102 protein-coding genes, 2 tRNA genes, 7 pseudogenes and 1 riboswitch (1 of these 112 running past the window's edge) are annotated in these 115,343 nt (G+C 57.3%); of the genes and pseudogenes, 36 read left to right on the forward strand and 75 right to left on the reverse strand.

What is annotated here, in order from left to right; all coding sequences use genetic code 11:
• The first annotated feature begins 201 nt into the window (after window positions 1-201).
• Window positions 202-369, forward strand: a complete 168-nt coding sequence (locus IPI80_RS04845; protein ID WP_413857741.1) for a hypothetical protein — start codon at window positions 202-204, stop codon at window positions 367-369.
• On the opposite strand, the gene IPI80_RS04850 is transcribed toward IPI80_RS04845, so the two are convergent.
• The 6 genes from IPI80_RS04850 to IPI80_RS04875 form a co-directional block, all read right to left on the reverse strand.
• Window positions 353-994 carry a Fic/DOC family protein gene (locus IPI80_RS04850; RefSeq protein WP_413857743.1) on the reverse strand — a complete coding sequence of 214 codons (642 nt, stop codon included), beginning with the start codon at window positions 992-994 and terminating at the stop codon, window positions 353-355. The two genes, IPI80_RS04845 and IPI80_RS04850, sit on opposite strands and share 17 nt — an antisense overlap.
• Complete coding sequence (locus tag IPI80_RS04855; protein ID WP_413857745.1) at window positions 991-1,398, reverse strand: restriction endonuclease subunit S; 408 nt, start codon at window positions 1,396-1,398, stop codon at window positions 991-993. The genes IPI80_RS04850 and IPI80_RS04855 overlap by 4 nt, the downstream gene beginning before the upstream one ends.
• The gene (locus IPI80_RS04860) at window positions 1,289-2,242 is read right to left on the reverse strand and encodes a restriction endonuclease subunit S (RefSeq protein WP_413857747.1); all 954 of its coding nucleotides are present in this window, start codon (window positions 2,240-2,242) and stop codon (window positions 1,289-1,291) included. The genes IPI80_RS04855 and IPI80_RS04860 overlap by 110 nt, the downstream gene beginning before the upstream one ends.
• Window positions 2,243-2,384: 142 nt before the next feature.
• Entirely contained in the window at window positions 2,385-4,826 is a 2,442-nt protein-coding gene (locus tag IPI80_RS04865) for an N-6 DNA methylase (RefSeq protein WP_413857749.1), read from the reverse strand.
• Between the two features lie 57 nt (window positions 4,827-4,883).
• Complete coding sequence (locus tag IPI80_RS04870; RefSeq protein ID WP_413857751.1) at window positions 4,884-5,669, reverse strand: hypothetical protein; 786 nt, start codon at window positions 5,667-5,669, stop codon at window positions 4,884-4,886.
• Between the two features lie 53 nt (window positions 5,670-5,722).
• Window positions 5,723-5,920 carry a helix-turn-helix domain-containing protein gene (locus tag IPI80_RS04875; protein WP_413857753.1) on the reverse strand — a complete coding sequence of 66 codons (198 nt, stop codon included), beginning with the start codon at window positions 5,918-5,920 and terminating at the stop codon, window positions 5,723-5,725.
• A gap of 105 nt (window positions 5,921-6,025) precedes the next feature.
• On the opposite strand from IPI80_RS04875, the gene IPI80_RS04880 reads away from it, so the two are divergent.
• Window positions 6,026-6,562 (forward strand): hypothetical protein, encoded by a 537-nt coding sequence (locus IPI80_RS04880; RefSeq protein WP_413857755.1) that lies wholly within the window; start codon window positions 6,026-6,028, stop codon window positions 6,560-6,562.
• An 84-nt stretch (window positions 6,563-6,646) separates the two neighbouring features.
• Window positions 6,647-6,937, forward strand: a complete 291-nt coding sequence (locus IPI80_RS04885) for a hypothetical protein (RefSeq protein WP_413857757.1) — start codon at window positions 6,647-6,649, stop codon at window positions 6,935-6,937.
• Between the two features lie 113 nt (window positions 6,938-7,050).
• Here IPI80_RS04885 and IPI80_RS04890 read toward each other — a convergent pair whose 3' ends face one another.
• The 13 genes from IPI80_RS04890 to IPI80_RS04950 all read right to left on the reverse strand — a co-directional run bounded on the left by IPI80_RS04890 (window position 7,051) and on the right by IPI80_RS04950 (window position 18,891).
• Window positions 7,051-7,656: a hypothetical protein gene (locus IPI80_RS04890; protein ID WP_413857759.1), complete on the reverse strand. Its 606-nt coding sequence runs from the start codon at window positions 7,654-7,656 to the stop codon at window positions 7,051-7,053.
• A 162-nt stretch (window positions 7,657-7,818) separates the two neighbouring features.
• Window positions 7,819-8,625 (reverse strand): hypothetical protein, encoded by an 807-nt coding sequence (locus tag IPI80_RS04895; protein ID WP_413857761.1) that lies wholly within the window; start codon window positions 8,623-8,625, stop codon window positions 7,819-7,821.
• On the reverse strand, window positions 8,606-9,166 hold the full coding sequence (locus IPI80_RS04900; protein ID WP_413857763.1) for a hypothetical protein: 561 nt from the start codon (window positions 9,164-9,166) through the stop codon (window positions 8,606-8,608). Before IPI80_RS04900 ends, IPI80_RS04895 begins: the two co-directional genes overlap by 20 nt.
• The gene (locus tag IPI80_RS04905) at window positions 9,163-11,619 is read right to left on the reverse strand and encodes a DUF3987 domain-containing protein (RefSeq protein ID WP_413857765.1); all 2,457 of its coding nucleotides are present in this window, start codon (window positions 11,617-11,619) and stop codon (window positions 9,163-9,165) included. The genes IPI80_RS04900 and IPI80_RS04905 overlap by 4 nt, the downstream gene beginning before the upstream one ends.
• Window positions 11,616-11,879 carry a hypothetical protein gene (locus tag IPI80_RS04910; RefSeq protein WP_413857767.1) on the reverse strand — a complete coding sequence of 88 codons (264 nt, stop codon included), beginning with the start codon at window positions 11,877-11,879 and terminating at the stop codon, window positions 11,616-11,618. The genes IPI80_RS04905 and IPI80_RS04910 overlap by 4 nt, the downstream gene beginning before the upstream one ends.
• Window positions 11,880-11,888: 9 nt before the next feature.
• On the reverse strand, window positions 11,889-12,107 hold the full coding sequence (locus IPI80_RS04915; protein ID WP_413857769.1) for a helix-turn-helix domain-containing protein: 219 nt from the start codon (window positions 12,105-12,107) through the stop codon (window positions 11,889-11,891).
• Between the two features lie 230 nt (window positions 12,108-12,337).
• Entirely contained in the window at window positions 12,338-13,171 is an 834-nt protein-coding gene (locus IPI80_RS04920) for a hypothetical protein (RefSeq protein WP_413857772.1), read from the reverse strand.
• Window positions 13,172-13,266: 95 nt separating this feature from the next.
• Window positions 13,267-14,325: a tyrosine-type recombinase/integrase gene (locus IPI80_RS04925; protein WP_413857774.1), complete on the reverse strand. Its 1,059-nt coding sequence runs from the start codon at window positions 14,323-14,325 to the stop codon at window positions 13,267-13,269.
• Window positions 14,326-15,050: 725 nt separating this feature from the next.
• Window positions 15,051-15,464 carry a VOC family protein gene (locus tag IPI80_RS04930; RefSeq protein WP_413857776.1) on the reverse strand — a complete coding sequence of 138 codons (414 nt, stop codon included), beginning with the start codon at window positions 15,462-15,464 and terminating at the stop codon, window positions 15,051-15,053.
• A 388-nt stretch (window positions 15,465-15,852) separates the two neighbouring features.
• A complete protein-coding gene (locus tag IPI80_RS04935) occupies window positions 15,853-16,278 on the reverse strand; it encodes a DUF1330 domain-containing protein (RefSeq protein WP_413857778.1) in 426 nt (141 codons plus the stop codon).
• A 322-nt stretch (window positions 16,279-16,600) separates the two neighbouring features.
• Entirely contained in the window at window positions 16,601-17,389 is a 789-nt protein-coding gene (locus IPI80_RS04940) for an SDR family oxidoreductase (RefSeq protein WP_413857780.1), read from the reverse strand.
• Between the two features lie 429 nt (window positions 17,390-17,818).
• Window positions 17,819-18,091 (reverse strand): YkvA family protein, encoded by a 273-nt coding sequence (locus IPI80_RS04945; protein ID WP_413857782.1) that lies wholly within the window; start codon window positions 18,089-18,091, stop codon window positions 17,819-17,821.
• 221 nt (window positions 18,092-18,312) lie between these two features.
• Window positions 18,313-18,891, reverse strand: coding sequence for a TMEM165/GDT1 family protein (locus IPI80_RS04950; protein ID WP_413857784.1), 579 nt, complete (start codon window positions 18,889-18,891; stop codon window positions 18,313-18,315).
• Between the two features lie 2 nt (window positions 18,892-18,893).
• Window positions 18,894-19,068, reverse strand: a riboswitch (yybP-ykoY riboswitch).
• A 406-nt stretch (window positions 19,069-19,474) separates the two neighbouring features.
• Between IPI80_RS04950 and IPI80_RS04955 the strand changes: the two genes are divergently transcribed.
• Window positions 19,475-20,347, forward strand: a complete 873-nt coding sequence (locus IPI80_RS04955; RefSeq protein WP_413857786.1) for a matrixin family metalloprotease — start codon at window positions 19,475-19,477, stop codon at window positions 20,345-20,347.
• A gap of 25 nt (window positions 20,348-20,372) precedes the next feature.
• Here the strand turns inward: IPI80_RS04955 and IPI80_RS04960 are convergent.
• The 6 genes and pseudogenes from IPI80_RS04960 to dapC form a co-directional block, all read right to left on the reverse strand.
• A pseudogene (locus IPI80_RS04960) lies at window positions 20,373-22,305 on the reverse strand (ABC-F family ATP-binding cassette domain-containing protein).
• Window positions 22,302-23,199 (reverse strand): annotated as a pseudogene (gene prmB / locus IPI80_RS04965) (50S ribosomal protein L3 N(5)-glutamine methyltransferase). Before prmB ends, IPI80_RS04960 begins: the two co-directional pseudogenes overlap by 4 nt.
• A complete protein-coding gene (dapE, locus tag IPI80_RS04970) occupies window positions 23,196-24,401 on the reverse strand; it encodes a succinyl-diaminopimelate desuccinylase (RefSeq protein WP_413857788.1) in 1,206 nt (401 codons plus the stop codon). Before dapE ends, prmB begins: the two are co-directional and overlap by 4 nt.
• Window positions 24,398-25,534 carry a PilT/PilU family type 4a pilus ATPase gene (locus IPI80_RS04975; RefSeq protein WP_413857790.1) on the reverse strand — a complete coding sequence of 379 codons (1,137 nt, stop codon included), beginning with the start codon at window positions 25,532-25,534 and terminating at the stop codon, window positions 24,398-24,400. Before IPI80_RS04975 ends, dapE begins: the two co-directional genes overlap by 4 nt.
• 58 nt (window positions 25,535-25,592) lie before the next feature.
• A complete protein-coding gene (gene dapD / locus IPI80_RS04980; RefSeq protein ID WP_413857792.1) occupies window positions 25,593-26,417 on the reverse strand; it encodes a 2,3,4,5-tetrahydropyridine-2,6-dicarboxylate N-succinyltransferase in 825 nt (274 codons plus the stop codon).
• Between the two features lie 57 nt (window positions 26,418-26,474).
• Window positions 26,475-27,692 (reverse strand): succinyldiaminopimelate transaminase, encoded by a 1,218-nt coding sequence (gene dapC, locus IPI80_RS04985; protein ID WP_413857794.1) that lies wholly within the window; start codon window positions 27,690-27,692, stop codon window positions 26,475-26,477.
• 493 nt (window positions 27,693-28,185) lie between these two features.
• Between dapC and smc the strand changes: the two genes are divergently transcribed.
• The 5 genes from smc (at window position 28,186) to IPI80_RS05010 (ending at window position 36,844) form a co-directional block, all read left to right on the forward strand.
• Window positions 28,186-31,701, forward strand: coding sequence for a chromosome segregation protein SMC (gene smc, locus IPI80_RS04990; protein ID WP_413857796.1), 3,516 nt, complete (start codon window positions 28,186-28,188; stop codon window positions 31,699-31,701).
• A 6-nt stretch (window positions 31,702-31,707) separates the two neighbouring features.
• A complete protein-coding gene (locus tag IPI80_RS04995; protein WP_413857798.1) occupies window positions 31,708-32,748 on the forward strand; it encodes a cell division protein ZipA C-terminal FtsZ-binding domain-containing protein in 1,041 nt (346 codons plus the stop codon).
• An 18-nt stretch (window positions 32,749-32,766) separates the two neighbouring features.
• Window positions 32,767-34,902, forward strand: a complete 2,136-nt coding sequence (gene ligA, locus IPI80_RS05000; protein ID WP_413857800.1) for an NAD-dependent DNA ligase LigA — start codon at window positions 32,767-32,769, stop codon at window positions 34,900-34,902.
• The gene (locus IPI80_RS05005; RefSeq protein ID WP_413857802.1) at window positions 34,889-35,446 is read left to right on the forward strand and encodes a peptide deformylase; all 558 of its coding nucleotides are present in this window, start codon (window positions 34,889-34,891) and stop codon (window positions 35,444-35,446) included. Before ligA ends, IPI80_RS05005 begins: the two co-directional genes overlap by 14 nt.
• Before the next feature lie 129 nt (window positions 35,447-35,575).
• Entirely contained in the window at window positions 35,576-36,844 is a 1,269-nt protein-coding gene (locus IPI80_RS05010) for a diguanylate cyclase (RefSeq protein WP_413857804.1), read from the forward strand.
• A gap of 55 nt (window positions 36,845-36,899) precedes the next feature.
• Here IPI80_RS05010 and IPI80_RS05015 read toward each other — a convergent pair whose 3' ends face one another.
• Together IPI80_RS05015 and map are read right to left on the reverse strand one after the other, a co-directional pair.
• Entirely contained in the window at window positions 36,900-39,494 is a 2,595-nt protein-coding gene (locus IPI80_RS05015) for a [protein-PII] uridylyltransferase (RefSeq protein WP_413857806.1), read from the reverse strand.
• 26 nt (window positions 39,495-39,520) lie between these two features.
• The gene (map, locus tag IPI80_RS05020) at window positions 39,521-40,342 is read right to left on the reverse strand and encodes a type I methionyl aminopeptidase (protein ID WP_413857808.1); all 822 of its coding nucleotides are present in this window, start codon (window positions 40,340-40,342) and stop codon (window positions 39,521-39,523) included.
• Between the two features lie 117 nt (window positions 40,343-40,459).
• Between map and IPI80_RS05025 the strand changes: the two genes are divergently transcribed.
• The 6 genes from IPI80_RS05025 (at window position 40,460) to IPI80_RS05050 (ending at window position 50,865) form a co-directional block, all read left to right on the forward strand.
• Window positions 40,460-41,869 carry a 3-oxoacyl-ACP reductase gene (locus IPI80_RS05025; protein WP_413857810.1) on the forward strand — a complete coding sequence of 470 codons (1,410 nt, stop codon included), beginning with the start codon at window positions 40,460-40,462 and terminating at the stop codon, window positions 41,867-41,869.
• Between the two features lie 2 nt (window positions 41,870-41,871).
• Window positions 41,872-42,732 (forward strand): MaoC/PaaZ C-terminal domain-containing protein, encoded by an 861-nt coding sequence (locus IPI80_RS05030; protein WP_413857812.1) that lies wholly within the window; start codon window positions 41,872-41,874, stop codon window positions 42,730-42,732.
• A 28-nt stretch (window positions 42,733-42,760) separates the two neighbouring features.
• Window positions 42,761-44,053 carry an acetyl-CoA C-acetyltransferase gene (locus IPI80_RS05035; RefSeq protein ID WP_413857814.1) on the forward strand — a complete coding sequence of 431 codons (1,293 nt, stop codon included), beginning with the start codon at window positions 42,761-42,763 and terminating at the stop codon, window positions 44,051-44,053.
• Between the two features lie 5 nt (window positions 44,054-44,058).
• Complete coding sequence (locus IPI80_RS05040; protein ID WP_413857816.1) at window positions 44,059-45,882, forward strand: acyl-CoA dehydrogenase C-terminal domain-containing protein; 1,824 nt, start codon at window positions 44,059-44,061, stop codon at window positions 45,880-45,882.
• Window positions 45,883-46,072: 190 nt separating this feature from the next.
• Entirely contained in the window at window positions 46,073-50,221 is a 4,149-nt protein-coding gene (purL, locus tag IPI80_RS05045) for a phosphoribosylformylglycinamidine synthase (protein ID WP_413857818.1), read from the forward strand.
• Between the two features lie 29 nt (window positions 50,222-50,250).
• Window positions 50,251-50,865 (forward strand): glutathione peroxidase, encoded by a 615-nt coding sequence (locus IPI80_RS05050; RefSeq protein WP_413857820.1) that lies wholly within the window; start codon window positions 50,251-50,253, stop codon window positions 50,863-50,865.
• A gap of 20 nt (window positions 50,866-50,885) precedes the next feature.
• Here IPI80_RS05050 and IPI80_RS05055 read toward each other — a convergent pair.
• The 7 genes and pseudogenes from IPI80_RS05055 to IPI80_RS05085 all read right to left on the reverse strand — a co-directional run bounded on the left by IPI80_RS05055 (window position 50,886) and on the right by IPI80_RS05085 (window position 55,950).
• Window positions 50,886-52,137 (reverse strand): annotated as a pseudogene (locus IPI80_RS05055) (putative Na+/H+ antiporter).
• A gap of 7 nt (window positions 52,138-52,144) precedes the next feature.
• The gene (locus IPI80_RS05060) at window positions 52,145-52,675 is read right to left on the reverse strand and encodes a DsbC family protein (RefSeq protein ID WP_413857822.1); all 531 of its coding nucleotides are present in this window, start codon (window positions 52,673-52,675) and stop codon (window positions 52,145-52,147) included.
• A gap of 72 nt (window positions 52,676-52,747) precedes the next feature.
• Window positions 52,748-53,050, reverse strand: a complete 303-nt coding sequence (locus IPI80_RS05065; RefSeq protein ID WP_413857823.1) for a hypothetical protein — start codon at window positions 53,048-53,050, stop codon at window positions 52,748-52,750.
• Window positions 53,051-53,129: 79 nt separating this feature from the next.
• The gene (locus IPI80_RS05070; protein WP_413857825.1) at window positions 53,130-54,371 is read right to left on the reverse strand and encodes a hypothetical protein; all 1,242 of its coding nucleotides are present in this window, start codon (window positions 54,369-54,371) and stop codon (window positions 53,130-53,132) included.
• Window positions 54,372-54,374: 3 nt separating this feature from the next.
• Window positions 54,375-55,129 (reverse strand): annotated as a pseudogene (locus tag IPI80_RS05075) (hypothetical protein).
• An 8-nt stretch (window positions 55,130-55,137) separates the two neighbouring features.
• Window positions 55,138-55,659: a hypothetical protein gene (locus tag IPI80_RS05080; protein ID WP_413857827.1), complete on the reverse strand. Its 522-nt coding sequence runs from the start codon at window positions 55,657-55,659 to the stop codon at window positions 55,138-55,140.
• A 15-nt stretch (window positions 55,660-55,674) separates the two neighbouring features.
• Complete coding sequence (locus tag IPI80_RS05085) at window positions 55,675-55,950, reverse strand: DnaJ domain-containing protein (protein WP_413857829.1); 276 nt, start codon at window positions 55,948-55,950, stop codon at window positions 55,675-55,677.
• A 142-nt stretch (window positions 55,951-56,092) separates the two neighbouring features.
• Between IPI80_RS05085 and IPI80_RS05090 the strand changes: the two genes are divergently transcribed.
• Window positions 56,093-56,242, forward strand: a complete 150-nt coding sequence (locus tag IPI80_RS05090; RefSeq protein ID WP_413858681.1) for a hypothetical protein — start codon at window positions 56,093-56,095, stop codon at window positions 56,240-56,242.
• Window positions 56,239-57,342, forward strand: a complete 1,104-nt coding sequence (locus IPI80_RS05095) for a sugar phosphate nucleotidyltransferase (RefSeq protein WP_413857831.1) — start codon at window positions 56,239-56,241, stop codon at window positions 57,340-57,342. The genes IPI80_RS05090 and IPI80_RS05095 overlap by 4 nt, the downstream gene beginning before the upstream one ends.
• On the opposite strand, the gene IPI80_RS05100 is transcribed toward IPI80_RS05095, so the two are convergent.
• The 5 genes from IPI80_RS05100 to IPI80_RS05120 all read right to left on the reverse strand — a co-directional run bounded on the left by IPI80_RS05100 (window position 57,339) and on the right by IPI80_RS05120 (window position 60,616).
• Window positions 57,339-57,725, reverse strand: a complete 387-nt coding sequence (locus IPI80_RS05100; protein ID WP_413857833.1) for a glutaredoxin family protein — start codon at window positions 57,723-57,725, stop codon at window positions 57,339-57,341. The two genes, IPI80_RS05095 and IPI80_RS05100, sit on opposite strands and share 4 nt — an antisense overlap.
• A gap of 66 nt (window positions 57,726-57,791) precedes the next feature.
• Window positions 57,792-57,867: transfer RNA gene (locus tag IPI80_RS05105), tRNA-Asn, on the reverse strand.
• Between the two features lie 79 nt (window positions 57,868-57,946).
• Window positions 57,947-59,038: an NAD(P)/FAD-dependent oxidoreductase gene (locus tag IPI80_RS05110; protein WP_413858683.1), complete on the reverse strand. Its 1,092-nt coding sequence runs from the start codon at window positions 59,036-59,038 to the stop codon at window positions 57,947-57,949.
• A complete protein-coding gene (gene fdxA / locus IPI80_RS05115) occupies window positions 59,017-59,346 on the reverse strand; it encodes a ferredoxin FdxA (protein ID WP_413857835.1) in 330 nt (109 codons plus the stop codon). Before fdxA ends, IPI80_RS05110 begins: the two co-directional genes overlap by 22 nt.
• Window positions 59,347-59,479: 133 nt before the next feature.
• A complete protein-coding gene (locus tag IPI80_RS05120; RefSeq protein ID WP_413857837.1) occupies window positions 59,480-60,616 on the reverse strand; it encodes an iron-containing alcohol dehydrogenase in 1,137 nt (378 codons plus the stop codon).
• A gap of 54 nt (window positions 60,617-60,670) precedes the next feature.
• Here IPI80_RS05120 and IPI80_RS05125 point away from each other — a divergent pair, with 54 nt between their 5' ends.
• Together IPI80_RS05125 and IPI80_RS05130 are read left to right on the forward strand one after the other, a co-directional pair.
• The gene (locus IPI80_RS05125; protein ID WP_413857839.1) at window positions 60,671-61,657 is read left to right on the forward strand and encodes an alpha/beta hydrolase; all 987 of its coding nucleotides are present in this window, start codon (window positions 60,671-60,673) and stop codon (window positions 61,655-61,657) included.
• Complete coding sequence (locus IPI80_RS05130; RefSeq protein WP_413857841.1) at window positions 61,654-62,538, forward strand: YbgC/FadM family acyl-CoA thioesterase; 885 nt, start codon at window positions 61,654-61,656, stop codon at window positions 62,536-62,538. The genes IPI80_RS05125 and IPI80_RS05130 overlap by 4 nt, the downstream gene beginning before the upstream one ends.
• 35 nt (window positions 62,539-62,573) lie before the next feature.
• Here IPI80_RS05130 and IPI80_RS05135 read toward each other — a convergent pair whose 3' ends face one another.
• Window positions 62,574-63,494 carry a YgfZ/GcvT domain-containing protein gene (locus tag IPI80_RS05135; protein ID WP_413857843.1) on the reverse strand — a complete coding sequence of 307 codons (921 nt, stop codon included), beginning with the start codon at window positions 63,492-63,494 and terminating at the stop codon, window positions 62,574-62,576.
• 47 nt (window positions 63,495-63,541) lie between these two features.
• On the opposite strand from IPI80_RS05135, the gene mltG reads away from it, so the two are divergent.
• The 6 genes and pseudogenes from mltG (at window position 63,542) to IPI80_RS05165 (ending at window position 68,073) form a co-directional block, all read left to right on the forward strand.
• The gene (gene mltG, locus IPI80_RS05140; protein ID WP_413857845.1) at window positions 63,542-64,525 is read left to right on the forward strand and encodes an endolytic transglycosylase MltG; all 984 of its coding nucleotides are present in this window, start codon (window positions 63,542-63,544) and stop codon (window positions 64,523-64,525) included.
• 18 nt (window positions 64,526-64,543) lie between these two features.
• Window positions 64,544-65,194 carry a dTMP kinase gene (gene tmk, locus IPI80_RS05145; RefSeq protein WP_413857847.1) on the forward strand — a complete coding sequence of 217 codons (651 nt, stop codon included), beginning with the start codon at window positions 64,544-64,546 and terminating at the stop codon, window positions 65,192-65,194.
• Window positions 65,188-66,201: a DNA polymerase III subunit delta' gene (locus IPI80_RS05150; protein ID WP_413857849.1), complete on the forward strand. Its 1,014-nt coding sequence runs from the start codon at window positions 65,188-65,190 to the stop codon at window positions 66,199-66,201. The genes tmk and IPI80_RS05150 overlap by 7 nt, the downstream gene beginning before the upstream one ends.
• 9 nt (window positions 66,202-66,210) lie before the next feature.
• Window positions 66,211-66,576, forward strand: a complete 366-nt coding sequence (locus IPI80_RS05155) for a PilZ domain-containing protein (RefSeq protein ID WP_413857851.1) — start codon at window positions 66,211-66,213, stop codon at window positions 66,574-66,576.
• 48 nt (window positions 66,577-66,624) lie between these two features.
• Window positions 66,625-67,417, forward strand: a pseudogene (locus tag IPI80_RS05160) (TatD family hydrolase).
• On the forward strand, window positions 67,414-68,073 hold the full coding sequence (locus IPI80_RS05165) for an ankyrin repeat domain-containing protein (RefSeq protein ID WP_413857853.1): 660 nt from the start codon (window positions 67,414-67,416) through the stop codon (window positions 68,071-68,073). Before IPI80_RS05160 ends, IPI80_RS05165 begins: the two are co-directional and overlap by 4 nt.
• A gap of 156 nt (window positions 68,074-68,229) precedes the next feature.
• Here the strand turns inward: IPI80_RS05165 and IPI80_RS05170 are convergent, their stop codons facing one another.
• Window positions 68,230-69,147, reverse strand: coding sequence for an adenylate/guanylate cyclase domain-containing protein (locus IPI80_RS05170; RefSeq protein ID WP_413857855.1), 918 nt, complete (start codon window positions 69,145-69,147; stop codon window positions 68,230-68,232).
• Between the two features lie 263 nt (window positions 69,148-69,410).
• Between IPI80_RS05170 and IPI80_RS05175 the strand changes: the two genes are divergently transcribed.
• Window positions 69,411-69,755: a hypothetical protein gene (locus IPI80_RS05175; protein WP_413857857.1), complete on the forward strand. Its 345-nt coding sequence runs from the start codon at window positions 69,411-69,413 to the stop codon at window positions 69,753-69,755.
• An 8-nt stretch (window positions 69,756-69,763) separates the two neighbouring features.
• On the opposite strand, the gene IPI80_RS05180 is transcribed toward IPI80_RS05175, so the two are convergent.
• From IPI80_RS05180 to guaB, 17 genes and pseudogenes are all read right to left on the reverse strand, one after another.
• Window positions 69,764-70,723: an LD-carboxypeptidase gene (locus tag IPI80_RS05180; RefSeq protein WP_413857859.1), complete on the reverse strand. Its 960-nt coding sequence runs from the start codon at window positions 70,721-70,723 to the stop codon at window positions 69,764-69,766.
• A 24-nt stretch (window positions 70,724-70,747) separates the two neighbouring features.
• Window positions 70,748-72,505, reverse strand: coding sequence for a putative bifunctional diguanylate cyclase/phosphodiesterase (locus tag IPI80_RS05185; protein ID WP_413857861.1), 1,758 nt, complete (start codon window positions 72,503-72,505; stop codon window positions 70,748-70,750).
• 142 nt (window positions 72,506-72,647) lie between these two features.
• A pseudogene (tadA, locus tag IPI80_RS05190) lies at window positions 72,648-74,025 on the reverse strand (tRNA adenosine(34) deaminase TadA).
• A gap of 66 nt (window positions 74,026-74,091) precedes the next feature.
• Window positions 74,092-74,316, reverse strand: coding sequence for a hypothetical protein (locus IPI80_RS05195; RefSeq protein ID WP_413857863.1), 225 nt, complete (start codon window positions 74,314-74,316; stop codon window positions 74,092-74,094).
• A gap of 1 nt (window position 74,317) precedes the next feature.
• The gene (locus IPI80_RS05200) at window positions 74,318-75,175 is read right to left on the reverse strand and encodes a hypothetical protein (protein ID WP_413857865.1); all 858 of its coding nucleotides are present in this window, start codon (window positions 75,173-75,175) and stop codon (window positions 74,318-74,320) included.
• Between the two features lie 3 nt (window positions 75,176-75,178).
• Window positions 75,179-76,615 (reverse strand): cbb3-type cytochrome c oxidase subunit I, encoded by a 1,437-nt coding sequence (locus tag IPI80_RS05205; RefSeq protein ID WP_413857867.1) that lies wholly within the window; start codon window positions 76,613-76,615, stop codon window positions 75,179-75,181.
• Entirely contained in the window at window positions 76,608-78,203 is a 1,596-nt protein-coding gene (locus tag IPI80_RS05210) for a cytochrome b N-terminal domain-containing protein (RefSeq protein ID WP_413857869.1), read from the reverse strand. Before IPI80_RS05210 ends, IPI80_RS05205 begins: the two co-directional genes overlap by 8 nt.
• A gap of 11 nt (window positions 78,204-78,214) precedes the next feature.
• Window positions 78,215-78,736: a hypothetical protein gene (locus tag IPI80_RS05215; protein WP_413857871.1), complete on the reverse strand. Its 522-nt coding sequence runs from the start codon at window positions 78,734-78,736 to the stop codon at window positions 78,215-78,217.
• Window positions 78,729-79,958 carry a CDP-6-deoxy-delta-3,4-glucoseen reductase gene (locus IPI80_RS05220; protein WP_413858685.1) on the reverse strand — a complete coding sequence of 410 codons (1,230 nt, stop codon included), beginning with the start codon at window positions 79,956-79,958 and terminating at the stop codon, window positions 78,729-78,731. The genes IPI80_RS05215 and IPI80_RS05220 overlap by 8 nt, the downstream gene beginning before the upstream one ends.
• A 102-nt stretch (window positions 79,959-80,060) precedes the next feature.
• Window positions 80,061-80,675, reverse strand: a pseudogene (locus IPI80_RS05225) (cytochrome b N-terminal domain-containing protein); the annotation flags it as partial.
• 12 nt (window positions 80,676-80,687) lie between these two features.
• Window positions 80,688-81,500, reverse strand: coding sequence for an SCO family protein (locus IPI80_RS05230; RefSeq protein ID WP_413857873.1), 813 nt, complete (start codon window positions 81,498-81,500; stop codon window positions 80,688-80,690).
• A gap of 109 nt (window positions 81,501-81,609) precedes the next feature.
• Complete coding sequence (cyoE, locus tag IPI80_RS05235) at window positions 81,610-82,518, reverse strand: heme o synthase (protein WP_413857875.1); 909 nt, start codon at window positions 82,516-82,518, stop codon at window positions 81,610-81,612.
• A 72-nt stretch (window positions 82,519-82,590) separates the two neighbouring features.
• Window positions 82,591-84,285 (reverse strand): cbb3-type cytochrome c oxidase subunit I, encoded by a 1,695-nt coding sequence (locus tag IPI80_RS05240; protein ID WP_413857877.1) that lies wholly within the window; start codon window positions 84,283-84,285, stop codon window positions 82,591-82,593.
• A gap of 10 nt (window positions 84,286-84,295) precedes the next feature.
• Complete coding sequence (locus IPI80_RS05245; RefSeq protein WP_413857879.1) at window positions 84,296-84,835, reverse strand: cytochrome C oxidase subunit II; 540 nt, start codon at window positions 84,833-84,835, stop codon at window positions 84,296-84,298.
• A 51-nt stretch (window positions 84,836-84,886) separates the two neighbouring features.
• Window positions 84,887-85,063, reverse strand: a complete 177-nt coding sequence (locus IPI80_RS05250) for a hypothetical protein (protein ID WP_413857881.1) — start codon at window positions 85,061-85,063, stop codon at window positions 84,887-84,889.
• 171 nt (window positions 85,064-85,234) lie between these two features.
• Entirely contained in the window at window positions 85,235-86,848 is a 1,614-nt protein-coding gene (gene guaA, locus IPI80_RS05255; RefSeq protein ID WP_413857883.1) for a glutamine-hydrolyzing GMP synthase, read from the reverse strand.
• A gap of 5 nt (window positions 86,849-86,853) precedes the next feature.
• The gene (gene guaB / locus IPI80_RS05260; protein WP_413857885.1) at window positions 86,854-88,329 is read right to left on the reverse strand and encodes an IMP dehydrogenase; all 1,476 of its coding nucleotides are present in this window, start codon (window positions 88,327-88,329) and stop codon (window positions 86,854-86,856) included.
• A 137-nt stretch (window positions 88,330-88,466) separates the two neighbouring features.
• Between guaB and IPI80_RS05265 the strand changes: the two genes are divergently transcribed.
• A complete protein-coding gene (locus tag IPI80_RS05265; RefSeq protein WP_413857887.1) occupies window positions 88,467-88,988 on the forward strand; it encodes a DUF4124 domain-containing protein in 522 nt (173 codons plus the stop codon).
• A gap of 31 nt (window positions 88,989-89,019) precedes the next feature.
• Here the strand turns inward: IPI80_RS05265 and IPI80_RS05270 are convergent, their stop codons facing one another.
• Both IPI80_RS05270 and IPI80_RS05275 read right to left on the reverse strand, forming a co-directional pair.
• Window positions 89,020-89,361, reverse strand: a complete 342-nt coding sequence (locus IPI80_RS05270; protein ID WP_413857889.1) for an RnfH family protein — start codon at window positions 89,359-89,361, stop codon at window positions 89,020-89,022.
• Between the two features lie 10 nt (window positions 89,362-89,371).
• Entirely contained in the window at window positions 89,372-89,815 is a 444-nt protein-coding gene (locus IPI80_RS05275; RefSeq protein ID WP_413857891.1) for a type II toxin-antitoxin system RatA family toxin, read from the reverse strand.
• Between the two features lie 80 nt (window positions 89,816-89,895).
• Between IPI80_RS05275 and smpB the strand changes: the two genes are divergently transcribed.
• Complete coding sequence (smpB, locus tag IPI80_RS05280; protein WP_413857893.1) at window positions 89,896-90,369, forward strand: SsrA-binding protein SmpB; 474 nt, start codon at window positions 89,896-89,898, stop codon at window positions 90,367-90,369.
• 23 nt (window positions 90,370-90,392) lie between these two features.
• Here smpB and IPI80_RS05285 read toward each other — a convergent pair whose 3' ends face one another.
• From IPI80_RS05285 to rimP, 8 genes are all read right to left on the reverse strand, one after another.
• Window positions 90,393-91,592: an enoyl-CoA hydratase/isomerase family protein gene (locus tag IPI80_RS05285; RefSeq protein ID WP_413857895.1), complete on the reverse strand. Its 1,200-nt coding sequence runs from the start codon at window positions 91,590-91,592 to the stop codon at window positions 90,393-90,395.
• A gap of 3 nt (window positions 91,593-91,595) precedes the next feature.
• Window positions 91,596-92,438, reverse strand: coding sequence for a DMT family transporter (locus IPI80_RS05290; protein ID WP_413858687.1), 843 nt, complete (start codon window positions 92,436-92,438; stop codon window positions 91,596-91,598).
• Between the two features lie 71 nt (window positions 92,439-92,509).
• Window positions 92,510-94,333, reverse strand: a complete 1,824-nt coding sequence (typA, locus tag IPI80_RS05295; RefSeq protein WP_413857897.1) for a translational GTPase TypA — start codon at window positions 94,331-94,333, stop codon at window positions 92,510-92,512.
• Between the two features lie 44 nt (window positions 94,334-94,377).
• Window positions 94,378-95,478, reverse strand: coding sequence for a tRNA pseudouridine(55) synthase TruB (truB, locus tag IPI80_RS05300; protein ID WP_413857899.1), 1,101 nt, complete (start codon window positions 95,476-95,478; stop codon window positions 94,378-94,380).
• Window positions 95,479-95,480: 2 nt separating this feature from the next.
• Window positions 95,481-95,858, reverse strand: a complete 378-nt coding sequence (gene rbfA, locus IPI80_RS05305) for a 30S ribosome-binding factor RbfA (protein WP_413857901.1) — start codon at window positions 95,856-95,858, stop codon at window positions 95,481-95,483.
• Between the two features lie 12 nt (window positions 95,859-95,870).
• Window positions 95,871-98,765: a translation initiation factor IF-2 gene (infB, locus tag IPI80_RS05310; protein ID WP_413857903.1), complete on the reverse strand. Its 2,895-nt coding sequence runs from the start codon at window positions 98,763-98,765 to the stop codon at window positions 95,871-95,873.
• Between the two features lie 79 nt (window positions 98,766-98,844).
• On the reverse strand, window positions 98,845-100,341 hold the full coding sequence (gene nusA / locus IPI80_RS05315) for a transcription termination factor NusA (RefSeq protein ID WP_413857905.1): 1,497 nt from the start codon (window positions 100,339-100,341) through the stop codon (window positions 98,845-98,847).
• Window positions 100,342-100,386: 45 nt separating this feature from the next.
• The gene (gene rimP, locus IPI80_RS05320) at window positions 100,387-100,992 is read right to left on the reverse strand and encodes a ribosome maturation factor RimP (RefSeq protein WP_413858689.1); all 606 of its coding nucleotides are present in this window, start codon (window positions 100,990-100,992) and stop codon (window positions 100,387-100,389) included.
• A 261-nt stretch (window positions 100,993-101,253) separates the two neighbouring features.
• Here rimP and fabI point away from each other — a divergent pair, with 261 nt between their 5' ends.
• A complete protein-coding gene (gene fabI / locus IPI80_RS05325; RefSeq protein ID WP_413858691.1) occupies window positions 101,254-102,048 on the forward strand; it encodes an enoyl-ACP reductase FabI in 795 nt (264 codons plus the stop codon).
• 86 nt (window positions 102,049-102,134) lie between these two features.
• Here the strand turns inward: fabI and IPI80_RS05330 are convergent, their stop codons facing one another.
• Window positions 102,135-104,405: an Orn/Lys/Arg decarboxylase N-terminal domain-containing protein gene (locus IPI80_RS05330; protein WP_413857907.1), complete on the reverse strand. Its 2,271-nt coding sequence runs from the start codon at window positions 104,403-104,405 to the stop codon at window positions 102,135-102,137.
• A 130-nt stretch (window positions 104,406-104,535) separates the two neighbouring features.
• Between IPI80_RS05330 and IPI80_RS05335 the strand changes: the two genes are divergently transcribed.
• On the forward strand, window positions 104,536-104,961 hold the full coding sequence (locus IPI80_RS05335) for an NfeD family protein (RefSeq protein ID WP_413857909.1): 426 nt from the start codon (window positions 104,536-104,538) through the stop codon (window positions 104,959-104,961).
• Between the two features lie 48 nt (window positions 104,962-105,009).
• Entirely contained in the window at window positions 105,010-105,918 is a 909-nt protein-coding gene (locus tag IPI80_RS05340; protein ID WP_413857910.1) for an SPFH domain-containing protein, read from the forward strand.
• Window positions 105,919-106,007: 89 nt separating this feature from the next.
• Here IPI80_RS05340 and IPI80_RS05345 read toward each other — a convergent pair.
• The 5 genes from IPI80_RS05345 to IPI80_RS05365 all read right to left on the reverse strand — a co-directional run bounded on the left by IPI80_RS05345 (window position 106,008) and on the right by IPI80_RS05365 (window position 109,626).
• Window positions 106,008-106,097 (reverse strand) — tRNA-Ser (locus IPI80_RS05345).
• Window positions 106,098-106,168: 71 nt separating this feature from the next.
• The gene (locus IPI80_RS05350; protein ID WP_413857912.1) at window positions 106,169-107,377 is read right to left on the reverse strand and encodes a branched-chain amino acid ABC transporter substrate-binding protein; all 1,209 of its coding nucleotides are present in this window, start codon (window positions 107,375-107,377) and stop codon (window positions 106,169-106,171) included.
• Window positions 107,378-107,462: 85 nt separating this feature from the next.
• The gene (locus IPI80_RS05355; protein WP_413857914.1) at window positions 107,463-107,747 is read right to left on the reverse strand and encodes a hypothetical protein; all 285 of its coding nucleotides are present in this window, start codon (window positions 107,745-107,747) and stop codon (window positions 107,463-107,465) included.
• Complete coding sequence (locus tag IPI80_RS05360) at window positions 107,747-108,184, reverse strand: DNA polymerase III subunit chi (protein WP_413857916.1); 438 nt, start codon at window positions 108,182-108,184, stop codon at window positions 107,747-107,749. Before IPI80_RS05360 ends, IPI80_RS05355 begins: the two co-directional genes overlap by 1 nt.
• Window positions 108,181-109,626: a leucyl aminopeptidase gene (locus tag IPI80_RS05365; RefSeq protein ID WP_413857918.1), complete on the reverse strand. Its 1,446-nt coding sequence runs from the start codon at window positions 109,624-109,626 to the stop codon at window positions 108,181-108,183. The genes IPI80_RS05360 and IPI80_RS05365 overlap by 4 nt, the downstream gene beginning before the upstream one ends.
• A gap of 24 nt (window positions 109,627-109,650) precedes the next feature.
• Here IPI80_RS05365 and lptF point away from each other — a divergent pair, with 24 nt between their 5' ends.
• The 5 genes from lptF (at window position 109,651) to IPI80_RS05390 (ending at window position 114,401) form a co-directional block, all read left to right on the forward strand.
• The gene (gene lptF, locus IPI80_RS05370; RefSeq protein WP_413858693.1) at window positions 109,651-110,763 is read left to right on the forward strand and encodes an LPS export ABC transporter permease LptF; all 1,113 of its coding nucleotides are present in this window, start codon (window positions 109,651-109,653) and stop codon (window positions 110,761-110,763) included.
• Window positions 110,760-111,866, forward strand: coding sequence for an LPS export ABC transporter permease LptG (lptG, locus tag IPI80_RS05375; RefSeq protein WP_413857920.1), 1,107 nt, complete (start codon window positions 110,760-110,762; stop codon window positions 111,864-111,866). Before lptF ends, lptG begins: the two co-directional genes overlap by 4 nt.
• On the forward strand, window positions 111,863-112,243 hold the full coding sequence (locus IPI80_RS05380; protein ID WP_413857922.1) for a sirohydrochlorin chelatase: 381 nt from the start codon (window positions 111,863-111,865) through the stop codon (window positions 112,241-112,243). Before lptG ends, IPI80_RS05380 begins: the two co-directional genes overlap by 4 nt.
• Before the next feature lie 49 nt (window positions 112,244-112,292).
• A complete protein-coding gene (locus tag IPI80_RS05385; RefSeq protein ID WP_413857924.1) occupies window positions 112,293-113,246 on the forward strand; it encodes a CysB family HTH-type transcriptional regulator in 954 nt (317 codons plus the stop codon).
• Between the two features lie 63 nt (window positions 113,247-113,309).
• Entirely contained in the window at window positions 113,310-114,401 is a 1,092-nt protein-coding gene (locus IPI80_RS05390) for a pyridoxal phosphate-dependent aminotransferase (RefSeq protein ID WP_413858695.1), read from the forward strand.
• Here IPI80_RS05390 and IPI80_RS05395 read toward each other — a convergent pair.
• Window positions 114,323-115,343 carry the 3' portion of a lytic murein transglycosylase gene (locus IPI80_RS05395; RefSeq protein ID WP_413857926.1) on the reverse strand. It continues 338 nt past the right edge of the window, so only the last 1,021 of its 1,359 coding nucleotides appear in the window; the start codon falls outside the window, past its right edge; the stop codon is at window positions 114,323-114,325. The two genes, IPI80_RS05390 and IPI80_RS05395, sit on opposite strands and share 79 nt — an antisense overlap.

A 115,343-nucleotide genomic window follows, 5' to 3' on the forward strand; every position in this document is an offset into this window, starting at 1 on the left:
CAAAATGTCGACAAGCAACAAATAGCGTCCTTGCGACAGCGTCGCCACAGCATTCATACCAGCCTAGTCCTTCCGGTAAGCAGCAGCGTTTGCTTTTCGATTTGATCGACGGTACTCATGGCTGTGCGTTCCCTGATGACATTGGTGTTATGTGCTTATTTTCGTTAAAATGGAGACCGACAAATCAACACCACCACCGCCATGATTAAGCCCACCCAGAACAACCGCAAACAGCCCAGCTTGGCTGCGCTGCGTCGTGCTGTGGCCAGCTCGACGGCGGTGGAAACCGGCCAGAGCATCCAGCAGCTGGAGCAAAAGCTCAAAGAGTCCGCCAAACATCGCTTTGCCCATCTCAAGCTGGCGGCGTAAGGCCGTTGTCGGCCAGCCCCATGGCCACACGAACCCAATGTTTCATGGGTTCCCAATCCATACTGACGCCTTGGTGAATGGCCGCTATGTATTGCGCCTTGTGCGTTTCCCACGCGGTGTAATCCAGTGGCTCACGCCCGGCTTGTACCGCCATCACGTCGGCCAATAGGCGCGCAAGGCGGCCATTGCCCTCGCGGAAGGGGTGGATCAAAATCAGCTCGACATGGCTCACGGCAATCGCCTCCACCAGCGCCTCTAGGCTCAGACCGTCGCAGGGCGTCCAGCGGCTCAGGCAATCCTGCTCAAACGTGGCCAGCAGCCGAGGAATCTGGCCTGACGCCGCAAACGCAAAACCACCCTTGCCCATGTTGACCGAACGCTCCTGCCCGGCCCATGTGTACACATGGCCCAGCCAGCGGCGGTGCCATGTCTTGATGTCTGCCACCGTCAGCACATGGTCGGGCAGATGGGTTACCAACACCTCTTCATATAGCTGGGCCAGCAGCCCAAGCTCCACCTCGTCCATCTCCTGCGCTGAGGTGATGCCCAACAGATTGCGCAGTACCAGCCCGTCGGAACCCGGCTCAAATTCCCCCTCGGCACTGTGGACGGCGTAGCGGTTCATACCAAACGGATTCTGCCGGTCAGCAGCTCTTGCATCATCCCCTGCTTGAGCGCACGGGTCTTGTCGCGGCGGGCTTGCAGGGCGGCGAGTTCGGTGTCCATGTCGGAGAGGACGGTGGCGATGGCGGTTTGCTCTTCTTGAGTTGGCTGCGGAATGGAAAGTCGCATGAAAGCACTCTTGGCAATGTTGTAGCGGGTCGCGCCTTGGGCCAGGACTGACATGACCGTGCGCCCATCCGCACAACGGAACCAATAGGCAAAGTACAAACCGTTAACTTTTGCTTCCGAATTGAATCTAAACCCGAAGCTGAAGCTGTTCAGATACAAGCCGGGTATTTCCACGAAGCACAGAACAGAAACCAACTTCCTCTGGTGTTTCGGATGAGCCGTTGAAGAACAAGTCACCCTTCTTTGCCAAGTTTTGGGCTTCGCTCGGTGCGACGTCCACGGTCTCAAGCCAGTCTGGATCGATCACCGTGTCTTTCATGACGTTCATGAACGGGATGTACTTCGACGAACCGTGCCCAAAGTCTTCTTTTGTTTTGCCTGTCAGTCCGCCGTAGGTCTGCCCCAGCGATTTCATGGTCTTCACCTCCCACTCCCCACTGAACCCGGGCAGGCGGGTTTGGCCGGTGAGGAGTTGCTGCATGGCGGCCTGTTTGAGGTTTTGCTTCTTGACGATGAGGCTGTCCAGCCCGCTCAGCAGCGCATCCACATCGCTCAACGCGGTTGCGATGGCGCGTTGTTCGGGGAGAGGTGGTGCTGGGAGTAGGTACGGTCGCAATTTCTCCAGATTGATGTTCAGCTGTGCGCCTGGTGATGCCAAGTTTTCAAAGTCTGTTTTGCGGCTGGACAATTCGTACAGAAGCCAAAACTTATCAGTTTGCGAATATGGCGCAATCGCAACCAAGCTATCGGGACAAGCAGCTTCAAATTGAGCAATCCCAACGTCGCCGATATTGGCCGCAATCGTGAAGAACAGAGTTTCGATCGGAAAGAGCCGACTCACTTTGAGGCCCTCGCTATTCAGCGATTGCGTAAAAGTCGTGATTGAGCCATTCGAGCGAGCCACGTCACCCGTCTGAATGAACGGAATATTTCCCCCATATAGTCTTGGGTCGTTACGGGGTCTGGCACTGAACTTGCCGCGCTCAATTGAGGCCAGTTCACCCATTGGGGCAACACCCCAATCCTCCGGAATCACCCCCACGTCCGTCTGCTTGTACCCCGCCCACACACCCGCGTTCATACGGCACCCGCCCGTGGCGCAACCGTCCGCAACGCGCCCAAACACTGCCCACGCCAGAGATTTATGTCAAATCGGCCTCCAGCCCTCGTAGAACGTGCGCAAGCAGCTACTAAAACAATAGTATCACCCGCATCAAACCGCCTCAGTTCCATGTAGCCCCCATGCGTTTGAGGTGCTCTTCCACCTTGGCAGACAACGCCGCCACGTCGATGGTGAGCTGGGGCAAGGGGGTGGCGTAGCGGTCGGTCAGTTCGCGGATGCGGCCTGTGAGGGCTTGCGACACGCGGTCCAGCTCGCCCTGCACGCGGGCGGCCAAGGCGGCCAGCCATTTGTCGTGCACCACCAGCGTTTGAATGTCTGGCAGCGTGAGCCGGGCGTATTGGGCAGCTACTTTGGCATCCAGCGCTTTGGTGGCGTCTTTCACGGCCTTGCTGGCAGTGGTTTCTTGCTCGGTCAGCAGCAGGTAGCCTTCCAGCAGCTTGCGCTCGTCTGCCGCGTCTTTGTCGCGCTTGATGTCGGCCAGGCGTGCCTTGGCGCTGACTTTGGTGAGCTTGCCTTTGTCGTTTTTGGCGTCTTCCAGCAGGCCGCCCTCCCCACCATGTTCTTCGTCCAGCTCTTCCATCTGGCGGGTGATGGCGTCGCGCGCAGCCTCTCGCTGGGCGATGGCCGCTTGGTCTTGGGCAAAGTAGCGATTGACGATGAGGGTGGCGGGGATCAGGTCTGAATTAGGGGGCGCGTGGGGCTTGCCGCCTTGCAGCGCCTGCCAGCCGTCGCTGGCAATCATCCATGCGTCGTCTTGCATCACCTCGGCCCAGTAGTCCATCAGGTGCTGGTACACGCCATAGGGGTCGATCAGCGAGGCCACGGCTGCGCCGCTGCGAAAGGTTTCCAGCAGGTTTTCGGCCAGCGCTTCAATCAGCGCCTTGGGCCGGTCGCCCTGGCGCAGGCCGGTGAGCAGCGGGGTGTTGGCGGCCACCCAGGTGGCATACAGGGCGGTCACGGTCTGGTTGAACGCTGTGAACTCGGGGTGGGCAAAGATGGCCGCCTTGACTTGGCTGCCGGGCACGGTGGGCTGGCTGTAACCGGGGCGGTCAGCTGCTGCAAAGATGTGTTGCCGCACGGTGGGCAGCACCTGCCAGTAGGCGGCCAGGCCGTCGATGTCGGCATTGGGGATGCCGCCGCGCAGGTGGGCGGTGATGTCTTGCAGGTCTTCGGGCTGGGCGCTGTCGATGTAGCGGGGCAGGTTGAGGTTGAAATCGTTGGCCTCAATCTCGGCCAGCGGCACCAGGCGTGCGTATTTGGGGTTGCTGCGGTCTTGCCGGGTGAAGGTGTCCACGATGCGGTGCAGGTCTTGCTCGCGCAGGCGGTTCTTGTTGCCGTCTTTGATGAAGCCTTTGCTGGCGTCCACCATGAAGATGCCGCCCCGCCCATCTTTAGCCATGGTGCGCCCGGCAGCGCCTTCTTTGTCCAGCACGATGATGCAGGCCGGTATGCCGGTGCCATAGAACAGGTTGGCTGGCAGGCCGATGATGCCCTTGATGAAGCCCCGGCGCACGATGTTGGCACGGATGCTGCCCTCGGCCCCGCCGCGAAACAGCACGCCGTGCGGCAAGATGACTGCGCCCTTGCCGGTGCTCTTGAGGGTTTTGAGGATGTGCAGCAAAAACGCAAAGTCGCCATTTTTGTCAGGCGGAACGCCATATTCAAAGCGGCCAAACAGGTCGTTGAGCGGATCGAACCCATTGCTCCAGGCTTTGGTGCTGAATGGCGGGTTGGCCACCACGTAGTCAAAGGTTTGCAGCGCGGTTTTGTCGGTGGCGTGTAGAAAGTGCGGGTTGGCCAGGGTGTTGTCGCGCCAGATTTCGGCGGTGGGGCAATCGTGCAGCACCATGTTCATGCGGCTCAGGGCTGCGGTGGCGTTATCCATTTCCTGGCCGTACAGGGCCAGGTCCAGCCCGGTGCGGCTTTTGGCTTCGTCATGGGCCTTGAGCAAGAGCGAACCCGATCCACATGTCGGGTCAAAAATGCTTTGGCGCGCATCGGTGGCGCGGCCCAGCTCGATCACCTGCGCCATCACGCGCGAGACTTCGGCCGGGGTGTAGAACTGGCCTTTGCTCTTGCCGCTCTCGGTGGCAAAGTGGCGCATGAGGTACTCATAGGCATCGCCCAGCAGGTCGTCGCCCTCGGCCCGGTTGCGGCCAAAGTCCAGCCCCTCAAAAATGCCGACCAGCTTGGTGAGCCGGTCCACCATTTCTTTGCCCTTGCCCAGCTTTTCTTCGTCGTTGAAGTCGGCCACGTTGATGGCACCCTTGAGGGTGTCATTGGCATCGGCCAGGCGGCCCACCAGCTTGTTGATCTTGTCGCCAATTTCCTTGTCGTTCTTGAGTGCCACCATGTCGGCAAAGCTGCCGCCAGCGGGCACGTCGATCAGCGCATTGGGGTTGCCCGCGTATTTGTCGCTCACGTATTTTACAAAGAGCAGCACCAGCACATAGTCTTTGTACTGGCTGGCGTCCATGCCGCCGCGCAGCTCGTCACAAGATTTCCAGAGGGATGAATAGAGTTCGGATTTTTTGAGGGCCATGGGTGCATATTTCCTTGTACCGGCGCAAGTATCACCCCTAAAACATTAGCTTCGACCCTAGATCAAGCGAAAAATACCTTTCGGGTCGAAAGGAGCCAAAACCTCCGAAAACGCTGTAGCTACGTCAGCAATTGCACGCTGCGTCAGCTCAATAGGCCATGCTGCATGCAAGTCCAAATTCCCTAGGCTCACGGTGTACGGCATATATCCCATGTTGTGAACAATTGCATTCCGTACCTTGAAGGCTGAAGAGCACAAATCCCAGGTCAACTCTGGGATCTCAAATTCAAATTGGAATTGATTCGCTACTTTCATGCTCAGAATATGAGATTGAAAGAACTGTTGAACTCTTGGCAAGTCACCGTCGGTCTGACTCCACTGTTGGGCAATTTGCCTTCGAGCGACCGTCAACTCTTTACTGGGGACTTTCACCTGCACCTTGAGATTTGGTTTCGATGAGGTTTGAGCCAGTAGAAACGCCACGGCGATTGCCTTTAGGCAGTTCTCAAATGCTGTGCAGTACGAGGCGAGTGCCTCGTGCCAAATAGGTTGCCCACCCTCTACTCTCACCCAATCTATATATTGTTGCGCGGAGCACGCATACTGCTCCACCCCCTCAACATAGGCCGTATCTTCAGCGCTGAGCTTCCTTCGACGATCCATAGTGGGTCGAGCTCTCGCAATGTATGCTTTCATTGCGCTCGCCTGGTCAATATAGCCACCAATCAGCAGCACTTTGGTGCGAGTCGACAGAATGGTGTTGGAAAAGCCCTCGAAAGCATTGTTGACAATGAATTGCAGGCCAACCTGCTCGTGAGGAGTTTGGGCATCGGTGGGAGTCATACTTGATTAAACCCTACATGGCCCGTCACTCCATCAGCTTTACGTCAACTTCTTCAGCCCGTCAGTTTCTCTGTCTCTGCCAGCAATTTCGACGGTTTCAGGTTGAGTGCACTTGCCAACTTGAAGATCGTAGTGATAGTGGGCTTATTCTGGCCGGTTTCAATAAGGGAGATGAAATTGCGCTGCACCCCCGACTCCAGCCCCAATTGCTCCTGGCTAAACCCTGCTGCAAGCCGATGCTTGCGCAGCACCTGCCCAAAAGGCTTCGTGTGGACTGATTGGAGCGGTTCCCGACATATGGGGAGACTGTCCAGTTTCCGGTAGGATTGGTCATCCCAATATATGGGGAATAACCTATGGAATCAGCCAACAACGATCTTGACGAGCCAGTCCAAGGGCCGTTCAGCACGTATCTCAACATGGCTGAGGTGATTGCGGCCAACGAATGCCAATTAACAGGCTTCTTAATGATGTCCCAGGCGGCTAATCGACCATTGTCGATTCCAACACCGTATCCACCCTCGCTTCTAAACGAAGATGCACTTTCTGCATTGAAGGATCGACTCCGCCTTTGTAAGCCGGACAACATAATTTCGGACCTTCATAACTGGGACATCCAGATCGAAGATGAGCTATCAGAGGATTGGTATTTCAACGCCGTATTCGGCGACAAGGACAGTATGGATGACTGTGCTAAAGAACTGGCCGAGTTCTTTTTCGAGAAGTGCAAAGAATACGACATGGACTATGACCAGTTCAATGAACCTGAGTGGTTTGAGCGTCATGTTCGGGAAAGCGCCTCCGATTTCATCTTTTTCTGGAGGAAGCAAGTACTGCTCAAGTACGGACCAGGCCTGACACTTTCCGAGAGGTATGGTGGGCCCACCGCATGAACCTTGCCAGCATCTCTGTCGCGTTAGGACTGATCGCTCTTGCACGCTTCTGCCCGTATCCTGCCTCTTGGGAAATTAAATTAAATGCACGTTGTAGTCGCCAGCGCAGAAGTCGAGTCATACGACTTCCGTACCTATGTTTACTACATCGGATACGAGAAGCAGAACTTCAACTTCTATATGCCGCGCCCCATGGGCGACGATTGGCTGCAACGCATCAATCACAAACCCTTGCCACTGCCAATGATTGTGAGAATTCAGGAGAAGACGATGTTCGTACTCTTCCATTCGCGCGCATCTGCCGAAAAATTCTCTGAGTGGCTCGTTCGCGCAGAGACCGAAGCCCAAGAAGGCTATCGAACGATGCGCGGCTGACAGGAACCGGCATTCCATGGGTGTAACGGCCGATCACGCACAGGTCCGGTTGCCGTTTGCGCAGCCCTTTGGGCGCGTCCGTTGGGCACTGTGTGCATTTTTGCGAAACAGATTCACCGATCCAGTAGCTTGTCCAGAAACCCTAACTTGAGCCCAATGTCATGAAAGCTGATCTGCACCAGCCGGTCATATTCTGCTTTTAGCCGCCGGTAGGTTGCCCAGTGCATTCCTTTCGGCCTACCGCCTTCACCATTCAAGATGCCCGCCTGCCAACCAAGCCGGTTGCGAATCTTGTCAGCCTGACGACTGGAACGGTCACCCAAGCCCTCCTTCTGGCTGGCATAGCCCAGCCCACAGCAGCGTCGGCAGGCAAAGTATTTGCCCGGCCCATAGAGCACCGCCACCCGCTTGCCGCAGCTTGGGCAGGTAAACCACTGCCGTGCACCACCCAACTGGCAGGGCGTACTTTGCAGGTGAACCCACTGATCAATGGATTCGCCGGTGCTTCGCTTCTGGTAACAGAATTGCACGGCCTGAGCAGCGACGCGAATGGTGATGCCAGCGACTTGACGGTCGCCCACCGTCCACTGCCAACTAAAACTGCGTCCGGGCACCAGCAGGCCGGAACGTGCCAGCTTACGAACGTCTAGCGGCGTGGATTCCTGGGTCACGTCCTTGCCGCAATAGGCGGCTTGCCTGCCGCTTCCACGTCCGCCCATTTTTGTTCTCCTTGGTTTCTATCGAAATCATTTGGCAAATTCAGCATGGCCTTGTCGCAGTTAATCGGGTGAATTGGCCGCTAACCCGCATGAATGCTGGGTTTATGCCTGTTTTTGGCGTACATCAAAGGTTGCTAATTTCGGGTGGCTTTTGACGCCGATTCAGCCTGTTTTGACAGCACGGAGGTCTTTTAGCTTGATCAACATGGCCAAAGTGCGCTCAAATTTTCGGTCCAGGTGTGTTTCGTAGCGGGAAAGCTTCTCAAGCCGGTAGGCTTGCAGCCCTTCGCCAATGGTTTGGTTCACGATGGCGTCGTGGTGGCGGGCTTCTTTTTCTAGTTGGTAAGCAAACGGCGTGATGCGCTCGTTGATGAATGCAGTCAATCCACTGGCGTCGGCGGTGTATTCCTCGTCATTCACATAGTTTTGCCACCACTCGCGGGCTTCGGGTAGCAGGGCGCGTAAGGCTTTTTCATAAGCCCGACCGCCACCCTTGCGCAGGATGGCGCTGGCCTTGTTGGTGGCATCAATGTCGTGCCGCGCAGACTGCTGGCTTTCTGCCACGTCCGCCGGTTTCAAGTCCATCAGATCGCGAATGTCGGTGTTCTCGCCTGACAAGCCCATCTCGAACGGTGCCGCCGCAGGAATGACGGTTTTGGCACTGCGGGCGGATTCTTTCAATCCCTTATTGATGGTGGCACCCTCGGCTTGCAGCACGCGGCGCTTGCGCCAGATTACGCTGGCCAGTTCTTCAATCAAATGCTGTTCGGTGGCACCGGCAGGTAGGTGTTCGTCCATCAGCGAATTGACCAGGCTTTCGTAGTCCGCATGGTTTTCGTGGCTGAGCACTGTGTAGCGGCTCAGGATGCCGTGCTTGAGGGCGTTGAAGCGGACGACCTCATAAGGTTGTGGGCTGAGGGAGGTCATTTGGTTGGTTTCGTCGGTTTTGTCAGTGGTGGTCATGGTCATCGCTAGGTCCTTTTGGTGTTGAGACAAGTTGGGCAGTGAATCCGTCGCATCGCTGTAGCTGCACCACCAGATCGGCAGGCAGTTGCGCATCACGCGACTGAATAGCGACGCCGGCGGCCTGCCAGTTGCCGCATCGCCAGCCACCAGCGCCTGCAAGATGGGCGCATTCAAAACACGAATGCCGGTCGTCCTGCTCACGATCGCGGCTGACCAGCTTGTCGGCCAAACCTTCGCCGCCGGCAATGGATAAGCCCTTGCCGGTGAACCGTGACAGCCGCGCCGTAAAGATGTCGATCTCCACCGTGTTCATGGCGGTGCTGTGCGGATAGCACCAGCGGTCGGGCTCAATATCAGGCTCCAGGTGTGCGGCCTGCAAGGGTGGTGAATCGTTCGCCGCTTCCTTTTTTTCTGAAATTTGCAGGGGTAGGGTACTGACAGAACCGACAAAACCCGGTTTTGGTAGTTTTGGCGGTACGGGGGTGGGCACTATTTCAGAATTTGCGCCCTCTCGCATGGCCTGCACCTTGTCGCGCCAGCTCATGCTTTACCCCCGCCCAGCACCGCCGGATTGATGCGGTACTGCTCCGACGGTCTGCCACCCGCTGCACTGCCGGGAACCAGCTCACGGCGCAACCAGTCATACTCGACCAACATATCAGCCGCACCGCGCACCGCGTCCACATCGCCGAGCCCCTGCCAACCCTTGCGGTAAACGTCCCGCGTTGTGAAGGTTTTTGCGATCACACCGTCCTTGTCAACCATTGCACCGGCCCTGATGCGCTTGAGTAGCAACGCCGCGCCCTCAATCTCCGGCTTGATGCCAGCGGCATAGATGCGCGTGGCATGGGTTTCCAGATATTCGGCCCAGCCCAGCGCCCGAATCAGCTCAGGCTCGCACACCTGCCCCGCCTCGGGCGTGTCGATCAGGGCAAATAGCAGCGCCAGTGCCGGAATCGTTTTGCGGTTTTTTGACAAGTGCGCTTCCATCACGGGGTGCAGGGTGTCGCTGCGCAAGCGCAGTTCTAGTTCAGTGCGCCATTCTCTGAATAGAGCTTGCGCCGCATCATCAAACCTCCACACGGGCGCGTCACCTTCGGGTGTGGGTAATGCCTCCAGTCGATCAAAGACCGCATTCGCGGCCTGTCGTGCCGGGGTGTCTGGCCACTCGTCAACATCCTGCCATTCGGGGGAACTGTCGGGCCACACGGCCATTTGAAACCGTTGAATCAGGCCATCGTCTGCACCGCCCCCGGCCATTGCGCCGCGCACATACTCTGACAACCGGCCCGGCTGAATGCCGCCGATCATTGCCGCGCACAGCCTGGGAATGTGCAAGTTCAAGCCGCGCATGATCCTATCCACGGTGTAGGACTTGTCACCGTCATACGCCGTCAGGTAAAAAGCCCGGTCGCCTTCTTTGCCCTCGCGATCCATGCTCTTGAGTAGCCCATAAATTTCGTCACGTTCTACCAACAGCCCCCACGGATTGACCCGCATTATTTCGCCCAGGGCTTCAATCGTGGTGTCATTCACGATCAAGCGCTCAGGGATCGGCTCGGGTTCAAGGTCCGCTGCCCGTAGCAGCTCACGCGCTGCCTCTACGTCGTTGCTCTTCTTGAGTGTGGCTTTGGCCCTGGTTTCACTGGCCGCATCTTGCAGCTTGCGCAGCCGCTGGGACACTTCCCATTCCCCGCATTGAGCTTGATAGGCTTCGCGCTTCTTTGCTTCGATGCGCTTGAGTGGTTTCAGCACTTCATTCAAGGCCGGGCTTTTCATGGCCCCAGGCCTGCCTATGATGGCTCCCCACAAATTTGGGGTGACCAGCCAGTTATCCCGCGCCTTGGGCTGGATCACAACACGCGCACCGACAAGCCCAGATATAGCCACCATCACGCCCGCAGCCAAAAAATCAGGTGGACATTGCATCCGTTCTGCCATATCAGCCACCCACGGACGCATTGAATCCGGCAATAGTGAGTAGTTGAACGCCATTACGGGCGGCAACGCATCCGGTAGTGGCGCTGGAACTGGCCATGTTTCGCTTTTGCCTTTTGCGCGCGTATTAGTATAGTCAACAGCTATTAAAGGTATAGCAGCATCAATACCGCGTTTGACCGCATCCAGCCCCGCAATCTGGTGCAGGTCGTTGAAATCAGTCGCCTTTTCTGGCCTATTGGCTCCGAAGTCAGGGACTGCAAGATAGCCTCCGATGGCCAGTGCTGCCGCGCGTGCGTGCTCGACACCACCGTTGACGGCATTTTGATAGTCGTCGTCTGCCGCCACGATGATTTGAAGATCAGGAAACTTGAAGCGCATCGTTCCGGCCACTGCACCCAGGTTTCCATCATTGAAGGCCACAGCAACCGCGTCACCCGTCGCTTCATGGATGCTGGCGCAAGTTGCATAGCCCGATCCAACGATCAGTCTGTTCTTGGGCTTGCCGCCGATGGCGTGATAGCAACCAGTGCGCCGCCCACCAGACAGCCCCCGCTTGTCCTTGAAATCTGTTAAGTTGATGCGCTCCACATTCCACAACTTGCCGTCGTCGCGCATGGGCACTAGGAGCGTCCCGTCCATCTCAACCTTCACGCCATAGGGTTTCACACCCTTGGCATCCAGGTAGGGGTGCTGGGTGCAGACGGTCGCCGCATTGACCCGGCGGGAAGCCTCCAGGGCCGCTGATTCATTGCGTTGCGCCTGCTCGCTGTCGCGCTGCGCTTTCATGGCCTGCACGCGGTTCTGGTGGCTTTCCCGGTCTACCTGGGTCATTTCGGTGTTGGACTTGCTGCACCAGTTTTGCGTAAAGCCCTCGCGCCAGTCACCAAACGCACCAGCCGCCACACCATCGCTGTGCAGAACATACCAGCCGGATTCGTCACGCGGTTTGCCGTTGGAGCTGAACCGGTGAATCTTGCCGTCGTCAATGATTTCGTCGGGTGGAGTCAGGCCAGCCGCTGCAATGGCATCGCGGAATTGGTTGATGATGTCACTCATTCGTTCACTCCCAATTTGCGGGCGAATGATTGCAGTGCATCAAAGTCCTGGGCGTAGTGGCTGTAGCCGTACTTGCACACCAGGAAGTCACCGCAGCGCAATGGGTGCACAGCATGACCAACCAGGGCCAGTACCGCAATCTGAGTGGCGACGGCTTTACTGTACTGGGCGTCGGTGGCAGAATCTGCCTTGATAGTGTCGGTACCAAAGCCTTCGGTGTTGCAAGCGACGAGGGCTTTTTCAATGGTGGTGTCGGTCACGGCCAAGCCTCACTGCGTTGCGCCAGTAGAGCGTGTGCGCTTGTCCAGCCAAGCCAGCAGATCAGCATGCCGGTAGCGCACCTTGCGACCGACTTTCAAGAATGGCAGTGCATAGCGACCAGTGGAGCGCCACACGGACAGGGTGCCCGGCGTAACGTCCAACACAGCCGCAGCAGCCTTGTCATCGAGCAGCTCCTTGCTGGCTTTAACGATGGTTTGAAGAGTCATGATTCGCTTTCATAGAGACCCGCTTTGCTGGATTGCGTTGCAGGAATGAAAGCGAGTTTCTGGAAAGCGAAGCGTTCTGTGACTGAATTCGGTTTGCCATTACCGAATTCGGTTTGCCGCTATGACTGGCGTGGCTTTGCGGGCAATACGGCATCAGCCGCCTGTTTCAAATACTTGCGCACCGTGTCATCGGTGATGGTGATTCCCAGCCCGGCAAGATCGTCAGCTATCTATTTTGTTGCTGCGTTTTTTGATGCCGCCGGGTCATAGCGGTAGCCCTTCACTGCCATTCCGATCACGAGCTTTAGCAGAGTGTTCCGCTCGGTAGTGGATAGTGGCTTATTCTCATTGTTTAAAGACCCATTCACCAAATTAATGAAGTCAGTTAGTGAATTTTGGCGTATCACGTACGAGCAATCATCTGGAATATGTTTCAAGTAGCAATACTTAGAAGTTCGCCTCATTAGGCGCAGGCGCTTTTGGAAAAAATCCAACAATTCATCGGACTTCAAACCACTCTCAGCCATTGCTTTTATGAGAAATTCAGGCGTTTCGAGTCCTCCGAAATTTTCAAGGTCATTTGGCTCTTCAAACTGCATTTCAAAACTGCAGAGTTGTTGATCTTCTACTTGGAGCATTGCTCCATCCTCCTCTATATCAGCTAATAGAGGCCCACCAACAGCACTGTGATAGCGACGTTCAATTTTCAGTCGAGAACGGTCATCCAATGTAAGGTCACAAACCCCACGAAGCGTGTAAATCGGATCATTCTTATCGAAAAGGTAAATTTCCCCGTCCTCTGCTTGATGCTGCATTGAAATGTATCGACGGAAATGTTGGCCATTTTTGCCCAGCACCGTCTCGTAGGGTATTTCAGTCTTAGGTGTCAACGTACCGAGCAAAACTTCGACTGGATTTACGAAATTGACTGAAAGCTTTAACTGCCCATCAAGTGCAAGCTGGAGGATATCCGCTTCGCTAACAGTCTCGGTGAAGGCGCCCTCTAAATACTTAGCAGCATCAGACAGCGTCACCCAGCGCCTCAATTTGAACAATTTACTCATCTCGCTCCATTTCTTCCCAAAAAATGCGGTGCTCGACCTGTCTGCTTTGGGTAAACAATATTTTTTGACGATCGCGAAAAATTAGCGCGAATAGTTTAATTTCGTACTGTCTGCAACCGAACAACCTCGACCTTTTCCTTCATGCCGCCCGCTTCCATCATTGCCGTTGTCGCGGTGTTGACGGACTGCCGTACTGGGTCAAGGTCAAGCCGAGCATAAATCGCCGTTGTGGCCTGATTCTTGTGGTTTAGGCTTTTTCCAATGATGGCCATACTTGCCCCAGTTTTTGCCTGCCAACTACCAAGTGTGCGGCGCAGATCGTGAATTCGAAGGTTGGCCATTCGCGCGCTCTCAACATCAATCCCCAGCTTGACCGCCTGTGCCCGCGTCTCAATCAACAGCTTTTCAAGAGCGGCTTCGGACATATTTAGACGGACGTTGGTCTTAGGTGATTTCGGGTTTTTCGGTTGGATAAGCAACTCAAGTTGGTTTAGTTCATCACGGTCAAAGATGCGCTTCCACCCTTTTTTTGGCTCCACCAAATGACCACTTGCGCCAGTTCCCGGAAACACATATGCCGATTTACTGGCAAGCACCTTGCGCTGCTCCAGCAGCATGACGGCTTCCGGGCTCAGAGTGACGTTCTGAGGATCGTCGTTCTTGGTACGCGGTATGCGCCATGTGGCCTCAGTTAGATCGACTTCTGCCCAGCGCATTTCGAGTACGTTGGCTCGGCGGGCACCTGTGAGTAGCGACAACAATAGATAGTCACGGATTGTCGTGTTGGGTTCATCTGCCAAAGCAGCAAAGAAGCGAGGCAACTCATGCCCCAGCATAAATCGATCTCTCTTGACTGTCTTTCTGGTCTTGATGCCACGGACCGGGTTTTCAGTGACATAGCCCCATTCGATGGCCTTGCCAAAAAGGGCTGAGGCCAGCGCCCGCACATTGTTAACGGTGGCTCCAGCTTTGTCGTCACGTTCCATGTCCGAAAGGATGCGGCCCACCATTTCTCTGGTGACAAGTGAAAGCTTGCGGCTGCCCAATGGATCTTTGAGGTAGTCGCGGAACCGCTGCTGGTCGTCCCGCCAGGACCGCTTCTTCTGTCCGTGGCGCTTGCCATACTCGATGAAGAACTCCGAAACAGTAGGCATTCCCTTAATGCTACGACGAACTTCTGCTGGATTTTCCTTCCTGCAAACCCACCCAGCGCCACGTCCGCAGCTAAACGTGCCTGCTCAACTGTCATTTCTGGAAAACTACCCAGCTTGAACCAAACCATGTCTGGTCCTACCCGTTTGATGACGTAGAAGGTTGTGGTTACGGTTGATGTCACACGTATGGCCAGTTTGCTAACGTCCTGGTCGTAGAAGGTTGCACGGACACCCGCAGCAGGGGAGGGGAGTCTCGCCAATGAAGTCTTGGTAAATCGAAAACGATTCTCCACAATGGGTCTCCTGTTCGGGCTAGCACCAGGCTAGCATTAAGGGTAAGATTTGATTTGAATAGGGCGGTAACTGTTAAGGTCATGATAGCCCGTTTATAGAGCTAAGTACAGGATAATTAAGCTCAATAAATCCGAAGGTCCATTTAGACCCTGGAACTCTTAATCCGTAGGTCGAGAGTTCGAATCTCTCAGTTCCCACCAGTTGAATCAAAGACTTAGCCAAATGGCTGAGTCTTTTTTTTTTGTGGCGCGACAAAAACGTACTTGGCGCTGCCCTGGCTGCAAAACATGCCGGGACTCGGCAGTGCGGTCATGGCCTCGGCGATTGCGGTGTTGATTGCTGCAATTGCCGGCCTCGGCGTCTGGGCAGATCGGTTTGGAGCGCCTCGGCTATCGGGTAGGGCGCGGTAGTTGGGGGCTGCGCAGACCCATTTAGTGCGCAAAAACAGTGTCCAAATCGGCAAAACCTTTGACTTCAATCGGGTTGCCCGATGGGTCGCAAAAAAACATGGTGGCTTGCTCTCCGGGTTGCCCCGCAAAACGTATACCGGGGGGCAAAACAAACGCCACGTTGTTTTCGGTCAGCCGGTCCGCCAGCGCTTGCCATTGCGCCATCTGTAAGATCACACCCAGGTGCGGCATGGGCACCATGTGCTCTCCCACTTTGCCGGTGTTGGTGGTAGCAAAGGGCGTGCCCAGGTGCAGTGAGATCTGGTGACCAAAAAAATCGAAATCAACCCAGGTGTCGGTGCTGCGGCCCTCGCGGCAGCCCAGTACCGTGCCGTAGAAGTGGCGAGAGGCATCCAGGTCGTGCACGTGAAAGGCCAGGTGAAAAATGGATGGCATGGAAGATCCTTTGTAGTGTGGTGCCAATGGGAATAGGACTGCGAATCTGGCGGTCGCCCTCATCATGCAACATGACGCCGCCGCAGCATCCGCGAAAGGCCACGGGCACTTGAATTGTGTGTCCTCATGGCAGCCTCGATGACTGGAATGCTGCGTTAGCGGTTCGTCAGTTCGGCGTCATCTGAGCCCGCTTCCGACCCATTGCTGACATCCGCCGGGCCAGATGGGGCGCCGAAAAGCTGACTTTCCCAGCGCTGAACTCTGGATCGCAGCTGTTAGCCGAGATCTACGTCCCAGCAGAAGCTATGCGGATCGCGTCTTCCAGGGGCAACCTGTCCCGACGCGAGGATCAGGCTCTGCCACGCCTCCTTTCCCGCAGGCCCAGTCGTCAACCCCGCATCTGCAAGAGGATGGTGCGCTCGAGGCCTGCGTAGCGATGGATGAGCGCCTCGCGATACGCGGCGTTGGCCATCATCGCGAGGAAGTGCTGGCGGCTCGGGTAGCGGACCAGCAGGCACTTGTCCCAGTCGAGGCTGGGATCGCCAATGAAGGTCCTGTCGATCTTCCCTTCCCACACCACCTCGGCACTACTCACGTCGCCCACGGTTTCCACGAAGGCTGTCTGGTATCTGCTGTAGGCCTCGGCACCCGAGCAGGGCGCGTGGGGGGACCCTGCGGGGTAGTTCGCTTGCACGCGGAACTTTAGAAGATTGAGCATCACCACCGGGCCGTCGGGACCGGCATCACGCAATGCGCGCACTTGATCGGCCGTGGGGTCGATGGACGAGTCGAAATTGACGGGGAGGAAGCTCATGGGGTCGGACCTTGCTGATGCCGCGCGGTGCATGCGCGAACCGAATTGTAGGCGCTGGCAGGGATTTCAGCGATGCCATTGGCCCGTCGGAAAACGGCCAGCAGTAGACGACGGCGGGTGTCCGTTATGAATAGCTATCCATAACGACCAGTGGCCGTCTTTCGCTTTCGACCCCAAAGGCGACGTAAGCCTTTCAATTTCCGCTGACCATAAGCGGTCATTGACTAACCAGACTTTTGAGGCGAGTGACGTCCAAACCGAAAATCGGCACCCAGGGTCAACGCATGGTTGGCGCCAACCCTCATGATCTGACTCAGACCTTTCAGCCCAATTCACCGGAGGTGCTCAGAAGCTGGCCGCCGCCGTCGCAATCAAGGATAGTTCCGGTGATATAGCCCGCAGACTCGCTGCTGAGGAAGAGCGCCATGTCGGCAATCTCTGGAATGCGCCCATAGCGACCCAAAGGAATCTTGGCAATCAGGGCCGCTGTTTTTTCCGGGGTTGGCGTCAGTCGCGCCATGCCTTCCGTTCCATCGATAGGCCCGGGTGAAATGCCGTTGACCCGCACGCCATCGGCGCCCCATTCCATCGCCAAACACTTGACCAACATATTGATTCCGGCCTTGGCTGCGCAGACATGTGCCTGGCCCCGGTGCGGGTGGGTGGCCTGACCTGCAGTAATGGCGATCAGCGACGCCCCGGGCCGCTGCAGATAGGCATAGCAGGCGCGAAACACATGGAAGGTTCCAACCAGATCGATATCTACGACCGTCTTGAAGCCGTTGGAAGAAATACTTAAAGCCGGCGCAACAAAGTTTCCCGCCGCGCCGGATATGACGATGTCGATTGGGCCGAACCGTTCAACCGTCTGCTTAAAGGCTGCATCGACAGCAGCAAAGTCGCGTACATCGGCAGCGATGCCTATTGCATTGGCTCCCGCAGGGTCAATGAGAGCGGCTGCCGAAGCCGCCTTTTCCGGATTTCGCCCCAATACTGCGACCTTGGCGCCCTGCGCCGCAAAACCCTTAGCGATACCTAAGTTGATGCCACTGGTACCTCCGGCCACGAATGCCACTTTTCCTTTTAGTTGTCCTGCTGCGAACGTAGTCATGCTGGATTCCTCTCTTATATCGTTGAATACTCAGGTGTGGTCGCTGATGCGGATTTGACGGTACTGTCGCAGTAAGCCTTACCTGACAATCTTGGCATGACCACGACAACTCAAGCAGCAATGATAGGCGCGCTGCGCACAGTGCTCACGTGGCTGCATTAGCGTTGACCATATACTCCGATCCAAACCGGCCACTCGCAAATGTCAGCTTCTGACCGGAACCCGCACTCGACCCAAGGGCGACCTGCGCCCAATAATTTTCGCTGCCCGTTACCGGTAATAGATTCCATCTACTTTTGAGGCAGTTCCATTGGCATAGTCAGTGCCGATGGTCAGATAGATCAGTTTTCTCGAAACACCCGAAATGTCCTCTGACTGCAACTACTTCCAGATCATTTCACTGAAAGAGCGGAAGAATCGACTGGAGACTCATAAAAGCCAATATGCCAGACCAGCCAGACCGATCATCCAGATACCAACGATGAAGACGGCTGCTGATTGACTTCGCGGCCGCTGAAGTATCTCGGCTGCCTTGACACGTGAGTCAATCAATACTTTTGGCGGCAGCATGCGAATGACAAGCATGAGACCCAGCAGGACCAGCAGCAAGTCATCTAGGTACCCGATGATCGGGATGAAGTCCGGAATAAGATCGATAGGGCTCAGTGCGTACGCGGTAACCGAAACAGCGAGCAACCGCACAAGAAGCGGAGTCCGTGGATCACGGGCGGCGAAATAGACTGCGACGACATCCCGCCTAATCTGCCGAGCCCATGATTTCACGCTAGCAATTCGCTGCAAAGAAGCCTCGCGTGGTGTGAAGCTGGACATTGTACGAAGCGCGGGCCAGTCTCAGCAGTGCCAAAAACTTTTTCTGCATATTGTTGAATAGTTGACTTTTCAAGGTTGCAATATTCGAGCCTCTAAAACCCAAACTTAGAGCCTGCACCAAGGAGCGTTGCGAGGCCCAAAAGCGCAAATATGCCGGCTGCAATTGAATGGACCAGGGGCATCGGAATCTTGGATGCCAACTTGTCGCCAGCGAACACGGCGGGGACGTCTGCTAACAACATGCCTATGGTTGTACCGACCACGACCATGAAGGCACTGGTGTAATGGGCTGCCAATGCCACAGTCGCAATTTGGGTCTTGTCACCCATCTCCGCCAAGAAGAAGGTAATGAACGTGGCACCGAACACGCCAAGCTTGTTAGCAATCAGCGTTTCTTCATCTTCAATTTTGTCCGGAATCATCGTCCAAATGGCCATGCCGAGGAAGGAGGCACCGAGTACCCACCGCATGATTTCAGGGGAGACTATCGACGTTATCCACGCGCCGAGAGCACCAGCGAGGCTGTGATTGATGACGGTCGCGCATAGGATGCCTGCGATGATGGGCAAGGGTTTTTTGAACCGTGCGGCGAGAATAAACGCGAGTAACTGAGTCTTGTCGCCGATTTCGGCCAGTGCGACAACTCCAGTTGAGACGAGGAGAGCTTCCATGAAATATTCCAAGCCGGGCAAAACACGAATGACCACAACGTCTCCCCGGCCAATGCGGAGGCGAAGTGGTCAAAGGTCTTGCCAAGCTCAGAAACCGCTTACGCCATGACCGACAGGTCAAGTATGTTGACGTAAGCCTCTTCAAGCGAAGAGCGGCTACTCCCCAATGAGTGGATCAATCATATCGCACCACAAGATGGCGACACTAAGAAGCACTTCTCGTAGCGGGAAATTCGATAAATGCATTCGGGATAGCGGTCGTTGGTGAGTGTCGGGACCGGGCCCACAGCGGGCATAGCCAGCCTAACTGGGAACACCAGCTTATTGCCATTAGTTGACCGTGACAAACGTGCCAAATACTAACGTAACCTAACGAAGCAAGACGGGCTAAGTTGTTGATAAGTATAGGCTTTTTAAGCCACTCTTAATCTGTAGGTCGAGAGTTCGAATCTCTCAGTTCCCACCAGCTTGCCCTCATTGAATATATAAAGCCTGCTACCTAATCTGTAGCGGGCTTTTCTATTTGGTGGATATGACACGGTATCTGATATGGTTTGGGTCACGCATACGGAGATATAAAAACATGACTAACCGGTTTTTGAAATTGGCGCTCGTTTTAATGGCGTCGATGGCCGCAGCGACCCATGCGCAGGACTACTCCGGCTCTGCCGCACCCAGTGATCGGGTACGTCCAAACTACGTTCTCGGTTCCGCACAAGAGCACTGGTCGGGCGGTGTCATTCGCTGGTATTACAACCCTGCGCAGCAGCCCAGCAACCTGTCGGCGGCCGAAGTATTGAGTTCGATTGATACGGCGTTGGCTCGCTGGAGCGGTATGTGCAACCTCACCTTTACCTACATGGGAATCACCGCCGCCATCCCTGATGTGCGCAGCACGTGGCAGACCATCGACAACATGAGTGTGTTTGGTTGGGGGGAGTTGACCAATGAAATGGCGCAATACGGTGCCTATACCAAGTGGTGGTATTCCTCCGGCCTGATGGTGGATGCAGATGTGGTTATCAACACGGCCTATGCCTGGACGGCGCGGGATGTGGAGTCGATCATGACGCATGAAATTGGTCACGTGCTGGGGCTAAACCACTCCAATGTGCAGGCCTCGGTCATGTTCGCCAACCCCTACAACAGCTACAGCTACCAGCGCACCCTGCGCGGTGACGACGCCAATGCTTGTGGCGCCTTGTACGGTGCGGCCGCCAGCGCGGATTCGAACCGGGCCATGAACTGGGCGGAACACAATTACCCGCAGTTATTCACTGCCAGTCCGGCCGCGTCGGCCACCTACAGCGGCTACTACTACCGCTATTACGGTGCAACCAACAAATACCTGGGCTCGAAAGATGGCAATGCGTATTTGATGGAGGCCGACAACGTCATTCAATATTTGGGAGTGCTGAATGACTACATGCCTGTGGTGCGGGCAGCAGGCTTTTAGCGGCGTACCGCCTACGGCCTGGCAATCAAGCTGATTCCATGAGGGACGACAACTCCAGCCAGCGCTCTTCCAACTGGGCGAGTTCGTTGGTCACCCCGTTGAGTTTTTTGCCGATATCGGCAATCTCATGCGGGTGCGTGTTGGTGGTGAGTTGGCTCTCCAGCGCAGCACCTTCGCCATTGAGCACGGCCATACGGGCTTCTACAACCTCCAGCTCTTTTTTGAACTTGGGAGAGGTGTCGCCCTTGGACTTGGTGGGCTTGGCGGTTACCACGGGCACTGGCTTGACCGGTGCCTTGGCGGCCTCCTTGGCTTCTTCGCGCTGGCGTTTGACCTCGTCCAGCAGGTAGCGCTGGTAGTCATCCAGATCGCCATCAAACGGCTCCACACCGCCGCGTGACACCATCCAGAATTCATCGCACACGGCGCGCAGCAGGGCCCGGTCGTGGCTGACCAGCATCACGGTGCCTTCGAACTCGTTGAGCGCCATGCTCAGCGCCTCGCGGGTGGCCAGGTCCAAGTGGTTGGTGGGCTCGTCCAGCAGCAAGAGGTTAGGGCGTTGCCATACGATCATGCACAGCACCAGGCGGGCTTTTTCGCCGCCACTCATGCTGCCCACGGCCTGCTTGACCATGTCGCCACCAAAGTTGAAGGTGCCTAAAAAGCTGCGCAAATCCTGCTCGCGGGTTTGCTGGCCGGCAATCTTGCCTGCGGCGGTCATGTCTTTGACCAGGCGAATCATGTGCTCCAGCGGGTTGTCGGTTAGGCGCAGCACGTCAAGCTCCTGCTGGGCGAAATAGCCGATGTTCAGGCCCTTACCTTCGGTGATCTCACCGCCCAGGATGGGTAGATCGCGCGCAATGGTTTTTACCAATGTGGACTTACCCTGGCCGTTGGCACCCAAAATACCAATGCGCTGACCAGCCAGCACCGAGCGGTTGATGTTGCACGATCACGGTGGGCGGCGTGCCCTGGGCGGCCCTCAGGGGCGGGGTAGCCCACGCTGATGCCGCCATCGACAGCATGGGGTTGGGCAGGTTCTGCGGCTCCTTGAACTCGAAGGTGAATTCGGCATCCGCCAGCAGCGGCGCGATTTTTTCCATGCGGTCCAGCGCCTTGACCCGGCTTTGCGCCTGCTTGGCCTTGCTGGCCTTGGCCTTGAAGCGGGCGATGAACTTTTGCAGGTGGGCAATCTTGTCCTGCTGCTTGGCAAAGGCGGTTTGCTGCAGCGCCATCTGCTCGGCGCGCATGTCTTCAAACTTGCTGTAGTTGCCGCCGTAGCGCACCAGCTTGGCCGCGTCGATGTGCAGGGTGACGTTGGTCACCGCGTCCAGAAACTCGCGGTCGTGGCTGATGACGACCATGGTGCCTTCGTACTTTTTGAGCCAGGCTTCCAGCCAGACCAGGGCGTCCAAATCCAGGTGGTTGGTGGGCTCGTCCAGCAGCAGCAATTCGCTGGGGCACATCAGGGCGCGGGCCAGTTGCAGGCGCATGCGCCAGCCGCCGGAGAAGCTGTTGACCGGGTTGTTCAACTCACTGGTCTTGAAGCCCAGGCCCAAAATCAGGGCCTGCGCGCGCGCCGGGGCATCGTGGGCGCCCGCGTCCTGCAGCGCCATGTAGGCGTGGGCCATGCGGTTGTAGTCGTCGGTGGCCTCGGCGGCAGTCACTTCCTGGCGGGCAGCCAGCAGCACGGTGTCGCCCTCGACCACAAATTCGGTGGCGCTTTGGTCTGTCTCAGGCATGTCTTGGGCCACTTGACCCATGCGCCATTGACTGGGGATGTAGTACTCGCCAGCGTCTTCGTGCAGGTTGCCGTTGAGCAGGGCAAACAGCGAGGATTTGCCGGCGCCATTGCGTCCGACCAGGCCGACTTTTTCGCCGGGGTTGAGGGTGACGGACGCACCATCGAGCAACACCTTGGCGCCGCGGCGCAAGGTGACATTTTTCAAAGTAATCATTGTTGGAGCGTAGTCATCGATTCGCGGGTGACCAATAAAACCTGGTCTTCCCCTGCGCTGGTTTCCAGCCAGACCACTTCCAGATGCGGAAATGCGGCTTCAAAGTGGTGGCGTTCATTGCCGATTTCCAGCACCAGCACGCCACCGGGCGTCATGTGGTGCGGGGCATCGGCCAAAACCGTGCGGACAAAATCCATACCGTCATTGCCACCGGGCCAGGGCTAGCGTGGGTTCAGCACGGTATTCGGCGGGCAACTCTGCCAAGCTCTGGGCATTGACATAGGGCGGGTTGCACAGAATCAGATCAAATGGGCCGCGTGACTGCAGGGCAGGGGAGCGCAGGCCGTCGGACTCCAGCAGGGTGATGCGGTCTTGCAGGCCATGTTTGTCCACATTGATGCGGGCTACCGCAAGGGCATCGGCCGACAAATCCGAGCCGGTCACTACGGTATCAGGGTAGGTCAGGGCGGCTATCACGGCCAAACTGCCGTTGCCGGTGCACAAATCGAGCACAGTGTGGGTGGATTCCTGCAGCCAGTAGTCGATGCTACCTTCAACGATCAGCTCCGCAATCAACGAGCGTGGCACGATGACGCGCTCATCCACGTAAAAGGCAACGCCCTGCAGCCAGGCCTCGTGGGTAAGGTAGGCTGCTGGCTTGCGGGTTTGGATGCGTGCTTCCAAAAGTGTAGCTGCCTGCGTACTATCCACGAGGGTTAGAGGCATATTTCCTTTGGAATCAGGACCGTCCAGCGCGCTATCCAACGGCAAGCCCAGGGACCATAAAACCAACCATGCGGCTTCGTCAAAGGCGTTGGTGGTGCCGTGTCCGAATGAAACCTTGGCATCCGTGAGTTTCTGCGCTCCGGATTCGATCAGTTCAAGCAGCGTCATGCGCGGGCCAGGGCGTCCAGGTTTTCCAGGACGCGGCGGTAGATGTTCTTCAGCGGCTCAATGTCGGCCACTTTTACATACTCGTTGATCTTGTGGATGGTGGCGTTGGGCGGGCCCATTTCAATCACCTGGGGACAAAACTGGGCGATGAAGCGCCCGTCACTGGTGCCGCCAGTGGTGGAAAGCTCGGTGCGGATACCGGTTTCCGCCAGGATGGCGTCTTGCACAGCGCCAACCAGGGTGCCGGGCGTGGTCAAAAAAGGCAGGCCGCCCACGGTCCAGGACAGGTCGTATTCCAGCTCATATTTTTCCAGCACGCGGGTCAGGCGCTTTTGCAGTGACTCAGGCGTGGATTCGGTGGAAAAGCGGAAGTTAAAGTCAATCACCACCGCGCCCGGGATGATGTTGCTGGCACCTGTGCCGCCATGGATGTTGCTGATCTGCCAAGTAGTAGGCGGAAAAAAGGCGTTGCCCTTGTCCCACTCCACCGCCACCAATTCGGCCAGGGCGGGCGCTGCCAAATGGATGGGGTTCTTGGCCATATGCGGGTAGGCAATGTGGCCCTGCACGCCCTTGACGGTGAGCTTGCCGCTCATGGTGCCGCGGCGGCCGTTCTTGATCATGTCGCCGGTGCGCTCCACTGCGGTGGGTTCGCCCACAATGCAATAGTCCATCGTCTCGCCGCGTGCCTGCAGTGCCTTGCAGACGACTACCGTGCCGTCGGTGGCGGGGCCTTCTTCGTCGCTGGTGATCAGCAGGGCAATGGCTAGCTGAGGGTTGGGGTTGGCCGCCAGAAACTCTTCAATGGCCACTACAAAGGCGGCGAGCGACACTTTCATGTCTGCGCTGCCGCGACCGAACAGCTTGCCGTCTCGGTGCGTGGGGGTGAAGGGCGCGCTGTGCCATTCGTTCAACGGCCCGGTTGGCACCACGTCGGTATGGCCTGCAAACACCACGGTCTTGGCAGCCAGGGTGTTTGCTATCGTATTGCTAGTGGACTGTGTAGGTTTGACGAGGGCTACAGGCCGTTTTGCCCACAAATTGGTAACCGAAAAGTCGGCAGGGCCGCTGACGATGGTTTCACACTGGAAACCGACCGCTTGCAACCGCTGGGCGATCAATTCCTGGCATCCGGCGTCCGCAGGGGTGACCGAGGCGCGGGCAATCAGTTGCTCGGCCAGGTGCAGGGTAGAACCGCTCATTCGTGCTTCACGTCCAGGGTAATTTCGGTAAACGATGCTTCTTCGCGTTCTTCCTGGGCCGCAACGGGCTGGTTGGTCTTGGAAAAGTCATTCTGCATCCGCCACATCAGGTTGGTGGGGGAGTCCGCGTTGGCCAGGCCTTCCTTGCGGTCGATCACGCCTTCCACAATCAAGCGGGCGATGTCGTATTCGAAGGACTGCGAACCCTCGGCCATGGATTTCTCCATGGCCTCCTTGACGCCGGAGAAGTCACCTTTTTCGATCAATTCCGCAACCAGTTTGGTGTTCAGCAGCACTTCGATCGCCGGAATGCGCGTTCCAGCAGTGTTGCGCATCAGGCGTTGCGAGACGATGGCCTTGAGCGCAGCGGCCAGGTCGCCCAGCATCGTTTGGCGCACTTCCACCGGGTAGAAGCTCAGGATCCGGTTGAGGGCCTGGTAGCTGTTGTTGGCGTGCATGGTGGCCAGGCACAGGTGGCCCGACTGGGCATAGGCGATAGCCGCCGACATGGTCTCGCGGTCGCGGATTTCGCCAATCAAAATGACATCGGGAGCTTGGCGCAGCGCATTTTTCAAGGCGATATGCAGGGATTTGGTGTCGGTTCCTACCTCACGCTGGTTGATGACCGAGCGCTTGTTCTTGAATAAAAATTCAACCGGATCTTCGATCGTCAAAATGTGGCCAGATACCTGGGCATTGCGGTGGTCAATCATGGAGGCCAACGTAGTGCTCTTGCCCGCGCCAGTGGCTCCCACCATCAGGACCAGTCCGCGCTTTTCCATGATGAGGTCACCCAGGATAGGTGGCAAAAACAGCTCAGCCAGTGGTGGTACATCGACAGTGATGTAGCGGAAAACCGCTGCAATGCTGCCGCGCTGGCGCATGGCGCTGACACGAAAACGCCCCACGCCTGCCAGCGGGAAGCCCATGTTGAGCTCACCCTCGGCGTCCAGTTCGGCCATGCGTTCTGGTGGCAGGATTTCTGCCAGCAGGCTGCGGGGCGCGTCAAAAGGCAGGGACTGGTTGTTGATGGGCACGCATTGCCCGTTGATCTTGATCAGCGCGGGCGAATTGGCCGACAAATACACGTCAGACGCCTTCTTTTCGCTCATCAAGCGAAGAATGCGTTCCATGGTGCCAGATGGATTTGTCGTTGCCATAGTTCAGCCTCGGTTCAAAGAACAAAAAAAATCAATCGCGCAGCAGGTCGTTCAGTGACGTCTTGGCACGCGTCTGCGCGTCCACGCGTTTGACGATCACAGCGCAATACAAGCTGTATTTGCCGTCGGCACTGGGCAAGTTGCCCGACACTACCACTGAGCCAGAAGGTACACGCCCATAGGTTATGGTGCCCGTGGCTCGGTCATAAATTTTGGTGCTCTGGCCAATATACACGCCCATCGAGATAACGGAGTTTTCTTCGATGATGACGCCTTCCACCACTTCGGAGCGCGCGCCTATAAAGCAGTTGTCTTCAATGATGGTGGGGCCGGCCTGCATGGGCTCCAACACGCCGCCAATACCCACGCCACCGGAGAGGTGCACGTTCTTGCCGATTTGGGCGCAAGAGCCGACCGTGGCCCAGGCGTCCACCATGGTGCCTTCGTCCACATAGGAGCCGATATTGCAGTACGAGGGCATCAAGATCACGCCCTTGGCCTGGTAGCTACCACGGCGGGCCACGGCAGGCGGCACTACGCGCACACCGGTCGCCTTCATTTCGTCGGCACTCAAATCGGAGAATTTGGTGGCCACCTTGTCATAAAAGCCCAAGCTGCCGGCTTGCATGATTTCGTTGTCCTTGAGGCGGAAGGAAAGCAACACGGCTTTCTTGATCCACTGGTGGGTGGTCCACTGGCCCACCGATTCGCGGGTAGCGACGCGCAAGCGGCCGGCATCGAGTTCGTTCAGCACGTGTTCCACCGCGTCGCGTACTTCGGCCGGGGCAGAAGCCACGGATATGTTGGCGCGGTCTTCCCATGCGGCGTCAATGGTTTGTTGAAGTTGTTGTGTCATTCAGGCTTCTTTCTACGGTCAGTTGGGGACAGAGCTAAAGGTCTGTCCTACAAAATTTCATGCACGGGATTTCACGAACTGGACGATGCGTTCGGCGGCTTCCACGCATTCGGCCGTTTCGGCGACCAATGCCATGCGAATCCGGTTGGCACCGGGGTTAAAGCCCCGTGCCTCGCGCGCCAGGAAACTGCCGGGCAAGACGGTGACATTGTAGAGAGCGAGCAGGTCGCGCGCGAAGTCGGTGTCACTCCCCTTGACCTTTGCCCACAGGTAGAAGCCGGCATCGGGCAAGGCCACGTCCAGCACCTCTGCCAGCAGGGGGGTAACGCGGGCGAACTTGGCGCGGTATTGCTCACGGTTGTCGCGCACGTGCGCTTCATCGTCCCAAGCGGCAATGCTGGCGGCCTGCACCACGGTACTCATGGCGCTGCCGTGGTAGGTTCGGTACAGCAAAAACTGTTGGATCAGGGCGTCATCGCCAGCCACAAAGCCGCTGCGCATGCCGGGCACGTTGCTGCGCTTGGACAGGCTGGTCAGAATCAGCAGGTTTTTGAAGTCTGCACGACCCAGGCGGGCTGCAGCCTCCAGGCCGCCCAAAGGTGGTTCTTCTCGGAAGTAGATTTCGCTGTAGCACTCGTCGGAGGCAATCACGAAGCCAAAGCGATCACTTAAATCGAACAGTTTTTCCCACTCGGTCAGTGGCATCACCGCGCCGGTGGGGTTGCCGGGTGAACAGACGAACAGCAGTTGGGTGCGCGCCCAGACGTCGTCGGGCACGCTGTCCCAGTCCTGGCCAAAGTTGCGGGCCGGGTCGGAGGGTACGAAATACGGTTGCGCGCCCGACAAGAACGCCGCACCTTCATAAATTTGGTAGAACGGATTGGGGCAAACTACCAGTGGAGGCAAATCGGGTGCCACCCGCCTGGATGGATCGACTACCGTCTGCGCAAAAGCAAACAGGGCCTCGCGGGTGCCGTTAACCGGCAGTATCTGGGTGTTGGTATTGAGTTCGAGCCCGTAGCGGCGTTGCAGCCAGCGCCCAATGGATGCGCGCAAGGCTGGCACTCCGGCAGTTGCCGGATAAACCGCCAAGCCGCCCTGCGGATCGTTGATGGCCTTGCAGTAAGCATCCTTGATGAGTGCGGGTGTAGCGTGGCGTGGCTCCCCAATCCCCAAGCTGACGGGCGCATAGGCGGGATTGGGCGTGACTGTGGCAAACAACTGCCGCAGGCGCTCAAAGGGATAGGCCTGCAGGCGGGACAAATTCGGGTTCATGGGTGAGTATTATCCCTTAGCAATTGCTGCACTGCGCAGCCGGGGACTTATGCAACCCAGCGATCCGGTATTACTTTTTGCGCTTTCCAGAAGCCTTCGCTGGCGTTGGCGGCGATACGGGTTTTACGTCGTCGCCAATAACGCCTTTGAGTGGACAAATTTTGAATGCCGGGCATTTTGCGCAGCTGCTCACAATGGCAATGGGGCACAGGGTCATGGATCAAACTTTCAGTAAATGAAGCAATGCGTGCCAGTATGCGCGCCGCAATGGCGCTTTTCAGCGTGTGGATTCGTAATAGACTGGGTTCACCAGACTGAAAAGTCCAGTTGCGAGTTGCTAGCCTTGGGTGTTGCCGGTTACGTGTTGAAGCGTCCCTGGGTTCCTGAGTGGCTCCAAGGCGCACCCGCACGGTATCATTGCGCTTCTTCGTTGGCGGTAATGCCCGGCAAATACCAATGAAATCAACTGCTTAGCCACTAGTTTTCTTCTTCTGTGCGTCTTAATTCCATCAAGTTATCCGGGTTCAAGTCTTTTGCGGAGCCCACCAACTTCCTGTTGCCAGGCCAACTGGTGGGGGTGGTGGGGCCCAATGGCTGCGGAAAATCCAACATCATGGACGCCGTGCGCTGGGTTTTGGGTGAAAGCAAGGCCAGCGAGTTGCGGGGTGAGTCCATGCAGGATGTCATCTTTAATGGCACCACCACCCGCAAGCCGGCTAGCCGCTCCAGCGTTGAGCTGATATTTGACAACGCCGACCACCGCGCAGGTGGGCAGTGGGGCCAGTTTGGCGAAATCGCGGTCAAGCGCGTGTTGACGCGCGACGGCAATTCCAGCTACTTCATCAACAACCAGCCGGTGCGCCGCCGCGACGTGCAGGACGTTTTTCTTGGCACCGGCCTGGGGCCACGCGCCTACGCCATCATTGGCCAGGGCACGATCAGCCGCATCATTGAATCCAAACCCGAAGAGCTGCGCCTGTTTCTGGAAGAGGCTGCCGGAGTTTCCAAGTACAAAGAGCGTCGCCGCGAAACAGAGAACCGCCTGTCCGATACCCGTGAAAACCTGACGCGGGTAGAAGACATTCTGCGCGAGCTAAGCACCAATCTGGAACGCCTGGAAAAACAGGCGGAGGTCGCACAAAAATACAACGCACTGCAAGCTGATGTCACGCTCAAGCAGCACCAGCAGTGGTTTCTCAAGCGCGCCGAAGCGTTGGCAGACCAGTCGAAGGTGCAGTCCGAAGGGCTGAGTGCCGTCAATGCACTTGAATCCCGTATGGCCGACTTGCGCCATATTGAGGCCGATCTGGAATCCGTGCGCCAAGCACACTACTCCGCTGGTGACCATGTCAATCAGGCGCAGGGCCTGTTGTATGAGGCCAGCACCGATGTGGGCCGCCTGGAGGCCGAAATCCGTTTCGTGGTGGAAGGTCGCCAACGCGCCGAGCAGCGCTTGCAAACGCTGCAAGAGCAGATTGGACAATGGGCCAACCGCAAAGAAGACGCCCAGGCCGAAATTGAACGTCTGGCCGAACTCGCCCTGCTGGGCGATGAACAGACCGAGTTGCTTGCCGCCCAGGTAGAGGAGCAAGCGCAAGCGTTGCCCGATCTGGAAGATGCGCTCACCGCTGCACAATCTGCTGCCAACGACCAGCGCGGCGCGGTCATGCAGGTGCAGCAACAAATCCAGGTGCTGGCGGCCGAGCAGCGCAGTATTGAAGAGCAATCCCGGCAGGTATCCAACCGCCGTGAACGCCTGGATGTGGACCGCAACGCACTGGCCGCGCCAGATGAAGCGCGACTGGAAAGTCTGGAGCAGCAATTGGCGCAAGCGCAGGAGGCCGCAGCAGTTGCCGATGCCCGCCTGCAGGAATTACAGGAAACGCTGCCCCAGCGCGATGAAGCGCGCCGTACCCAACAGCAAATAGTCAACGACGAGTCCGCCCGGCAAGCCGATTTGTCGGCCCGACTGGAAGCCCTCAAAGCCTTGCAGGAAAAGGTCAAGACCGACGGCAAGCTACAGCCCTGGCTGGCCAAGCACGGCCTGGGGCATTTGCAAGGGCTGTGGACCCGCATTCACATTGAACAGGGCTGGGAAAACGCGCTGGAAGGCGCGTTGCGTGAGCGCCTGGCGGGGCTGGAAGTGTCGCGCCTGGAACTGGTGCGCGCATTTGCCCAGGACGCACCGCCGGCCAAACTGGCGTTTTTCAGCCCGCCTCAGGCTTCAACCGCTGAAGGGATCGCACCGCTGCCACGTCTGGCAGACCTGTTACGTGTTAACGACGCCGGGCAAAAGGCTATTCTGGTGGACTGGCTGCATGGCTGCTATACCGCGTCCAGTTTTGACGAAGCCCTGGCACAACGGGCCACACTGAAACCCGGCGAAAGCATCTACGTCAAGTCCGGCCACGTGGTGACGGCCCACAGCGTGAGCTTCTATGCCCAGGACTCCGAACAGGCCGGCCTGCTGGCCCGCGCCCAAGAGATAGAAAATCTGGAAAAAGAACTGCGTGCACAGATCATGATGGCGGACGAAGCCCGTATGGCTCTGGTCCGCGCCGAGGCTGCTTACGCTGACGCCTCACAACGCATGGTGAGCGTACGCCGCGAAGCCACAGAGGCACAATCTCAATCCCATGGCCTGCAGGTGGAGACCTTGCGCCTGTCGCAATTGGCCGAACAGGCACGGGCCCGCAGTGCCCAGATTGATTCCGATCTGGAAGAAGTGCAAGCCCACCTGGATGATTTGCAGGAACGCCGCACGATGGCAGAAGGGCGCTTTGAGTCGCTGGACATGCAGTTGGCTGACAGCCAGGAGCGCCACGCACAGCTGGACGAACGGGTGATCGAAGTGCAGCGCAAACTCAGCCAATGCCGTGAGCAACAACGCACCCTGGAACGCCAGGCGCAAGAAGCCGTCTTTGCCCAGCGCAGCCTGCAAGCGCGTACGGCCGAATTGGCCCGCACCATAGCCACCGCCGACCAACAAGCGGATGCAGTCCAGGCAGAGACGCAACGCGCCCACGATGAACTGTCCCGGCTGACCGATGCCGCCGCCCAGGCTGGCCTGCAAACCGCACTGGCCCGGAAGCTGGAGCGGGAACAGGCTCTGGGTGCCCGGCGCAGCGAGTACGACGATCTGACCGCCAAACTGCGCGCCAGCGATGAACGACGCCTGCAGTTGGAACGTGAACTCGACCCCCTGCGCCAACGCATCACTGAATTTCAGCTTAAAGAGCAGGCCGCCCGCCTGGGCTTTGAGCAGTACGAACAGCAGTTGCAAGATGCCCAAGCCGATCTGGCGGCCATTGAGCAAAGCATCAAGGACGGTAACGTACGCCTCATGGGCATGCAGGGCGATATTGATCGCCTGCACCGTGAAATTGCCGCCCTGGGGGCCGTCAACCTGGCCGCGCTGGAAGAACTGACAGCATCCCGGGAGCGCAAGCAGTTTCTGGATGCCCAGAACAGCGACCTTGCACAGGCCATGCAGACGCTGGAAGACGCCATCCGCAAGATCGACGGCGAAACGCGCGAAATGCTCTCCGGCACCTTCGAGCAGGTCAATCTCCACTTTGGGCGCATGTTCCCGGAGCTGTTTGGTGGTGGTAATGCGCGCTTGGTGATCACCGGTGATGAGATTCTGGATTCCGGCGTGCAGGTGATTGCACAACCACCGGGCAAGAAAAATCAGACCATCCATTTGCTGTCGGGTGGCGAGAAAGCACTGACCGCCATTGCGCTGGTGTTTGCCATCTTCCAGCTCAACCCTGCACCATTTTGTCTACTGGATGAGGTGGACGCGCCGCTGGACGACGCCAACACCGAGCGTTATGCCAAACTGGTGCGCAGTATGAGCAAAGAAACGCAGTTCCTCTTCATCAGCCACAATAAGATCGCCATGGAAATGGCAGAGCAACTCATTGGCGTGACCATGCAAGAGCAGGGTGTTTCGCGTATCGTGGCGGTGGATATGGAATCTGCCATCACACTGGCCGAACTGGCCTAGAAGACTATGAGCAATTTACAGATTGGATTGGCTATTGCCGGCGGGGTTGTTCTCGCTGCGGTGGTGGCGCATGGAGCCTGGAGTTCGCGCCGCAATACTCCGCGCCAGGCCCAGCCCGAACCGAATAGGGATGCCGCAGCCGACGGCCCCCGCGAGCCAGTAATGGGTGACATGGTATTTGACAACCAGCCGATGAGCGTGCCCAGTCTGGCCCGGCGCTCGGCCATGGACTCGCTGATCGACGTCATTGCCACCGTGGCGCTGGACGGTCCCACCATGGTGGTCTCAGGTGAGGCCGCCATCGCTGCTATGCCGGCAACACGCCGTGCTGGCAGCAAGCCTTATGCCATCGAGGGCTACAACGTCCACACCCAGGCTTGGGAGGCACCGATGCCGGGCCAGCGCTACAGCAGTTTCCAGGCCGGCGTGCAGTTGGCCAACCGCTCTGGTGCCCTCAATGAGATCGAATACTCCGAGTTTGTGGTCAAGACACAGGCCTTTGCGGATGCCATCAATGCCACTCCTGAGTTTCCGGAAATGCTGGAAGAAGTGGCCCGCGCCCGTGAGCTGGACCAGTTTGCCAGCGCCCATGATGCCCAATTGGGCTTTACCATCCGCGCCCGCAACGCGTCGTGGAGCCCCGGTTACGTACAGCAAAATGCCGCCCACCTGGGCTTTGTGGCCGGCGGAATACCGGGGCGCATGGTGCTACCAGCCAGTGCGCAGGGTATGGCTCCGGTGCTGGTGCTGGGTTTTGATTCACAAGCGGCCCTGGCCGAAGATCCGGCCCAATCAGCCATTCGCGACATCGCCTTGCACCTGGACGTGGCACAAGTGGACCGCGCTGAGCAGCCGTTTGAGCGCATGCGTGAGGTGGCCGCTGGCCTGGCGCAGACCATGGACGGCGTAGTGACCGATGACAACGGCCAGTTGCTCACCGCACAGACCATGGACCAGATTGGCGTCGAACTCCAGACGTTGTACGACACGCTGGAACAGCGTGATTTGGCCGCCGGCTCGCTGTTGGCGCGACGCCTGTTTGCCTGAGTACGGGCGGGTCACGCCATGACCAACCTGGATCTATTCGCGTCTTCCGGGCCCGGACTAAAAGTTGAGCAAGCGCGGCTACTGGAATTGCACCGGCTGCTTCACACCTACGCCCACCAGTACTACGTGCTGGATGCGCCCCAAGTGCCAGACGCGGAATACGACCGCCTGTTTCAGGAGTTGCAGGCACTAGAGGCCCTGCACCCCGAGTGGATCACGCCCGATTCACCCACCCAGCGGGTGGGTGGCAAGCCACTGGACCAGTTCGCCTCCGTGCGCCACGCCGTGCCCATGCTCAGTATTCGCACCGAGACCGATACCGAGGCCAGCGGCGCGCAAAACTTTGATGCCCGTGTACGCAAAGAACTCGGATTGCTGGAATCCGATCCTGCGGTGGAATACGTGGCTGAGCCCAAGTTCGATGGCCTCGCCATGAACCTGCGTTACGAGCACGGTGTGCTGGTGCAGGCTGCCACCCGTGGCGACGGCGAGACTGGCGAGGATGTGACGCAAAACATCCGCACCATCGGGCAAATTCCCCTGCGTTTGCCGTCCGATGCGCCGCCGGTGCTGGAGGTGCGCGGTGAAGTCTATATGCGCCGCGACGACTTTGAAGCGCTGAACGAACGCCAGCGTGCGCGTATTGCGGCCGGTGAGAAAGGGGAAAAGACCTTTGTGAATCCCCGCAATGCCGCTGCAGGGGCGGTGCGCCAGCTCGACCCTGCCATTGCTGCCCAGCGCCCTTTGAGTTTTTTTGCGTACGGCCTGGGCGCGGTTACGCCCGTAGAGCAGGGTGGACCCAACTTCGGCACCCATTACGAACTGCTTCAGACCATAAAGCAATGGGGTTTTCCGGTTGCAGCCCTCGTGGAGGTTACACAAGGCGCTTCTGAATTAATAGCGTATCACCAGCGCATCGGTGCCAGCCGGGATCAGCTCCCTTATGACATCGACGGCGTGGTCTACAAGGTCAACAGCCTGGCTTTGCAGCAGCAACTGGGCTTTGTCACCCGCGAGCCGCGCTGGGCCGTGGCCCACAAGTACCCGGCGCAAGAGCAGCTCACCACGGTGCTGGGCATCGATATTCAGGTCGGGCGCACTGGCAAACTCACACCGGTGGCCAAGCTGGCCCCCGTGTTTGTGGGCGGTGTGACCGTTACCAACGCCACGCTGCACAATGAAGACGAAGCCCGCCGCAAAGACGTGCGGGTAGGCGACACCGTGGTGGTGCGCCGCGCCGGCGATGTGATTCCCGAAGTGGTCAGCGTCGTGCTGCCCGCAACAGTTGAGGGTGCCACGCCTGCGCTACGCGGCCCGGTGTTCAGCATGCCCCATAGCTGCCCGGTGTGCGGCTCGGCTGCGGTGCGTGAAGAAGGCGAAGCCGACTACCGCTGCACCGGTGGCCTGTTTTGCAGTGCGCAGCGCAAGCAATCTATTCTGCACTTTGCCCAGCGCCGTGCAGTAGAGGTGGAGGGCCTGGGCGACAAGCTGGTGGATCAGTTGGTGGATGCCGGCATCGTCAACACCTTGCCCGATCTCTACCGCCTGGGTCTGACCGCGTTGGCTGCTTTGGACCGAATGGCTGACAAGTCCGCGCAAAACCTACTGGATGCACTACAAAGATCAAAGCAAACCACCTTGCCACGTTTCCTGTTTGGTTTGGGCATTCGCCATGTGGGGGAGGCCACAGCCAAGGCGCTGGCTCGGCACTTTGGCACACTCGACGCCGTCATGGATGCAAGAGTGGAGCGGTTGCTCGAAGTGGCCGACGTTGGTCCGATCGTGGCGACAAGCCTGCGCACCTTCTTTGATCAACCCCACAACCGCGAGGTGGTGGAACAGCTGCGCGCCTGTGGCCTAACTTGGGAAGAGGGCGAGCCCGCCGTGCAGGCGCCCAAACCTTTGGCCGGCAAGACCTTTGTGCTGACTGGCACTTTCCCAACCCTGAGCCGCGACCAGGCCAAAGACTTGCTGGAGGCTGCCGGCGCCAAGGTGGCCGGCTCGGTCAGCAAGAAAACCGACTACGTGGTGGCTGGCACAGACGCTGGCAGCAAGCTGGACAAAGCCCAATCGCTGGGACTGGCTATTCTCGATGAAGCCGGTATGCTGGTCCTGTTGGAAACTCAACCTGGAGATACGCTTGGCCATCCGTGACATTCTTAAGATGGGCGATCCGCGTCTGCTGCGCATGGCCCAAGCCGTGCATCTGGAGGGGTTTGATTCCGATGCCTTGCACCTGTTGGTCAGCGACCTGCTGGACACCATGTTGGCTGCCAACGGCGCTGGGCTGGCGGCACCCCAGATCGGCGTGGACCTACAGGTGGTGGTGTTTGGCAGCCGCGACTCTAACCCGCGTTACCCGGAGCGCCCCTTGGTGCCGCCCACGGTGCTGATCAACCCCGTCATCACCCCGTTGACCACCGATGGCGCAGTGGTTGGCGATATGGCCGAGGAGCTGGATTGGGAGGGATGCCTTTCCGTGCCAGGTCTGCGCGCCAAGGTGCCACGCTGGTCGCACATTCGCTACACCGGCTTTGACCAATATGGTGATCGAATTGACCGCGCCGTACACGGTTTTCACGCTCGCGTGGTGCAGCACGAATGTGACCATCTGTGGGGAAAGCTCTATCCCATGCGGGTACGCGACTTCACCCAATTTGGCTACACTGAGGTCCTATTCCCGGAAATCGCACCATGACCATGAGTCCCGAGCTCACGACGAGACTTGCCAGATCACAAAAAAACGCCTTTGTGGTGATGCTGGAAACAGCTTGGTAGATGGTTTTCTTGCTGCTGTGGCACGGCGTCTTTGGGCCAATCTCCAGACATGACTACAAAACCCACTGAACCTGCCGTCGATGCCACGCAGCGCGCGATGCAGGCATTTATGGATGGCCGCCCCGGTGTGGCCATTGCGCTGCCACTTAAGGATTCCCTGACCCAATCCGCCGCACTGGTGCAGGCGGTAGCTCAACGCGTGCCTTTAGTCTGGGACGGGCAAAGCCAGGACCGCAGCATGCGCTACCGGCTGGTGCCTGTGCCCGACCCCGATGGCAGTGTGCGCAGAGTGGTTGCGTTCGCAGAGGACGTCACCGAACAAATGGATGATAAAAACACCCTGCGCAGCGCCCAGGAGCAGTTTGGGTTTGTTTCGAGCCAAAGCAAGGACGTGGTCTGGCAAATCGACGGCAAGATGCGCCTGACCTATATCAACGATGCCGACTATCACCTGCGGGGTTGCCCGCGCGAAGCGGTTATCGGACAGTCCCTGGTAGATTTGTTCACCGAGGAAGGGCGCTCCATCATTGCCCAGGTTCTAGCCCGGCGCCGCGAAAGCGTGGCTCGGGGCGAGAAGAACACGATTCTGAAATTTGAAGCCCCCCAAGTGTGTCAAAACGGACGCTTGCTGTGGGTAGAGGTTCACGCCGCACCTTTTCATAACCAAAGCGGACAAACTGTGGGCTATATCGGCATCACCCGACCGGTGGGTGAACACGGCCGCATGGAGTCACTGCTGGAAGAAAACCAACGCGAGGTTCACCGCCAACAGCAGGAAATAGCACAACTACGGCTCAGTCTGCAGGAGCAAGCGCTTCGAGACCCCTTGACCGGGCTGCATAACCGCCGCTATCTGGATGAAACCTTTCCACGTGAACTCTCCAGGGCGCGGCGCGAGGGATACCCGCTCTCGCTCATTTTGGTAGGTGTGGACCATTTCAAGACGATTAATGAGTCCCACGGCCACGCCGGCGGCGATGCGGTGTTGCAGGCTTTGTCCTTGATCTTGAACCTGGGAGCACGTGACAGTGATATTTTTTGCCGCTATGGGAACAAGGAGTTCCTGGTGGTCTGCCCCTTGATGGGCCTGGACGACGCGCAGCAGCGGGCCGAAACCTGGCGCCTGGCCCTGAGTGAATCGGCCGTGGAACATGGCGGGTACACCATTCCGGTAACGCTGTCGGCCGGCATTGCGGCTTTTCCGGACAATGGTGCTGATGTTGGCACTCTGCTGCAGCGGCTGCACCAGGCCTTTTACCGTGCGCAGCAGGGCGGGCGCAATAGTGTTGTTCGAAGTCCGGGGCAAACCGGCGACTGATTTCCCTGGTGGCTGCGGCGCGCAGTCCAATGGAAGTATTGCAGGTTTTTCTGCATTATCCGGACAGCGCTTCGAGCAACTCGGTTTCGATTTCGATCTGCTTCCTGTTGCTTTGCAGTTCGGGACCATCGATCAAAAAGGTGTCTTCCACCCGTTCGCCTAGCGTAGCGACCTTTGCCAGTTGCAGGTTGAGATGGTGGCGCGCCAGTACCAGGGCAATGTTGTAGAGCAAACCGACACGGTCGCTGGCCGAGACGTTTAGCAGCCATCGCTGGCCCTTTTCGTCCGGCGTCAGTGTGACGCGTGGCGCTATAGGAAAACTTTTGACCCGGCGTGACACCCGGCCCCGGCTGGGTGCAGGCAAGGGGCCGGCCACGGTAATTACTTTTGCCAAATCGTTTTCCAGCAAGCTGGTGATCTCGCGGTATTCCTCCGGAGCGGCCGATGTGATGACCTGGAAGGTGTCGAGCGCGTAGCCATTCCTGGCGGTATGGATGCGCGCATCCAGAATGCTGAAGCTGCGTTGGTCAAAGTAGCCGCAGATCCGGGCCAGAAGGTCACTTTGATCCGGGGTGTAGACCAGCACCTGCAGTCCTTCTCCGACGGGCGAACGGCGTGCCCGTACCACGGCCTTGCCGGTACCCACCAGCCGGGAAAGTTGGCGCGTATGCCAGGCAATATCGGACGCATCGTGGCGCATAAAGTAACCCACGTCCAGCGTGTCCCACAGCGGCTTGTGGGCCTCAAAGGGCAGGGAGTGCATGTTGACCAGTACCAAGGCCTCGCGCTTGCGAGCCTCCACTTCAGCGTCTGGATCGGGGGCGTGGCCACCGAGGGCGCGGCTGGTCAGGCGGTATAGATCTTCCAGCAACTTGCCCTTCCAGGCGTTCCAGACCTTGGGTGAGGTGCCGCGGATGTCTGCCACGGTTAGCAGGTAGAGGGCGGTCAGCTGGCGCTCGTTACCCACCCGCTTGGCGAAATCGAGAATGGTTTGTGGATCGCTCAGATCGGACTTTTGGGCGATGCGGCTCATGGTCAGGTGCTCGCGCACCACGAATTCAATGAGTTGGGTGTCTTCTGCCGCAAAGCCGTGCTGTTTGCAAAAGCGCCGTACCTCTACCGTACCCAGTTCTGAATGGTCACCACCACGGCCTTTGGCAATATCGTGGAATAGGGCCGCCACGTACAACAGCCATGGCTTGTCCCAACCACTGGCGAGTTGTGAGCAGAATGGGTACTCGTGCGCGTACTCCACAATGAAGAATCTGCGCATGTTGCGCAACACCATGAGGATGTGTTGGTCCACCGTATAGACGTGGAACAGGTCGTGCTGCATCTGCCCAACGATCCGGCGAAACACCCACAAGTAGCGCCCCAGCACCGAGGTCTGGTTCATGAGCCGCATCGCATGCGTAATGCCTGTCGGCTCCATCAGAATTTTGTTGAACGTCTCACGGTTGACGGGGTCGCGTCGAAAGCCAGCATCCATCAGATTGCGAGCGTTGTACAGGGCTCGCAAGGTACGTGCGGACAAACCCTTGAGGCCCAGGTTGGTTTGGTAAACCAGAAAGGTTTCCAAAATGGCATGGGGTTCACGCTCGTACAGGTCGTCACTAACCACATCAACCATCCCGGCCTTTTCATTGAAGCGGTCGTTGATGCGGTGTGGTGTGTGGGTAGACGGGTAGAGCCGCTCCTCGATGTTGAGCAACAGGATCTGGTTGAGCTGGGCCACGGCCTTGGCAGCCCAGTAGTAGCGCTTCATCAGAGCCTCGCTGGCGCGCACGACCGGGCGACCGTTGGATGCGCCCTTGCCCTCGCCAAGGCCGAAGGATTCGGCCACAGCAGTCTGCATGTCAAAGATCAACCGATCCTCACGGCGATTGGCAATCAGGTGCAGACGGGCACGCACCCGGACCAATACGGATTCATTGCGCCGTATTTGCTGCACCTCAAACTGCGTAGCCAATCCGTTGGCGGCTAGTTCATTCCAGTTGTTGCCGTAACCTGCTGCCTTGGCAACCCACAGAATGATTTGCAGGTCGCGCAACCCGCCGGGCGACTCCTTGCAGTTGGGCTCCAGGGAGTAGGGTGTGTTTTCGTACTTTGTGTGGCGCTGGCGCAGTTCCAGCGTCTTGGCCACAAAAAACGCCTGTGGATCCATGGCTGCAAAGTAGGCCGCTTGAAATTGCTGCATCAATGCAGCATCACCGGTGACCAGACGACACTCGAGCAGTGCGGTTTGTATCGTCACATCCCGGTGGGATTCAGCCAGGCAACTGCTCAAAGTGCGAACGCTGGAGCCAATCTCCAGGCCGGCGTCCCAGCAACTGCCAATAAAGGCTTCAATGCGGGCCTTGAGTGTCGTGTCTGTTTCGGGGTCATACCCGTCCGGCAGCAAGACCAGCACATCCACATCAGAAAAAGGAAACAGTTCACCGCGCCCGTAACCACCGACGGCCAGCAATGCAAAGGGGGCGTTCAGGCCGGCTTTGTCCCACAGCCGTTTGAGCACCCCATCTGCCAACTGCGCAAGTCGCGCTAGGGTCTTGTGCACATCGCGCCCCGTTGCGTTGGTGCGGGAGATGCCCTGCAACAGCAGTGCTTTTTGGCTTCGGTATTCGGCGCGAAGTGCCTGTAGGTCAGCCATGGTTGAAGGCTGTGGCGAAGTCGTTGTCAGGTGCTGGCTTGTGCCGGCACAAACGCGGGTGTTGGCGGTGTGCCGGCCGATACGGTCAGAACCTCGTAACCCGTGGGGGTCACTAAAACAGTGTGTTCCCACTGGGCTGACAGTGAATGGTCTTTGGTCACGATGCTCCAGCCATCCTTTTCGGGTCCCTCTTTGATGTCCTTCTTGCCCGCATTGATCATGGGTTCAATGGTAAAGGTCATGCCTTCTACCAATTTTTCCAGCGTTCCGGGGCGGCCGTAATGCAACACCTGCGGTTCTTCATGAAAAATACGCCCAATGCCATGCCCGCAAAACTCCCGCACCACGCTAAAACCGTGGCCTTCAGCAAACTGCTGAATGGCATGGCCAATATCGCCGAGGTGGATGCCTGGCTTGACCATTTTGATGCCGTGCCACATCGCGTCATAGGTGATGGCGCACAGACGCTTGGCGGCAATGGATGCTTCGCCCACCATGTACATGCGGCTGGAATCGCCATGCCAGCCGTCTTTGATCACCGTGACGTCGATATTGACGATATCGCCCTTTTTGAGTGGCTTGTCGTTCGGAATGCCGTGGCAGACTTGGTGGTTAATCGAAGTGCACACCGATTTGGGATAGGGCGTGCTGCCTCCCCCGGTGTAGTTCAGTGGTGCAGGAATGCCGCCTTGCACTTGGGTAATGTAGTCATGGGCCAGTTTGTCGATCTGGTTGGTGGTAATACCAGGCTTCACAAACGGAGTTAAATAGTCCAGCACTTCGGAGGTCAGGCGACCAGCAATCCGCATGCCCGCGATGCCTTGTGCGTCTTTGTAGGTAATTGTCATGGGTCAATTATCCCCGAGGGCGAAGCACTGTACGCAAACACGGTTTCTGACGGTTAGGCAGCACCCTCTAAGCTAATGACCAGTTGGTCGGTACCATCGCCCTCAAAGGAGATTTCGATGACTGATTCATATCTGGGTTTTACCAGTTCGCCTCTGGGATCCCGTATTGCGGCCATGCTGGGTTTGCCCCAGCCGGTGCCACTGGAACGCTACCAACCAGGCCAACCGTTGATTCGCGGCAGCGTGCTGGTGGGCGCTGGGCCCAACCCCCAGTTATTGGGAGCACTGGCCCACGTATTCAAGTCTATCGGCGTGCAAACTGTGGCCCACCGCGATGTGCCGCAATGGATGGGTCTTGCCAATCCAATGGGCATGATGACCGGCCGTTGGGGCACAGATGACCAGCCCGGTGAAAAGGTGAAAGCACTGGTGTTTGACGCCACCGGCCTGACCGACAGCAATCAGTCTGACGCAATTTACAATTTTTTCCACGACGCTGCGCGGTCCATCCTGTCTTGTGGCCGGGTTGTGGTGCTAGGTCGCCCGCCAGAGGCATGTGTGTCACCGCGTCAGGCTACCGTTCAGCGTGCGCTTGAGGGACTGACCCGTGCCTTGGCGAAGGAACTCAAACGCGCAATTGCCGTGCAATTGGTTTACGTTGCTGAAGGTGCCGAAGACCAGCTGGAAGGTGCACTGCGTTTCTTCCTGTCCCCCCGCTCGGCCTATGTGTCAGCCCAGGTAGTACGCATTGGTTTGCCTATCAGCCCGGCTACGCAAGCGATGGACTGGAGCCAACCCCTGGCCGGCAAGAAGGTGCTGGTTACTGGCGCGTCGCGCGGTATTGGTGCATCGATTGCCGAAGTGATGGCACGTGACGGCGCTCAGGTGATTTGCCTGGATGTTCCCCAAGCGCAGGCCGGGTTGGATGAAATTGCCCAGCGCCTGGGTGCCAAAGCCTTGGCACTGGATATTGGCGCACCCGAAGCGCCCCAGGCGTTGGTCAACGCAGCACTGGCCGATGGCGGCTGGGACGTGGTGGTGCACAACGCGGGTATCACCCGCGACAAAACCATTGCCAACATGAAAGACCACCTGTGGCAAGCGGTTGTCAATGTCAACCTATCCACGCAGGAGCGCATCAACGACGCACTGGTGGAGTCGGGTGTGCTCAAGGCTGGCGGACGCATTGTTTGCGTGTCGTCTATCTCCGGCATTGCCGGCAACCTGGGGCAGACCAACTACGCGTTCTCCAAGGCCGGCGTCATCGGCATGGTGCAGAGCATGGCACCGGTGCTGGCACAGAAGGGCATCACCATCAATGCGGTGGCGCCGGGCTTTATTGAAACACAAATGACTGCCGCCGTGCCCTTTGCGATCCGCGAGGCAGGTCGGCGCATGAATTCCATGGGGCAGGGCGGGCAGCCCGTGGATGTGGCTGAAACCATTGCCTGGTTTGCTTCGCCCGCATCGGCGGGCCTGACGGGCAACGTGGTGCGCGTGTGCGGACAAAGCCTGTTGGGAGCATAACGATGGCAACCATTGAAGTAACCGATACCCCGAGTCTGGCTGCCACATTCTTCCGCGCACTGGGCACTGGCGCCAAGCGTCCCGGATTGGTCAAGAGCCTGCCGCCGGTAGAACTGGTTTTGCCGCGCGTGGAACTCAATGCCCAGCATATCGGCCAGTACTCGGCCCTGTGCGGTTTCAAGTTGGCTCAGGGTGTGCCGCTGATATACCCGCAGTTGCTCACCTTTCCGCTGGTCACGGCCTATATGTGTTCACCCGAATGCCCCTGGCCTGCCATAGGCACAATGCATTTGGCCAACACCATTACCCAACGCAGCGCTTTGCATGCGGGTGACGTGGTGCGGGTGGAGATGTCTCCTGGACAGTTGTTGGCCCACGAAAAGGGACAGGTCTTTACGTTGGACTTGCGCATTCTGCGCGGTGACGAATTGGCGTGGTCTGCGACCCAAAGCCTGTTGCGTGTCGGTGTCAAGGAGACCACCGGCGCCCCGTACGCCAGTCAAATTGTTGCCGACGCGCCGCTGTCCTGTCAGACCGAATTTGGTGCCACCGCGGACATCGGCCGTCGCTACGGTGCAGTGTCGGGCGATCGCAACCCTATCCATATGTCGGCGCTTTCGGCCAAGCTGTTCGGGTTTAAACGTGCGATTGCCCACGGCATGTGGACCAATGCCCGCGCGCTGTCCTGCTTGCTGCCGTCTACGCCGTTGGAGCAAGGCACCCTGGCAGTGGAATTCAAGACACCCTTGTACCTGCCAGGCCGCGCTTCCTTGTGGAGCGCCCGCTCTGACGATGGCGCCTTCTTTGAAGTGCGCGATGCCAAGGGCCAAAAACCCCATTTGCGTGGCCAGCTCAGCTACTAACCCCTTTTTGTTGAAACGAATCCCAACCATGAACTCCACTATTCGTCGCGTCGCCATTCTGGGCGGCAACCGCATTCCTTTTGCCCGCTCTAACACCGTCTATTCCCAGGCATCCAACCATGAAATGCTGACCGCCACGCTGCAAGGCCTGGTAGACCGCTTCAACCTGCACGGCGAGCGCATGGGTGATGTGGTGGCTGGTGCGGTCATGAAGCATTCACGTGATTTCAATCTGGTCCGCGAAAGCGTGCTGTCCACCACACTGGCCCGCGAAACCCCGGCGTTTGACATTCAGCAGGCTTGTGGCACGGGTCTGGAAGCCGCCATGATCGTCGCCAACAAGATCGCCTTGGGTCATATCGAATGCGGTATTGCTGGCGGTGTGGACACTACGTCTGACGCACCCATTGCCCTGAACGAAAAGCTGCGCAGAATCCTACTGGATCTGTCCCGCGCCAAGACGGCTGCCCAGCGCCTCGCCGTTGCTGCACGCATCCGCCCCGCCATGCTGGTGCAACCTTCGTTGCCGCGCAATGGCGAGCCGCGCACCGGCTTGTCCATGGGCGAGCACGCCGAACAAATGGCGCGCGAGTGGGGCATTCCCCGCGAAGCCCAGGATGAACTGGCGTTCAAGAGCCACCACAACCTGGCGCAAGCCTATGACAACGGCTTTTTCACCGACTTGATGACGCCGTTCAAGGGTGTCACCAAAGACAACAACTTGCGTGCCGACCTCAGTATTGAGAAGCTGCGCAGCCTCAAGCCGGTGTTCGACAAAAAAGTTGCTCCCGGCCAAGGCACGTTGACCGCCGGCAATTCCACACCGCTGACAGATGGTGCCTCTGCCGTGCTGCTGGCCAGCGAAGAATGGGCCGCCGCGCACAACCTGCCAGTGTTGGCTTACCTGACCTTTAGCGAAGTGGCTGCCGTGGACTTCTTTGACAAAAAGGAAGGCCTCTTGATGGCACCTGCCTACGCCGTGCCGCGCATGCTGGCGCGCGCGGGCCTGACGCTGCAGGATTTTGATTACTACGAAATCCACGAAGCCTTTGCCGCCCAGGTGCTGTGCACCCTGAGCGCCTGGCAAGACAAGACCTTCTGCAAAGAACAATTGGGCCTGTCCAAACCTCTGGGCAAGATTGACATGAAGAAGCTCAACGTCAACGGCAGTTCGCTCGCCGCTGGCCACCCCTTTGCTGCCACCGGTGGGCGCATTGTGGCCACGCTGGCCAAGATGCTGGCGCAAAAGGGGTCGGGCCGTGGCCTGATTTCTATCTGCGCAGCTGGCGGGCAGGGTGTTGTGGCCATCATTGAGAGGTAATCCCCATGCACCAGTACAAAGCCCCCCTGCGCGATATGCGCTTTTTGATCAATGAGGTGCTTGACTACCCAGCGCACTACAGCAGTTTGCCCAATGGCGCAGATGCAACACCTGAAATGGTGGACGCCATTTTGGAAGGCGCTGCGACCTTGTGTGAAGAGGTGCTGGCGCCCCTGAATGCATCCGGCGACAAAGAGGGCTGCCACCTGAACGATGGTGTGGTCACAACGCCCAAGGGTTTCAAGGAGGCGTACGCCCAGTTTGTGGCAGGTGGCTGGCAGGGCCTGTCGTTCCCGGAGGAATACGGTGGCCAGGGCCTGCCGATGTCGTTGAATTTGTTCAAGTCCGAAATGATGGGGGCGGCCAATTGGGCATTCACCATGTACCCCGGCCTGAGTATTGGCTGTATCAACACGCTGTTGCAATACGGCACTGACAGCATCAAATCGCGGTACCTGCCGCACCTGGTGTCGGGCGAATGGTCGGGCACCATGTGCCTGACCGAACCGCAATGTGGTACTGACCTGGGGCAAATCAAAACCCGGGCCGAACCGCAGCCAAATGGCAGCTACGTGCTCACTGGGACCAAGATTTTTATCTCGTCCGGTGATCACGATCTGGCCGAAAACATCATTCACATCGTGTTGGCGCGTCTGCCTGGCGCACCGGCCGGTACCCGTGGCATCTCGCTGTTTGTGGTACCCAAGTGGGTGGTCGCGGCTGACGGCACTGTGGGTGCGCGCAATGGCGTGAACACCGGCTCGCTGGAGCACAAAATGGGCATCAACGCGAATGCCACCGCCGTGCTGAACTTTGATGGCGCCATCGGCACCCTGATTGGTGAACCCAACAAGGGCCTGGAGGCCATGTTCACCTTCATGAACACTGCCCGCATCGGAACCGCCATTCAGGGCGTGGCCCATGCAGAGTTGTCGTTTCAGGGGGCCTTGCCCTACGCGCTGGAGCGCCGCTCCATGCGGGCACTGTCCGGCAAGAAAGAGCCGGATCAGGTGGCTGACGCACTGATTTGGCACCCCGATGTGCGGCGCATGCTGCTCACACAAAAAGCTGTTGCAGAAGGTGGGCGCGCCATGGTGTACGCCGCTGCACAAATTGCCGACAAGATGTTTTTGGCCGGGCAGACCGGTGACCAGGCCGCTTATGCCAAATTTGACAATGAGTTGGGTTTCTATACGCCCATTCTCAAAGGCTTTTTGACAGAAATGGGTCTGGAGGCGGCCAACCTGGGCATGCAGGTTTTTGGCGGGCACGGCTACATTGGCGAACACGGCATGGAGCAAATTGCCCGCGACGCCCGCATCTCCACCCTGTACGAAGGCACCACCGGCATTCAGGCGTTGGATCTGCTGGGCCGCAAGGTTCTTTTGGGTTCCAAAGGCAAATGCGTACGTGATTTCAGCGGCACGGTGCTGCGTTTTGCCAAGCCACATGCGCTCAATCGGGGGCCGATCGGCGGCATGGCGCGCACTCTGGTGCGCCGCACGGCCCAGTGGAACCTGCTGACCACGCTAATCATGCTGCGCGCCTCCAAAGACCGCGAGCAGGTGGGTTCGTCCAGCGTGGACTACCTGATGTACAGCGGTTTTGTGATGATGGGCTATTTCTGGGCACTGCAGGCCGCCAAGGCCACTGAACTGCTGGCGAGCGGCACAGGCAAAGAGTCGGCCGAGTTTTACACTGCCAAAATCCAGACGGCAGAGTTCTACTTCGCACGTTTGCTGCCGCGCGCCGACGCCCACTACAGCGCGGCGCTGGCTCCTGCCCGCAGCGTGATGCAAATGAAGGCGAGCAGCTTTCTGATGGCGTAAGCACCGTCACTTGCTCCTGAAGCCCCAATTTGATGGCGGGGCGTTAGGCACAGGTGTTGTGGGGGCGTCTTGCAGGGGGTGGCTGGGCGGGTAAAATCGGCAGGCTTTGAACGCTGCCCATTCAGCGCAGCGTTTGAAAAATGGTTTTGCTTCACCGTCCTTTTTCTCAGCCCAACTTCAGGCCGCCCCTGTGACACTGCATATCTCCACTTTCGAGGGCAGCAATGCCCTGAGCAGCTTCCGCGTTCAACAACTCCTGCCGGCCCTGCATGCGATCAACGACAAGATTGCGTCGATTGCAGCGCGCTTTGTGCATCTGGCTGGCAGCGACACCGCCCCTGTTGCAGCCCTGAACGCCCAACTGGCGGCCCTGTTGACCTATGGCGACCCCTACACCGGCCCCATCGACGGGCCGCTGATCGTGGTATCACCCCGCTTGGGCACCGTGTCGCCCTGGGCGTCCAAGGCTACCGACATTGCCCACAACTGCGGTCTGGCGGTGCACCGCATCGAGCGCCTGGTCGAATATCGCCTGACGCTCAAAAATGGCCTGCTATCCAAGGCTGCGCTCAACGCAGAGCAAATGCAGCAAGTGGCAGCCCTGTTGCATGATCGCATGACCGAGAGCGCCATGTTGGAGCGCAACCAGGCCTATGCCTTGTTCAGCGCACTGCAAGCCGCACCCATGGACCATGTGGACGTGCTGCGCGGTGGCAAGGACGCACTGGTCAAGGCCAATGTGCAGTTTGGCCTGGCCCTGGCGGCCGACGAGATCGACTACCTGGTTAACGCATTCAATACCTTGGGGCGCAACCCCACGGATGTGGAGCTGATGATGTTTGCCCAAGCCAACAGCGAGCACTGCCGCCACAAAATCTTCAACGCCCAGTTCACCATTGACGGCGTGGCGCAAGACAAGAGCATGTTCGGCATGATCCGCAACACGCACCAACTGGCACCCCAGCACATGCTGGTGGCATACTCGGATAACGCCTCCGTGATGGAAGGCGTTGCCGTAGAAAGGTTTGTAGCAAAATCAGCCTCTAGCCCTCGTGCAATATGCGCTCCCAGCTATGAAAAGCATAGTGAAACAAACCACATTCTGATGAAGGTGGAAACTCACAACCACCCCACGGCCATCAGCCCATTCCCCGGTGCCTCCACTGGCGCGGGTGGCGAAATTCGTGACGAAGGTGCCACCGGGCGCGGATCAAAACCCAAGGCCGGCCTGACCGGCTTTACCGTCTCCAAACTCTGGCCCCAAGACGGCGTGCCCGCTTTTGGCAAGCCTGAACACATTGCCAGTCCGCTGCAAATCATGACGGAAGGCCCACTGGGCGGTGCAGCCTTCAACAACGAATTTGGCCGGCCCAACCTGCTGGGTTACTTCCGCGAATACGAGCAAAGCGTAGCCAGCAATGTGGACACCGTGCAGCGCGGCTACCACAAGCCCATCATGATTGCCGGTGGCCTGGGCGTGATCGACGCCGGTCAGACCCACAAAATTGCGTTCCCGGCTGGCAGCCTGCTGATCCAACTGGGTGGCCCCGGCATGCGTATCGGCATGGGCGGTAGCGCAGCCAGCTCCATGGCCACGGGTGCGAATGCGGCCGAGCTGGACTTTGATTCGGTGCAGCGCGGCAACCCCGAGATCGAGCGCCGGGCGCAAGAGGTCATCAACCAGTGCTGGATTCAGGGTGACGCCAATCCCATTCTGGCGATTCACGACGTGGGCGCGGGTGGCCTCTCTAACGCCTTCCCCGAGCTGGCCAACGACGCAGGCCGCGGCGCGCGCTTCGATTTGCGCGCCATCCAGCTCGAAGAGTCCGGCATGGCGCCCAAAGAAATTTGGTGCAACGAAAGCCAAGAACGCTATGTGCTGGCCATCGCCCCCGAGTCGCTGGAACAGTTCCAGGCATTGTGCGAGCGCGAGCGTTGCCCATTTGCGGTGATTGGCGTCGCCACGGAAGAGCGCGAACTGGTGGTGTACGACAGCGACGCCGGGCCGCGCGGGGGGCCGGGGGGGGGGGGGGGGGGGGGGGGGGGGGGGCGCCCGAACCGGGGGGGGGGGGACAAGGAGGGGGTACCAGTTCATATGCCCATGAACGTGCTGCTGGGCAAGCCGCCCAAGATGCACCGCGATGTCAAGACCGTGGCGCGCCAGTTCAAGCCCTTGGACCTGACCGGTGTGGACCTGCAAAAAGCCGTCATCGACGTGCTGGCCCACCCCACGGTGGCGTCCAAGCGCTTCCTCATCACCATTGGCGACCGCACCGTGGGTGGCTTGACCCACCGCGACCAAATGGTCGGCCCCTGGCAGGTGCCGGTGGCAGATTGCGCCGTGACGCTGGCCGACTTCAAGGGCTTTGCCGGTGAGGCCATGTCCATGGGCGAGCGCACGCCGCTGGCCTCTCTGGATGCGCCCGCATCGGGCCGCATGGCGGTGGCTGAGGCCATTACCAACTTGCTGGCCGCGCCGATTGAACTACCCCGCGTCAAGCTGTCGGCCAACTGGATGGCCGCCTGCGGTGAAGCGGGCGAAGACGCCGCGCTGTACGCCACGGTGAAGGCCGTGGGCATGGAGCTGTGCCCCGCGTTGGGTATCTCGATTCCCGTGGGCAAAGATTCACTGTCCATGCGCACGCAGTGGAAAGATGCGCAGGGCGACAAGAAGGTCACATCCCCCGTGTCCTTGATCGTTACCGCCTTCGCCACGCTGGCCGATGTGCGCGGCACGCTCACACCCGAGCTGAACCGCACGGACGACACCACGCTGGTACTGATCGACCTGGGCCACGGCCAAAACCGCATGGCCACCAGCATCCTGGCGCAAACGCTGAACCAGGTGGGTTGCCCCCAAAAGGATGGTGTGCCCGATCTGGACACCGCGCAAGACCTGATGAATCTGGTCGAAGCCATCAACTTCCTGCGCGCCAAGGGCATGATCCTAGCCTACCACGACCGCAGTGATGGCGGCCTGTTGGCCACGGTAGCCGAGATGGCGTTTGCCGGCAAGGTGGGCGTGGCGCTTAACGTGGACATGCTGGTGCTCGAAGGCGATGGCATCACGGACAGCCGCATGGACGCGGGCGATGCCAAGAACTGGGCCAGCCAGGTCGGCGGTCGCCGTGATGAGCTCACGCTCAAGGCCCTGTTCAGCGAAGAGCTGGGCGTGGTGCTGCAGGTGCGCACCACACAGCGTGGCGACGTGATGCAGGTGCTGCGCGCGCACGGTCTGTCGCAGCACAGCCACTTCATCGGCAAGACCCGCCCTGAGTCCAGCAAGATGGAGGCCGGCAAGAACGAGCTGCACATCTGGCGCGACGCCAAATCCATCTTCAAGGCCAGCCTGTCCGATCTGCACCAGGTCTGGGACGCGGTGAGCTGGAAGATTTGCCAGCAGCGCGACAACCCGGCTGGCGCCGATGCCGAGCACGCCGCCGCTGGTGCGGTGGGCGACCCGGGGCTGCATATTTATATGCCAAATCAGGCTCTAGCCCTCGTCGAATCTACACAAGCCACTATCAAAGCAGGAGCATCTACAACAATAGGTATAGCCCCTGCGGTGCTCACCAGCCGCCCCAAGGTGGCTGTATTGCGTGAGCAGGGCGTCAATTCCCATGTGGAAATGGCCTACGCCTTCACCGAAGCAGGCTTTGAAGCCTATGACGTGCACATGACCGATTTGCAAACGGGTCGCGCAAGATTAGCCGATTTCAAAGGCGTGGTGGCCTGCGGTGGGTTCAGCTATGGCGACACGCTGGGTGCTGGCATTGGCTGGGCGCGCAGCATCACCTTCAACGCTGCGCTGGCCGAGCAGTTCAAGGCCTTCTTTGGCCGGGACGACACCTTTGGCCTGGGCGTTTGCAACGGCTGCCAGATGTTTGCCGAACTGGCCGACATCATCCCCGGCGCCCAAGACTGGCCACGCTTCACCACCAACCAGAGCGAGCGCTTTGAAGCGCGTTTGTCCATGGTGGAGGTGCTGGAGTCGCCCAGCCTGTTCTTCAAGGATCTGGCCGGCATGCGCATGCCCATTGCCGTGGCGCACGGTGAGGGCTTTGCCAACTTCAAGTACCGGGGCGATGCGACCAAGGCGATTGCCGCCATGCGCTTTGTGGACAACATGGGTGCGGCCACCGAAGCCTACCCCTTTAACCCCAATGGCAGCCCGGCCGGTTTGACGGCGGTGACCACGGCAGACGGGCGCTTCACCGCATTGATGCCGCACCCCGAGCGGGTGTTCCGCAACATCCAGATGAGCTGGAACGGCTTGGATGCCAACGCCCACAGCCCGTGGATGGAACTGTGGCGCAACGCAAGACGTTGGGTGGGGTAGGGGATTTGCAAAACACCCACAATGGCCGCATGAAACACCATAAATCGTTCCTTGTCACCATTTTGGGGTCTATTCTGGCCTTGTGCAGCGTGCCTGCGGCCATGGCGCAAACCCCGCCTGCCGTGGCCGCCGCAACGACAGCCGCCGCGCCGGCTGCCTGTCCCGCCATTTTGAAACACGATTTCCCGCGTTTGCAGGACGATGCACCGCAGAACCTGTGCCAATACGCGGGCAAGGTGCTGCTGGTGGTCAACACGGCCAGCTACTGCGGATTCACGCGCCAGTACGAAGGCCTGGAGGCCTTGCACGCCAAGTACCTGGACAAAGGCTTGGTGGTGCTGGGTTTTCCAAGCAACCAGTTTGGCAAGCAGGAGCCGGGTAACTCCAAGGAGATAGCGGACTTCTGCTTCAACACCTATGGGGTGAAGTTCCCCATGTTCGCCAAAACCGATGTACGCGGTGACGCGCGCAATGCCTTGTATGCCGATTTGCTCAAAGCCACCAAGGTCGAGCCCAAGTGGAATTTCAATAAATACCTGGTGGACCGCAAGGGCAATGTGGTGTCGTACTACCCCAGCGATGTAGAGCCTGACAGCACCAAACTGGTGTCCGCCATTGAGAAGGCGCTGAACCAGAAGATGTAAATCTGATGGGCTGCGGGGACCTACAGCAGGAAAACCAGCGCGGCCACCGCCGTTGGCGCCAGTGCACCCAGCAATAGTTCGCCAGCGCCAATGGATTCATCATTGAAGCCCCGGCGCAACAACGCCACACCTGCCGGGTTCGGGCGCGTTGGCAATTACCGTCAAGCCCCCCCCTGCCACGGCACCAGCTACCAGCGCGTATTTGGCGGGGTCGGTCATGCCTTCAATCAATGAGCCCAGGTAGGTGAGCGCCGCGTTGTCGGTCAGCGCCGTTAACCCCAATGCGCCAAAGAACAGGGCCGTTGGCTGCAGGCTGCTGACGATGGGTTGCAGCCACCACTGCTGCATGCCGCCCAGAACCACCAGCCCGGCCAGAAAGAATCCCACCAGCAAACCCTCTTTGAGGATTAACGGACTTTGGAAATGGGCATAAGCTTGGGTGAACCCCAAAAAGAACAGGAACAATCCAAGAAAAATGACCGGATGGTGGGCAAACACCACCACGCCGGCCAGAAACACCAGGTGAATAACCCGCACCGTCAGGGGCACGGGCAGCTCTGCATTGGCTTCTGCCGCAATTGGAACTTCAGTTACGTATTGGCGCAGTACGAACGTCATCACGCTGGCATTGAACAACACAGCAATGGCCGCGCGCCAGCCGAAGGTGCTGGCCATGAACGCACTGTCCCAGTTCCAGGCGCCAGCCACCATTAGCACTGGGGGTGCGGCAAAGGATGTGAGTGTTCCGCCAATGGACACATTGACAAACAGCACGCCCAGGGCGGCATACTTGCGCCACTCAGGTATGCCAGGCCGAAATACCAACGGTGCCAGCAATAGTGCGGCCAGCGTCATTGCGGCCGGCTCAGTGATGAAAGAGCCAATCAGCGGCACCAGCGCCAAGCACAACCAAGTCTGGGCCAGGGCCGAAGGCACCGGAGCCAGTCGTGCAAGCATAACGACCAAACTTTCAACAGTGAGCAAAACTGGGCGCGATGCTGCCACTACCATGATGACGAATACAAACAAGGGCTCGGTGTATTGCAGCGACTCGGCATAAGCAATGGCCTGTTCGCCACCACGCACCAAAGCCATGGCCACGATCATTACAAAGGCCCAAAAACCGAATACCACCTCCACTTCACCCAGCAGGTGGAATAGCCCCGAATGCCGCTCGCTACGGTGTGCAAGTTGCTCAAACTGTTTGGCGCAAAAAGTGTGTAGCAGCGCCAGTGCAAACAGGCCCGCGGCCACGTACTCCATGGACATCATGGCGCGGTCAGGGGGTAGTGTCCACGCCAACCAGCTCAGCCAGTTCAGCCGTGGTCATGGCACCATTGTGGGTAATGGTCTGACCAGTGCGGACGTTCTTCACGATGACAAAGGGAACGGATTCAGCTCCAAAGCCATTGAGCAGTTTGGTATTGGCCTTGATGGTTTGCTCCACGTCCGACGGCACGCTGGAAGGTGCTGATATACCCCCTCGACCACCCAGCAGGGAGGCTTCATGCTCGGTCATCAGTGCCAGCGGGTCAGCCGCACCCAACATGGCGGCGCCCTGGGTCAGGCTGGACGCGTTGATCCAGGCCACCGGAATCCACTGGAACTTGATTTTTTTGTGCAAGGGCAGCGATGCTTGCCACAGGTGCCCGCAGTGCGGACACTGGGGATCAAAAAAAACGTAGACCGTGTTGGCACTCATCAGTGCCCCAACGGTGAAGCCCTTGGCTCCCTTGGTCACGGCTTGGATGGATACTTCTGGGCTGGTGGCTTTGGCGTCGTCTTGCTTTGAACAGCCGCCCAGTAACATGGCTGACAGTGTGAGAGCGAAAAATATTGATCGATAAAAATTCATGACTGAAAAATACAACCTATGCAATGTCTAGCTGCCACTAGGTTTGCGAGGCGTTGGCGGCATTCTAATGAGCAGTTCTTCTGCGAGGGACATCGGCACGGTTTCCGAAAAGTCCGGTTCAGTGAGGGCCATCGGCACGGTTTCCAAAAAGTCCGGTTCAGGCAAGCGGGGTACGTCGGAAAACAGGGCCCAGGTGGACTCGCTATTTGCCTCGACTGCCTGCGGAACCGGAATAGGGTCACCGGGCATGTAACGATCCTGCTCGGGCGTTGTTGGTGGCGCTGCCGGCTTTGTTGGTGGCGCTGCCGGCTTTGTTGGTTGGCTTTTCACGGCAATTCCTATATTGAAAATGACTTTTCAACTGTAGCGGATTCGCTGTCTCCCTGCAATTTGGTATGGGAAAGCACCATCATGGGGCAATATTGCACTCTCGACGCAACAGTGCCAATGCGTCTTTGAGCGCGTAGTCATGGTCGCTTTGCAACGTGGCTTGCGCCTCGTCAACAAAGGATTCCCACAGATGCAGGTAGTCCGCTTGGTGTTGTTGTGGTGCGTGGTGCTGAATGAACTGACGCGCCAATTCGGCGTCCAGCCCACTCTTGCGAATCTTGCGCAGCAAGGTGACGGCGTTCTTTTCGCTCAGCACGGTTTTGCCAGTGCTGGCAGCTGATAAGCACAGAAACAGCGTTAGCAGCGAGCAGTCGTCATCGTGCCCACTGGTGGCCTTGGTCCAGTTAGCCGAGGCAGTGCGGTCAAAGTGTTCCACTTCAGCTAGAGCGTCTTCCTGCCAAAAATATCGCCCCAGAAAGGCCGGCGTTTGGTCAAACAGCTTGCGCACGGGCAAGGTGGCATCCAGAATTTTGGGCAGGTCGGTCAGTACGGACTGGCGTACGCGCTCTACCTCACCCTGGAAGGCTTGGGGTAAGCCTTTGGGCACGGGCAGCGGGAAAGCTGCGGGGGCGGCGCCATCGACGAGCGGATATTTCTTGCGAATGCCCAACACCATCTTCTCGAAAGCCACCCAGTCGGGCATCGCGTTGCGCTTGGTTGCATGGGCCAGCAGGGCGGTGCGAATGACGGCCTCAGCGTCTTTACCGGCCTCTTCCAGATCAGCCGCGTCCAGGCCCAGTGATTCGGCCAACCAAATGGCGGCGTCCACCAGCTTGGCTACTTGCTGACGTACGGCTAGTTCGGCCTGGTATTCGGGCAGGGTACGCAGGGTCCATTTGGCCAGTAGCGGGATCTGCTCATCGCGAAAACCACCAGTACCCTCATGCATGCCAAAGTGGCTGTTCTGCGGCATGGCAATCAAGGCCTTGAGCATGTCCGATCCAGCCTTGGAACGTGACAGAAAGGAGTGATCACGCAGTGATTCGGCCGCTGCGTGCAGATCGCCACCACTGGTGTACTCCAGGTGCAAGCTGACCAGGTTGACCATCCGGTCCCTGGCCTTTTCGAGCTCGGGGCGCAGGAACTCCGAGCCAAAGTAGCGGGCGATCTGCACCATGCCTTTGGGGGCGTCGTTGCAGATCGAATCGAGCTTGTCCGGGTGGAGGATGCCGTGCTGTACGCCAAAGGCCACTGCTTTCTCAAAGAAGGGGCGGGCGTCGAACAGTGAGACGGCTTGGGGTTGCTGCGCTGAGGCTTTCATCGGTTAGATGGCAGATTCCTCGTCATCGTCACGGGCCGCAGGTGTGGCCTTGCCGCGGTCGGTGTCACCGGTCTCCACCTTGCCGTCGTCTTCCTCAGATTCGTCCATGCCTTCTTCGTCCTCGCCCAGATCATGGGCGCGGGCCTTGGCACGCAACACCAATACGGTCTCGGTAAACAAGTCAGGACACTGGTAGCGCAGCAGCCAAGCCATCTGCATCCAATCCTGGTCAGTTACTTCGTCCAGCTCCAACTTGGGTGGAACATAAGCGCAGGCCAACAGTGCGGATTCCGACAACATTTCACCGTCGTCTTCCACCGAGTCAAACGTGCTGGTGCGGGCAAAGCTTCGATGCGGCTCCATTTTTTCGAAAAATAGTCGGCCAAGGCTTCGGCGCCGCCTTCGAGGTCACCAATGGCGGTGAGGAACTCGACGGGGTCGGCGTCTTCGCGGAAGATGACCGAATTCATCATGCCGCGCAGGTGCGTGCGGGTCAGGTCTTTGTATTGTTTTTCGATAACCACGGCACGGGCAAACATCTCTGGCGTGACCATCAGGTTGATGACCGATTCACGGGAATTGTCGTATTCGCGAATCACCGCCAAAATGTCCTTGGGCGGTAATTGCTCCAACACCACCATCAGGGCGCCATCGCCTTCGGTGTCGGCCAGTTCCACCAACGCGGATTCAGCGCCTACGATGTCGCCAGCGGCAATCAGACTTTGTGTCTTGGCGATCAGGGTCAGATGATTGCTCATGGTGGGTTTCACTCCTTGCGGTCAAAACCTTGCGAGGCCATCCAGTCGGCTCCGGCTTCGTCGCGGAGGCGGGCTTCCTGCTCTTCGGCATCTTCATCCTCGGATTCTTCACGCTCGTCGGCGTCTGCAAAGTGGGGGTGCTCGGGTTGGTGGTAAAGGTATTCCAGTGCGACAGCCACTGCCAGGAACCAGTCGCCCATGGGCTGCTTTTGCACGGTTTCGACTAAATCACGGGTCCAGGGCTCCAGGGCAATCGAATCTGTGAGGCTGTTCCACTCGGGCAATTCGTCCGCATCCAGGCTGACCAGGTGGTCCATCATTGCCAGTTCGGTAAATCGAAAGCCTTTGTGGAAAACCACGGCTACCATCTCAGGGCTGATCTCCAGCATGTGAACCAGAAACTCCATCTCTTTTCGGCGCTGCAACAGGCGTTTGCCCAGGATGTTGTTGCCTTCGGAATCGGAGGTCAGGTCATCGAGTTCCGCGACGTAGGCTGTGCGCAGGTTACGAAAGTAGGGGGAAATGTTCATGCGTTGTGGGCTCTCTCAGATCAATCGGTTGAAATAGTGGTTCCAGATATCGCGGGCTGTGTCAATCGGACTGTCCAGCAGGTTCCGCCGGCGGTTGTCGTCATAGGCCTGGCGTTTACTCTCGTCTGACAGAACGTCATAGGCTTCCTGCACAGAACGGAACCGCGCCGGGGCCTGTGGGTCTGGGTTACGGTCGGGATGATGAAGAGAAGCCTGTTGGCGAAATGCCTTCTTGATATCGGCAAGGGTTACTGCGCTATTGACCCCCAAGGCCGCATAGTGGTCTTTCATGAAGCGCCTTTCACGGGAAAAACCCTTCATTTTACCGGAATGGCCGTGACTGTGCTTTGTGTCCCTGGCTAACGGCATTTAAGCTTAGCAAGTCATGCGCATGTTGTTTGGCCCAGGGGAGGGTACCAATGGCTACAGGGTCATGCTACTCTGTGAAAATCAAAGCACTTATATCCTCCTAGGTCAGGTTCATCGCCTAGCCAACCATGTACAGTGCCCCTGGAAAATATTGAAGTGCAATCCGGTGCATATCTGGGCGGGTGAAAGTTACATAAAGGTAGGAAAAATATGACCAAAGGAATGATTCTGGCTGCAGGGCAGGGTACTCGGGTACGCCCGCTGACCAAGGATTTGCCCAAACCCATGGTGCCTATTTTGGGCAGGCCGGTGATGGAATACCTCATAGAGCACATGGCCCGCCATGGTATCCGCCAGATCATGATCAACGTGGCCTACCACCACCGTAAGATTGAAGAGTATTTTGGTGACGGCAGCCGCTGGGGAGTGGAAATTGGCTACTCCTACGAAGGTGCGCTGGAACATGGCGAAATCGTGCCACGCCCCCGTGGATCGGCCGGGGGGATGCGCCATATTCAGGATTTTTCTGGCTTTTTTGATGAAACCACGCTGGTGTTGTGTGGCGATGCACTAATCGACCTCGATATTGGTGCCTCCGTGAGCGAGCATCGCGCCAAAGGTGCGGTGGCAAGCGTGGTGTCGCTGGACGTGCCCCGGGAACACGTCGACTCCTACGGCATTGTGGTGGCGGACAGAGAGGGGAGGGTGCAGTCATTTCAGGAAAAACCCAAACCCGAGGACGCACTTTCAACACTGGCCAGTACTGGTATCTATCTGTTTGAACCCAGTGTGGTGGACTTGATCCCGACAGGAACCAATTTTGATATTGGCTCGCAATTATTTCCCATGTTGGTTGAGAAGAAGTTGCCGTTTTTTGTGCAAAACCGGTTCTTTAACTGGATCGACATTGGGCGGGTTAGTGACTACTGGAGCGTATTGCAACGGGTGCTGCGCGGCGAAGTGGCTCACATGAATATGCCGGGCCACCAGGTGCGTCCCGGTATATGGGTTGGGCTAAACACCAAGATCGATTGGGACACTGTGCAGATTGAAGGGCCGGTGTACATCGGCTCCAGCGCGCGGGTGGAGTCGGGTTCCCGCATCATTGGCCCTGCCTGGATTGGTCATGGCTGCCACATCCGTTCTGGAGCCACCGTGGCACGCAGCATACTGTTTGAGTACACACGCATTGGCAAGGACATGCAGTTTATCGACATGGTTGTATCTCCCCAATACTGCGTAAGTAAAACTGGGAAAACCAACTATCGCGGTGACGACAATTGCGAACTGCGGTGGAGTGATGCGAGGGGTTAAAAGCGCCCTTGCAGATAGCTGATGATTTCTTTCGATCCATTCAGCCATTGCACATGACCGCTCTGGTCGGCAATCTTCAGGCAAGGTACCTTGGTCAGGCCGGAGCCAATTAGCAGGTCTGCGCGGTTCTTTTCGTCATGCTGCGCATCACGATGTTCAATCGGAAGCGATAACCGGTGCATTTCACGGCGTACCTTGAGGCAAAACGGACAGGTTCTGAACTGGTACAAGGTGAGGTCTTTGCACTGTTGATCTATTTCAGTTTGAAGCGCTGGCTCCCGTTTTAATCCACGTGGGCGACTGACAACCTCCCACAGCAACATGAACGGGCCAAGCACGATGCGCAGTGTTTTGAAAAACAGTCGTATGAAAGATTTCATCATTGAGATGGGAAAAGAAAAAACCCCGCAATCTTGCAACGGCGGGGTTTTTTTGCCTTGCGGCTAATCTGGCTCCTCAACCTGGGCTCGAACCAGGGACCTACGGATTAACAGTCCGGCGCTCTACCAACTGAGCTATTGAGGAATGAAGCCTCAGATTATAGCGTGAGAATTTTGCGTTTTCTAAGGCGAGAGAAGTTTTTTGAGGCTTTCTAGCTCGCACATCAGTCAAACACTGGGGATTCCACGCCCAACAACTTGTGCAAGTTTGGACTTGTAGTGGTGTACTGCAACATTACACGTTTATCTGGGTAAATGATGGGCATGGCACCAAAGGCTGCCAGGGCACATTCGTGAAAACCACTGAGTATCAACTTCTTTTTGCCAGGATAAATGTTGATGTCACCGACCGCAAAAATTCCGGGTATGTTAGTGGAAAACTTCTCGGTATCCACCATGAGTTGCTTGCGTTCAATATCCAGGCCCCAGCCAGCAATGGGCCCCAATTTGGGCGACAGGCCAAGGAAGACCAGTAGCCTGTCCAGCGGCACCTGGCGAATCAGCCCATCAGACCCTGTGACCTTGATAGCGGTGAGGCGATCATCGACTGCCTCACAGCCGGTGACCTGACCCGCCAGGAATTGCATTGCATGAGCATCGCACAGTGCACGTATTTTGGCCTCATTGGCGGGCGCCGCATTGAAGCCGTCCCGGCGGTGGATCAGGACAACACTCTGCGCCTTGTTTGGGTTTCCGTCCTGATTGCCCGCGCAAAAGCGCAGGGCCCAATCCAGTGCGGAGTCACCACCACCCACGATGACCAGGTTTTTTCCGGCAAAGTCAGCAGGGTTCATTACGCGATACGACAGTTGGCTGCCTTCAAATCGGCGCAGACCTTCAACCTTGAGCGTGCGAGGCTGGAAGGCCCCTACGCCAGCGGCTATGAATATGGTTTTTGTCAGGAATCGGGTACCCAGACTGGTTTCAACCAGAAAGCGGCCATCATCCTGTTTTTGTACGAGGGAGACTACCTGCCCGTAATGAAAGGTCGCTCCAAAGGGGGCAATTTGTTGTAGCAGGCGGTCAATTAGCTCCCGTCCGGTGCAGACTGGCACGGCAGGAATGTCATAAATGGGCTTGTCCGGGTACAACTCCACACACTGGCCACCAGGGTAGGGCAGTGAGTCGATGACATGGGCCTTGATTTCAAGCAGGCCCAACTCAAACACCTGGAACAGGCCCACAGGGCCTGCACCTATGATGACGGCGTCGGTCTCAATCACACCGCGTAGCGTTAACGGATCAAGTACTGTAATTTACCTTCCTTGTCCTTCCACTCCTCAGCCTCTGGCAACTCGCCTTTACGTTTGGTAATGCTCTTCCAGCCGGGTAGCTTGGCCAACTCGGCGTTGAGCTTGGTCATGTGGCGCTGATCAGCAGGCACGTCTTCTTCGGCGTAAATGGCGTTGACCGGGCACTCGGGGATGCAGACGGCACAGTCAATGCACTCATCCGGATCAATGGTCAAAAAGTTGGGGCCTTCCCGGAAACAGTCAACGGGGCAGACGTCGACGCAATCGGTGTACTTGCACTTGATGCAAGCTTCTGTGACGGTATGGGTCATTTTGTTTTCTTGGACGGGGTATTACAACCCCCCGATTTTATTGGCAATTGTTGACGCCACCTGCGATCGGGTTATGACAGGAGGGGCATTACAGTGACATTGCTTGCTCCAAGTCAACTTTGAGACGTATCTCTCACATGGACTGCGCCAGCATGTCCCGGTAGTCCTGCGCTGTGGCCAGTCGCGGCCCCGTCTTGTGGCAATGGTCGGCCAGCGCGCCGGCGATGATGGCGTCGAACTGCGATTCCTGTACGCCCATTGTGGCCAGTCCGGTGGGCAGTCCCAGGCGGGCATTCATGGCTTTGATCGCCGGCCCGATGTCATTGGCAGATGCGAGACCCATGGCATACGCCATGCGTTGCAGGCGTTTGTCCTTGACCATGGATTCAGCGTTGGCGTTGAAGGCAATCACGGCAGGCAGAAACATGGCGTTGAGCGTGCCGTGGTGCAAACGCGGGTCCACACCGCCCAAGCTGTGGCTAAGCGAATGCACACAGCCCAGACCCTTTTGGAAAGCCATAGCACCCTGCATGGAGGCACTCATCATGTTCAGACGCGCCTCGCGGTCGCTGCCATTCTGGGTGGCGCGGGCAATGCTGGCCCAACCGCGTTCCAGCCCGTCGAGGGCAATGCCGTCGGCCGGTGGGTTAAAGGCAGGAGCCATGAAGGTTTCCATGCAGTGGGCTATGGCGTCCATGCCGGTGGCGGCGGTCAGCGTGGGCGGCAAGCCCAGAGTCAGTTCGGGGTCGCAGATGGCGGTCTTGGGCACGATGTGCCAGGAGTGAAAGCCCAGCTTGCGGTGGTCATCCACAATAACGATGGCGCCCCGCGCGACCTCACTACCAGTGCCGCTGGTGGTGGGTACCGCAATGAGTGGAGCCACGCGATCAGTGATGCGGGGCGAGCCACCCTCGATCGTGGCGTAGTGGGTTAGCGGTCCTTCGTGGGTGGCGGCAATGGCCACACCCTTGGCACAATCGATGGCCGAGCCTCCGCCCACGGCAATCAGGCCGTCGCACTGGTTGGCGTGGTACACCGCAACAGCGGCGCGCACGGCTGCTTCTGTCGGGTTGGATGGTGTCTGATCAAAAATGGCTACCGGCAAACCGGCCAGGGCGTCCAGTGCCTTTTGCAGCACACCCGCAGCCTTGACGCCAGGGTCCGACACGATCAAAGGGCGGGTGATGCCCACCCGGTCACACTCTTGCTTGAGCAGGCGCACCGCACCGAATTCGAACTGAACCTGTGTCACGTAGTAGATAAATGCCATGGTGTTCTGCGGTGTAGGATTAAAAATTGCACTGTATCAAGAATTGCCGCAACGATGAGTCTCCACCGTAACCCGAAAGCCCTGTTGACGCCAGCTATGCACAGCGTCCTGGAGCGCATGACCCGTGCGGGTCTCATGCCTTTGCACGCGTTGACACCTGAGCAGGCTCGCACGGCCTACAACGCAGGGGCAGGCGTGTTGGAGCTGCCGGTGCGGCCAATGGCTCGTGTGGAAGACTTTCACGTTACCACCCGTGACGGCTATGCGCTGCCTGTGCGGCTGGTGGCACCTAGCAAGGAGGTTTTGCCAGTGCTGGTGTATTTCCATGGCGGGGGTTTCACCATTGGCAACATCGAAACCCACGATGGCCTGTGCCGCCAACTCGCCCACTACGCCCATTGCGCAGTTCTATCAGTGGACTACCGCTTGGCGCCGGAACACAAATTTCCTACGGCGGTTGAGGATGCCTGGGACGCCGTGCAATGGGTTGTGCACCACGGCACCGAGCGTGGGCTCAATGTCTGCCAGATAGCGGTGGGTGGCGACAGTGCAGGGGGAACCCTCTCGGCAGTTTGCGCCATCCTGGCGCGGGACGCGGGCGTGTCAGTGGCACTGCAGCTTCTGTTTTACCCTGGCACTATGGCACGCCAAAACACCGATTCGCACCGCAGGTTTGCTCATGGTTTTGTGCTGGAAGAGGCGCACATCACCTATTTTTTTAATCACTACATCCGCACCCCAGCCGACCGCGACGACTGGCGGTTTGCGCCGCTGGACGGGCATGACGAAACGGGTTATCCGGTTGATCTGTCGGGCGTAGCACCAGCCTGGCTGGGCCTGGCGGAATGTGATCCCCTGGTGGACGAAGGTGTGCAGTACGCCGATCGCCTGCGTATGGCTGGCGTGCCGGTGGATCTGGAAATCTATAAGGGCGTGGTGCACGAATTTATCAAGATGGGCCGCGCAATACCCGAGGCCGCCCTGTGCCACGCCGACGCGGCGCGCGCACTGAAGCACGCATTCAAGGAGACCGAACGATGACAACACCCCAACGATCCAACTTTCGATGCTGGCACCGCTTACGGGTGCGTTGGGCTGAGGTGGACATGCAGAAGATCGTATTCAACGCCCATTACCTGATGTACATCGACACTGCCATGTCCGACTACTGGCGCGCACTGGCATTGCCTTACGAGTTGGCGATGCAGCAGTTGGGTGGGGACGTCTTTGTCAAAAAAGCGGTAATGGAGTATCACGCATCTGCCCGCTACGACGACCAACTAGATGTTGGGCTGCGCTGCGCGCGCATCGGCACATCGTCCATCGTGTTTGAAGCGGCTATTTTTCTGGGCGATAGGTTGGTGGTTTCGGCCGAACTGGTTTATGTGTATGCAGACCCGACGACGCAAACCTCACAACCGGTGCCGTCCGCTTTGCGTGCCATTTTTGAAGGCTTTGAGGCAGGTCAGCCGGTAGCAACCGTTGCCGTCGGCGATTGGGAGTCATTAGGCGACAACGCATCCGCATTGCGCACTGAAGTGTTTGTGCAAGAGCAAGGGATCGCTGCGCACATGGTGTGGGATGACGCGGACGCTGAAGCAGTACATGCCGTAACCCATAACCGACTCCACCAGCCGGTGGCAACGGGGCGCCTGGTACAGCATGCGCCGGGTGTTGCACGCATTGGCCGTATGGCGGTGAGCCGTGGCCTGCGCGGTTCGCAACTAGGGCGGTTGGTGCTGTTGGCCCTCATGGAAACGGCGCGCCAACGGGGCGATGCCGAAGTAATGCTGCACGCACAGTGCAGCGCTGAAGGGTTCTATCGCCGCCTGGGCTTTACCGCGCGTGGGCTGGTGTTTGAAGAGGCAGGGGTGCGGCACATTGAGATGGTGCTACCGCTGATATCAAAAGAGGCGGAGTGATTTGCTAACAAAATGTTCAACGGTATCGCGTGTATTTAGACCTCAGACAGCAGTTCGTAAGGCAAAGGCAACAGTTTCAATGTTGGGCCGTTAGCGGCGCCCAGATGTAGGCTGCCGTTGTCTACTGCGGACAGTTGGGCGGAGATAATTGCATCAAAACCACCTTTGGGGGCTGCTGCGGCCTGGACCACCGTGGCAACGGGTTGATCGGGATCAGTAGCCGAAAAAACTTCGCTTCCGGCAACCATAGCCGTTTCGGCATGCACCACAAAGGCGCGGCGTTTGAGCGTGCCACGAAACTGGCTGCGCGCCACAACTTCCTGACCGGGATAACAACCCTTTTTGAAATTCACCCCGCCAACCGACTCGTAATTGAGCATTTGGGGAACAAAGGCTTCCACCACCGGTGTAGTAATGGTGGCCACCCCGCTGCGGACCTCGCCCCACATCCAGAGATCCAGCGCCAAGGGTATGCCATCAGGCGCTGGGTCAGCTGACGGTGCAATCCAGAGTTGGCGTGGGGTACCTTCTGCTGGGTACAACTGTACCAGGGAGCATGCATCAAAATCGGCCTTAACCCACGCCGGCATTTCGCGAGTAGCTATCGGTTTTGTAGCATTTCCCGCCAGACCGAAGAGTGCGAATTCCTGGGACGCATCGCTCAGCCGCGCCTTGGCGCGTAGCACAAACATCGATAGGCGCTTCAAAGTTGCGCCCAGGATGTCCTTGCTGCATACCAACAGGACGTCACCATTGAGCCTTTTCAACCCGATAAAGCTAGCCTGCATGCGTCCTTTGGCGGTGCAAAAGGCGGCCAGGCGCGCACTGTGCAGGTCCAATAAGGAAAAATCCTGGGTGAGTTGCCCATGGATGAACTTGGCCGCGTCTTCGCCTTCGACCTTGATGATGCCCAGGTGGGTGAGTGCTGCCACTCCGTTCAATATTGTGGTGTTCATGCGGTGAATTATCATTCCTTCCAAGATTTCACAAGGCTGGTAAGGCTGTGCGTTTATTTCTTTATGTCGTTCTGGTCGTGGCCCTGCTGTTGGGGGGGGGCTCCTATGTCTGGGTGAACCAGCCGTTTGCCTTGTCTTCGGCCACCGTGGACCTATCCATTGAGCCAGGCACCAATGGGCGGGACGCTGCTGCTGCGGTGGTGGATGCAGGTGTTCCGGTGAACGCAACACTACTGTACCTCTGGTTTCGACTCTCTGGGCAGTCCCGCCAGATTCGGGCGGGTAGCTATGAACTAGATCGTGAAACCACGGCGCGCAGCCTGTTGCAGAAGTTGGTGCGGGGCGAGGAAGCCTTGCGCAGCGTAACCCTGGTGGAGGGGTGGAATTTCCGCCAGGTGCGTGAAGCCCTGGCGAAAGCCGAGCAACTCAAACCGGATTCCCAACTACTGGCGCCCGAGGCCATCATGAGCCAACTCGGCAAGCCCGGTGTGCCAGCCGAGGGGCACTTTTTTCCAGATACCTACACCTACAGCAAGGGCTCCAGTGATATGGCTGTTCTTAAGCGTGCACTGCACGTCATGGACAAGCGTTTGGCTGCGGCATGGGCGCTACGCACGCCCCAATCACCCATCAAAACGCCGGAAGATGCCTTGATACTGGCCAGCATTGTGGAAAAGGAAACGGGATCACCCAAAGACAGGCCCAGTATTGCGGCAGTATTTTGCAACCGGCTCCAAATCGGCATGCGCTTGCAGACAGACCCCACCGTAATTTACGGGCTGGGTGCGTCGTTTGATGGCGACTTGCGTAAGCGCGATCTGCTAACCGACACCCCTTGGAACACCTATACCCGAGTCGGCCTGCCGCCCACGCCGATTGCCATGCCGGGAAAAGCGTCTTTGCTGGCTGCCGTCCAGCCGGCACCGATCAAGGCCCTGTATTTTGTGGCCCGAGGAAATGGCAGCAGCCAGTTCAGCAATTCGTTGGACGAGCACAATAGGGCTGTCAACAAATACCAGCGCGGACAATAGGCATCAATGACTTCGGCAATGAGCGGGATTTTTATCAGTTTTGAGGGTATCGATGGTGCCGGCAAATCCACCCATGTGGAGCGACTGGCCCAGGCTTTTCTGCAGCAAGGAAAGGTCGTCACTCGGACCCGCGAGCCAGGTGGCACGCCGTTGGCTGAACAATTGCGGCAATTGGTTTTGAATGCGCCTATGGACGCCATGACCGAAGCCCTCCTGGTTTTCGCCGCGCGGCACGACCACCTGCAGCAGGTCATCCTGCCGGCACTCAAACGGAGCGATGTGGTGTTGTGTGACCGCTTTACCGATGCCACCTTTGCCTACCAAGGCGAAGGGCGCGGCTTTGATTGGCAGATTTTGACGGTGCTGGAAAGCTGGGTGCAGGGTAGGGTGGGTGACGGTAGCGGCGCCCGAACCTTGATTCAACCCCACCTGACCATCTGGTTTGACCTGCCCGCCAACATTGCGGCACAGCGGCTAACCGGCGCACGCGTGCCGGACAAATTTGAGTCCCAGCCCGTTGCATTCTTTGAAAAGGTTGCTGCCGGCTACGCCAGACGCCAGATGGCTGATCCGACCCGCTTTGCTCGCATCAATGCCGACCAAACACCCGAAGCCGTTTGGCGCGACGTGGAACTGTCGGTGCGCAACCATGGGTTGCTGCCATGTTGAATGACACCACAGTGCTGGAGGTTGCACCCTGGATACGCAGCCAGGCGCGCCAACTGCTTGCCCAACGTGGTCACGCTTGGCTGGTGCAAGGTCCCTCCGGCCTTGGGCAATACGACCTGGCCATGCAATTAGCGCGGGCTTGGCTCTGTGAGCGGCCCACTGAGGCCGGTGCCTGTGGCGTATGCAGCAGCTGCCATGCGATTGATGTGCGTACGCATGCCGACTTATGCGTGTTGATGCCTGAGTCCATCTTGATGGAGCGTGGCTGGCCATTGGGCGAAAAAGCGCAGGCCGAGATTGACGACAAGAAGCGCAAACCCAGCAAGGAAATCCGGGTGGACGCTATGCGCGAAGCAGTCGAATTTGCGCAGCGCACCAGTGCGCGCGGGCGAGGCAAAGTGGTGTTGGTGTATCCGGCAGAACAGATGAACACGATCACCGCCAACACCCTGCTTAAGACACTGGAAGAACCACCGGGCGATGTGAAATTTGTGCTGGCCAGTGAATCAGCGCACCAGTTGTTGCCCACCATTCGTAGCCGCTGTTTGGGTCATTCCATGCTCTGGCCAGACCGACAGGCCAGTTTGGATTGGTTGAAAACCAAAGGTTGTGATTCTGAGCAAACGCAGCTATTACTGCAGGCCATGGGCGGGCGCCCTGATGACGCTTTGGCATTCAATGGTTCGGGTCGTGACCCCAGTGTGTGGCGCGCATTGCCCAGTGCGGTAGGCGAAGGCAACCTGGGGTTTTTTAAGGATTGGACGATTCCACAGACTGTGGATGCTCTTCACAAGCTGTGCCACGACATGATTGTTAGCAGGGTAGGAGCACAGCCTCGCTTTTTTGAAGCCCCATTACCCAAATCGATGGCGTCTATTAGTACATTGACTGAGTGGAATCGGGCATTGTCCCGTACCATCCGCACCATGGAACATCCATTTAACGTCGGTCTCATGCAAGAAGCACTTGTGGGCCAGGCCAAAACGGTTCTAAACTCAGACCATTGAGCACGAAACATGTCCACCACGCCCACCGCATCCCCAACCCGGCCTAGCGTCATCCAGCTATCCATCAAGGAAAAGGCTGCGCTGTACGCTGCCTATATCCCTATTTTTACTGAGGGAGGCGTGTTTATTCCAACCGCGCGTGAATATGCGTTGGGAGACGACGTGTATGTTCTGTTATCCCTGCCAGAGGACATGCAACGATATCCGGTTGCTGGCAAGGTCGCCTGGATTACGCCCGCCAAGGCGGCTGGTGGGCGCACGCAGGGTGTGGGCATTGTTTTTCCCAAAGATGAGAAATCCCGCGCGCTCAAGCTCAAAATTGAAGAAATCCTCGGTGCCCACATGGCGTCTGAGCGGCCGACGCAAACCATCTGAGTATTGCCGGTGTCTGCGCGGTCACTGCGCCGACGACGGGCGCAAACCATGTTTACCGATTCCCATTGCCATCTAACCTTTCCGGACCTGATCGCTTCGCTACCACAGATTCGCCAGGCCATGGCCGATGCCCATGTGGACGGCGCCTTGTGTATTTGTACGACATTAGAAGAGTTTCCGCAGGTCCATCAACTGGCACTGCAGTACGATAATTTTTGGGCTAGCGTGGGGGTGCATCCTGACAATGAAGGTGTCACCGAACCAACTGTAGACGCATTGGTTCAGCTGGGCAGCCTGCCGCGGGTGGTTGCAATCGGTGAAACGGGACTGGATTACTACCGGTTAGGCGAACGCTCCCTCGCGGACATGCATTGGCAGCGCGAGCGTTTTCGTACCCATATTCTGGCTGCCCAAGCTTTGAAAAACCCCTTGTAATTCATACCCGCAGTGCATCCGACGACACTTTGGGCATTTTGAGGGAAGGGGCGAAACAGGCTCAGACGGTTCAGTAGGTGGTGTCTTTCACTGTTTTACCGAAAGCAAGGAAGTAGCCCGCCAGGCCTTGGACATGGGTTTCTATATTTCATTTTCAGGAATCCTGACCTTCAAGACAGCACAGGACCTACGTGATGTAGCCACCTGGGTGCCCATGGATCGTCTATTGATAGAAACTGACAGCCCCTATCTGGCGCCCGTGCCCTTTCGAGGTAAAACCAATACGCCGGCCTTTGTGCCTTATGTAGCGCAACAGCTTGCGGCTCTGCGCAATTGCAGCATCGAAACCATTGGGGAGACCACGAGCCGCAATTTTAATCAGCTATTTCGTGGTGTTTATTCATGAGAAATAGGATTAAATATATTGTTTATCTAATTGTTTTAATTGGATTTTCTCTATCTCATGCTGGTTCATACGAGGATTTTTTTACTGCTATTCAGCATGATGATGCCGATGCCGTACAGACGCTGTTGGCCCGTGGCTTTGATCCGAACACCGTCAGCCCCAAGGGTGATTACCCCTTGATTCTGGCAGTACGTCAGTCGTCTTTTAAGGTAATCGATACGCTGCTGCACAATCACGCAACAAAGGCTGAGGTAAGAACAATCAGCGACGAAAGCCCCCTGATGTTGGCGGCTTTAAAAGGCTACCTGGCCGTTTGCGAAACCCTAATTGCACACGATGCCGACGTCAACAAACCCGGCTGGGCTCCGCTGCATTACGCCGCCACTGGTGGTCATCTGGATGTGATGCAATTGTTGTTGGAGAAAAATGCCTACATCGACGCTGCTTCACCCAATGGCAGTACACCTTTAATGATGGCAGCTATGTATGGCACAACGGATGCAGTCAAGCTATTGCTGGAATCAGGAGCAGATCCAAGCCTTAAAAATGCGCAGAGGCTGACTGCCATTGACTTCGCTCGCCAGGTACAAAACGACAACGCCGTAGCTCTGATTGCGGCAGCAATCAGAGCGCGCTCGCCTAAGGGAAGTTGGTAGGTCCTGGAAACGTTCGCTAATCAGGGCGCGGTGTTGGAGCTATTTGTGCACCGCATACTTTGTAGCCATGCGTTAGTTGTACTTCATACGATGTATATTATGTTAAGTAATTTATAAAAATGAGCACCCAATCTATTTCATAAACATTGCCCTAGCCTATAGGATAGAAAACGAGACGGTCGGAACGCTTGCGTCAGCAAAGGACGCACCCAACGCTAATTCACCTTTTCCGTGCAGTACGCACTCTTCTCGGCGCAGTAGGACATCTGAACCGGTCGTACCCTGAAAACGGATCCAGCTTCCATAACTACTGGCATCTACAAACACCACGCTACCATTTCGCCACTCTAGTCGGGCATGAATACGCGACACACGAGGGTCGTTGACCACAAAGTCTGCATCACGTACGCGCCCCAACTGAATAGGTAGCTCAAACGACTTGAATCGTTTGATATTTCCCATCCATACCAGTTCCACCTCGCGACCTAGAGAATCCCGTTCATCGGAGGCATGGGCAGGGCCCAGTTCACCTTGCATAGTCATGAAATCGGAGGCTAGATCCTCGTGCCATTCGATTTGGTAGACGGTACACGGCTCGGCTCGACCCCGAATGTTGATCGGGCCCAACACCCGCAGTGTCGTTCCAGTACTTTCGTCAACCGTGTTCACTGCGGCTGCGTTGGCCCAAATTTGGTATGGGCCGCAAAGGTCACACAATCGGGCCGCCACGTTGACAGCGTCCCCATAGCAATCGCCGGCTACGATCTCGACTTCCCCGCTGGCGACACCAATGCGCATGGGCATACGCAGATTGGCCGGAACACGCATGATGCGGTTGGAATGATCGCGTTGAATTGCCACGACGGCATCCACAGCACTTTGCGAGTCTGGAAACATGACCAAAACACCGTCTCCCAGGGTCTTAACCAAGCGCCCGCCCGCCTGAACGCATTGCTGTCCAACCCATGTCGTTATTTGGGTGACTGTCTCCGTTGCCAGAGCATTGCCTAAAGCCTCAAACACCGCTGTGCTGCCATGCAAATCTGTAAATACAACGGTGGTTTGAACGCCCATTCCCGATAGTTCCGATTCATGTCCAAGCTAGGAGTTTAGGGCATTGATAGGGTCTTGAGAACCTAGCATCCATCGAATTGCACGGTAGTTTGAAACACTCCAACCCCATAACAAGGCTGTACCTCGTTTACACGTATTACATAACGTTACTGACGTAAGTACATGAAACTACGTTGGTTTTGGCGCAATATTAGCACTTACACCTATTGGCTTTTTCAGCTACTATTTGTTAACCTTCAACTACTTCATTGCACACACAAAAAATGAGTTGGATTCCGTCTACCCTGGTAACAGGCTTGCAAAATCTCTTCACTGGCTTTGATAACGCGCAGGTCGCCCGCGCGGAAACCGCGCTGGAAGACATCCGCGAAGCCATGCTGAATGGATTGGGCGTTTCCAGTGAAGTTACTGCATCCAAATTGGAACTACGTATCACGTACGCGGCTGATCTTCAGGATCTGTGGTACCTGCGGGGCGACATGATGGCCGCCATCGCCGGTGTGGATGGCGAGGCGTTGGCGCGACAAAAAGTAGATCAGATCAGCGACATGTTCAAGGGGCTCTTGCCGCGGGCGCTCACCTCGCGCCCTAGCTCACTAGGCGACTGACCTTTCAGTCAATGAAAGGGGTTGTGACCCCAGAACAACAGGGCATCACGTCCCTCAGTCACTAAGTCAGCCTTAGAGCCTACCGGGAGCAATATTTTTGTGGCGACATGCCCATATGGCAAATTGGTCAGAATGGGCGTCTTGATCTGGGTGCGCAACCACTGGATCACAGTTTGTAACTTGAATCCCTTGTCGTGGGGTGTTAACTTGAATTCCGTGAATTGCCCTAGCACGATGGCTTTTTGCCGGGCCAGTACACCGGCATGCAATAGCTGAGTCAAAAGTCGCTCGATGCGGTAAGGGTGTTCGCCCACGTCTTCCAAAAACAGAATGCCGCCCTTGATTTGAGGGAAGTAATCCGTGCCAAGCAGTGAAGCGACCATCGTGAGATTGCCGCCCCAGATAGTGGCGTTGTTGACACGCACCGTATCGGACAAATTGACTTCGCGATGCTGGCGCCAGCCGCTCCCCTCCCCCTGCCCTAACAACATATCATTGAAGCAATCTTCCATAATGTCGTCGGGAACGCGATGCTCATCCGTTGCGCCGGACGTATCAGTCGGACCTCCTACGCCAAAACCTTCGCATAGCGCTGGTCCCGCCCACGTAACACTACCGGTCCTTTGCAAGAGTGCCATCTGCAATGCGGTGAAGTCACTGATACCAACAAAGCTGGTGCCGCCCTCAATAGCCTTGGCCAATGCCTTGTAGCGAATGCCACCCAGAATACGGGTCAGGCCGTACCCGCCGCGGGCAATCAATGCTACGTCGGCGCCACTGGCCGCAGCGCGATGGATAGCGGCCAACCGGGTGCAGTCATCTCCCGCGAATCGCATATGGCTGGTCAACGCATCAGTGTCAATTTCTACTTCATGGCCGAGTGACTGAAGATAGCGAACCCCTCGTCTAAATGCCGCTTTGTCGCGAACCGCCCCTGATGGGGAATAGATATAGATGTGTTTTTTCACCCGGGCATTATCCGCCACGGTTGCTCAGACTGCCTGGGTGCGGTTCTCAATCCATTCGACCAACTGTTGTGACGCCATAGGTTTGGCATATAGATAGCCTTGCCCTTCGTGGCATCCCATACTCAGCAGGGTTTGGGCCTGACTCTCTTCCTCAATTCCTTCGGCAATCACGGCCAGATTGAGTTTGCGGCCCAATTCAATCACCATGGACGCTATGTGCCCGCCCGGCACCGCGTTTTTCAGTTCACTGACAAAGGCACGATCAATTTTTAGTCGATCAATGGGAAGCTGGCGCAGGTGGCTAAGTGATGAATAACCGGTGCCAAAATCGTCAATGGCGACGGAAATTTCCATCTTGCGAACCTTATGCAGAGTTTCCAACATGAAATCCGGGTCCTCCATGGCAACTGATTCGGTAATTTCCAGCTCCAGGCATTTTGGATTGATACCCGTATCGATAACAGCAGAACGCAATTTTTCCAAAAACGCAGGGTGACGAAACTGGATTTGCGACACATTGACTGACATGCGCAAATTCGGCAAACCCAAGGCTTGCAGGCCAACCAGCTCATGGCAAGCGACCCGCAACACCCAATCCCCAATAGCGACGATCATGCCTGAGGCTTCAGACAACGGTATAAAACGGTCAGGGGACACAAATGTGCCATCCTCATTGCGCCAGCGGATCAATGCTTCCACTCCCAGCAGTTGGCCGTTGATCAGGTTAACCTGCGGCTGATACACCACGAAGAGACGTTCACTTTCTACCGCATGACGCAGCGCCTGTAACAATCGCACACGTTCGCGAATGTCGGCGCCCATTTCGGCGGAAAACATAACAAAGCTACCCCTGCGGCTTTTCTTTGCGAGTTTGAGTGCAATGTTGGCGTCTTTCAACGCGTCCCGCCCGGCAATGCCGATACCCAAAAACTGGGTTAACCCCATGGTCGCGGTGACCACCATAGAGTCTTCATTCACTTTGAAGGGTGAACGGAACATACCCAGAACAGTCATCGGATCCACGGCTGTGTTGGATCCCATCAGGCCAAAGGTGTCCCCTCCCAAGCGGGCCAGCACGACGTCTGGACCCAACTCCAACTTGAGCCGTTCTGCTACGGCCTGCAACAGGCGGTCGCCTTGCTGATGACCCAGTGCGTCGTTGATTTCAGAAAAATCGTCAATGTCCAGAATACCAATGACATCTGACGGGTATTGGCCCGAGGCCAGTCTTTCGTCGCTGAGATCAATAAATTTGTTGCGGTTGGGTAAGTTGCACAGTCGGTCATAAAACGCCAATTGATCGAGCTTACAGATCTGTTCGTAGGCCCGAACGGCTGCCGTTACCGCCGCGTACAACTTGGTGCGAGTCAGCTCGGACTTGGTTTTGTAATCGTTGATATCGAAATCATGGATGGTTTCGATTTCCGGTGCATAGCCTGGTTGACCTGTTCGCAGGATGATGCGCAACTCAGTCAATCGAAGGTCTTGCCGAATGGTTTTGACAAGGGCCAGGCCGGCATCCTCACGTTCCATGACGACGTCCAACAGAACTACGGCTACGTCTTGCTCGGTTCGCAATTGTTGGGTGGCCTCGGCGGCCGAATAGGCGTGCAGGAATTGGAGTGGGCGACCCAGTATCTTGACGCCGGCAAGGGCAAACGTGGTTGCGCGGTGGACGTCGGGCTCGTCGTCAATGATCATCAAGCGCCAGACCAATCCTGCAGAGACGCTTGCATCGCACTCGTCATCCAGGAAATGCAGCGTATCAGTATCGGTATGCATTCAAACTACAAGTCATTGTCTTTACAAACATTGTGCACCACCAAAATGGAAAATGTTTACAAATCACCAAAACATTAAAAACCAATTCACAGTGTCTACGACAGTCCCTAGGGATAACCCTTTAGGTCGATGGAGCGGGCACTTAAAAATACGCAGTAGCAGCAAGGGCAACGGACTCACCCTGCTCCTGTACAAAATGTCCAGCATGCTGAAGGTAAATGGGCTCTGAACACCCTGCAAATCGTGTGGCGCAGTGTCTCCATAACCGACGACCCCAAAACCGGATCTTGCATACCTATTGCCATGAGGGTTTTGCCCTGCCATTGGGTTTGCCAAAAGGTACGTGCCTGTCGGGAAATTGCCGCACCGTCCGAGTCAATTTGCTCAGGCACCATGGCTGGAAATACCCGGGTTGCGGCTCTGTAGCCGCTGTCTGGAAACGGCGCGGCGTAGGCTGCGCACTGCTGCGCGCTCAGGTGCGGGTTGCCCCTGGCAAACAGGCGTGCGATGTCGAAATTGGGGCTCTTGGTGCACATGTCGCGCCACGCTAGAAAGCCAGGAGACAAGGCCACATCACCTGTACCCAGGGTAGTGTTCATGACGAGTAAACCGGTATAACGTTCGGGCTCTGCCATGGGCAAGGTTAGTCCCAGCAAACCACCCCAGTCCTGCACCACCAAAACCATCCGACGCAGGTCCAGGGCCTGAATCAGTTCAAGCAACGTCTGTCGGTGGAAGCTGAAGCTGTGCGCGGCGTCCTTCTTGGGCTTGTCACTTCTCCCAAAGCCAATGAGATCGGGGGCAACCACGCGGCAACCGGCTTGCAGGAAGACCGGAATCATCCTGCGGTAAAGGTAGCTCCAGGCGGGGTTACCGTGCAGGCACAGATAAGTGTGCGAAGCATCCTGTGGCCCCTCATCCAGGTAGTGCATGCGCAAACCTGCCAACGTCGGTAAGTTACTGACATAGTGTGGCTGCCAAGGGTAGTCAGGCAAATCACTAAATCGACTTTCGGGCGTGCGCAAGGCGTCGTCCCGCAGCGGGTGTTGTGCCTGCTTCTGTTGCGCTTGTTGCAATCGTCTGTTCTGAAAAAATGCCTGTAACAAGGCTGCGCATTCGTGCGCCAGCACTCCACCCTGCACTTGGGTCTGGTGATTGAGTCGGGGTTCTGCAAAGAGGTTTATGACAGATCCAGCCACTCCCGTCTTGGGGTCTGTCGCACCAAAAACCACGCGGTCGAGACGTGCATGCAGAATGGCACCACTGCACATGGCGCACGGTTCCAGCGTGACGTACAGCGTGCAGCCGTCCAAACGGTAGTTGCCCAACGCCCGCGCGGCGGCCCGTAGCGCCTGCATTTCGGCGTGCGCCGTGGGATCGTTCCCGCCAATGGGTGCATTGCATCCGGTGGCGATGATCTGGCCATCCTTCACCACCACTGCCCCGACAGGGATCTCGCCTTGCGATGCGGCTGCGTGGGCCTGCTCTAACGCACGCTGCATGAAAAAATCGTCGTTCATAGTGCTATCGAAACAATAGCTTATTACGTATATTCCACGAGGGCTAGAGCACGATTTTATGTAGAGTTATTTGTCTTCAGGCATCGGTCGGGCCTGCTGCATGGTGCTTTCCACCGATTGCTTGATCTGATTCTGGATTTGCTGGCTTTGTTGCTGGGGCGTTGCTCCGGCCGGGGCACTTGCCAAGCCGGCTGGAACGGCGGTGGTCAGTGCACTCATCTGTTTTTTGACCAATACAGAAACAATGGCCAGTGCGATCAGCAGGCCCACTACTCCAAAAACAGCGCGCATGTCAGTTCTCCGGTTGGTTATATGCGGGTATGGTGGCAGGGCTGGTTCTATCGCGGATAGCGATCGACACCAGTCCGGCAACGAGCAATGGTGACAGCATGGCATGCACAAAGCCCACGGCAACGGGGCGGCCATGTACCCATAGGGCCACCATGCCCAGCATGATCTGGAGTGACAGTATTGCGGTCATAGCGGCGACCAACGTGTGCAGAGGTGCATGTTTGCGACGGTCCCAAAGTATGGAGCCCAACAGCAAAGTGGTCAGCAAGGCTGATCCAGTGTGGACAAAGACGACCCAATGGATGCCACGCATTTCCAGACCACTGGCAGTGGCGCCCAGTGCGACGTGCACCGCCAAAATGACCAAGGTGACTCGAAGCAAGCGATGGGGTTCGGTTGGATAGGGCGTGGCGCCACTCGACAAAGCTTCACGCAGCCACCAGCAAGCACCGAGCAGCACAGTGCCGCCGACTACGTTGGTGACAGTTACCAAGGTATAGCGGTAGCCGGGAGTCAACGGACCGATGACAGCAAGCACTACAGTAACAAGCACCAGCCAGACAACGGGCTTAACCGTTTGGGGCGCCACACGGCGTTGCATCCAGCACAAAACAGTCGCCAATAACGCCAGAAGTCCCACGCCTGACGCTGTTAACCGATGCACCATGCGCACGGCATTTTCCGTTGCGGTGGGTAGTGTAGAGTGCACCGTACCGTCATCGGTCATGTGGGTCGTAAGCCGCAGCAAGATGCTGGCGCCCAAAATGACCAAGGCCAATAGCGCGCCCAGGGAGCCCACAGCCTGTTGAAGTCGCAGGGATAAAATCTTGTCGCGTGGTTCGGTCAGGGCTTGGGACATGGCCTATTGTGACTTGGGCTGGCGCAGCGCGCGCAGCACGATCACGACGAACATGATGCCCCCTACGATTGCAATCAGTCCACCCAAACCCATCAGGCCCATGCCCATAACCTCTTGCGTGGAGCGCAGCACCTGGTCTGCGCCAGCCACCTTGCGTTGCACTCCATATCCGCCCGACCAGACCAGGCCGATGATGTGCATCATCTGACCCGCGCCATAAACGGTTGGCTGCCAGGCAGCCGCTCTGGAGCTGGGCGCTGCATAGCCCAGGCGCGGCAAAAGCAGGTAAACAACCCCCATCATGGCCAGGGTTACACCCACGATGCAGCCGTGGTAGTGCGCAGGAATTTTGACGTTGCTGCCAGAAATCAGGAATCCAATGATGCCGCCGGCAGAAAATAGAACCAACGACGCAATCAGACTGGCGCGCAAAGGGCGTTTGGCGGCCTCCAACGGGCGGGCGGGCCACAAAGACCACAACACAGCCAGCGCAATGGGCGGAATGACCAAACCACCGCCAAACCGCATCAACAATGTTTGCAGCCGGTGGTGTTCGACCGAAGTGACCTCATACGCCAGGTAGGTAATAGGGGTCAGAAAAACACTCAGCAAGGCAATGGCCATGAGCAGTGCGACCACGCGCGGCGATAGTGGCAAGCGCGCGCCAATAGCCGATGCCAGCCAAATCCAGTTCACCAGCATCAACAAGGTGTAGGCGAACTGCAGCACATGTCCGCCGCCCCAGAACACCAGCTCGTAGTAAATACGCGGGTCCAGGGTGCGCGGTAATGCAATCCAAGACCAGGCAAATGCCAAAACCGCCACTGCATTGGCCACCATGGCAGCACTCAGACCAAATCGCAGCGCGCCACCACCCGTGATTCGGGTGCCTACCGGTGCTACCGACAGCATAGAGCGTAGGCACAGCACAGTGATGCCGGCACCAAACAGTACCAGTCCAGTGAGAAAAACGGGACCGTCAAGAACCGGCACATAGTTGGCCATGATGGGTGTAGCGACCTGCACAAAGGGCGCCACGCACATGACCAGAGTTCCCAGCGCGGCCAGACCAAACGCCAACCAGGCCAACCCCTGGAACCGCTGGGTACCACTTAGCGTCCACAGCGCGCCGCCAAAGGCCAAAAACCAAACCAATACGGATAGATCGACGTGCACCACCAGCGCAACGCGGAAAAAATCGGCAATCGGGAACAGGTTTTGTAACTGGGGCGTACGTGACAACACCAGCAAAACAGAAAACAGGCCTGACGCCAAAAGCGCCAATAGGCCCAATCCCAACCAGGCCATAACCAGGGTTCTTCGCGCGTCCTGAGGTATTCCCAAGTCAAAGCCAAAATCAGAGGCAGCGTGCTGGCGTGATGCACCTGTGACGTGCAGTACGCCGGGGATTGGCATGGCAGAGAGTGGGTTGTCAATCATCGTGCGATTCGTGCAGTTGCGCGGGGGAAGCTTGAATTGTCGGCGAATCTTCGGAAGGTGCGATGAGTGTCAAACTGTGTCGCAGTTCGGCGACGGTTCGCAGCAGCATATCCCGCTGGTTGCCGGCCCAGACAACCGCAATGCGGTCGCGCGGTGCGGCGGCGCGCAGGCGTGGTTCGCGTTCGCCCGTCATGCGGTCTTGAACCCAACGGTCTCCCAATCGGAACTCACAGTCGGATTCTCGGCAGCCTGCGATCACGACACCCTCTGCGCCCAGTCGCAAAGCGTACTCAATAAAGGACGGCGGCAGCATGGCGGCGCATTCCAGGGTCAGTACGGCGGTGGACGCATCGGCAAGCGATTGCCAGTCTGCAGTCTGCCCGCAACTGAACAACATGATTTTGGATGTCCCAGTTAGGGCGCCAACTTTCTGTTGAAGCTGCTTGCGCATATCAACCACCGGTTTATGGGGCAGTTCAATGCCGGAGACAATGTCTTCAATACGGCGAAAGGGTGTAGATGAAGGGCAGGAACCTACACAAATGCCACAGGCGGCGCACATGTCGGCTATGACTGATGCCTGCTGCTGATGGTGAAGGCCATCCGTACGCGGCACCATGACAACCGCGCCAAACGGGCAGTCAGCAACACAGCGGGAGCAACCATTGCAATTGGAAAGGTCCACCACAGCAGCCTGGCTGGGTGGCTCTGTAGAGCGTTGCTGTGCTCTTTTTGGAAAAAATGGGAGCGCAGTCAGCAACGCCGTTGTAATCGCGACCAGCCACCATACCCCCACGGCTGACAACCAATCCACCGCCGGGTGCAGCAGCAAGTAGAACCAGTCAAGGTCAATATGCGTCGGCAAACGGCCAGTGTTGGCGGGCCCCATACTTTCGGTTGGCACAAGCAACGCCAGAATCGTGAACATGGCGATAGTCCCGATAGTCAAGGTTTTTGGTGGCCAGATGCGTACATTGGATACACGTTGAATATGAATCCATACCCCTGCCAACAAGAACAGTGGAATGCCAATGTGCATGAAGACAACCAGCGAGAAAAATCGATCCGTCAACGAAGTGGCAGTTAGAAAATTACGAGTCAACAGGTCAGAAAATAGCGGCAGGGCTTGAAGCCATTCAGCTGTTGCATTCACGCTATATAGTGCACGTTCATCCCACAGCAACCAAAATCCGGTGATACCGGCAATCCACAAAAGCCAGATCAGGGGTATTCCGGTAATCCAGGAGAACCAGCGAATTCCCCGGTAGTGGCCACGCAATCCCTCTCGCAACAAATGCAGGAGGGTGAGGAACATGAACGCATCTGCGGTGTAACGGTGCAGGCCTCGCAACAGCCGGCCCATCAACAGTGGATCTAGCTGTAACCGTCGCCCGGATTCGTAAGCGCCCGCCACGCTGGTGTCGTAGAGCGCAAAGGCAATGATGCCACTAACCACCGAAATAACCAGGCAGAGAAAAGCGAGAGAGCCTAGATGGCGCCACGGGTTATGGGCTGGCGCAAAGGCACGGTCAAATGTTCCCGTGAGGTTTTCGTCACCCGTGCGCAGTGTGCGTAGCAGCTCTGACACGGTCAGTTACCTTATTCGTGCGTGAAAACGAAACCGCCCTCACCCGTTAAAAAATCAATGATCAGGACTTGGCCAGGCACGAGGTTCAGGTCAATCTCTCTCGCATAGTGGAAAAGGCGGTCTGGTCCATCGGCGAGACGGGCTTGAAATAGATGGTGTCCTGCTGGAATTTCCAGACGTCGATATACGGTCGCAGCACCGTCCTTGCGCAACCCGGTGGGAGGCGTGGTGATGCGGTACAGAGGTTTGCCATCCATATCCAACTCCACTTGAACCTCGGAGCGCTGGCGCGGGCAGTCCATTTTGGTCCGCATGTTGGGAGGAAGCTTGGCCAACTCTTCGGGCGTGCGCTCTCGACAGGCTTGCACCAATTGGGCGGAATGGCTGAACGAAAGCTTCACTACAGCCGCATCATCGCCGCGCAGGCGGTAAGGCGGCGAAGTGGAGAAATATGCGACAGTTGCAGCAAAAGCACCGTAGGCGAGCACCTGTAGTGCATAACGGACGGGTTTAGGAAATGATGTTTCAGACATGGGTGCCTCCCAGTTTCACCATATCGGCCTGTTGGCCATCGAGAGGCCTTTGCGGAGCGAGGTGGAATGCATCGGAGAAGCAGTCATCTGAGGAAATACCATGTTTGACAAACTCTGGCTGGGCGGCCTGAACCATATTTACTGATCCGCAGGCGTAGACCTGGTGCTTGGACAGATCAGGGTAGTCAGCCAAAATGGCCTGATGGACCAAGCCGGTGCGTCCCGTCCACCCGTCCTCAGGTTCCGGGTTGGACACAACCGGTATGAAAGTAAAGTTGGAGTGTTCTTTCGCCCATTGCTCAGCCAGACTACCCAAATAGAGGTCATGGGGCCGGCGCACACCCCAGTACAAAATCATATGGCGCTTAATTCCGGTATGGAAGGCTGACTCAACCATGCTCTTGACTGGGGCAAACCCCGTTGAGCCGGCAACAAATAATATTGGCTTATCGCTGTCTTCTCGCAGAGTGAAGGTGCCCAATGGGCCTTCGAAAGACAGGTTGTCCCCCACCTTCATTCGCTCGAAAACGTTAGTGGTAAAGCGTCCACCCGGCACCAGGCGAACCTGCAACTCAATTTCCTCTGCTGCGTGGGGCGCCGCTGCAAACGAAAAACTGCGTTTCTCACCGTTGTCAAGAATAATATTAATATATTGACCAGCATGGAACTTCAAGGTGGATCCGTCTGACAGCGACAGACACAGTCGTTTGACGTCAGCAGATAGTGGCTCCAACCGCGTGACCCTTGCCACGTGCTTGTGAATAGGAAGTCGTTTGACATCGGTTGCTGGAACATAGGCAATTTCGATGTTACCCAATGGTTCGGCGCAGCATAGCAGTGTCTTTCCAGCTGCACGCTCCGCACTGGTCAGGACAGCCTCCTGGAATGGGCCCAGTTTCACACTGCCATGCAATATGTCTGCCTTGCAAACACCACAACCACCATTGCGGCAATCAAAGGGCATGGGCAGCCCTGCGCGCAAACCCGCATCCAGTAGCGTCTCCCCGGCACGGCCTTCAATGATTTGCTCATCAGGGTGTACGGCCATTTCCCATTTGGATAGCTGGCTACGACGCAATGGCGGCAACCATGGCAGCAACACCAGGAAGCAGCTGAAGCCCACTGTTAAAGCCCAAGTTTGCGTTGGGCCCCAGCTTTCAATAAGCGGATAGGCCATCAAATAAAACCAATCAAAATGGACAGATTCAGGCAACGTGGCCATATCCACCGGTCCCTGGCTGATGGCCGGTTTAATCAGCGACAAGATTACCAGCATGCCCAACAATGAATACATCAATGGACGTGGAGGGTTGGTTTTGGCACCGGGAACGCGTTGTGTATGGACCCACAAAACCGCCAGCACGGCCAATGGCAAGCCAATGTGCAGAAATGCCAAAAGCGAAAATAGTCGATCGCTAACGTTGGCGTTGGTAATGAAATTGCGCGCCATAACACCGCCAATTACTGGCAATGCATCAAACCATTCGGTGGTGGCGGTAACCACAAATTGCGCCAACCGGTCCCATGGCAACATGTAGCCATTGACGCCAGCAGCATAAGTGAGCCAGAGCAAAACCACGCCTGACACCCACGAAAACCAGCGAAATCCGCGATGGCGATCAAAAATAAAGTGCCGAACCATGTGCAGCAACATGGTGATCACCAAGCCATCAGACGCGTAGCGGTGAACGCTGCGAATCACCCCCCCCGCATACCACTGACCGTGTGTCAGCGCTTCAACTGAGCCATATGCTACTGCGACTCCCGTCTCGAAAAATGCATATAAATAGAGACCGGTTCCAATCACAACCCACAACAAAAAGTACGTTATGGCACCCAGGTAATACAGTGGGTTCAGACGGTCGCCAAAGATTGCGTTGAATGTTTTTTCAAGAAGATGGAACGCACGTTGTCCGGTGGTTTGCAGCAAATTTAACACGTAGTTGGAGTCTCAAAGGGTCTCTGGGGAAGAGAAAAAGTGTCGGCGTGCTCGCCGCTGGGATAGCCATTCCGAAACGAAAAACCACAGCATGAACAGTGCAAAAGTCACACCGCCTGCTATCTCGATCAGCAGGCCATATTTTACTTCGTACTTGCCGGTTTTTGGATCGTAGACGGTGCAAAGGATCCGCACGCGTTCGAACAGTTCATCGATTCCAATTTGGCGTTGCGCTGGAGCGTTGGTGAGCAGCTGACGGATTGGCTCTCCAATGGAACCTGCGGTTAGCTCTTCACCATAAATTTGTTGATAAATACGCCCTTCGGAGTCCAGCAGGGTAACCTGTAGAGTGTGGTCGAATCCAGCGGGGTTTGCCAGATAGCTGAAGCCGAATTCACGGGTCAAAGGCTCCACCGTCGTTGCATGGGGACTCAGAAATTCCCAATTGGGGACATCGATCCGGTATTGGCGTGCGAACGACTTGAGGGATTGGAAGGAGTCCGCCGGCTGATTAAAGCCAATGCTGACAATGTTGAATTGGTCGGTTCCAAAAAAATCACGCCCTGATTCCACTGCTTTTTGCAGAGAACGCGTGGTTAAGGGACAGACTTGAAAACACCCGGTATATATAAAACTGACCAACAGCGGTTTGCCGCGGTACTGTGATAAGCGGACTGGTCGCCCTTCTCTGTCCTGAAAGGTGTAGTCGCTCGGAATAGTTCCGATTACGGACTGACTGACACGCAATGCCTCCTTTTGGTCCAGAGCAACAGGTGTACCTCCTACATCGGGCTCATCCGCCCAAACGGATGATGCAGGAATCAACAGCCAGACTCCGACAACGACCACGTACAACCATACTTGGAGGCACTGCCCCATCCATCTACACGGTTTCGACATCAGAACCAACATACCTACTCCAGCCAAAACGTCCTTATGCGTACAAACTATCCAGGGTAGACGTGACCAGTAATAAGCTCAATTGAATCAATGAAGCAAAAAAGGAACTCATTGCTGTTGCTCGTGTGGGTGACTGTGAAAGCTGCCAGGCCTTGAAGACAAAGTAACCACCGCCAACCGCAGCGCCAACAAAATAAATCACACCCGCCCCGTACCAAATAGGTAGCAGCGCAGTGACTGCAAGCGCTACCGTGCTCCAGAATACAACATTTGCTGCTTTTTGTGTGCCCACCACTACGGGCAGCATGGGTACACCTGCTGCGGCGTACTCGGACTGATTGGCAATTGCCAGACTCCAGAAATGGGGAGGAGTCCACAGAAATAATACAGCCGCCATCAGCAACGGTAAGGGGCCCAAAACCGGATCGACGGCTGCTGCACCGGCTAACACTGCAAAGCTGCCTGCAAGACCACCTACTACGATATTCAACCAGCTCCGGCGTTTAAGCCAAACGGTATAAACGACCGCGTAAAAGAAGGCCCCAAGAAAAACAAACACGGCTGAAACCAGATTGATGTACTGGGCAGCAATGGCAACGGATGACGTCAACATGACGGCCATTAAGACCAGCCAAGCCGGTGAACTGGGCAACGAACCCGTTACGAAGGCCCGATTGCGGGTGCGGGCCATCAAATGGTCCGTATTGCGCTCGTAATATTGATTGAATGCACCGGCACTGGCGGAAGCAACCAGTACGGTTAGCGCCATGATGACGATTTTTTCCAATCCAATGGATTGGCCGGGAGTGACCACTAATCCCACCAAGGCTGTGACCATGATCATGAATCCAATCCGCAGCTTGAAGAGCCCAAGTACGTTTCGGGTCATACGGGAAATGGCAATCGTGCCAGACGGTTTGCTATTGAGCATCTCGTTATTCAATTTAGTCTTCCTTGCAATCCGAGAGGCAGCATGGCAGTACGCGGGCCGAAGCCCGCGTACAGCGTTACGGAGTTAGCTCAAACCCCACATCTGCGACAAGTACTTCCAGTTGATGAAGTAATACAAAATAAACGACACCAAGAACACCATCGCCAGGACGAAGGTGCCTGGTGCCGCAAACCCGGCAGAACCATAGGACTGCGCAACAGCGGAAGGTGCCGTGGGCGGAATGGGTGTGAAATTGGCGCTCACATTGCCCGCACTCAGTTTCTTGCCCCAAAGGATGGAACCGACGGTGATGTAGATGTAAATAGCACCACCAACAATGGCGGAGACACCAGCGATACCCACCAGGCCCATCAGCAAGTAGGCGGCACCCGGCCATTCATAAGCCATAGGCGAACCGTTGAAGGCCATATCCCAGTGGCGGCGGGAGACGCCCAATGTGCCGGCACCCATCATCACCAGACAGAAGAAGTACATGGAAAAACCAAACAGGTAGGGCTGAATCATGGCCAAACCAGGGTTGATCATTTCACGACGGAACAACACAGGAATGAGGAAGTAAGTCAATGCCATGAACGACAGCGAGGTACCCACCACCACTGTAGCGTGGAAGTGACCCGGCACGTAAATCGTGTTATGGATGATCATGTTCAACTGTTCGGTACCCATCATCACACCGGTGATACCACCCAGGAAGCCGAAGCCAACGATGGAAATAAACACGCCAGACCAGACTGGATTGCTCCAGGGTGCTTTGCGCAACCACTCGAACAGGCCATTGTTGTAGCCTTTGGCGCGCTGTGCAACTTCGATGGCACCAGGAATGGTCAAACCGTGAATCATGGAAGCCAGGACGGCAAAGTACATGAAGTAGCTGGTATTCACAACTTTCCAGGCTGTACTCACGCCGGGGTCAGCCAACAAGTGGTGGGCGCTAGCGAGTTGCAGAAACAGGATGTACAGCAAGAAGGCACCACGGCTCACACGTTCGGACATGGGTTTGGCGCCGAAAGCGATAGCAGCGACGGCATACCAGATCGAGATGTGCGCAGCAACGTTGATTTGCTGTGACGAGTGGCCAAAAGCCCACCAGATGGTGCGGTAAATCAGGGGATCAACCGCGCTGATGATATTGAGCGACAGGAGGTATGTTGGAATCAGGATGATGGCACCCGAGGCAATCGTAAACACAGCGATGATGGCTGCAACGGTGGCACCAAAGGTGACTAGCGGTACAGAGCCCTGGTATGTCTTATCCCGTTTGGCAATGACCAACGTGCCGAAGAAAACGAAACAGGCAATGAGTGCACCCACAGCAAACAAGATCAAGCCGAGATAGAAGTTGGGTTCTGCCATCATGGGGACATACGATGTCATCATGACGCTGGAACTGCCCTTGAACACCGCGACGTTGTTCGTCACGGCACCGATCAGCATCAGCGCAAACGCAACCCAAGCCACTTTCGGCGTCGCTATGCGACAACGTAATAAGGTCGATGAACAGAAGTACAGAACGGCTATTTCAAAGAAAATGATCCAGAAGATCAGCATGTCAATGCCGTGGGCGGTCAGCACCATATAGAACGTGTCGGCAGCTAACCAGTGAACAGTTGGCCAGCGGGTCAGAACGACGCCGATCGCCAGAATGCCGCCAACCAGTAGTGCTACTACGGCGGCAACGGCGTTTGCGATCATCAGCTTTTCAGCCTGCGACTCAAATTGAAGCCCTGAGCGTGGGCAGGTACGGTATGTTGTTGTCATCTATGCCACCTTATTTCACGTACAGGCGGCTCACCATCGTGTGATGGCCGATTCCGCAGAATTCGTTGCAAACGATCGAATAGTTTCCAGACTTATTCGGCGTAATATTCATCACGTGCTCGAAGCCGGGAACGATTTGAATGTTGATGTTGACCGGCTGGAGAGAAAAGCCATGGTTGTAGTCCATGGACGTCAGGTGCAGGCGGTAGGTCTTGTCTTTTTCCAGTTCCAGAATGGGCCAGAAGTTCCACAGCCGTGCAGTCAAGTAGACATCTGCACCCGCGGGAGGGGCGACCACGGGGATGTTGTCAGCGGTCTCAGTGCGCACGGTGTACTTGTCCACCATAGCCTGGGCTTTTTTGGCATACATCTCGGGAGTTGTTCTATACGTTTCCGTCGACAGATTTTGTGCACCGTAGATGTGCCAGCCAACCATCATGGCAAACATGATCAGGCACCAGATGAGTGCGATTACGATCCAGGTTCCCTCGACGCGATCCAGTGGATGTTTCCACCACAGTCGCTCTGCAGGAGGCAAAATTGCGCTCATATGTGTTTCTCCTAAGTTATTGTTAGTGGTTTACGACGAAGTAATCACTGCTTACTTGGCTAGCGGAACGGTCAAAATGTCAATCACACCCCACAGTGAGTAAACAATCATGGGGATCATTACGCCAAGGAATAGCAGCAAGAACGGGTTGTCCAGCAATTGCTGAATCAAGGGTACCGGTTCGTTAGGATCGTCGGCTGGATGATTGGAGTCTGGGGTTTGCGACATGTCGTTATCCTTAAGTGAAATTCCATCGTCAAAACGGCGTTCGACGCCTGCGCAAACTGTACACAGATAGTTCGAAACTTTACTTAATTTGCATTAAGAAATGGCTGCTTCAAACTCGTGTCTTGGTTTACTGAGTGGCAGTGTACGACAGTAGACGGTTTTGTAAACGTCCTACTCCCACTCAATCGTTGCAGGAGGCTTGCTTGATACGTCGTACGTCACGCGATTGATGCCCCGCACCTCGTTGATAATGCGGCTCGACACCTTCTTGAGCAAGGCATATGGCAGCTCAGCCCAGTCCGCGGTCATGAAGTCGCTCGTCTGTACCGCCCGCAGTGCCACTACATAGTCATAGGTTCTGCCGTCGCCCATCACACCGACGCTCTTGACGGGTAAAAAAACCGCAAAGGCCTGGCTAGTCAACTCGTACCAGGACTTATTGGTTGCTTCATCACGAAAATTACGGAGCTCTTCAATGAAGATGGCATCAGCCTGGCGCAGCAAATCAGCGTATTCCTTTTTGACTTCGCCCAAAATGCGAACACCCAAACCTGGTCCTGGAAACGGATGGCGGTACACCATATCATGTGGCAGGCCCAATGCTTCACCTAGTTCACGCACTTCGTCTTTGAACAACTCGCGCAGCGGTTCTAGCAATTTCAACCCCAGTTGCTCTGGCAGGCCCCCAACATTGTGGTGACTCTTGATGGTCACGGCCTTCTTGCTCTTGGCGGCGCCGGATTCGATGACGTCCGGGTAAATGGTGCCCTGTGCCAGCCAGGCTACGTGACGGGAGTGGTCATTCTTGAGCTTGCTGGCCTCGGCCCTGAAAACCTCAACAAACTCGCGCCCAATAATCTTGCGCTTGGCTTCGGGATCACTGACACCTGCCAAATGTCCCAGGAACTGTTCACTGGCATCCACACGTATTACCTTGGCGTGCAGCTTGCCGACGAACATCTCCATCACCATGTCGCCCTCGTTCAGGCGCAGCAGTCCGTGGTCCACAAATACACAGGTCAGTTGATCTCCGATGGCACGATGAATCAGTGCCGCTGCAACGGACGAATCCACGCCGCCCGACAGGCCCAAGATGACTTCTTCACTGCCAACCTGCGTCCGGATGTGTTTGACCGCCTCAGCAATGTAATCACCCATGACCCAATCGGCCCGGGCACCACAGATGTCCAACACGAACCGATTCAGAATGGCGGCCCCTTGCGTGGTATGGGTTACCTCCGGGTGGAACTGCACGGCGTAGATCCTGCGCTCTTCATCGGCCATGCCCGCAATCGCGCAGCTTACGGTACTGGCCATGCGTTTGAAGCCAGGTGGCATCTGCGTGACGTTGTCGCCATGGCTCATCCACACATTCAGCATTCCGTGGCCCTGTTCGGTGGTGTAGTCGGCAATGCCGTCTAGCAGGCGTGTATGGCCATGGGCCCGCAACTCAGCAGAACCAAACTCGCGCTTGTGACCACCCTCCACTTTTCCACCCAGTGCCTCGGCAATCGCGTACATACCAAAGCAGATGCCTAGTACCGGCACACCCAATTCAAAAATCGCTTGGGGCGCGCGCAGGGTTTCGTCTTCCCACAGACTGGCGTGGCTGCCCGACAGGATCACGCCCTTGAGTTGTCCATTGGCAGCGTAGTCGCGTACCCACTGGTCACTGACATCGCAGGAATGCACTTCACAGAACACGTGGGCCTCACGCACACGGCGGGCGATTAACTGGGTAACCTGCGATCCGAAATCAAGAATAAGAATGCGTTCGTGTGTCATGGTCATCAGTCGGCACGGTAGTTGGGGGCTTCTTTTGTGATTTGCACGTCGTGGACATGGCTTTCACGGATGCCGGCCGTGGTGATTTCTACAAATTCTGCATTGTTCTGCATGATTTCAATAGTGGGACAGCCGCAATAGCCCATGCTGGCGCGAACGCCACCGGCCATTTGGTACACGATGGCCACCATAGACCCTTTGTACGGAACACGACCTTCAATGCCTTCGGGCACCAGTTTGTCGGCATTGGGGTTTCCAGTCGTCGACTCTTGAAAGTAGCGGTCGGCACTGCCCTGCTGCATGGCCCCAATGGAGCCCATGCCACGGTAGCTCTTGTAGCTGCGACCCTGAAACAGAATGACTTCGCCGGGAGCCTCTTCGGTACCGGCAAACAGGCCGCCCATCATTACCGTGCTGGCGCCAGCGGCCAATGCCTTGGCGATGTCGCCACTGTAGCGAATGCCACCATCGGCAATCAAAGGCACTCCAGTGCCCTTGAGCGCCGTTGCAACGTTGTCGATAGCCATGATCTGGGGCACGCCTACACCAGCCACAATGCGGGTCGTACAAATGGAGCCGGGCCCAATTCCCACCTTTACGGCATCTGCGCCGGCTTCAACCAAAGCCAACGCTGCCGCGCCGGTCGCGATATTGCCGCCAACGACGTCCACCTGGGGATAGTTCTTTTTGACCCAGCGTACCCGCTCTATCACACCGTGGCTGTGTCCATGGGCCGTATCCACCACAATCGCGTCCACTCCAGCGCGCACCAGAGCTTCTACGCGTTCTTCGGTCCCCTCACCCACACCCACGGCGGCTCCTACGCGCAACTTGCCATGCGCATCGCGTGCGGCGTTGGGGAAACTGGTCTGCTTGGTGATGTCCTTGACAGTGATCAGGCCCTTGAGCTCAAACGCATCATTGACTACCAACAGGCGCTCGATCTTGTACTGGTTGAGCAAAACCTTGGCCTGGGTAATCGTGATGGCGGCGCTGTCTTGTACCGTCACCAGCTTCTCCCTGCGCGTCATTATTTGACTGACTGGCAGGTCGTAACGGGTCTCGAAGCGCAGATCGCGCCCGGTGACAATGCCGACCACTTTGCCGCCGTCGCAGACCGGGAATCCTGAAACACCCAATTGTTCTGACAGGTTCATGACCTGACGTACGGTGTGCGACGGGGTGATGACGACCGGGTCGCGCAGCACGCCAGACTCGTACCGCTTGACTTTGGATACCTGGGCGGCCTGTTCGGCGGCAGTCAGGTTCTTGTGGACGATGCCCATCCCACCTTCCTGTGCAATGGCAATGGCCAATCGGGCTTCGGTTACCGTGTCCATGGCTGCTGAAACCAGAGGAAGGTTCAGGGCGATATTGCGGGAGAACTGGGTGGCCAGGGAGGTGTCCTTGGGCAGGACTTGGGAGTAGGCGGGAACCAACAACACGTCGTCGAAGGTGAGTGCTTTGCCGAGGAGGCGCATGTCAAAGCTCCAAATGACGAAATTGTACCCGTGGCGGTGGTCCCCAAAACCCGACAAATCCGGCCGACGGGAGGAAAATCACGGCCGTTTAATCGGAAATAGATGCCACAACCCCACTACAAAGCTACACTTTGCCCATGAAAACGATTCAAATATTCCTGACGGTGGCATTGGCGAGCCTGTGCGGTGTGGCCTCTGCTCAGTGGCAATGGATCGACAAGGATGGCCACAAGGTGTTCAGCGACCGTGCACCACCCGCAGAAATCTCAGACAAAAACATCCTAAAACGGCCGAATAGCCATATGCCAGCGCAGCCTGCTGCGTCCGATGCAGGCGCCTCCGACACTGCTACGAATGCGCCCGCTGCGCCCGCCCTGCTTGCGTCAAGCAAGCCGGTTGGCGGACTGGACAAGGAATTGGAAGCCAAGAAGAAGCAGGCGCAAGATGCTGAAGCCGCAAAGCGAAAGGCTGCTGAGGTGGAAGTGATCAAGGCCAAAATAGAAAACTGTGCCCGAGCCAAGCAGGCCAAGACGACCTTGGAATCCGGCGTTCGGTTGGGTCGAGTCAATGCGTCGGGCGAGCGCGAAATCATGGACGACGCAGCACGCTCCATGGAACTCAAGCGGATTCAAGGGATTATGGCCAAGGATTGTCAATAGACCGGGGGGAGCCAACCATCGAGGCGGTATTTCAGTAACCCGCCTTGGCGCCAGCCCGACGCGTGGCAAACAAACCCGCCGCTTTTTTCTTGGCCCCTTGGCGCGCAAACCGCGCACGCCGTGCTACTTTGGGGTCAACGGTCAACGGGCGGTACAGCTCCAGCCGGTCCTGGTCACGCAGTACATGGGCCGGTGAAACGCGCTTCCCCCATATTCCCATTCCGGCTGGTTGTTCAGCAGGACGCGCCAACAGGGCCTGAAAACCGCAAGCTTGCAATGCCTGGGCCACCGTAGCGCCATTTTCCAGCTCCAAAGGTAGTTCTACCACTTCCCGCGGACGCGGCGAGTGGACTAGAGTGATGCTGATCACCATGGCAGCTCCACTAATCTCCGTAGACCTGTTGGGCGCGTTTGACGAACGCATCCACCAGATCGGCAGCGATCTTGTCGAACACCGGCCCGACCAACTTGGCTAGTGTTGCGCTGTCAAAGCCATAGTTCAGTGTCAACTCAACCTTGCAGGCACGTTGTGATCCATCCCCCAGGGCAGAAAAAACCCAATGTCCATCCAGCTTGGAAAAAGGACCATTTTGCAACTGCATATCCACCCGACTGCCGGGCGTGTGCACGTTGCGTGTAGTGAAATTCTGTTGCACTCCGCCAAACGCGATTCCCATCTCTGCCGTCATTCCATCTTCATGCTCTTCCACCACGCGTGCGTGATCGCACCAGGGTAAAAACTCTGCGTAGCGGTTGACATCAGTCACCAACACGTACATCTCCTGCGGGGTGTACCAGATCAAAACGGACTTGTGTACGGTTTTCATAGAATGGAGGTCTGCGCGGGATTGTAGACAAGCCCTGGAGCACACTTCCTTTTTCCGACTGTCACCCCCATTTGAGTCCCATGGCTAAAAAACCCGCTATCAACACCCGCATTGCTGACAACAAGAAGGCAGCGTACAACTATTTCTTTGAGGAGCGTTTTGAAGCTGGTTTGGTGCTGGAAGGCTGGGAAGTGAAGTCCCTGCGAGAAGGCAAAGTGCAGCTGACCGATGGCTATGTGGTCGTTCGAGGTGGCGAGTTGTTCATCATCGGCCTGCAGATCAATCCGCTGCATACCGCATCCACCCACGTCAACCCCGACAATGTGCGTACCAAGAAGCTGCTGATGCACAAGGAGCAAATCCAGCGCCTAATTACCAAGGTAGAGCAAAAGGGCTACACCCTGGTTCCCATCAACCTGCATTGGAAAGACGGCAAGGTGAAATGTGAAATTGCCTTGGCCAAGGGCAAGGCCGAGCATGACAAACGAGACACGATCAAGGACCGCGAAGGCAAGCGCGAAGTGGAACGCGCCATGAAAAGCCGCAGCCGGTGAAAAATAATCGGTAGTTGGCGGCTTCAGGCCAGGTTGCGAAGCGGATGCGCGTCTGCGCTCCAGGGGCTGACAAAGAAAGGGGTCACCATCTGTGGTGTCACATCCTCAATGCGCGCCGGATTCCAGGCGGGTTTGAAATCTTTGTCAATGGCCAGAGCGCGAATGCCCTCCACCGTTTCGCTGCTCGCGCCGGATCGCTCTAGGTGCGCAGTGTAAAAGCAGTGCTGCACCAAACCGCGTTCCATGCGCAGATCGTCGGCCAACGACAGGCTGCGGGCACGACGAATTTGCTCCAAAACCACATGCAGCATCAGTGGGCTGCGGTGGCGCAAGGTGGCAGCAACCGCCTTGGCCGCTTCGGTGCCCTGCGCATCCAGCGCAGACACTATTGCGCTGATACTGTCCATACCAAATGCAGCCAGAATATCTGCATCAAATGAAGCGATAGCCCTCGTGGAATCTACATAAGGCGCTATCACATTAGTAGTAATCCAGTGCTGCAAGGCTTCCGCGCTGCCTTGCACCTGCAAGGCAGCCCACAGCGTAGGCAGCGTGTGAGCGGGTAGGCAGACGTCGGCCAGGCCCCAGGCCACGGCTTGATCACCACCAATGGTGTTACCGGTTAGCGCCAGATATTCCCCGGCGTTGCCGGGGCAACGGCTCAGGAAATAGCCCCCGCCTACATCCGGAAACAGGCCGATACCGGTCTCTGGCATAGCCATCTTGGTGCGCTCCGTGACGATGCGAACAACACCAACTTGGCGTGCGGACGGCTTGCCGGGAGCGCTTCCAATATTGCCCGTAGGGGATGCCAAGGCTGGGCCTTGGCAAATCCCCATGCCTCCACCCATGACAATGCCATCCATGAAGGCAATGTATGGTTTGGGGTAGTTGTGGATCAGGTGGTTGAGGGTGTATTCCTCGGTGAAGAAGGTTTCCAGGGCGGGGTCGTTGGCCAGCGCTGCCTGGTGAAAGAACCGGATGTCACCTCCTGCACAAAAGCTGCCAAAGAAACTATCTGGACTGCCGGGCGGGCCCGCTTTGTTGGTACCACGGATGGCTACGGCGAATACCGCCGGGTCATCACGCCAAGCACGCAACGTGCCCAGTAACGCCTGCACCATGGTCAAAGACAAGGCATTAAGGGCCTTGGCACGGTTGAGGGTGATGAGGCCTACGCCGCCAGCGACGCTGGTTTGAATTTCGGTGATTGCGGGGTTCATGCGTTACAAAGTCCTTTGTTTCCAGCCCAGCAGCTCGTTGGCCACCAGGGCACCAATAACCAGTGTGCCACCGATCAGCACGGTCTGACCAGGGACCTCACCCGCACCAACCCAGGCCAGCAAAATACCAAACACCACTTCCAGCAGGGCCAGCAAGGCCAACTCTGGCGCTTTGAGCACCTGCGCGCATAGGACGGCGAGTACGCAGGGAATACCCAGCTGAAACACGCCCAAATAGCCCAGCAAAATCAAATCATGGGTCGTGGCTTCAAACGGAAAGGCCAGCGGCAACGTGAACAAGCAGCTGAAAACTGCGCCAACAAACACCGCAGGCACCAGGTCGACGTTGTGTCCTTGGGCGTGGGAGTGCTGGGTAATAGTCCAGTTAGAAGCGCCGGCAAGCGGCACACACAGGGCAACCAGTGTGCCCAAAATTTGCCCGCTCTGCACTTGGGAGGCATACATGTAGGCAACACCGGTGCCGGCCACGCCAATGGCGATCCAAGTACGCATCGGGATGCGGTGGCCGATGAAGACGCGGGCAATCAGCGCCGTAATCAAAGGTCCCAGGGACATGGTGACCAGCACGTTGCCAACGCTTGTCAGCGTGATTGCCACCATGTAGGCGGTAAACATCACGCCCCAGCACACGCCTGAGAGCCAAAAAGCCGATCCGGCATAGCGCATGCCAGCGAACACCCGCCGCCCACGCACCAGCGGCAGCAACACCAACAGAGACACAGCGGTGAAAAACGCCCGCCAAAACGTCACCTCAAAGCTGCGTGCCGCATCCAGGTGGCGCGCCACCACACCGGCGGTGGACCACATAAAAGTCACCACGACCATCAGACCAGCTGCGCGGTTGTGGTTAAGCTTCAAAACAATTACCGCAGCGATGAGCGCAAGGTGGCAATGCGTTATCGGCCGGCGCGCTTCCGCTCGCTTTCGGTCAGGTGGCGCTTGCGCAGACGCACGGACTTGGGTGTGATTTCCACCAGTTCGTCTTCCTCAATGAATTCCACGCCGTATTCGAGTGTGAGTTCAATCGGGGGCGTGATCTTGATCGCATCTTCCTTTCCGGACACGCGGAAATTGGTCAACTGCTTGGTCCGGGTGGCATTGACCACCAAATCGTTGTCACGGCTATGGATGCCAACGATCATGCCTTCGTAGACCGGATCATTGGCGCGCACGAACATACGTCCGCGGTCGTCAAGTTTGCCAAGGGCATAGGTGAAAATTTCACCCGCATCCATGGAAATCAGCACGCCGTTCTTGCGGCCACCAATGTCGCCCTTATGCGGCTCATAGCTGTCGAAGATATTGGAAATCAGGCCCGAGCCCCGTGTCAGGTTCATGAACTCGTTGGTAAAACCAATCAAGCCACGCGCCGGAATGCGGTATTCCAGACGCACACGACCACGACCATCCGGCTCCATGTTCACCAGCTCACCCTTGCGTTCACCCAGGGCCTGCATCACGCCACCCTGGTGGGTTTCCTCGATGTCTGCGGTCACCATTTCGATAGGCTCGTGGATCTCCCCGTTCACCTCACGAAACACCACACGCGGTTTGGACACGGCCATCTCATAGCCTTCACGGCGCATGTTTTCCAGCAGAATGGTCAGGTGCAGTTCGCCGCGACCCATGACTTCGAAGATACCTTCTTCGTCGGTTTCTTTGACGCGCAGTGCCACGTTGTGTTGCAGCTCTTTTTGCAGCCGGTCCCAGATCTGGCGGCTGGTAACGTACTTGCCTTCGCGCCCAGCCAGCGGGCTGGTGTTGACGCAGAAATTCATGGTCAGGGTAGGTTCATCCACCTTGAGCATAGGCAACGGTGCAGGCTTGAGGGGGTCGGTGATGGTGACGCCAATACCGATATCCGGAATCCCGTTGATCAGCACAATCTCGCCCGGACCTGCTTCGGTCGCTTGCACGCGCTCCAGACCCTGGAACGTCAACACCTGGTTGATACGTCCCTTGACGGCTTTGCCATCCGGGCCTTCCATGACCACGACGTCCATCATGGGCTTGATGGTGCCCTGGCTGATACGGCCGACACCAATACGGCCAACAAAGGTTGAAAAATCCAGCGCGGAAATCTGCAATTGAAGCGGCGCATCGGGATCGCCCTTCTGCGCTGGTACGTGTTGAAGAATGGTATTGAACAGCGCCGACATGTCTGGACCCCACTGCTCACCTTGTCCGCCCTCTTCCATGGATGACCAGCCGTTGATGCCTGAGGCATAGACGACCGGGAAGTCGAGTTGCTCGTCAGTCGCACCGAGCTTGTCAAATAAATCAAAAGCGGCATTCACCACCCAGTCAGGACGAGAACCAGGCTTGTCCACCTTGTTGACCACCAAAATCGGCTTCAAACCCAACGCCAGTGCCTTCTTGGTCACAAAGCGGGTTTGTGGCATGGGGCCTTCCTGGGCATCAATCAGCAGCACCACGCCGTCCACCATGCTCAAGGCACGTTCCACTTCACCGCCAAAGTCCGCGTGTCCGGGGGTATCCACGATGTTGATGTGGGTGCCTTGCCAGGTTACCGCGCAGTTCTTGGCCAGAATGGTAATGCCGCGCTCTTTTTCGATTGCGTTGTTGTCCATCACGGTGTCAACGACTTTCTCGTGCTGGGCAAAGGTGCCCGACTGGCGCAGCAATTGGTCGACCATGGTGGTCTTGCCGTGGTCAACGTGGGCAATGATGGCGATGTTACGGATTTGGTTACTGCTCATGGTTTACTTTCTCTTGAATCGTTTGTGCCAGACGCCCCGGGCGCTCAAGCGGTTTCCTGCGGTTGTACTTGCTGAGTCTGAGACTGTGCAATCTCCAGCGGGCTCAGCAAGCGCCCCGGTATTAGTTCTCCCGCTTTGGTATGGGCGGTGCCCAACAAGGCGTGTGGTTGCGTGCCGTAGACGGCCACTGCATCCATATCCGGCCAGTTTCCACGGCGGCGCATGCCACTTAGAAAACGTCCGGCATTCTCTTCATCGAGCGTGACAGCAGTGTGGTGCTCCAGAAGCGCGTCCACGGGCAGCAGGCAGGCAAGGCGTTCTTCTTCGCCCATCGCCTCCAGTGCTTCCAGCGTCACACATTGCGCCACGCTAAAGCCACCGGTGGCCGTGCGGCGCAGCCGGGTCAGGTGCGCACCACAACCCAAAGCTAAACCGATGTCTTCTCCCAGGGTCCGGATATAGGTACCCTTACTGCATTTTACTATCAAATTGATAGCTTTTTGTGTAGATTCCACGAGGGCTAGAACTGCATTTAATGCATGAATAGTGACCGCACGCGGCGCCCGTTCCACTTCCACTCCAGCGCGGGCATATTCGTACAGTGCCTTGCCATCTTTCTTCAACGCACTGTACATGGGCGGAGTTTGCAGGATGGACCCAGTAAATTGCGGCAACACCCGTTGCACATCTTGCGCCGTTACATTCACCGGCCGCTCTTCAATGACGTCGCCTTCGGCGTCCCCGGTGCTGGTGCGCTTTCCCAGCAACGCCGTGGCCTCGTATTCTTTGTCAGCCTCCAGTTGCATCTGGCTGAATTTGGTGGCGGCACCAAAGCACAGTGGTAACACGCCGGTGGCCAACGGGTCTAGTGTGCCGGTGTGGCCAGCCTTCTCGGCCCGCAGCAACCATTTCACCTTCTGCAACGCGTCATTGCTGGACCAACCCAATGGCTTGTCCAGCAACAGCACCCCGTGTACGGGGCGCCTTGTGATCTTGCCCCCATGCTCCACCGCTACGCGGGTCGCTGCCCCCCGAGGGGGGCGTGTTTCGCCTTGGTGCGGACCGGCGGCAAAACTTCCCACGCGCGCCGCACCGCTGCCCCCCAAGGGGGCCTTCGCACCTTGGGGTGGACGGGCGTCGATCATCGCTAGCTTTCGCTGTCCTGGGAACGAGACGCTACGGCCTGCGCAATCAGCGCATTCATGTCCGCCGCCTTTTCCGTCGTGCGGTCGAACAGAAAATGCAGCGTAGGCACCGTATGGATGTGCAGCCGTTTGAACAGGCCTGCGCGCAAAAAGCCCGCTGCCTGATTCAGGCCTTCAGTCGACTCTGCCGGATCACCCTTGAGCAGGCTGAAGAACACCTTGGCGTGGGCGTAGTCTGGCGTCACCTCGACGGCCTGGATTGTCACCATACCGACCCGAGGATCTTTCAGTTCGCGCGCGATCAACTCGGTCAGATCGCGCTGGATCTGATCGGCCACGCGAAAACCGCGGTTCGGTGTAGAAGACTTTTTACGCGCCATGCCAGCTACCGATTACAGCGTACGGGCGATTTCGCGGATTTCGAAGAACTCCAGCGCATCGCCTTCCTGGATGTCGTTGTAGTTCTTGATGGTAAGACCGCACTCGAAGTTCTCCTTGACTTCCTTGACGTCGTCCTTGAAGCGTTTGAGCGAATCGAGCTCGCCGGTGTAGATAACCATGTTGCCGCGCAGCAAGCGCAGCTTGGCGGTGCGCCGCACCACGCCAGAGGTAACCATACAACCCGCAATTGACCCGATCTTGGAGACCTTCAGCACCTGGCGGATTTCCGCAGTACCGATGACTTCTTCCTTTTTATCCGGAGTCAGCATGCCCGACATGGCCAGCTTCAGATCATCAACGGCGTCGTAAATGATGTCGTAGTAGCGAAGATCAATGCCGTTGTTTTCGGCCAGCTTGCGGGCACCGGCGTCCGCCCGGGTGTTGAATCCAATGATGACGGCCTTGGCGGCAATGGCCAAGTTGACGTCGGACTCGCTGATGGCACCCACGGCCGCGTATACCATTTGCACCTTGATCTCGTCCGTGGAAAGCTTGAGCAGGGACTGCGCCAATGCTTCCTGCGAACCCTGCACGTCGGCCTTGACGATGATGGGCAGCATTTTGACTTCGCCAGCCGAGATGTCGCTGAACATATTCTCCAGCTTGGCAGCTTGTTGCTTGGCCAGCTTGGTATTGCGAAACTTGCCGGCACGGTAGGTGGCAATTTCACGGGCACGGCGTTCGTCGGCCATGACCATGAACTCGTCACCAGCTTGCGGTACTTCGGTCAATCCCTGAATTTCGACCGGGATCGACGGTCCAGCAGTTTTGATGGCCTTGCCGTTTTCGTCCAGCATGGCGCGCACGCGGCCAAAAGTTTGGCCTGCCAACACCACGTCACCTGTCTTGAGCGTACCGGACTGCACCAAAATGGTAGCAACAGGCCCGCGACCCTTGTCAAGCCGGGCTTCAATCACCAGGCCCTTGGCCATGGCGTCCACTGGTGCCTTGAGTTCCAGCACTTCGGCCTGCAGCAGCACTTGTTCGAGCAGTTCATCAATACCCTGGCCGGTCTTGGACGACACCGACACGAATGGCGAGCTACCACCAAACTCTTCGGGTATCACCTCTTCCACCACCAATTCGTTCTTGACGCGCTCGGGGTTGGCATCGGGCTTGTCGGCCTTGGTAATAGCCACCACGATGGGAACACCGGCTGCCCTGGCGTGTTTGATGGCTTCCTTGGTCTGGGGCATGACGCCATCATCGGCGGCACACACCAGAATCACGATGTCCGTCGCATTGGCGCCACGGGCACGCATGGCCGAGAATGCTTCGTGTCCGGGCGTATCCAGGAAGGACACCATACCACGTGGTGTTTCCACATGGTAGGCACCAATGTGCTGGGTAATGCCACCGGCTTCGCCCGAGGCCACCTTGGCACGACGGATGTAATCCAGCAGAGAAGTCTTGCCGTGGTCGACGTGGCCCATGACGGTCACCACAGGCGCACGCGGCAGAGCTTCGGCATCTTGTTGTTGCACTTCGTCGTCAGTAAAGGCTTCCGGGTCGTCCAGGGCGGCCACGATGGCCTTATGCCCCATTTCCTCCACCAAAATCATGGCGGTATCCTGGTCAAGCGGCTGGTTGATGGTGACCATCTGGCCCAGCTTCATCAGTTGCTTGATCACTTCGGACGCTTTTACGGCCATCTTGTGGGCCAGATCGGCCACCGTGATGGTTTCTGGCACGTGGACTTCAATCACGCGTGCCTCAATAGGCGCAGCAGAGGTTTGGTGATCGCGGTGATCACGGTGGTCATTGCTGCCACGCCGTCCTCGTGGGCCTGCACGCCAGTTGGTGGAGCGTCCGGCACCGGCACCTGTGTCACCACGGGTGGGAATGGCTTTCTTCTTGGCGGGGTCTCCTGCCCAGCTGCTGGAGAGCTTGGCAGATTTCACTTCCTTGCCACTTCCGTTTGGGGTACCAGTGGCGCCAGCGGCGGCAGGCTTGCCAGGTTTGGCAACCACTGCACCAGCGGCGGGTTTGTGTAAGGTGCCCTTCATACCAGCCTTGGCATCTGCCGCTGTGGGCTTGGGCTCTTCAGGCTTCTTCGCAGTCAGCACCCGCTTGGGCGCGGCCATCATGGAGCGGATGGCGGCGGCTTCGGCCTCGGCCTTGCGGCGGCGGTCACCCAGATCTGCGGCGCGGGCTGCTTCTTCATCGGCCAGCGCCTTGGAAGCGGCAACGGATTTCTCACGTGCTGCAGCAGCAACCTTGGCAGCATCGACTGCATCCGCCTGAGCGGGTTCGGCAGAGGCTGCCACAGCGGCGGCGCTCTTGACTTGCTTTGACTCTTCTTCCTTGCGTGCGGCCGCCTCGGTTGCCTGCTTTTCCGCTGTCTCGCGGGTCCGGACTTCCTGCTCTTCGCGATCGCGACGGCGTTGAGCCAATTCTTCTTCCTGTCGACGAATCAGCTCGGCCTGACGGCGGGCTTCTTCCTCGCGCCGGGCCAGTTCTGCGTGGTCAATGACCGAGGCGGCAGGCGTCGTATCCGCCACTTCGTGCTCGACAGCCTCAGGGGTTGCAACAGGTACCACGTCGTCGTCGCGTCGCACAAACGTGCGTTTTTTACGTACTTCCACCTGAATGGTACGAGCCCTACCGGTGGCATCTGCCTGCTTGATCTCGGTGGTCTGCTTCTTGACCAGCGTAATCTTCTTGCGGTCTGCGCTGGCAGTTCCGTGGGCATTCTGCAAGTAGTTGAGCAGGCTGTGCTTGTCCGAATCTGTCAGGACATCGGACGCAGCCGATTTGGCAACCCCTGCTGACTTCAATTGGTCAAGCAGTGTGTCTGTGGATTTTTTGAGTTCGTTTGCAAACTCTGCGACGGTCGTACTGGACATTTGTTGTGTAACCTTTGGCGTCGGCCCAACTGCTCGTAAACAGTTGTTGGCCTTTACTGAAATTTGTTTTACATGACCATTACTCTTGCGAGGTGGCGTCGTTGGTGAACCAGTGTTCGCGCGCCTTCATGATCAGGGTCTTGGCCTCGTCCGCAGACTGGCTGGTGATGTCGGTCAGCTCATCGACGGCCAGATCGGCCAAGTCGTCAAGCGTGTGCACACCGCTGTCGGCCAGCTTGCCAATCAATTCTGGCGTCAGGCCTTCCAGGTCACGCAAATCCTGCGACACTTCTCCCACACTTTCCTCGTGTGCAATTTCCATGGTCAAGAGCGCATTTTTGGCCCGGGTACGCAGTTCGGTGACGGTTTCCTCATCGAAGCTTTCAATTTCCAGCATTTCCTGCAATGGCACATAGGCCACTTCTTCCAGGCTGGTAAAGCCTTCGGAGATAAGAATGTCAGCGATTTCTTCGTCCACATCAAGCTTTTCCATGAACAGCTTGCGACCCGAATCGGTCTCGCTGGCTTGCTTTTGGGCCGACTCGGCAGCGTCCAGAATGTTGATGCGCCAACCAGTCAGCTCGGACGCCAGACGCACATTCTGGCCACCACGGCCAATGGCAATCGCCAGGTTTTCCTCATCGACGACCACGTCCATGGCATGCTTTTCTTCATCTACCACGATGCTGGATACATTGGCCGGAGCCAACGCACCAATCACGAACTGGGCTGGGTCTTCGCTCCACAGCACAATATCCACGCGCTCACCAGCCAACTCATTGGTCACGCCGTTGACGCGGGTACCACGCACACCGACGCAGGTGCCGATGGGGTCCACGCGCTTGTCATGTGACAGCACGGCAATCTTGGCCCGTGAACCGGCGTCACGGGCGCAGGATTTGATCTCCAGCAAGCCTTGCTCGATTTCAGGCACTTCCTGGCGGAACAATTCGATCATGAATTCGGGCGCCGAGCGGGACAACACGATCGGTGCACCACGCAGGGTTAGGTCAACTTCCATGATCATGGCGCGTACGCGGTCACCAGTACGCAGATTTTCCTTGGGGATCATTTCGCTGCGGCGCAGTCGGCCTTCAACCCGGCCGCTCTCCACAATCATGTCGCCCTTGTCCATGCGCTTGACGGTACCGACAAAAATCTTTTCGCCACGCGACATGAAGTCGTTAAGCAGCATTTCGCGCTCGGCGTCCCGGATTTTTTGCAGAATGACCTGCTTGGCAGCCATGGCGCCGATGCGACCAATTGGCACCGATGGAATAGCTTCCTCGATGTGTTCATCGACTTCTATATCCGGAATCTGCTCGCGTGCTTCGAACAGCAAAATTTCCTGGTCAGGCAGTTGCAGGCCAGCCTCATCGGGTACAACGTGCCAGCGGCGGAAAGTTTCGTAATTGCCGCTATCGCGGTCCAGGGCGACACGAATGTCCACATCGCCGGGATACAGCTTTTTGGTCGCCTGCGCCAGGGCCGCTTCAACGGCGCCCAACACCACATCACGCTCGACGTTCTTCTCACGTGAGATTGCCTCTACCAGCATTAACAGTTCGCGATTCATGCCATGACTCTCCTGAACTCTCGATAAATCGATACAAAAAACCAACTACTCGGCGTCGTCGCCGGAACCACCGGCAGCGCCGCGGCCCTTGAAACTCACAATGGGCGCCAAACGCGCTTCGCGCAATTCATCCAGCACAAAACCCATAGCCTGCAGTGGCGGCGCAACCCGCTTCTTGCTGACCCGCTGACCCGGTTTGACCTCGGGTGCATCGCTCCAGACGATTTGCCATCCGACCGCGCCATCGTCCGCCACCACACGCTCCAGCGTGCCGCGAAATTTCTTGCGATTGGCATTGACCGAACCACTGGCCGCAGCGCCAATAGGCGCCTTGAGCGTCAGGTCAACCACATGGCCGACAAAACGCTCAAAATCCGGGGCATGCCGCAAAGGACGATCGATACCGGGCGAAGAAATCTCCAGCCGCTTGTATTCAATACCGTCTACTTCCAGAGCAAACTGCAATTGACGGTTGACCTTTTCGCAGTCTTCTACATTGACAAATTGCTCGGATGCCGCAGTACCTTCGGCAGGCTGCACCCAGGGCAAATCAATGGTGACGCGCAGCAAACCACCGGGGGAGCGTTCAATCTCCACCAGGTCATATCCCAGACCGCTGACGGTTTGTTCAACGATGTCCTGCAGCGCCACTAGTAATTCACCCATTCAAAAACAATCGGCCAAAAAAAACGGGCGGTAATTACCCGCCCGTTTGGTCGTGAGCCGGAATTGTAACGCAAATTGGTGTTAAGTGCCTTGATTCGTAAGGAGTTATTCTGTAAAAGTTCACAAAATCAACCACGAAGTTCGAAGAATGCGCCAGGAAAGGCTCTGGCTGATCCAAATCGATGCAGCCCTGGCTTTCGCATGCGACAATTCCTCCCCGAAACACGCAATACACATGGGGATGAAATGGGATTTTTAGCAGGTAAAAAATTGTTGATAACGGGTGTGTTGTCGACCCGTTCCATTGCCTATGGCATCGCCAAGGCCTGCCACGAGCAGGGCGCGGAATTGGCCTTTAGTTATGTTGGCGAGCGTTTCAAGGACCGCATTACCGAATTTGCAGCCGATTTCAATTCCAAACTGGTGTTTGACTGCGACGTGGGCGATGACGCACAGATTGACAAGTTGTTTGCCGACCTGAGCCAGCATTGGCCCAAATTCGACGGTTTTGTACATAGCATCGGGTTTGCCCCCCGCGAGGCGATTTCCGGCAATTTCCTGGATGGGCTGACCCGCGAGAACTTCCGCATCGCCCACGATATCAGCGCCTACAGTTTCCCTGGCATGGCCAAGGCTGCCCTGCCCTACCTGAACGACACGGCATCCCTGTTGACCCTCACGTACCTGGGTGGCGTGCGCGTCGTGCCAAGCTACAACACCATGGGTTTAGCCAAGGCATCTCTGGAATCCTCGGTGCGCTATCTGGCCGAGGCAGTGGGTCAACGCGGCATGCGCGTCAATGGGCTGAGCGCCGGTGCCATTAAAACCCTGGCAGCCAGCGGCATCAAAGACTTTGGCAAATTGCTGTCGATTTCGGCAGCGGCTTCCCCCCTGCGCCGCAACGTGACCATCGAAGAGGTGGGCAATGTGGCAGCCTTCCTGCTCAGCGACCTGGCCTCTGGTGTAACCGGACAGATCTCTTACGTGGATTGCGGCGTCAGCCAGTCCGCCGTGGCGGTAGTGGACAATCCTAACAGTTAAATACACCGATAGCCCTCGTAGAATCAACGTGAAAAGCTATAAAAAGAATAGCGCCGTATCGGCGCTATTCTTTTGTGAAAGCCAGGTTATTTGACGCAATCGGCGTAGTAGTGCATGACGCCGTCAGCGCCCTTTTCTTCAACCAGGCCATGGATATCGGTCTCAAAACCCGGACACTTGGCGTTGAACTCGCGGGCAAACTTGAGGTAGTCCACAATTTTCTTGTTGAACACCTCACCCGGTATCAGCAATGGAATGCCCGGTGGGTATGGCGTTACAAGACCCACGGTTACGCGGCCCTCCAGATTGTCAATCTCCACCCGCTCGGTCTTGCGCAGTGCAATGTGCGAAAAAGCGTCGCTGGGCTTCATTGCCGGAGTCAGATCACTGAGATACATGTCGGTGGTCAGCCGCGCAATATCGTACTTGGCGTACAGGGCGTGCACATACTGGCATAGATCAGCCAGACCCATCTTCTCGTACAACGGATAGGCCCTGCAAAACTCGGGCAGGATGCGCCACATGGGCTGGTTCTTGTCGTAATCGTCCTTGAACTGCTGCAGCGCCGTCAGCATGCTGTTCCAGCGGCCCTTGGTGATACCAATGGTGAACATGATGAAGAAGCTGTAGAGACCGGTTTTTTCGACCACCACGCCATGCTCGGCCAGGAACTTGGTGACGATGCTTGCTGGAATGCCGGTTTTGGCAAACTTGCCATGCAAATCCATGCCCGGGGTGACGATGGTGGACTTGATCGGGTCCAGCATATTGAAACCCGTGGCCATCTTGCCAAACCCGTGCCAGTTGGCTTTGTTGTTGTTGCGTGACTCGCCCTTGATGATCCAATCGCTTGAGCGACCGATGCCCTCTTCGACAAGTTTGTCGGGGCCCCAGACCTTGAACCACCAATCGGCTCCATACTCATCGGCCACCTTGCGCATGGCGCGGCGAAAGTCCAGTGCTTCGGCAATGCTCTCTTCGACCAAGGCAGTGCCACTGGGGGGCTCCATCATGGCTGCAGCGACGTCGCAGCTGGCGATGATGCTGTACTGTGGGCTGGTGCTGGTGTGCATCAGATAGGCTTCGTTGAACAAATGCTTGTCCAGTTTGACGGTCTGCGAGTCCTGCACCAGCACATGGCTGGCCTGGCTGATACCTGCGAGGAGTTTGTGGATGGACTGGGTGGAGTACACCATCGCCTCTTTGGGCCGTACCCGGTTCTTGCCCATGGCGTGGTAAGTGCCGTAGAAGGGGTGAAACGCCGCGTGCGGCAGCCAGGCTTCGTCAAAGTGGATGTTTTCCACGTAACCATCGAGCATCTTCTTGATGGTTTCAGTGTTGTAGAGCACGCCGTCGTAAGTGCTTTGCGTCAGCGTCAGGATGCGCGGCTTGACGGTCTTGGCATCCACACCCTTCAGAAGCGGATTGGCCTTGATCTTGGCGCGAATGGCGGCAGGCTCAAACTCTTCCTTGGGGATCGGCCCGATGATGCCAAAGTGGTTACGGGTTGGCTTGAGAAACACCGGAATGGCCCCGGTCATGATGATGGCGTGCAGGTTGGATACATGGCAATTGCGGTCCACCACCACCACTTCGCCCGGCGCCACGGTGTGGTGCCACACCATCTTGTTGGAGGTCGAGGTGCCGTTGGTCACGAAAAAGCAATGATCGGCGTTGAAGATGCGCGCGGCATTGCGCTCGCTCTCGCCAATGGCGCCGTTGTGGTCCAGCAGTTGCCCCAGTTCTTCCACCGCGTTGCAGACGTCAGCGCGCAACATGTTTTCACCATAAAACTGGTGGTACATCTGGCCTACCGGGCTCTTCAAAAAGGCCACACCGCCTGAGTGTCCCGGACAGTGCCAAGAATACGAACCATCCTCCGCGTAGTCCAGCAAGGCTTTGAAAAATGGCGGCTGTAGGCCTTCCAGGTAGCTCTTGGCCTCGCGGATGATATGACGCGCCACAAACTCGGGCGTATCCTCAAACATGTGAATGAACCCATGCAACTCGCGCAGGATGTCATTGGGCATGTGGCGGCTGGTTTTGGTTTCACCATACACATAGATGGGCACATCCAGGTTCTTGCGTCGCACTTCCTCGATGAAATGCCGCAGATTCACCACGGCGGGGTCCAGATCAGGCCCCGGACTAAACTCTTCATCGTCAATGGACAAAATAAAGGCACTGGCTCGGCTTTGCTGCTGTGCAAACTGGCTTAAATCGCCGTAGCTGGTAACGCCCAGCACTTCAAACCCTTCCGTCTCAATGGCTTGGGCCAAGGCGCGAATGCCCAGTCCGGATGTATTCTCCGACCGAAAGTCCTCGTCAATGATGACGATGGGAAAGCGAAATTTCATGGAAAGCTCCAACCAAAAGGCGGCAAAAAGTCAAAACAGGCGCGAAGTGTAAGGACTTATTGTGTCTGGCACCTTGCGCGACCCGTCTTTTGGCCCAAAATGTGGTGATCTCAACACACGCAGGAACTCCATGGCTGAATCAACGATCTGGTGGCTGCTCGCCGGTACGGCAATTGGCATCGAGCTGGTGACAGGAACCCTTTATTTGTTGATGCTGGCCATTGGGTTGGCCGCAGCAGCGCTTTCGGCCCACCTGGGCGCCAGTACCGTCGTACAACTGGTGGTTGCCGCTTTCGTAGGTGCGGGCACCGTGATGGGCTGGCGCAGCTACCGCAAGACGCAACCACTGGATGCTCCCGCTGGTGCCAACCGGGATGTCAACCTGGATGTTGGCGAGACCGTACAGGTTGATGCCTGGAACCCGGATGGCACTGCCTCGGTGAAATACCGGGGTGCCCAATGGGCAGTGTCCAATGTTTCTGGTGGTAGCCTTGCCACTGGCCCTCACCAAGTGGTTGAAGTGGTCGGCAGCCGGTTAATGGTTCGAAAACTCTAATCGCGGGCCCTTAAGCCCGCATTGATCACATCTTTATAAGGAAACATGATGGAAATCGGATTGATTTTGTTGGTCATCGCCGTGATTTTTATTGCCAAATCCGTCAAGGTGGTCCCGCAACAGCATGCCTGGGTGGTTGAACGCCTTGGCAAATACAACGGCACACTGACACCCGGCCCCAACTTTCTGGTGCCCTTTATCGACCGTGTGGCTTACAAACATTTGTTAAAGGAAGTCCCGCTGGACATTCCCAGCCAGGTCTGCATCACCCGGGACAACACGCAGTTGCAGGTGGACGGCATTTTGTACTTCCAGGTAACCGATGCCATGCGGGCTAGTTACGGCTCCAGCAACTATGTGGTCGCCATCTCGCAACTGGCGCAAACCTCGCTGCGATCGGTCATCGGCAAGCTGGAGTTGGACAAGACCTTTGAAGAACGCGACATCATCAACGCCCAGGTGGTGCAGGCCATCGACGAGGCTGCGTTGAACTGGGGCGTGAAGGTGCTGCGCTACGAGATCAAGGATTTGACTCCCCCGAAAGAAATTCTGCATGCCATGCAACAGCAGATCACCGCCGAACGGGAGAAACGTGCCTTGATTGCCGCGTCAGAAGGACGCCGCCAGGAACAAATCAACATTGCTACAGGTGAACGCGAAGCCTTCATTGCCCGCTCGGAAGGTGAGAAACAAGCCGCCATCAACAACGCGCAAGGCCAGGCGGCCGCGATTCTGTCGGTAGCCGAAGCCAACGCCCAGGCCATTGAACGCGTTGCCGCTGCAATCCGCCAGCCCGGTGGGGAATTGGCCGTGCAACTCAAGGTAGCCGAACAGGCTGTAACTGCCTATTCCAAGGTGGCATCTGACGCCACCACCACACTGATTGTTCCCAGCAACATGACCGAGGTCGCCACGTTGATTGGCTCCGCCATGAAGATGATTCAGGTGCCCAAGTAGTTCGAGCCGGCCGGCATGCCCGGCTGCCAAAGTCAAGCGCACCATAGAAAAAGCCCTGTAACTCAATGAGCTACAGGGCTTCTTGTTTCTGGCGGAGCAGGCGGGATTCGAACCCGCGGTGGGTTTTACCCCACGCACGCTTTCCAGGCGTGTGACTTAAACCACTCATCCACCGCTCCAGAGCCTTCGATTTTAACCCGGTTTTTATCGAATCCCAGGCAGCGGTGCATAAAAAGGATGCTTCTTCCAGTTAGCGAATCACGGCCATGGTTTCGAGCTTGCCGCCACGAATTGTCTTGAGCGTAAGGGCGCCATTCTTGATGTCGCCCTTTTCGTCAAAGGAAATTGGGCCAGACACACCCTTGTAGTCAGTAGTTGCAGCCAGCACTGGCAGGTACTTAACCGGGTCGGACGAGTTGGCCTTGACCATGGCGGCAACCATGACCTTGACCGCGTCGTACACATAAGGTGCATAGAGCTGTACATCGATATTGAACTTGGCTTTGTACTTGGCCCGGAATTCATCCATGCCGACCTTGTCTTCACCCTCGACGCCACCGGCTTCGGCGCAATAGACCTGATCATCTGAAATAGCGTCGCCACCCAGTTTTACCAGTTCACCTGTGCAAATTCCGTCACCGCCCATGAACTTGGCCTTGATGCCCAGAGCTTTCATTTGCTTGAGCATGGGGCCGGCCACGGCATCCATACCGCCAAAGAACACGATGTCTGGCTTCTTGCCCTTGATGGTTGTGAGGATGGAGTTGAAGTCGGTTGACTTGTCAGTTGTGAACTCCTTAGCCACCACATTGCCACCAGCGGACTCCACTGCCTTGGCAAATTCTTCTGCCAGGCCTTGGCCATAGGCGGTACGGTCATCGATCACCGCAATGGATTTGCCCTTGAGCGTGCCAACGGCATACTTGCCCAGGGTTCCGCCCAGTTGGGTATCGTCGGCCACCATGCGGAAGGCCGTTTTGAAACCTTGGCGGGTGTATTTGGGGTTAGTGGCGGAAGGCGAAAGCTGGGGAATGCCCGCATCGCTGTAAATTTTGGAAGCAGGAATGGTCGTACCCGAGTTCAGGTGCCCCACTACGCCGGACACCTTGGCGTCCACCAACTTTTGCGCCACAGCCGTGCCCTGTTTAGGGTCAGCAGCGTCGTCTTCGGCCATCAGTTCCAGGGTGACCTTCTTGCCATCAATCACAACGCCTTCGGTATTGAGTTCTTCAATGGCCAAGCGTGCGCCGTTTTCGTTATCCTTGCCCAAATGCGCAATGGCGCCGCTGATGGGGCCCACATGTCCAATTCTGACCACGGAAGGTCCTGCTGCGGCAGGCGCAGCAGCAGATGCCACAGGCGCCGCTGCCGGGGCCGCAGCTTCTTCCTTCTTGCCACAGGCCACCAATGCCACCGCTGCCGCCAGCACAGTCAGCGTGCTCTTTACTTTGAATTGCATAAATACTCCAAAAAAAAAATTGCAACAGTAACGATACCGTAGTTCCAACGCTATCCCTATAAGGGTGTTCCCGACACTGCCACTTTCAGTGCTTGGCAGGCGGTTTTGGCGGGCTGATCGCCTGTTTCACTGCTGCTTTAACAGCGTCTTCAATTTCCAACTTCCAACGGGTCGCCGCCAGACGCATCTGTGCTTCCACTTGGGCCTGTAAAGATGCCCGTAATTGCTGCTCCAGTCGCGGTTTGACGTGTTGCAAAATCTGCTCCACCAGCCGCTGACTGTCGATAACCGGGCGAACGGACGCACCTCCGGGGTGCACCACCTCGGTCAGCGTCGGAACAAAACGGTGGGGAGGCTTGCCAGTTGACATCAATCCGCACGCTTCAGATTCAGGTCATGGCGGATGATCGCGTAACCCTGTCCGGTGTAGAGTCGCCAGCGGTTGCGTGCCTGCTCGCGGTCCGCTGCGTCGGTACTGACCACCTCGATGAGGCGATCAAACTTCTCAAATCCCTGTGGTACGTCGGCTCCAAGATTAACAAGTACCCCATACGGTGCAGTCACCTGGTCGGTATGGTTCACCAAAACCACCGCCGAGCGGGCCTGAACGGCCGGCGGGGCATTGCCGATGCAATGGGGAACAAAGTCGGTGGGCGAAACGCCCCACAGGTCCACGTCGAGTTGGGCCAAGGCGGTCGCTTCGGCCACCACCGCCACCCTGGCGCCACCACGAACAGCTTTGCGCAGCAAGCGGCAGGCGTAGGCCAGTTTGTCGGGGGCTCCGAAGTGAAACGCCAGCTCTGTCACTTGTTGTAAGCCTGCGCCACCAGGTATTCAATCAGCAGACCCACGGGTCGACCGGTAGCGCCTTTGGCTGCTCCGCCCTTCCAGGCGGTACCGGCAATGTCAAGATGTGCCCAAGGAAATTTTTCGGTAAAGCGCTGAAGAAACTTGGCTGCAGTGATAGAACCACCCGCACGCCCTGCCACATTGGCCACATCGGCAAAACTGGTCTTGAGGCCTTCGGCGTACTCATCATCCAGTGGCATGCGCCAGCATAAGTCCTGCGCCATTTCGCCGGCCGCAAACAGCGCGTTGCCCAAGTCATCCTGCGAGGCGTACATGCCGCTACGCACGCCGCCCAAAGCAATCACACAGGCACCGGTCAGGGTGGCCACATCCACCACAGCAGTGGGTTTGAAGCGCTCGGCATAGGTCAGCGCATCACACAGCACCAAACGGCCTTCAGCATCAGTGTTAAGAATTTCAATGGTTTGGCCGCTCATGCTGGTAACCACATCACCAGGCTTGACGGCTTGGCCGTTGATCAGGTTCTCGCAAGCAGGGATCAGCCCCACGACATTGATAGCGGGTTTCAATACGGCCAACGAACGGAAGGTCCCCAGCACGCTGGCGGCACCCGACATGTCGAACTTCATCTCGTCCATTTCGGGTGCTGGTTTGATGGAGATACCACCACAATCGAAAGTGATTCCCTTGCCTACCAGGACTGTGGGGGCCTCGGATTTGGCGGCACCACTGTAACGCAGCACGATGAATCGCAACGGTTGGTCCGAACCCTGGGCCACGGCCATAAAGGCACCCATGCCCAGCTTCGCCACATCCTTGGGTCCCAGCACTTCGCAGCTAATTTTTGGCAGTTTTGCCAGATCTTTCGCTGCCTGCGCCAACAAGGTAGGGGTAGCATGGTTGGCTGGCCGGTTGGCCCATTCCTTGGCCAACTCCGCGCCTGCAACAATGCCCGCAGCTCGGTCAAAGGTGATTTGCACTTCGGCAGCATTGGTGGCTGCCACCAGCACTTTGCTCAAGGTGCGTGCTTCCGGCTTGGACTTGGTGTGGGTGTAGCTGTAGCTGGCGTCAGCCACCGCCACCACCACTGCGCGAACAGCTTCTTCCCGGGCAGGGGAGGCAAAACACACCAGCAGTTTTTTCAATCCAGGGGCCTTTACCGACGCCATTGCCGCCAGCACCGCACTGCGTACGTCGCGCGCCGAACCGCTGCCGATACCAACCAGCACCACCCGTATGGCATGGGCTTGCACGGGCTTGTACAGGCAGAGCAGCTTTGCGGTCTTGGTCTCCAGATCGCCGGCCTTCATGGCTTGACCTATCAGTTCAGACAGGTCGTCTTTGGCCGCTTTGAAGTCTTGGGGCACCAGTACCACCAAGGCATCGCATTTTTCAGTAGATGCCTCTAACAGGCTGAAAGGCTTGAGTTCAAAGTTCATAATTCAGGTTTTCCTTTGGCCGACATGTTATTCCATTCTTCCATCCGCAAAGAACTCGCACGCAGTTTTGGTGCAACCTTGGTTGTCCTGGTGACGGTGGTAATGACCATGACGCTGATTCGCACCCTGGGGGAAGCTGGCCGCGGTGTATTCAATCCTGCCGACGTGATGATCATCATGGGCTATACGGTGCTATCCGACATGCCCACCATTTTGTCCATGTGCCTGTTCATTGCGGTCTTGAGCGTGCTGACACGCATGTTTCGCGATAGCGAGATGGTGATCTGGTTTGGCAGTGGCCGGGGACTAACCTCACTGATAAAACCCCTTTTTCACTTTGCCTGGCCGATACTGCTGGTCATTGCTGCGCTGGCTTTTCTGATACTGCCCTGGGCCTATGGCCGCATTGAGGACATGCGCGACCGCTACGAAAAACGCGGGGACATCGCCCGCATCCAGCCGGGCCAGTTTCAGGAGTCGGCCAATGGTGAACGGGTGTTCTTCATTGAGAAGGATTCCAGCGGAAAGTTGGCAGGCAGCAACGTTTTTATTGCCACCCACAAGGACAACAAGGAAACCATCACATCTTCGCGCAGCGGCCATGTTGAGTTGGTTAACGGTGAAAAATTCCTGATCTTGGAAAACGGCCAGCGCCTGGAAAAAACCGCCGGCAAGCCCGACCTGACCGTTGCCGTGTTCAAAACCTACGGTGCGCAAGTCGACGCAGATGACCAGTCCGCCCGCAGCTTTATTCCCTCTGCCGCCAAGAGCACTTTGGAGCTGGTGGGTAGTCCCACCCAGTCCCATCTGGCGGAGTTGTCCTGGCGCGCCGGACTGGCGCTGGCAGCCATCAACTTTGTGGTGATTGGCTTGGCCGCCGCCGGTGTGAACCCGCGCGTGGGGCGCACCGCCAACCTGGGTTTCGCGTTCATGGCCTTTATCGTGTACTTCAACTTGCTGGTGCTGGGCAAAAGCTGGGTAGAAACCGGCCAGGTCCATGTAGGCGTGTTTTTACTGGTATTACACGGTGGCGCGCTGGCCCTGGCCTTGCTGTGGCTAGCCAAACGCAACAATAACTGGACGCTATGGCGACCACGCCGCCCTGCTGGTGACGCCACACCGAAAGCCACGGCATGAAAACCATTCGACGACTGCTGTATGGCGAGGTGGTGATTGCGGTACTGCTGGTGACATTGGGCTTTGTATCTCTCTTTTACTTCTTTGACTTTGTGGAAGAGTTGCAGGCGGTGGGCAAGCACCGCGATACCGGCTACACCGTGGCACAGGCACTGCTGTATGTGGCCTTGATGTTGCCCAGCCACCTTTACGAGTTGCTTCCCATCACCGTATTGATTGGCACCATCTTTGTGATGGCGCGTTTGGCACAAAGCTCTGAATTCACCATCCTGCGTACCAGCGGCCTGGGGCCGTGGCTGGCCCTGCGCACGCTTATGGTTTTGGGCCTGGGTTTTGTCGTTTTTACCTTTGCCGTAGGTGACTATGTGGCGCCCATGGCCGACAAGTCGGCGCAGTTGCTTAAATCGCGCTACCAGGGCAAGGTGAGCGTGGGCAAAACCGGCGCCTGGCTCAAAGAACGCCAAGCCTACAGCCACTACGCGGTCAACGTGGGTGCACTGGCACCAGACGCCAGCATGCGCGACGTGCGCATTTTTGAGTTCAACAACCAGGGTTTTTTGGTCTCCATGACCGAAGGGCAAACCGGCACATTCGGCAAAGACGATTCCTGGCTACTCAACAAAGTGGACCATACCGAATTCACCAGCACCGATGCCAATGCCACCCGGGTGGAGCGCAACTTTGTCGATACTTTCCGCTGGTCTACCCAGATCAGCGCGGAGATGGTCGCCACCGCCGTACTGCGCCCCGAGCGCATGGGCACTATCGACCTGTTTCAGTACATCCGCCACCTCGACGCCAACGGGCAGTCTGCCCAAAAATACGAAATCCAGTTCTGGAAAAAAGTGTTCTACCCCTTGAGCTGCCTGGTCATGGTGGTGTTGGCCCTGCCCTTTGCCTATCTTCACTTTCGCTCTGGCAGCGTGGCAACCTATGTGTTTGGCGGTGTCATGGCGGGCATCAGCTTTGTTCTGCTGAACAACGTACTGGGCGACCTGGGCGCGCTGCAAGGCTGGTGGCCGTGGCTCACCGCCGCGTTGCCGGGCCTTATCTACTCCTTCATTTCGCTAACTGCCTTTACCTGGCTGGTGATACGGCGATGAGTGGATTTGTTCCAAGTCACGGCATTGTGCTGTTTGCGCACGGCTCGCGTGACCCGCTGTGGCACAAGCCCATTGAGGCGGTGTCTGCGCGCATCGCGGCACTCGCGCCCGACACACCTGTTGCGTGCGCCTACCTGGAACTGAGCACGCCCGACCTGCCCACTGCCGTGCGCGAACTACTGGACCGTGGTGTGCAGGCCATCCGCATCGTGCCGCTGTTCCTGGGGGTTGGCAAACACGGACGCGAAGACCTGCCGCGCTTGGTGGCTGAGTTGCAAATCGCCCACCCGGGCGTGCCATTCACCCTGATGCCTGCCGTGGGCGAAGACACCCGGTTGGTGCAGTTGCTAGCCCAAATCGCCCTCGATACGCCTTGAATTCTGTCTTTCACGGCATAATGAATGCCATCTTTAGCTGAAATTCGATATGAACCTGCACCAATTTCGCTTTGTGCAAGAAGCCGTCCGGCGCAATCTCAACCTGACCGAAGCGGCCAAGGCCTTGCACACCTCGCAGCCTGGCGTCTCCAAAGCCATCATCGAGCTGGAAGAAGAACTGGGCATCGAGATTTTTGCCCGTCATGGAAAACGCCTCAAGCGCGTCACAGAACCCGGCCAACACGTCCTCAAAAGCATCGATCTGATCCTGCGCGAAGTCGGCAACCTCAAGCGCATTGGTGAGCAGTACAGTGCCGAAGACAGCGGCACCCTTTCTATTGCAGCCACCCACACCCAGGCGCGCTACGTGCTTCCAGAGCGGGTGGCCGGGCTGCGTGCTGCCTACCCCAAGGTCAACATCAGCCTGCACCAGGGCTCGCCCGACCAGGTGGCGCGCATGCTGATCGACGAGGTGGCCGAAATTGGCATTGCCACCGAATCCCTGGCGGACTACAGCGAGCTGGTCACCCTGCCCTGCTATGAATGGCAGCACATGCTGGTAATGCCAATCGACCACCCGCTGGCGCGCAAGGACCGCATCACCCTGGAAGACGTGGCGCTGGAGCCGCTCATCACCTACCACCCGTCTTTTACGGGTCGCACCAAGATCGACCATGCCTTTGCCATCCGCAAGCTCCAACCGCGCATTGCACTGGAAGCCATTGACTCGGATGTGATCAAAACCTATGTCCGTCTGGGCCTGGGCATTGGTATTGCCGCCGAAATGGCCGTGCGCGACGTGATTGAAGATGGCGGCAAGAGCGGGTTGGTGGCGCGCCCTGCCGGCAACTTGTTTGGCCAGAACCTGGCCCGGGTGGCGTTCAAGCGCAGCGCCTACCTGCGCAACTTTGTTTACACCTTCGCCGAACTGTTGAGTGACCGCCTGGACCGCAAGCTGATTGCCCGCGCCATGGATGGGCATGTGGAAAACTATGAATTCTGACTGAAAAATGACCCTAATCTAACCTCACGTTTGCCGAACGTCGGCACCACCATCTTCACCGTCATGTCGGCGCTGGCCGTGCAGCACAAAGCCGTCAACCTGGGCCAGGGCTTTCCGGACTTTGCATGCGACCCGGCGCTGGTCAACTACGTGTCTGAAGCCATGCAGGCCGGCCACAACCAATACCCGCCGATGCCGGGCGTGCCCCATTTCCGCGATGCGATCGCACTCAAAATTGAAGCACTTCACGCACGCCCGTACAGGGCTGCAGACGAAATTACCATCACCGCTGGGGCCACCCAGGCAATCATCACCACCATTCTGGCCATCGTGCACCCGGGCGATGAGGTGATTGTGTTGGAGCCCTGCTACGACAGCTATGTACCCAACATCGAGTTGGCCGGTGGCGTGCCTGTACGCATTCCACTGACGCCCGGCACCTTTCGACCCGATTTCGACAAAATTGCCGCCGCCATCACACCCAAAACCCGCGCCATCATCATCAACAGCCCGCACAACCCCAGCGCCACGGTATGGAGTCACGCGGACATGCTGCGCCTGCAAGAGATTCTGCCACCCACCAACGTGTTGCTCATCAGCGACGAGGTGTATGAGCACATGGTCTTCGACGGTGTCCAGCACGAAAGTGCGGCCCGCTACCCCGGGCTGGCCGAGCGCGCCTTCATTGTTTCGAGCTTTGGCAAAACCTTCCATGTGACCGGCTGGAAGGTGGGTTATGTGGCCGCGCCGGCATCGTTGATGGCCGAGTTCCGCAAGGTGCACCAGTTCAACGTGTTCACGGTCAATACCCCCATGCAGCACGGCCTGGCCTCTTACATGGGCACCCCGGCGCACTATCTGGATTTACCGGCCTTCTACCAACGCAAACGCGATCTGTTTCGTGCTGGCCTTGCCGGTAGCCGACTGAGACTACTGCCCAGCGCCGGCAGCTATTTTCAGTGCGTTGACATCTCGCAGGTCAGCGACTTGAATGAAGCAGATTTTTGCCAATGGCTCACCACCGAAATCGGCGTGGCCGCCATCCCCTTATCTGCGTTTTATGGCAACGGGTTTGATCAGCGCGTGGTGCGTTTCTGCTTTGCCAAGCAGGACGCCACCTTACAGGCAGCCATTGAACGACTCAAGTCGTTATAGAGTTCCATGGTTGGATAGCCATCTGCCGGCTGACCCACGCTATCCTGGTACTGGCGCAGCCCTCGCTGCGTAGCCGGGCCCATCATGCCGTCAGGTGTACCGCAGTCAAAACCACGGGCGTTCAGTGCTGTTTGCAGCTCACGCAACTGGCTGCGCGTCAGCGATTTGAGATCACGCGGCCAGGCGGCTTGCACCGCAGGCCCGCCAGCAATGCGCTGAGCCAGCAGGTTGACGGCCAGCGCATAGCTGGTGGCGTTGTTGTAACGCAGGATCGTACGGAAATTGGCACCCACCAAAAAGGCCGGCCCCCGCGCACCTGCCGGCAGCAGCAAGGAGCTTTCCGCCAACGGCGGCAGTGGCGCATGGTCAATGGTTTGAACACCTACATCAGCCCATGCCGCGCTGGGTTGTCGCAACTTGGCGTCTGCCAGTGCGTAGTCAAACCCGGGCGGTAACGACACCTCCAAGCCCCAAGGCTGGTTGGCTTGCCACCCGGAGCGCGCCAAAAAGTTGGCTGTGGATGCCATCACATCGGCATCACTGCCCCAGATGTCGCGGCGGCCATCGCCATCGGCATCCACCGCGTAGGCCAGAAAAACTGAGGGCAAAAATTGGGTCTGCCCCATGGCACCAGCCCAGGAGCCGATCATTTGCGCGCGATCGATGTCGTGGTTTTGCAAGATCTTGAGTGCTGCCAGCAACTGGGTACTGGCCCATGCTTCTCGGCGGCCTTCAAACCCCAGCGTTGCCAAGGCGTCGATGGTCGGGATATCGCCCATATTGGTTCCAAAATTGCTCTCTATGCCCCAAATGGCCACCAATACTTCGGCGGGAACGCCGTAGCGTGCAGCAATGGTGTCGATTGCTGGGCGCAGCTGCAGCAACTTCTCTTGCCCCCGGGTGATGCGCTGTTCAGACACCGCACTGTCAAGGTAGTCCCAC

This window comes from Candidatus Aalborgicola defluviihabitans (assembly GCF_016705985.1).
GTDB lineage: Bacteria > Pseudomonadota > Gammaproteobacteria > Burkholderiales > Burkholderiaceae_C > Allorhodoferax > Allorhodoferax defluviihabitans.

Coding starts and splice junctions, on each gene's coding strand:
- IPI80_RS05175 (WP_413857857.1), top strand. CDS start 69,411: ATGAGTTGGATTCCGTCTACCCTGGTAACAGGCTTGCAAAATCTCTTC.
- IPI80_RS05250 (WP_413857881.1), bottom strand. CDS start 85,063: ATGTCGCAAACCCCAGACTCCAATCATCCAGCCGACGATCCTAACGAA.
- IPI80_RS05050 (WP_413857820.1), top strand. CDS start 50,251: ATGAAACACCATAAATCGTTCCTTGTCACCATTTTGGGGTCTATTCTG.
- dapE (WP_413857788.1), bottom strand. CDS start 24,401: ATGAGCGGTTCTACCCTGCACCTGGCCGAGCAACTGATTGCCCGCGCC.
- IPI80_RS05040 (WP_413857816.1), top strand. CDS start 44,059: ATGCACCAGTACAAAGCCCCCCTGCGCGATATGCGCTTTTTGATCAAT.
- IPI80_RS05200 (WP_413857865.1), bottom strand. CDS start 75,175: ATGTCCCAAGCCCTGACCGAACCACGCGACAAGATTTTATCCCTGCGA.
- IPI80_RS05030 (WP_413857812.1), top strand. CDS start 41,872: ATGGCAACCATTGAAGTAACCGATACCCCGAGTCTGGCTGCCACATTC.
- IPI80_RS04885 (WP_413857757.1), top strand. CDS start 6,647: ATGCACGTTGTAGTCGCCAGCGCAGAAGTCGAGTCATACGACTTCCGT.
- IPI80_RS05035 (WP_413857814.1), top strand. CDS start 42,761: ATGAACTCCACTATTCGTCGCGTCGCCATTCTGGGCGGCAACCGCATT.
- fdxA (WP_413857835.1), bottom strand. CDS start 59,346: ATGACCCATACCGTCACAGAAGCTTGCATCAAGTGCAAGTACACCGAT.
- IPI80_RS05010 (WP_413857804.1), top strand. CDS start 35,576: ATGACTACAAAACCCACTGAACCTGCCGTCGATGCCACGCAGCGCGCG.
- IPI80_RS05285 (WP_413857895.1), bottom strand. CDS start 91,592: ATGAACCCCGCAATCACCGAAATTCAAACCAGCGTCGCTGGCGGCGTA.
- IPI80_RS05205 (WP_413857867.1), bottom strand. CDS start 76,615: ATGATTGACAACCCACTCTCTGCCATGCCAATCCCCGGCGTACTGCAC.
- IPI80_RS05355 (WP_413857914.1), bottom strand. CDS start 107,747: ATGTCAACTGGCAAGCCTCCCCACCGTTTTGTTCCGACGCTGACCGAG.
- IPI80_RS04935 (WP_413857778.1), bottom strand. CDS start 16,278: ATGAGCTTCCTCCCCGTCAATTTCGACTCGTCCATCGACCCCACGGCC.
- ligA (WP_413857800.1), top strand. CDS start 32,767: ATGACCAACCTGGATCTATTCGCGTCTTCCGGGCCCGGACTAAAAGTT.
- rbfA (WP_413857901.1), bottom strand. CDS start 95,858: ATGGCGCGTAAAAAGTCTTCTACACCGAACCGCGGTTTTCGCGTGGCC.
- IPI80_RS05290 (WP_413858687.1), bottom strand. CDS start 92,438: ATGGTCGTGGTGACTTTTATGTGGTCCACCGCCGGTGTGGTGGCGCGC.
- IPI80_RS04995 (WP_413857798.1), top strand. CDS start 31,708: ATGAGCAATTTACAGATTGGATTGGCTATTGCCGGCGGGGTTGTTCTC.
- IPI80_RS05165 (WP_413857853.1), top strand. CDS start 67,414: ATGAGAAATAGGATTAAATATATTGTTTATCTAATTGTTTTAATTGGA.
- IPI80_RS05340 (WP_413857910.1), top strand. CDS start 105,010: ATGGAAATCGGATTGATTTTGTTGGTCATCGCCGTGATTTTTATTGCC.
- guaB (WP_413857885.1), bottom strand. CDS start 88,329: ATGCGCCTCCTCGGCAAAGCACTCACCTTCGACGACGTGTTGTTGGTT.
- IPI80_RS05170 (WP_413857855.1), bottom strand. CDS start 69,147: ATGGGCGTTCAAACCACCGTTGTATTTACAGATTTGCATGGCAGCACA.
- IPI80_RS05390 (WP_413858695.1), top strand. CDS start 113,310: ATGTCGGCGCTGGCCGTGCAGCACAAAGCCGTCAACCTGGGCCAGGGC.
- IPI80_RS05150 (WP_413857849.1), top strand. CDS start 65,188: ATGTTGAATGACACCACAGTGCTGGAGGTTGCACCCTGGATACGCAGC.
- smpB (WP_413857893.1), top strand. CDS start 89,896: ATGGCTAAAAAACCCGCTATCAACACCCGCATTGCTGACAACAAGAAG.
- infB (WP_413857903.1), bottom strand. CDS start 98,765: ATGTCCAGTACGACCGTCGCAGAGTTTGCAAACGAACTCAAAAAATCC.
- IPI80_RS05015 (WP_413857806.1), bottom strand. CDS start 39,494: ATGGCTGACCTACAGGCACTTCGCGCCGAATACCGAAGCCAAAAAGCA.
- IPI80_RS04890 (WP_413857759.1), bottom strand. CDS start 7,656: ATGGGCGGACGTGGAAGCGGCAGGCAAGCCGCCTATTGCGGCAAGGAC.
- IPI80_RS05215 (WP_413857871.1), bottom strand. CDS start 78,736: ATGTCTGAAACATCATTTCCTAAACCCGTCCGTTATGCACTACAGGTG.
- IPI80_RS05265 (WP_413857887.1), top strand. CDS start 88,467: ATGAAAACGATTCAAATATTCCTGACGGTGGCATTGGCGAGCCTGTGC.
- IPI80_RS05185 (WP_413857861.1), bottom strand. CDS start 72,505: ATGCATACCGATACTGATACGCTGCATTTCCTGGATGACGAGTGCGAT.
- IPI80_RS05100 (WP_413857833.1), bottom strand. CDS start 57,725: ATGATGAAATCTTTCATACGACTGTTTTTCAAAACACTGCGCATCGTG.
- IPI80_RS05080 (WP_413857827.1), bottom strand. CDS start 55,659: ATGAACATTTCCCCCTACTTTCGTAACCTGCGCACAGCCTACGTCGCG.
- IPI80_RS04940 (WP_413857780.1), bottom strand. CDS start 17,389: ATGACTACGTTCGCAGCAGGACAACTAAAAGGAAAAGTGGCATTCGTG.
- dapD (WP_413857792.1), bottom strand. CDS start 26,417: ATGACACAACAACTTCAACAAACCATTGACGCCGCATGGGAAGACCGC.
- IPI80_RS05120 (WP_413857837.1), bottom strand. CDS start 60,616: ATGGCATTTATCTACTACGTGACACAGGTTCAGTTCGAATTCGGTGCG.
- IPI80_RS04865 (WP_413857749.1), bottom strand. CDS start 4,826: ATGGCCCTCAAAAAATCCGAACTCTATTCATCCCTCTGGAAATCTTGT.
- IPI80_RS05070 (WP_413857825.1), bottom strand. CDS start 54,371: ATGAAAGCCTCAGCGCAGCAACCCCAAGCCGTCTCACTGTTCGACGCC.
- IPI80_RS05335 (WP_413857909.1), top strand. CDS start 104,536: ATGGCTGAATCAACGATCTGGTGGCTGCTCGCCGGTACGGCAATTGGC.
- dapC (WP_413857794.1), bottom strand. CDS start 27,692: ATGAACCCGAATTTGTCCCGCCTGCAGGCCTATCCCTTTGAGCGCCTG.
- IPI80_RS05125 (WP_413857839.1), top strand. CDS start 60,671: ATGAGTCTCCACCGTAACCCGAAAGCCCTGTTGACGCCAGCTATGCAC.
- IPI80_RS04860 (WP_413857747.1), bottom strand. CDS start 2,242: ATGAACGCGGGTGTGTGGGCGGGGTACAAGCAGACGGACGTGGGGGTG.
- IPI80_RS04895 (WP_413857761.1), bottom strand. CDS start 8,625: ATGACCATGACCACCACTGACAAAACCGACGAAACCAACCAAATGACC.
- map (WP_413857808.1), bottom strand. CDS start 40,342: ATGACAATTACCTACAAAGACGCACAAGGCATCGCGGGCATGCGGATT.
- IPI80_RS05085 (WP_413857829.1), bottom strand. CDS start 55,950: ATGAAAGACCACTATGCGGCCTTGGGGGTCAATAGCGCAGTAACCCTT.
- lptF (WP_413858693.1), top strand. CDS start 109,651: ATGTTATTCCATTCTTCCATCCGCAAAGAACTCGCACGCAGTTTTGGT.
- IPI80_RS05090 (WP_413858681.1), top strand. CDS start 56,093: ATGCTACTCTGTGAAAATCAAAGCACTTATATCCTCCTAGGTCAGGTT.
- IPI80_RS04870 (WP_413857751.1), bottom strand. CDS start 5,669: ATGACTCCCACCGATGCCCAAACTCCTCACGAGCAGGTTGGCCTGCAA.
- IPI80_RS04930 (WP_413857776.1), bottom strand. CDS start 15,464: ATGCCATCCATTTTTCACCTGGCCTTTCACGTGCACGACCTGGATGCC.
- tmk (WP_413857847.1), top strand. CDS start 64,544: ATGAGCGGGATTTTTATCAGTTTTGAGGGTATCGATGGTGCCGGCAAA.
- nusA (WP_413857905.1), bottom strand. CDS start 100,341: ATGAATCGCGAACTGTTAATGCTGGTAGAGGCAATCTCACGTGAGAAG.
- IPI80_RS05330 (WP_413857907.1), bottom strand. CDS start 104,405: ATGAAATTTCGCTTTCCCATCGTCATCATTGACGAGGACTTTCGGTCG.
- IPI80_RS05195 (WP_413857863.1), bottom strand. CDS start 74,316: ATGCGCGCTGTTTTTGGAGTAGTGGGCCTGCTGATCGCACTGGCCATT.
- IPI80_RS05135 (WP_413857843.1), bottom strand. CDS start 63,494: ATGAACACCACAATATTGAACGGAGTGGCAGCACTCACCCACCTGGGC.
- fabI (WP_413858691.1), top strand. CDS start 101,254: ATGGGATTTTTAGCAGGTAAAAAATTGTTGATAACGGGTGTGTTGTCG.
- IPI80_RS05025 (WP_413857810.1), top strand. CDS start 40,460: ATGACTGATTCATATCTGGGTTTTACCAGTTCGCCTCTGGGATCCCGT.
- IPI80_RS05365 (WP_413857918.1), bottom strand. CDS start 109,626: ATGAACTTTGAACTCAAGCCTTTCAGCCTGTTAGAGGCATCTACTGAA.
- IPI80_RS04905 (WP_413857765.1), bottom strand. CDS start 11,619: ATGAGTGACATCATCAACCAATTCCGCGATGCCATTGCAGCGGCTGGC.
- IPI80_RS04975 (WP_413857790.1), bottom strand. CDS start 25,534: ATGGAACGCATTCTTCGCTTGATGAGCGAAAAGAAGGCGTCTGACGTG.
- IPI80_RS05060 (WP_413857822.1), bottom strand. CDS start 52,675: ATGTTACTGGGCGGCTGTTCAAAGCAAGACGACGCCAAAGCCACCAGC.
- IPI80_RS05220 (WP_413858685.1), bottom strand. CDS start 79,958: ATGGCCACGTTGCCTGAATCTGTCCATTTTGATTGGTTTTATTTGATG.
- IPI80_RS05130 (WP_413857841.1), top strand. CDS start 61,654: ATGACAACACCCCAACGATCCAACTTTCGATGCTGGCACCGCTTACGG.
- typA (WP_413857897.1), bottom strand. CDS start 94,333: ATGAGCAGTAACCAAATCCGTAACATCGCCATCATTGCCCACGTTGAC.
- guaA (WP_413857883.1), bottom strand. CDS start 86,848: ATGACACACGAACGCATTCTTATTCTTGATTTCGGATCGCAGGTTACC.
- IPI80_RS05155 (WP_413857851.1), top strand. CDS start 66,211: ATGTCCACCACGCCCACCGCATCCCCAACCCGGCCTAGCGTCATCCAG.
- IPI80_RS05385 (WP_413857924.1), top strand. CDS start 112,293: ATGAACCTGCACCAATTTCGCTTTGTGCAAGAAGCCGTCCGGCGCAAT.
- lptG (WP_413857920.1), top strand. CDS start 110,760: ATGAAAACCATTCGACGACTGCTGTATGGCGAGGTGGTGATTGCGGTA.
- IPI80_RS05380 (WP_413857922.1), top strand. CDS start 111,863: ATGAGTGGATTTGTTCCAAGTCACGGCATTGTGCTGTTTGCGCACGGC.
- IPI80_RS04850 (WP_413857743.1), bottom strand. CDS start 994: ATGAACCGCTACGCCGTCCACAGTGCCGAGGGGGAATTTGAGCCGGGT.
- IPI80_RS04920 (WP_413857772.1), bottom strand. CDS start 13,171: ATGAGTAAATTGTTCAAATTGAGGCGCTGGGTGACGCTGTCTGATGCT.
- IPI80_RS05270 (WP_413857889.1), bottom strand. CDS start 89,361: ATGGTGATCAGCATCACTCTAGTCCACTCGCCGCGTCCGCGGGAAGTG.
- IPI80_RS05095 (WP_413857831.1), top strand. CDS start 56,239: ATGACCAAAGGAATGATTCTGGCTGCAGGGCAGGGTACTCGGGTACGC.
- IPI80_RS04845 (WP_413857741.1), top strand. CDS start 202: ATGATTAAGCCCACCCAGAACAACCGCAAACAGCCCAGCTTGGCTGCG.
- IPI80_RS04880 (WP_413857755.1), top strand. CDS start 6,026: ATGGAATCAGCCAACAACGATCTTGACGAGCCAGTCCAAGGGCCGTTC.
- truB (WP_413857899.1), bottom strand. CDS start 95,478: ATGATCGACGCCCGTCCACCCCAAGGTGCGAAGGCCCCCTTGGGGGGC.
- IPI80_RS04955 (WP_413857786.1), top strand. CDS start 19,475: ATGACTAACCGGTTTTTGAAATTGGCGCTCGTTTTAATGGCGTCGATG.
- IPI80_RS05245 (WP_413857879.1), bottom strand. CDS start 84,835: ATGAGCGCAATTTTGCCTCCTGCAGAGCGACTGTGGTGGAAACATCCA.
- IPI80_RS05240 (WP_413857877.1), bottom strand. CDS start 84,285: ATGACAACAACATACCGTACCTGCCCACGCTCAGGGCTTCAATTTGAG.
- IPI80_RS04900 (WP_413857763.1), bottom strand. CDS start 9,166: ATGAGCTGGCGCGACAAGGTGCAGGCCATGCGAGAGGGCGCAAATTCT.
- IPI80_RS04915 (WP_413857769.1), bottom strand. CDS start 12,107: ATGACTCTTCAAACCATCGTTAAAGCCAGCAAGGAGCTGCTCGATGAC.
- IPI80_RS04950 (WP_413857784.1), bottom strand. CDS start 18,891: ATGGAAGCTCTCCTCGTCTCAACTGGAGTTGTCGCACTGGCCGAAATC.
- IPI80_RS05275 (WP_413857891.1), bottom strand. CDS start 89,815: ATGAAAACCGTACACAAGTCCGTTTTGATCTGGTACACCCCGCAGGAG.
- IPI80_RS05350 (WP_413857912.1), bottom strand. CDS start 107,377: ATGCAATTCAAAGTAAAGAGCACGCTGACTGTGCTGGCGGCAGCGGTG.
- IPI80_RS04925 (WP_413857774.1), bottom strand. CDS start 14,325: ATGCCTACTGTTTCGGAGTTCTTCATCGAGTATGGCAAGCGCCACGGA.